Raw genomic sequence first — 87,428 nt, 5'->3', positions numbered from 1 at the left:
ATGAGGCCAATAGACGGGGCTTTCGAGGCGAACGTAAACGGCAGCGCCACAAGAGCGGGAATTGCGGCGGATTCGCCGCCAGAAGATGGTCGGGACTTTGTTATCCAGTATCGGAACGTGCTCAAAGCCAAACCATTTTCGCGGCAGTATCGGGTCTTACCGAGGCCACTCTCCCGCCATTGCTGGACATGCGCCATCCAGCGAGCCGCGCGATTCTGTGCAAACTGAGTTTTCATGAAGACCTCCTTGAATTGGAGGCCCATTATCTCACATGAAAAATTTATGGATAGATGCGGACCTGTGAGCGCTTACGGAAAGCGTAAATACTGGTGGCCGGTTTGGAGGTAAACCGGAAAAAACGTTCCCGCTTCCACAAAATTGTCGCCTAGTCCGGATGGAAGAATTTGAGCTTTGCCGCGAAGCGGTATAAGCCGCCACTATCACGAATTGCGAGGGGGATTTTTATGAACGAATGCCGCATCAACCCATGCTGCCAGGACCTGAGTTCCTTCAAGGTCATGGACGTGCTGGAGCGGGCCTGCGCGCTGGAGAAAGAGGGCCGGGACATCGTGCATCTGCAGATCGGCGAGCCCGACTTCGACACGCCCGAGTGCGTCAAGGACGCCGCCTGCAAGGCCATCCGCGACGGCCGCTGCCAATATACCCATTCCCTGGGCATCATCGAGCTGCGCGAAGCCATCTGCGCCAACTACCATGCCAGATACGGCGTCGAGGTCCATCCCGACCAGGTGCTTGTCACCTCGGGCACCTCGCCGTCCATGCTGCTGGCCTTTTCGCTCCTGTTGCAGCCCGGCGATCGGGTCCTGCTCTCGGACCCAAGCTATGCCTGCTATCCCAATTTCATCCGTTTCACCGGTGCGGTGGCCGATTTCGTGCCCGTGCGCGAGGAAGACGGGTTCCAGTTCCGCGTCGATCAGGTCAAGGCTCGCATGAACGACGACGTGCGCGGCATCCTGGTCAACTCCCCGTCCAACCCGACCGGGACGCTGGTCAGCCCCGAGGTGTATCGCGGTCTGGCCGAGCTCGGCGTGCCGCTTTTTTCCGACGAGATCTACCACGGGCTTGTCTATGAGGGGCAGGAGCACACCGCTCTTGAATTCACGGACAACTGCTTCGTCTTCAACGGCTTTTCCAAGCTCTACGCCATGACCGGCTGGAGGCTCGGGTATGTCATCGCCCCCAAGGGCTACATGAAGCGCCTGCAGACCATGCAGCAGAATTTCTTCCTGTGCACCAGCTCCATCGCCCAGTGGGCGGGCGTTGCCGCCCTGACCCAGGCCGGCCCGGACGTGGAGCGCATGAAGGCCATCTACGATCAGCGCCGCACGTACATGATCGCCAGGCTGCGCGAGCTTGGCTTCGGCATTCGGGTCGAGCCCACGGGCGCGTTTTACGTGTTCGCCAACGCCAAGAAATTCACGAACGATTCCATGCAGTTCACCTTCGATCTGCTGGAGAGGGCCGGCGTGGGCGTGGCCCCGGGCGTGGACTTCGGACCTGGCGGCGAGGGCTACATCCGTTTTTCCTACGCCAACTCCATCGAGAACATCGAAGAGGGCATGCGCCGTCTTGAAAAATATCTGGGAGGCCTGAAATGAACATGGTCGAAGTGGCCCTGAACGGGCCGTGCTGTTCCGGATGCCTGGCCTGCGTGGAGCTGGCGCCGGAGATCTTCGCCTACGACGAGGACGCCCATGTAGCCGTGATTTTGCAGAACCCCTGCGAAGAGGATCTGGCCCGCAAGGTCGTGTCCTACTGTCCGGACGACTGCATTGAGATTATTGAATAGATGGCATTGAGAAAGAAGTGAAAAAGGGCGCTCCATTCGGGGCGCCCTTATACTTTGCAAGCATGCCGTGTTCAGGCGGCGCTTCGCGGGTTGACTTCGCGTTCCAGTTTTTCTCCAAGATTTTGTGCCGCGACTTCAAGTTCATAGTGTGATTGCAGGTTCATCCACGACTGCGGATCAACTCCAAAATAGCGACCGAGCCTGAGCGCCGTGTCCGCGCTGATGGCTCTTTTCCCGTGCACGATTTCATTGATGCGGCGAGGAGGAACGCTGATGGCCTTGGCCAGGGCGTATTGGGTGATGGCCAGGGGTTTCATGAAATCCTCCAGCAGAATTTCTCCGGGATGAATGGGATCAGGAATCAGGTGTGTCATGGTGCTTTGCTCCATTAATGATAATCCACGATTTCCACATCATGCGCATTACCGTCGCGCCATGTGAAACAGATGCGCCATTGATCGTTGATGCGTATGCTGTGTTGTCCGGACCGGTCCCCTGACAGGCTTTCGAGTCGATTGCCCGGGGGCACGCGAAGAAAGTTCAGATCGACCGCTGCATGCAATTGCAGCAGCTTGCGGAAGGAAACCCGGTGAATGTCAGGGGGAATTTTTCGCGATGTTCGCTCACGGAAGAGTTTGTCGGTTTCCTTGCAGGCAAATGAGACGATCATGCATCACTAATAACGCTTGGCGTTCATATTGGCAACTCCGCTTGACTGCCGGGCCAGGTTTCTTATTGATAAATTTTGTCATTTATTTGTGAATACAACCGGAGGCAGCCATGACCGCCATTTCGACCGATACCCTGGCCAACATCCAGTTCCGTCTGCACTGGGAGGAGCATGGCGTTGGCCATGAGGACAGTTTTTACGCTCAGAACGTGAACCTGTGGCGGGATGTTTTTCCTGCCGGGCTTGAAAAACAGATTCTGGGAATGACGGAAGGGGAATCCCGTCTTGTCGATCTGCAGCCCGGCGTGCATGTGCCGGTGCGGGACATGAGGAAGGTCATGACCGTGCCTCGCAAGGCATTCAAGGCCCCCGTTGGGGAAGCCTCCATCGAGCCGTTGCAGGGGCGATTCTATCCTCAGGGTGTGCTGCGCGGCTTGCCCGGCATCTACCCGCAGAACATCCAGCCCTTTCGTGTCATAAACACCGGCGCCGACACGCTGACCGTCGATCTCAATCATCCGCTGGCTGACGTGGAGGCGCGGCTTGAGATCACCCCTCTTGCGGTGTGGCCCAAGCAGGCGGAGTTCGGCGGGCAGTGCAAGGATTGGCTTTGCGCCCTGACCGACGGGCCGGGACTGAAGCGCAAGACGGACAGAGGGACGGATTTTGGCCTCGGCGTGCCTCTGGAAAAGCCGCTGGGTGTCGGCGACGCGGAATTCTACGCTACGCCGCGCAAGGTCCCGCACGTGGACAGTCAGTCGCGCGAGAACATTGCCAAGGTGTACTCGCGTCTTTTGCCCGGTCGGGAGAGGATTCTTGATCTCATGGCTGGATGGGAGTCGCATCTGCCCGGTGGTGTCAGGGCCACGGGTCTGGGCATGAACGCTGAGGAGATGAGCGAAAATCCGGCCCTGTCGTCCCACGTGGTTCATGACCTCAATGCCGACCCGAAACTGCCTTTCGCGGATGGTGCCTTTGACGCCGTGGTTTGCAGCCTGTCCGTGGAATACCTGACGAGGCCTCTTGAGGTCTTCGCCGAGATCGCGCGGGTGCTGGAAGCAGGCGGACTGTGCGTCATGGTCTTTTCGCATCGATGGTTCCCGGACCAGGCCGTGCGCATCTGGACCGAGCTGCATGAGTACGAGCGCGTGGCCCTGGTCTCGGAGTACTTCCGTCTCGGCGGCGGTTTCAAGGACGTGTTCACCCTTTCGGATCGTGGCTGGCCCCGGCCCATGGATGCCCGGGATCGCTACTATCCCATGATCCAGCATTCCGACCCCGTGCATGCGGTGTGGGCCGTGAAGCAGTGATGGCCGCTTGGAACCATTGAACAAAAATGAATGGCCGCGACCCCGAGGGAAGCGGCCATTCTCTTGTGCCCGGTTGTCCGGCTATTTCATTTCTTCCAGACGTTGCTGAATGGCTTCCAGTTGGGACTGCAGGGCTTTGACCTGATCTTTGAGCGTCTGTTCGGTGGCCGGGTCAAAGGCTTCCTGCCGCCCGAAGCGACCCTGCGGCCCTGCCGCGAAAAAGCGACGTCCGCGGCCTCTGCCGCCGCCGAATCCGAATCCACCGCCGCCAAATCCTCCGCCGTTCGCGTAACCCGGCGTCCCTGAACCGGAACAATATCCGGCTCCGCGTCCTGTCATGGAGCCCATGCCCATGGGTCCCGTTCCGTTACCAGCTGGCATCGCAGACCTCCTTCCCGTTTTTTACGGGAGCAGTTGTGTGAAAATTGTCCGTCATTTTTTCTCAAGGGCGAGGCGCATGTATCTGCCGAGTGCCTCGTGCAGCGTCGAGACGGCCAGAAAGGCACAGTGGTGATGGTCCTGGGGGATCTGTCCGGCCCGGGCCAGGACCATCTCGCCGCTGATGTCGAAAAGCTCTTCGGCTGTCTTGCCCACGGCCATCTCCGCCGCAAGGGAACCGCAGACCACACTCGGGCCGCAGCCGTCCGTTTCAAAGGATGCCGCGCCGACCCGATCCCCGTCGAATCTGAGCGAGATGACCATGCTGTCGCCGCAGGTGCCGCGTAGTTCCGCCGTGCCGTCGGCGTCGGGCATGGAGCCCATGTTGGGCGGGTTGACCCAGCGCTCGTAGGCTTCCTCGCCCCAGGCCGCGCGCGTGTCTTCGTTTATCGTGTTTTGCATGGCCTCAATGATGCGGTCCAGATCGTCGCCCATGAAAACCCCTTCTGTGTTTATTCGATCACTTCCGGAACATATCCATGCGGCAGGTGCGCAGTGCCCTTGACGCAGGGGATTCCAGCCGCATCGGCGGCCTGGTGGACGAGCCGGTCCACATCCTCGCAAAAGCCGTCTCCCAGCGCCCAGCCATCCTTCTCCTTGCGCGAGAACAGGCAGGTGCAGAAGTGGACGCGTTCAGCGCCCTTGCTTTTGAGTATCCTGGCCATGTCTGCCACGTTTTCTCCCGGACATCGACAGGTGAAAACGCCCGCGATTTCCGGCTCCTCGCAGCCCGCAAAGCCTTCCGCAGCGGAGGAGAGCGCCTTGAAACAGGAGGTCAGAGGGCATTTTGCTTCATTTTTTTCGCAACGGATGAGGCCTATTTTGGACATTGTTCCTCCATGTGACGATTGGACGGATGCAGCCGCGAGGGCCGCTTGGATTGATACATCAAGCTCGACATTTTTGGGCGGACCGGGCCACCTTTGTTCTTGGTCAATTCATGCAAAGCAACACTGATGCCATCGCGACGCTGCCTTGAAAACACGCTGCAATGCCCGGTTGCATCAGAGATCGCGGGGATTTTAAGGGAGATTACGCGAGGTCTGCGGGGCGATGCCGCAACCCAGGAAAGAAATTACAGTAGCGCTGTCGCAACTCTCTTGCGCCGACAGTCCGGGTCGCAGGCCCGTGTGGTCAGGATGAGCCTGTCCGGCTCGCGATCAGGGCCTTGGCGCAGCCGGTGCCCATAATGGTGGCGCAGCCTGCCAGTTGCAGGCCGGACAGGTTTTCTCCGAACAGGGACCAGCCGAAGAAGACCACGGCCAGGGGTTCGAAATAGGCCAGGGTGCCAAAGGTGGCGGCGGGCAGGCGGCTTAGGGCCGCCACGGCGAAGGTGATGGCCAGGAAGCCTGGGATCAGGCCCGTGGCCAGGAGCCAGAGTCCGTTTACTGGGGTGATTTCGGGCCGGGTGTGCAGGAAGAAGGGCAGCATGACCAGGGCCCCGACCAGAAGTTGATAAAAGGCGCGGGTCATGACCGGGACGTGGGGCCGGATGCGGCGGTTCATGAGGATGAAGCTCGCGTAGCAGAGCATGGCCAGGGCTGCCAGGCCCAGGCCCGCCGCATGGTTCGAGCCGTCCGCGAAATCGAGCCTGAATTCCATCATGGCCGCGAAGCCGAGCATAGCCAGGCCGATGAGAATCCAGCCTGCGAGATTGAGCCGCTCCCTCATGAAACAATGCGCGAAGATCGATGCCGCGACCGGGGCCAAATAGACGAGCATGATGGCGTTGGCCATGGAGGTCAGGTTCATGGCCTGCACGTAGAAGATGATGAACCCGGCCAGGAGCGCCCCGTTGACGATCACGGGCCAGGTCGGCCAGCGTCTGAGCGTCCCGGCCTGGCGGGTGGCCAGGAGGAAGATGGCCAGGAATCCGGCTCCGAGCAGGAGGCGGAAAAAGGTGATGGTTTCGGCGGGCAGTTCGGTGATTCTGGAGAAGACGCCGATGGTGCCCATGAACAGGGCCGAGAGGATGGCCAGGGTGATGCCGGTGGTGTCCATGGGGAAAATTTCTCCGTAGCAAAACGGGATAGGCCGGAACGCGTATCAAGCGTTCCGGCCCTTTTTTTATTCGAGGATATTGACCGTGGCCGGGCCCCTTTTGACGGGGCGGTGATACTGCACGTCCGGCCTGCCGAAGAGCAGCGCGTAGCCGATGGAATGATCGGCCGGGATGCGCAGGGTTTCTCGAAGCTGCGGGCAAATGGCCAGAGCCATCATGAACATGCCGTCCCAGAGGGTGCCGAGGCCATGGGCGCTGGCCAGGAGTTCGAAGGTGGTCAGGGCGATGTGCGCGTCCTGCACCGCGCAGGGCACGCCGGGCGGGGTGCTCGTCAGCAGCATGTGCGGAGCGCCCCGGAAGATGACGTCGCGGCCGTGCGTCCGCCATGCCTTCACGGCGAAGCCCAGGTACTGGGAGATGATCCCTTCCGGCAGCTTTCCGGCATCGGCCAGAGCTCCGAGGCGGTCCAGGGTCTCGTGGCGCAGGGTGTCCATGAAGGCCTTGTCCCGGACCACGGTGAACACGACGCCCTGGGCGTTGACCCCGGTCGGCGCGTGGCAGGTGGTATCGACGAGTTCGTCGATGAGGGCCTTGGGAACGTTTTCGTCCTTGTAGCGCCGCACGGAGCGACGCCATTTGATCAGGTCGGTCATCTGCACAGAAGAGGGCAGTTCTTTTTCCATCGCGCCGTCCTCGGCCGTCAGGCCCAGGATGGACACGGCCCCTGTCGGGCAGACGGTGTAGCAGTGCTGGCAGCGGTAGCAGCGCCCCTCGTCGGTAATCTCGGGGAACTCCTTCATTTCGATGATGCCGGCCGGACAGTCGGCCGCGCATTCGCCGCACTGGATGCACTTGTCCTTGTCGATGTGAAAGTCGATCATGGTCGTCCCCCTTATTCGCTCACGGTTTCCAGGGCCGGAAAGCTGTCCAGATGCGGTTTGATGGCCGCTCCCAGCCAGGCGATGGTCTGCCCCAGATTCTTCATGTTGCCAAGCCCTTCGGCATCCCCCTCGACCTCGCCCTTGTCGCGGCCGTAGCCCATGTTCCAGTACACCGAGCCGGGAATGAGCATCTGGTTCATGAGGAACATGTGGTTGATGCTGTCATAGACGTGGGTCGCGCCGCCGCGCCGCACGGCCACCACGGCCGCCCCGATCTTGCCTTTGAAGGCGCGGTCGTTGGCCAGGGCGACGAGGCCCGCGCGGTCCATCAGGGCTTTGAGTTCAGCGGAGACATCGGCGAAATAGGTCGGCGAGCCGAAGATGAGGGCGTCGGCGCGCAGGAGTTTTTCCATGATTTCGTTGAAGACGTCCTTTTTCATGGAACATTGCCCATTCTTGCGCACGAAGCACTTGTAGCAGGCCTGACAGCCCCGGATATTCTGTCCGCCGACCTGCACCAGTTCCGTTTCCCAGCCCGCCTTTTTGAGGGGTTCAAGGGCGTGGTTCAAGAGGATTTCCGTGTTGCCGCCCTTGCGCGGGCTGCCGTTGACTGCGACTACGTACATATTTTTCTCTCCTTGTTTGGATTGACTGCGTGATGCAGGTCCGGATAGATCACATGTCTGCGATTATGAAAAGTACTGTCTATAATGTGCGGTACATACATGGAGTATAGTAATGGACGAAAACCAGCCTCGGCCCTGCAAGATCAAGGAAATCTCCGGCAAACGCTACCGCTGCTATTTCGAGCTGACCCTGGCGGTCATCGGCGGAAAATGGAAGCCCATCATCCTTTACCACCTGTCCCTGGCCGAGGCCGTGCGCTTCGGGGAGCTGCGCCGGGGCATGGCCGACGTGACCGAGCGTATGTTGACCCGGCAGCTGCGCGAATTGGAAGCCGACGGGCTGGTACACCGCGAAGTCTATCGCGAAGTGCCGCCCCGCGTCGAGTATTCCCTGACGGACATGGGCCGCAGCCTCATCCCGCTCTTGCTGCAGATGCGGGCCTGGGGCGTGGATTACGAGAAGTTTTTGGGTGCGGACGTGATTTTTCAGTAGGACGGGTACGAACGGCCGGATATGACGGAGGGGGAGTGCGTACAGGCCGTTTGCACGGGCAGTGCTTGAGGGGCGGAGCGCTCAGGACAAGCTGGTGTCGTGCTGTGCTATTTGATGAGTCTGTCGAGCAGAATGTCTTCGACATTACGCCTCGAATCGATGACTGACAAAACAAAAACCGTTGTGTCCGAGACCCTGTAGACGATTCTCCACGGGGCGACGATGAGTTCGCGGTACGTCTGTATGCCCTGTTCTTTCAATTCCGGAACGATCCTGCCTTGATCCGGCATGGCTTTAAGTTCCGCTGCCCGCTGTCTGATCTTGTGAAGAATGTGCAGCGCATCGTCTGGGCTGTCCTGGGCGATATGGTCGATGATCTGCTTGAGATCGTTGCGGGCCACGGCGGCCCAGACGACGTGATGCGTCCTGTTCATTTCATGGCTGCCTTCAAGTCGTCTTCAAGGGTGTCGAAAACATCGTCGTGCCCCACCACGCGTCCTTCCCTGACGTCGGTTTCACCGGCTGAGATGAGTTTCAGCAGGCCGATGGCGTTGCGCATGTTCTCGTAACTCTTCGGGTCCTGCAATACGGCTCGCGGTTCGCCATTTTGGGTTATGATCACGGGCCGATGCGTCTCATTGATCTGATTGAGAAGCTCGGCTGCCCGAGACTTCAGATAGGTCACGGGCTTGATGTCGTTGGTGATGTTCATGCTGGTTCCCTCCGGTCTGTAAAGAGTGCCATATTCGGACCGGAAGTCAAGACGTGGCGCCTCCGTATTTCGGATGCTCCAGAAGTTTGGGGCTCTCGCTAGCGCGGAACCATGAGGAAGGTCACGACCACGCCCGCCGGAATGAGCAGAAGGCCGGGCACAAGGATGCGCGGCAGGAGCTTGCCCGGGTCCTGATGGAAGTAGTTGCAGGTCATCAGGTAGCATATGTGCATCGGCGAGGACATGATCCCCGCGTATCCGGCGTACATCCCAAGGCTCAGGATCACCGGGATGAGATGGGGCTGGCCTGAGGAATGGGCGAGTCCGAAGAGCAGCGGGAAGGTCGCGCCCACGAAGGCGATGGTCAGACCGGCCACAAAGCCCACCAGAAAGGGCAGGACGATGGCCATGACGTAGATCGCGCGGCCTCCGCCGAGGGTCTGCGCCAGGACGTCGACGACGTGGCCCTGGTGCAGGATTTCCTTGAAGATGAAGATGGCGCCGACCACGGCCAAAAGGGACATGGTGTTGTCCTTGCCCGCCTCCCGCAGCACCGCCGTCCATTTGGCCTGGGCCATGAACAGGCTGACCCCGGAGGCCAGGATCAGGGCTGCGATGACCCCGTATTCCATGGGCCTGCCCGGCCAGAGCACGGCGCAAAGCCATTCTCCGCCGATGGATCCGGCGATGGCGGTGAAGAGCGGGAGGCCTCCGAGCCAGTCCCGGCCATTGCGGGACTTGGCCGCGATGGCGGGCAGCCGGGGCGCGTTTTTCAGGGCCGGGCGCAGGATCAGGAGCCAGCCCAGGGCGATGGCCACCAGCGGGCCCGCCCAAAGCAGCGCGACGATCCCGGTCACCGGGATGCCCGCCAGGGAGGAAGCCAGGATCAGGCCGGGATACAGGGGCCAGGCCAGCTCCCAGATGTGCCGAAACCAGTAGTTGATGAGGGCCTGGTCCCTTTGGGGAATGGCCAGTTCCGAGGCCGCCTTTTCGACCATGGGCGCGGAGAAGATGGCCCCGCCGGGCATGGGCAAAAGGCCGATCAGCGCCGGAAAAAAGACCAGCAGCAGCGAGCGGGAGCGGATTTGGGCGCGGATGGCGCGCATGAAGCGCTCCGACTGGCCGGAAGCAGAATACAGGGCACTGAAGGCCAGGATGACGGCGATGATGGCGCAGAGCACAAAGGTCTCTTCGGTCAGGAGCGCATCAGGAATGGCGCCAAGCCAGGCCAGGGGCGAGAGGCCAAACAGCAGGGCCAGCACGAAGCTGCCCGCCAGGATGGACAGTCCCAGCCCCAGCTTGAGACGGATTCCCGTCAGCATGACGGCGAAGACGAAGACGATGGAAAAAATTGCGGTCATTGGGTCCTAGCTGACTGGAAAACTACAAATTTCCAGGCTGCTTAAAAATGGTGAGATGCGAGGAACAAAGAAAATTCAGGGCCGAAGCGTACGTGTGCCCGCAAGGGTATTCAAACAGGCTCGGGTCTGGATTTTCTGCAGTGACGAAGCAGATCGCCGTTTTTAAGCAGCCTGCTAGCCGCAGCATTTTTTGAATTTTTTGCCGCTTCCGCAGGGGCAGGGGTCGTTGCGGCCGACCTTGGGGCTTTCATGGCGGACCGTCTCGGTTTCATACTCGCCTTCGAGGTAGTACCAGCGGCCATCGCGCCGCACAAAGCGGCTGCGCTCGGTCAGGCTCTGCGTGCCGCCCTTGTGCCGGAAGCTCACTCGGAAGCAGACCATGCCCGTATTCCCGTCCGTGTCGGTTTCCAGGATTTCCAGATTCAGCCAATCCGTTTCCTTGTTCCAGCGTCTCACGTCGTCGGCATTGAACTCCGAGCGGTGCTCCTCGACCAAGGAGCCCTGAAGATAGTCCATCTCGTCACTGCAAAAGGCGGTGTAGCGCGAACGCATCAGCGCTTCGGGGCTGGGCGCGGGGATTTCTCCGGCGATGATGGGGGCGCAGCATTCTTCGAATTCACGTCCCGAGTGGCAGGGGCATTCCATGATGATCTCCTAGTGCGTGCAGCCTTCGTGATTGCAGAGAATGTTCTTGTCCTCAATGTCCCCGTCGGTCCAGCTTTTGAGCACGTCGAGGATTTCGCCTTCGCAGCCGCGGATCACCTTTATGCCGTGTTCGGCCATCTTGTTTATGGCGCCCTGGCCGATGTTGCCTACCAGCATGACGGCAACGCCCTTGGCCTGCATGGTCACGCCCACGGTGGATTTGCATCCGCAGCCCGAAGGCGGGAGAAAGGTCTCATTTTCGACGATTCGGCCGGAATCGTCCAGAGTGAGGATGGTGAAGGTGCGGGCATGGCCGAAATGTTCATCAACGCGCGTTCCGATAGTGGGTATGGCGACTTTCATGGGAAAACTCCTTGTTTTTCAGGTCCAGTTGCCCCTATGATCGAATCATGTCTGCGTCAATGAAGGACCCGGCACACTCTTACGGTAAGGAGATGAATCATGAGCACTGGCAAGTCGAAACACTATCAGAAATTGCAGGAAATGTATCCGGATCTCATTGCCTCGGCCGAAGCCTTGGGCAAGGCAGCGCAGGGGGCCGGACCTTTAAGCGAAAAGGAGATGCACCTTGTGCAGCTCGGCGCTTCAGCGGCCCTGCGCTCGGAAGGCGCGGTGCGTAGCCATGGTCGCCGGGCCCTTCAGGCCGGAGCCACACCCGAGGAAATCAGGCATGCCGTCATTCTCTTGACCAGCACCATCGGATTTCCTACGGTCGCGGCAGCTTTGGATTGGCTTGAAAAGGTTCTGGATTAGGGATTTTCAATCACAATGCGGTATGATGGAACGGCCCGCGAGGGCCGTTCTTTTTATGGAGGGTGTATGCAGAAACTCGATTTTATCGCCACGGACAAGGCTCCGGCCGCCGTCGGTCCTTATTCCCAGGCCGTGCGTGCCGGAGGCTTTTTGTATGTCAGCGGGCAGCTTGGGCTGGTTCCGGCCACCGGCCAGTTCGCCGGTGCGGACTTCGAGGCCCAGGCCCGGCAGGCCCTGGCCAACATGGGGGCCATCCTGGCCGAGGCCGGATGCGCCGTGACGGATATCGTCAGTGTGGACGTGTTCGTGACCGATCTTGCCAATTTCAAACTCTTCAACGGCATCTACGACGAATTCATGGCCGGACACCGGCCGGCCCGCGCCGCCGTGCAGGTCTCGGGTCTGCCGCTGGGCGGAGTTGTTGAAGTAAAGTGCGTGGCCCTGGCCCGCCAATAAGGAATTTTCATGACCAACAAACGAACCCGCCGTTTCGGTGTTTTTCCCTCGGCCAATGAAGACGCCCAGGCCGCCAAGCGCCATGTCGACACTCCCCAGTGCCAGTCCGCGTCCTATCGTCTGGCTTTTCAGGATCAGGACTTTCTGTTGCGCGAGGAGCTTCGGCCCGTGCGCCTTCAGCTGGAGCTTTTGAAGCCCGAGCTGACTCTGCAGGAGCAACAGATTGAATCCACCATTGTCATCTACGGCAGCGCCCGCACCATGGATGCGGAGACTGCCGCCGTCCGTCTGGAAAAGGTGCTGGAAGGGCTCAAGAAAAATCCCGAGGATGTCCTGCTGCGTAGCGAACTGGCCAAGGCCCGCACAGCCGTGGCCAACAGCCGCTATTACGAGGAGGCGCGAAAGCTCGGGCGCCTCATTTCCGAGAACATGGCGCAGTGCAAGCACGTGGTCATCACCGGTGGCGGCTTCGGGATCATGGGCGCGGCCAACCGGGGCGCGCACGATGTCGGCGCCAAGAGCATCGGCATGAACATCGTGCTCCCCTTCGAGCAGGAGCCCAACCCCTACATCACCCCCGAACTGAGCTTTCAGTTCCACTACTTCGCCATCCGTAAGATGCATCTCTTGATGCGGGCCAAGGCCCTGGTGGCCTTTCCCGGCGGCTTCGGGACCATGGACGAGCTCTTCGAGGCCCTGACCCTGATCCAGACCCGCAAGGTCAAACCCATTCCGGTGCTGCTTTTTGGCCGCCGCTTCTGGCACAAGGTCATCAACTTCGAGGCCTTGGTCGAGGAAGGAACCATCAACCCCGAAGACCTGAGCCTCTTTCAGTATGTCAGTACGGCGGATGAGGCATGGGATATCATCAAGGCGAGCAATGGACTGACCACGGACGGAAAGCCCTAGACGGTTGAAAAAGGCCCGATGGCTGCGTCGCTGCGAAAAAGCCGGACCCTCACGTATTGAAGCATACGCATCGGCCCCGGCTTTTCCTTGCTCCTTGCCCTCGAACCTTTTTGAACCGTCTACCTTTGAAAAAGGCCCGATGGCTGCGTCGTTGCGGGAAAGCCGGACCCTCACGTATTGAAGCATACGCATCGGCCCCGGCTTTTCCTTGCTTCTTGCCCTCGAACCTTTACTTCACTGCGGTATGTACGTCGGCGATGACTCTTTCCGACAGTCTGCGCATTACCCGGCTCATGGCTTCGACCACCGAGCCGGGATTTTTTTTGGCGGCGGGCTCGGACTCGCGGTAGGTGCGCTGGAAGAGAACCTGGTCCGATATTGCGCGGGCGCGCAGATCGAGCAGGGTCACGGTCAGGCCGGCGGTGGCCAGCCAGTGCTCCTCGGCGTCCACCTCCAGCCATTCCTCGATCATCCCTTCAAGCTGGTGCGTGGCGGAAACGGATGAGCCGGCCCGGTTCACGGCCAGAAAGAGGCCGCTTTGCTGCATGTCGCGGCGCAGATAATCGGCCACCAGGGCCTGCGGGGTCGCGCGCCACTGGTGATAGGCATATTCCTGTCGGCCAAAGGACAGATCCCGGTACACGATCTTGCCGGTGTTGAACTCCGGTGCCACACCGAAACGGTTCAGCACGATGACGGCCTTGGCCTGCGTTCCGGTGAACGCCGGGCTTTCGTATTCCAGGGTGTAGTAGCGCACGTCCGGCGCCGTGGTCCGGGTCGCCCCGCATCCGGCCAGGGCGAGCATCAGGATGAATGGAAGAAAATAACGGATGGGCATGGGCTTCCTACTCCTCCACCTTGCGGGGGGCCTTTGGTTGTCCGAAAATGAGCTGGGCCGGCTGATCCTTGACGTTGCCGATCAAGGTGTTCAGGTTGCTGGATGTTTGCTCCAGATTCTCGGCGGTGACGGCCAGGCGCTCTTCCAGATCCTTGATGGTGGCTTGCATCTGAAACACCGTGGCGTGGCTCTGGGTCATGACCACGTCGGCCTTGAGGGCCGTCGAAGCCAGGGCGTTCATGGCCGTGTCGACATGCGGCCGGTTGGCTTCGAGCAAGGACTGGAATTGAACGAGGATGGTGTCCATGCGAGTCAGTTCCTCGGCCGCCTTGTTCATCAGTGAACGCGACGCGAGGATGGTTTGCTCCATGTTTTTTGCCATGGATTCCAGGCGTTTCGGATTGGCTGCCGCGTTGATGCTGGCCAAAAGGGTGCGTATGTCGGCCGAGATGGCCCCGAGCTGGGCCTCGGTCATGACCGTGTTGACGGTTGTGAAGGCGGCCATGGCCTGGTCCGAAATGCCCTTGAAATCGATGGACTGGATCTTCATGGCGATTCCGTCGATTTCCCGGAACAGTTTCTTGATGTCAGAGGGTCTGGAGGCGATGACGGGATGTTCCGGGGTGAAGCTGAGCTGCGGCGAGAGGGCGTCTGACGTGGGCCCGCGCTTGTCTATTTCGACGAACATGGCTCCGGTGATGCCGACGTTGGAGATGGCTGCCACGCTGTCCTCGAAACGGTTTTCGTCGTCCGCGTGCTCGTCGTCGATGAGGATGACGACCTCGATGAGGTGATAGTCGGGAGCGATGCGGATGGCCTGGACGCGGCCCACGGGCACGCCCCGGTACTTGACCGGAGAGTCCACTCCGAGGCCCTGCACGGACTCGTCGAAATAGGTCACGAAGAGTTCGCCCTTGCGCAGAAACGAGGTCATGCCCAGCCAGATGATGGCCAGCGTGGCCAGGGCAAGGCCGGCGGTCATGAACAGGCCCACGGAAAAATTGACACGAGCGGAAGCCATTATTTCTCCATTTCCGGCTGTCTGTTGAAGAATTGGCGCACGAAGGGATGCTCGCTTGCTTCCTTGAGTTCGTGCGGATTGCCATCGGCGATGATGGATTTGCTTTCCTTGTCGAGCATGACGATCCTTTTCGCAATGGTGAAGATGGAGGAAAGCTCGTGGGTGACGACGACAAAGGTCGTGCCCAGGGTGCGGTTCAGGCGCAGGATGAGCATGTCGAGTTCGGCCGAGCTGATGGGGTCCAGACCCGCCGAGGGTTCGTCCAGGAAAAGAATTTCAGGATTGAGCGCCAGCGCCCGCGCGATGGCCGCTCGTTTCTTCATGCCTCCGGAGAGCTCCTCCGGCAGATGGTGTTCAAAGCCTTCGAGCCCGACCTGGCGTAGCTTGAGGCGAACCAGTTCCTCCACCGCGCTTTCCTTGAGGTCCGAATATTCCGTGATGGGCAGGGCCACGTTTTCACCGAGGGTCATGGAGGAAAAAAGGGCGCCGCCCTGGTACATGACCCCGATGCGGGCCAGGATTTTCTTGAAACTGTCCTCGTTGTCCGGATCAAGCGAAAGGCCGGCAATGGTGATCGCGCCGCTCATGGGCTTGTAGAGCCCGACCAGATGCTTGAGCAGGGTGGATTTGCCGCAGCCGCTGCCGCCCAGAATGACGAAAATTTCCCCGGCCTCTATGTCGAAGTCCAGGTCGCGCATGATGACCAGTTCCCCGAAGCCCATGGTCAGGCCGCGCACGCTGATGACTGGCTTTTGGGTCATGGCCGCCAGTACCTCAGGATCACGGCCAGGACCGAATCGACCAGGATGACCAGAAAGATGCCCGTGACCACGGCCGAGGTTGTGGCCTGGCCCACGCTGGCTGCTCCCCCTCGCACCTGGTAGCCCTTGAAGCAGCCCACCGTGGCGATGAGCACGGCGAAGATGGCGCTCTTGAAGAGGCCCCAGTTGATGTCGAAGATGGTCAGCGTGTTCATGGTCTGGGCCATGTAGGCGTTCACCGTCAGATCCAGCGTTGTCACGCCGATGAGCAGGCCTCCGGCGATGGCGAACAGGTTGGAGTACATGGCCAGCAGCGGCACCACCAGGAGCGAGGCGATGATCTTGGGCGCCACCAGAAACATGGCTGGCTTGAAGCCCATGGTGATGAGCGCGTCCACTTCTTCGGAAACCTTCATGGTCCCGATCTCGGCGGCGAATGCCGAACCCGAGCGCCCGGCAACGAGGATGGCCGTCATGATGGGTCCGAGCTCGCGGACCATGGCCAATGCCACCAGGGACGCCACGTAGATGTTGGCCCCGAACTGCTGGAGCTGCACCGCAGACATGAAGGCCATGATCAACCCCAGAAGAAAGCTGATCAGTCCGACAATGGGCAGCGCGTCCACGCCGACCCGCTGCATGTAGAGGACCACGTCGCCAAGGCGCAGCCTGCCGGGGTGGCGGAGCAGGGACAGGAGCGTCACGGTGACTTCGCCCACGAAGGAGACGTGAGTCATGGCCTGGCTCGTGACCTCGATGGTCTTGATGCCAAATCGCGTCATGATGCCGGGTCTGGTTCTTTTGGAGCCGCCCGAACGTGGCGGGTCGTCCAGACGCAAGAAATCCAGAAGTTCCTGCACATGACCCGGAGTGCCAAGCATCTCAAGGGTGGAGCCATGTTTTTCAGCCATGCGCCGCAATTGCAGAATCACCAGCGCGCCACAGTCGTCCATGCGCGTGATCCCGCTCAGATCGGCGTGGATGAGCCCCGGCAAGGGTTTGGGGAGATGCGCCAGGCTCTCCATGATTCCCGGAGTCGTGCGCAGGTCGAGAATACCGCGCAAGCCCAGGGTCAGAAGTTCCGGTTTTGAGTCCACAAAGAGCGTGGGCGATGGTGTCGTGGCGTGATCGTTGTGCATGAGTTATCCAAGCCTCTTAGCCCATGGCCGGGGGGCGCGTCTACCGTACGGCGCCCGCGCGACCCGCCCATTGTGACGTAATTCCCGATCTTGAATTGATGCCGGGTGTATGACAAAGGGCTTCACAGACGGCTGTTCCGGCATTATGGAAAGTCCGTCCTGACCGTGCCGCCGTGGCGGTGAACATACAACCGGAAGATGTACATGATTATGCGTTATATTTGTCTACTTGCTCTGCTTGTCCTTGGAACAGCCGTTCCGACTCAGGCCGCCGACCTGAAATCCATCCCGGATTCTTTGTATCCCGGGCTTGAATATTTGTTGACCATCCCCAAATCGAACTCGGACATCGAGGCCGATCAACTGACCGAGATCATTTCCTTTGTCGCCTCCAGCGCGGCGGAGAGCAGCATGTCCATGCAGGACCGGGAGAAGGCCTCGGGGGCCTTTTATGCCTTTAGTCTGCAAGGGGATCTGTCCCGCGTGGTGGACTATGTCTATAACCCGGACATTCCGGTTTACGTGACCATGCCCTCTTCCGTGCGCGATCAGGAGTGGCTGGACCCGGCCACCAAGGATGCCCTGAGGCTGCTGCCCAAGGCGCTCGACCGTGGGGAAACGCTGCTTGTACGCGGCACCGAGCGGGAGATCATCACCCCCGACGCCAACACGGGCGGATATTATTCCTATAATCAGGACCGCGCCGTGGCCGTGTTTCAAGGCCCCACCGGGCCCGTGCTGATTTCCGTGGGCTGCCAGACCGAACCTTCCGAGATCGGTCGCAAGGGCTGCGTGGTCGGCGAGGACTCCGACTGGAACTATCTGTATTCCAACGAGAAGGGGCTGAACAAGACCGGCCTTGGCTGGGTCGATTCCTACATGTACAACGCCCATTCCATCATTGTGTTCGTGTCGGACACGTCCACCGGAACCATTCGCGTCGGGTCCTTCAAATGGCTCAACGCCGGCTGGGCCAAGATGAACATGGTCAAGCAGAGCCACATCATCAACGGCATCAAACGGTTCACGGCGGATTTCAAAGGCGTGCTCGAATCCACCCGTCTGCCCGCACCTCAGGAGCTGGCCGCCATGTACCGGGAACTCAAATCCGACAGTGTCGAGGCACTCCGCCAGATGGTGGCGCCTTATCTGACCGCCATCGAGGATTCCGGAACCCTGTCCTCGTCATTCAAGAAGCTGCTGGCCTCGGGCCAGTATCTGCAGGACATGAACCGGCAGGAGTTGGTCAAGGTTCTGCTGAAGGAATTTCTGAAACAGCGTCTTGGCCGGGAGAGCCTCATTCGGGTCGCCCAGGCAGGACAGCATTGGACGCCGCAGCCCTGAGGCGCGCGGCGTTTTGACGTGCCCGCTCCCGCGAGCGGGCTAGCGGGAGAACCTCCATGCCGAGCATCGTGAACGTTTCGGTCTGTCGTGCAACAGCTTTTTGCCGTGCGGAAGTGCACTGGCGGAAGGCCTGCTTGGTTCCTGGGGTGCCGCGATGAGCCGGGTTGCCGAAGACGCCAGAAAGCGTGCGCGCGACATTCGGGATGAAGCCCTGGCCAAGCATGCCGAACGTGACCGGGCCTCGCTCATGGCCGTGCACGCCGAACTTGCCGAGCTCAAGGCCATGGTCGCCGGACAGCAGGAACAGTTTGTCCGGCTGACCGGCATGATCGCCGAACTGACCGCTGCCTTCGTTCCAAACGATGCGCAGAGCCGCACCATTCCATCCACTCCCCGTCCTCTTTCCGCCCGGAAACGCGTCGCGCTGGAACGCATCCGCGAGCTGCGCGAGCAGGACCTCTCTTTTTCCCGGATTTGCGAAATCTTCCAGGCCGAGGGCTTGCCGACGCTGTCCGGTGAGGGACAGTGGTCCAAGGGAACCCTCTGGAACCTCTGGAAAAATCACGCCCACCAGCTGGATATGCCTCGCCCGTGACCGGCCGCGTGTCTGCGAGCACGGATTCGCGGCGCTTCCCTGAGCAGTTTTTTTTGCGTACCGTTCACGTTGTTGTCGCTTGCCTCGGGAGTCATCCGGCTTTCCGCTTTCAGCCGGTAAGGACGCGAAGCGGAACCATGCGCCCCGTTCATCCGTCATGACCAAATGGAGCCGCCATGAGTACGGAATTTCTGTCCGAAGAGGGTGATGTCTGTTTTGATCAGACACGCCGTTTCGAAATTTTGCGCGAGATTTTCGACAGCCTGAGCGAACACGTGGCAGTACTTGACCGCGCCGGCTGCGTTGTCGACACAAACCTCAGCTGGCAACGCTTCGCGGCCGAGAACAGCACGCCGGACAAGTGCCGCCTGCAAGGCGAGAATTACATAGAAGTCTGCGACTCCTCCACAGGTGTGGCCGCCAAAGAGGCACGGCAGGCCGCAGACGGGATCAGGGGTGTGCTCTCCGGGGAGATCCCCGAATTCAGCCTTGAATATCCATGCCACGCGCCTTCGGAAAAGCGCTGGTTTCTGATGACGGTCACACCTCTTGTCAGCCATGGCTCCATCGACGGAGCCGTGGTCTCCCACATGCAGATCACGGCCCGCAAGTTGGCCGAAGCCGCGCTGATCCGTTACGAGCGCGCCATAGCATCCTCCTCTTCCCTGGTCAGCATCATCGATCTTGATTTCGTCTACCGGTTGGTCAACGACAGCTATCTCAGGGTGCATGGGAAAAAGCGCGATGAGATCGAGGGGCGCAAGGTGGCCGAAATAGTGGGACAGGACGTTTTCGACATGTATGTCGGACCGAAACTCGTCCGCTGTTTTGCCGGGGAAACCGTGGAGTACGAGGCCTGGTTCGATACGAACTGGGCGGACAGGCGCTGCTACGCAGTGACATATTATCCCTACCGCGAACGGGACGACAGCATCTCAGGCGCCGTGGTCACGGCCACGGACATCACCGAAGCCAAGCAGATGCAGGACGAGATCGCAAACAGTGCCCGTCGCCTTTCTGAAGCGCAGCGGCTGGCCAAGGTCGGTAGTTTTGAAAAGGACTACCTGCACGGGAAAAAGAACTGGTCCGACGAGTTCTGCCGCATTCTCGGGTATTCGCCGGAGACGGTCGATCCGGATTTCAACCTGTTCATGCATCATATCCATCCCGACGATGAACCCGATTTCCGGGAAAATTTTGAAGCGGCCGAGGCCCGGGGGCATGAATTCACGGCCGAGCTGCGCATCCGCACCGTTCAGGGCGAGGAAAGACATGTCAGTCTGGTCTGCGGTTTCGATCTGCTGGAGGACGGCAGCATGTTTCGCCTGCACGGCGCCATGGCCGACGTGACCGAGCGCCGGCTGGCGGAGCTGCGCCTGGAGCATCTGGCCAACACGGACGAACTGACCGGTCTGCCCAACCGCAGGCACTTTCTGGAGTGCGTGCGTGCGGAGATGGTTCGCTCCAGGCGTTTTGGAAAGAGCCTGTGCGTGGCCATGATCGACATCGACGATTTTAAGAAGGTCAACGACACCCATGGGCATGGAGTCGGGGATCTGGCCTTGAAGCACGTGGCCCGAACCATCAACGGCCTGCGCAGGGCCGTGGACGTGACCGGGCGTCTTGGGGGCGAGGAGTTTTGCATCATGTTTCCCGAGGCGGGGCTTGAGGCTGGAGCCGCAGCGGCGGAGCGCGTGCGCAGGGGACTTGCCGAGGCGGTTCTCGAACATGAGGACCTGCGCCTGCGGCTCACGGTCAGCATCGGTCTGGCGGAATATTCGGCGGGCGAGAGCCTGGATGGGCTTTTGAGACGCAGCGACGAGGCTCTTTACGAAGCCAAGCGCACCGGAAAGAATCGGGTCTGTTCCCGGGCAGTGGATTCCGCTCCGGTATGAGCGTTGACCGACCCGGCCGTGTGACCGGGTCGGTTCAAGAAAATGCGGGTTATCCGAACAGGCGCAGCAGGTCCGGCATGAAAGTGGGCACGGACCATCCCGGAACATAGCGGTTCAGGGTTTCAAGGATCGCGACCAGGAGCATGCTCGCATGGACAAGCGAGAGAACGGCCGTTCCGACCATCGAAACCTTGAAGCGCATGGGGTTTTCACTGACGGCGACAAGGAGCGAGAGGAGCATGGCCAGTCCCAGGCAGGCCGCGCTGGCCAGGCCGGCGTTGAAGATCTGGGGCAGGTGCAGATTGAAGATCCCCTTGAGGCTCGCATAGAGCCAGACCATCACCGCAAGGACAATGAGGCCGCAGACCAGATGCCACTTGGCCAGAAAGGGCGCGGCAAAACGGTAATAATCCCGGCCCCAGTCATCGGCGTCCCGGCGCAGCAGCAGGTAGCACAGGCCAACGGCAGCCGCCAGGCATAGCGACAGCGGCAGCCACAGCGCCATCAGCGGCCACAGCGCCGATCCCCACGGTGGCAGAAAAGCCGGAGAGTCGAGGCTGACACCCCGGAAGTAAAGCAGCCCCAACCCCGCCAGCGCCCAGTATCCGTATTTGATGGGAATATTGGCCACGCATCCAAGCAGAAAGTGGATGGCCTTTCGTTCCCGGGCGAACTTCCAGCTCAGATCGTAGCCGACCAGGGCCAAGCTTCCGAAGAAAGGCAGGGCCAATGCGGCGATCAGCAGCAGACTGTTGCCTGTCACGAATTCGGATTGCCGAAGCGGGTGAGAGAACAGAAGCGCCATGCAGGCTGCGATCACGAGCCAGAAAAGAACATGCCCGCCAAGGGCCAGCCTGGACATTTGCCTGGCCGCGCGGGCGGGAAAAGGTTTGCCGGAAATGAGCCCGATGAGTTCGCTGACCAAGGCGATGGGCGGAGCGCCCCAGAAAAGGGCGGCCAGGAGCAGGGGCAGGGGAAGCAGGGCAAATGCCCACAGGGGGAGTATGAGCGCCATGGGGACCTCGTGCGCGGTGTCGTTTTTTTTATGCAGGTGTCCGGTCATATCCTCTGGCTCGGCCGCAAGACGACAGGCTGATGGGGGCAAGAGCCCCGGGTTCAAGCGCCGGAATGGGTACGACTGAGGGCCGACCGGACTGGTCGAATGGGGGCTTTCTGCCCCAAAAGAGCGCAAGAGGCAAGGCGGCGCCACCCTTGAAAATTGGCGGGTTCTCTCCTATGCCACTGACGAAATGAGGGAGACAACGGTGACTAATCCATGAGATCGACGCTGGCCTTTGTGATCGGAATGCTTGTCGGCATTCTGCTTTCCTGGGCAAGCGGTCCCGTGCTCATGCATTTTGCCCGTGACTGGCCGGGCCCGCGCCTGATGGATATACCCTCCGGGATAGTGTCCGGTCTCAAATCCCTGCAGGGCGGGCCTGCACGTATCAGCAGGCCTTCCGCATCCGTCTTGCGCAGGCCGGTGACGCGCAAACTGCGCATGGCAAGATCCGACGTGATCCTGGGACGGGAGGCCGCCGACCCGTCGAATGCGACCGTCGCGCGATTTTCAGTCGTACAGCACGCTTACCCGGCCTCCTCTACAGTCGCCGGCAATGCATCCGCCGTCGCTGTCAACGCTTCCGCCGACAGCGATTCACATTCGTCCGCCGCATCCGGACCCGGACCCGTTCATGTCGCCAAGGGCGCGCACGAATCATCGGCTTCAGGGCCGGACATTTTTCAACCCGGATCGGGCGCTTCCGGACCGGAGGTTTCCGCAGCGGATGTTTCCCCTGCGAAGGTTTCGGACCCGGATTCCTCCGCCTCCGGGAAGGCAGCGGGCGTTTCGCCTGCCGCCCTGAAAAAGAAGACCGCGCCGGAAACCTCGCCTGACGAGGATTACGCCCGGGCCCTCAAGAGCTACCAGGACGGCCGTCATGCACCGGCGCGGGAGCAGTTTGCCGCGTTCATGCGGAAATTCCCCCGCCACAGGCTTATTCCCAACGCCCTCTACTGGACCGGCGAGACGTGGTACGCCCAGGGCCGCTACGATCGCGCCATGGAGTTCTTCGCGCGGGTCGTACGGGACCATCCCCGTCATGCCAAAAGCGCGGACGCGCTGCTCAAGCTGGCCTATTCGGAGCTGCGCCAGGGCCGTCCCGCACAGGCCGGAGTTTATCTGCAGCAGCTGGAGTCCCGTTATCCCGACTCCCCGGCGTCCCGCCTTGGCAGGCAGGCGCGGGGCAGGATTCAGGGCTGCAACGAGCCCAACGCGGTGGCGCTGGCCCGTGGATGAATTCGGCGCCAGCCTGGCCCTGCGCCATACCAGCGGTCTTGGGCCGCGCACATGGAAGCGCCTTTTGGTGCATTACGGCGACGCCCTCGCCGCCGTTTCGGATTTTTCATCCTGGACGGCGCGCGGTCTGGTTTCGGCCCGGGTGCAGGCCGAGTTTGCCCGGGGCGGCTGGCGCGAGAAGGCAGAGGCTGAGCGGCGCAGGGCGGAAAGCTTCGGTTTTTTCACTATTTTTCTTGGCCACAATGCCTATCCCGAGCTGCTCCGCGAGATCCCCGATCCGCCTCTTTTTCTGTATTATCTCGGTGATCCGACCCTGCTGAACCGCCCTTGTGTGGCCGTGGTCGGTTCCCGGGCCGCCTCGCGTTATGGCCTGGACATGGCCGAGAGCATTTCGGCATCCTTGAGCGCGGCCGGGATCTGCGTGGTCTCGGGTTTTGCCCAGGGCATCGACCGCGCCGCGCATCAGGGTGCGCTACGCGGAGTGGGCGGGACCATCGCCGTGTTGGGCACGGGCCTTGACCTTGTCTATCCGGCCTCCAACACCGATTTGTGGAAACAGGTTTCCGCTCATGGACTCATCGTCAGCGAGTTCGCACCGGGGACCAGACCCGAGGGCATGAATTTTCCGCACCGCAATCGCATTGTCAGCGGCCTTTCCCTGGGTGTATTGGTGGTCGAAGGAGCGCTTGGCAGCGGCAGCCTGATCACCGCCGAACTGGCTCTGGCCCAGAACCGCGACGTGTTCGCCCTGCCAGGACCGGCCAACCTGAAAACCCATCAGGGCTGCCACCAGCTCATCCGACAGGGTGCCTGCCTCGTGCAGAGCGGGGAGGACATCCTGCGGGAATTGCAGCCTCGCCTGGGGGCTCTTGTCATGCCGGACGCCCCTGCCCCCGGGCCTCGGCGGCGTGAACCGGAAGATCCGGAGCAGCGAGTCGTGTACCGTCTTCTCGAAGGCGGCGAACCCCTGCATGTCGATACCCTGGTCCGCCGGACGGGCTGGGCGGCAGGCAAGGTCAGTTCCACGCTCCTTTTCATGGAACTTCAAGGGATTGTGAAGCAGCTTCCGGGCATGTACTATGACCTTGCAACGTGACCCCAAAGATCATCTGGAGAAGAATATGCAAAAAATACCCCTGCAGCTGGCCAAACCGGAAATGGTTCTGGCCAAGCCCGTGACCCGGGAAAACGGGATGGTGCTCATCGCAGCAGGTACGGTTTTGACGGCGGGTCTGATCACCAAACTGGACAACATGGGCGTGGAACTGCTCGTGGTCGAGGGCGAGACCCTGGAAATGGGCGGCGGGTGTAGCGAGGAAGTGCTCGCCAAAAAGCGCGAAAGGCTTGACCATCTTTTTCGAAAGTTTGCCGACGACAAATACATGCAGCAGGTCAAGCAGGTCATTTCCGACTATTATGCACGACAGTGCGCCCTGGCCGCAGCGGCCCAGGCGGCAAGGGAAGAGGGACAATAATATGGAAGAAGATCTGCGTACCAAACAAAAGGGCGCCATTCTGGCGGTCAAGGATTTGCCGACCCTGCCCGGAGTCCTGCAGGAAGTGGCGATCCTGGTCGAGAATCCCAATTCGTCCACGGACCAGATAAGCAAGGCCATATCAAAGGACCAGGTTCTTTCGGCCAAGGTCCTGAAAATGGTCAATTCGCCCATCTACGGGTTTCCCGGCCGGATCGGTTCCATCCAGCACGCCTTGGTCCTGCTCGGTTTCAATGTCATCAAGGGTATCATCATCTCGACCTCGGTCTTTGAGGTCATGAACGAGAACATGAAGGGCCTCTGGGAGCACAGCCTGGGCTGCGCTCTGGCCAGTTCGGCCATCGCCCGCGCCATCGGCTGCAAGGACCCGGAGGAATACGCGGTGGCCGGCCTGCTGCACGACATCGGCAAGGTCGTGGCCGCAGTGCAGCTCCCGGAAAGCCGGGCGGCCATCGACGCGCTCGTCCTTGAGAAGGACATTTCCTATCGCCAGGCCGAGAGCGAGGTGCTGGGTTTCGCCCACGACCGCATCAATCTGTGGCTGTGCAACTACTGGAATCTGCCCGCGAATCTGAAGGAAGGGCTCTCCTATCATCACCGACCCATGTCGGCCACGCTCTACCCGAAGATTGCGCAGGTGGTGCATGTGGGAAATTTTCTGGCGCGGCTCTTCGGCGTTGGCAACGGGGGCGACAATCAGGTCAGCGTCCTTGACGAGGGGGTGCTTGAGGCTCTTGAGATCACTCCGGAGGTGCTCTTCAAGATCATGGACGGCCTGGAACGCGAATTCGTGGATCTGGCGTAGGAGTCCCGCATCATGAAGGACGGCAAGCATTTTTTTCTGGTTACCTCCGACGCCAAGCTTGAAGGCAGTCTGCGCGCCCTGTGGCCCGAGGAGGAGGTCAAGTGGACCTGTTTTGCCCGGGGCTCGTCGGCGCTGGAATTTCTGTTCAGCGAGCCTCCGGATCTTTTGGTCGTGGACGAGCAGTTGCCCGACCTTGCCGGAGTGGATCTGGTCCGGCTGATCAAGGGCGAGAACGTCTACCGTCAGCTGCCGGTGGTGCTTTGCCTGGCCAGCGAAGATCTGGCCGAACTTCAGGATTTCAGCACGCTCGAGATCGACGATTTTCTGGTCAAGCCGTTTTCGCCGCCCATCGCCAAGGGGCGCCTCATCCTGGCCTACCATCGCTCCACCCGGGAACTCGACGCCAGCCCGCTGACCAAACTGCCCGGCAACACGTCCATAATCCACAGAATCCAGGATTTCATTGACCGGCAGGAGGACTTCGCCCTGGCCTACATCGACCTGGATCACTTCAAGTCCTTCAACGACAAGTACGGCTTTTCACGGGGTGACGAAGTCCTGCTCATGACCGCGCGGGTCATCGTCAATTCCATCCGGGGCTTCATGGGGGCGAACACGTTCGTCGGTCATGTGGGCGGGGATGACTTCGTCTTCATCGTGCCTCGGGAAAAGGCCGAGAGCGCCTGCCAGCAGGTCATCGACAATTTCGATTCCATCGTGCCCCATTTCTACGACCAGGAGGACCGCGCGCGCGGGGCCATCCATTCTCTCGATCGCAAGGGCAAGGAACAGGTTTTCCCGCTGATGGCCATCTCCATCGCCGTGGTCCTGAATCGCGGCGGCAAGCTCAAGCACTTTGGCGAGGCTTCCCAGATCGCCATGAACCTGAAGAAGGAAGCCAAAAAGAACCCCAAGAGTTGCTATGTCATGGACAAACGGGCCAGCGCCTGATCCTGTCGCCCTTTTTCTGCTGCATCTGGACGCTCAGCGCGGATACTCTCCGGCCACCGTGGCCGCCTACGGGACTGACCTTGAGGGCGCGCACCTCTTTCTTGGGCGCAGGAGCAAGGGCTTCGACGCCCCGGCCGAGGTGACCAAGGCGGACATCACCGCATACCTGGCCGATTTGCACCGGCGCGGTCTCGCCAAGTCGAGCGTCTGCCGTAAGCTCTCGGCCCTGCGGGCCTTTTACCGCTTTCTGCGCCAGCGCAAGATGGTCGTGGAAGATCCCTGCGCTGCCCTGGCCAATCCCAAGCTGCCCAAGGTCCACCCCAAGGTCCTCAATGTCGATCAGGCCATTCATCTGGTCGAGACCGAAACCACCCTTGATCCCGAAAGCCTGCGCGACCTCGCCCTGCTTGAGGTGCTCTACGGCTCGGGGCTGCGCGTCAGCGAGGCTCTCGGACTTGATTTCGCCCATGTGGACCTGGATCAGAAGTTGGTGCGGGTGCTGGGCAAGGGCAGGAAGGAGCGCATCGTTCCTCTGACCGGTCCGGCGGCGGAGCGACTGGGGCGCTACATGGAGCAGCGCGGGGCGTTTGGCCCGGCGCCCCGGGAGCAGGCCATCTTTCTGGGCAAGCGGGGCGGGAGGCTGACGCGCAAGCAGGCGGACCGCATCGTCAAGGCGATGGCCGTGCGCAGCGGGGCCCCCTGCTCGATAAGCCCCCACACCCTGCGCCACAGCTTCGCCTCGCACATGCTCCAGGCCGGAGCCGATCTGCGCAGCGTGCAGGAGCTTCTCGGCCATTCCCGCATCTCGACCACCCAGCGCTACACCCACCTTGATCTCGCCCAGGTCATGCGCGTCTACGACGCCTCTCACCCTCTGGCCGGGGGCAAAGACAAAAAAGACTAGCTGACGATAAAAAATTGCAGACCGTTCAAAAGCGGTGAGATGCAAGAAAGCTAAAAAAACCAGGGCGCGCAGTGTATTCGAGCATACATAAGCGGTCTGGCTTTTTTAGCTGGCGCGGCAGATTGCCGTTTTGGGGTGGCCTGCTCGGCTACTGCATCTGCTCAAGCCCGGTCACGGGCACGGTCAGGTCGTTACTCAGAACCCACAGGGCCAGCATGTGGCGCAGGGTCAGGTCGGCCTGGGCGATGGTTTCCCTGTCCGCATCGCGGGTTGCCATTTCCTGGATGGCCAGCATGTATTCCTTGGCCAGGGTGAATTCGGCGCAGATCTCGCGCACGAAATCCTCGTAGAGGTCGGGTTCTTCCTGAAAGAGCTGGTCGAGCACGCTCATGGTGCGGGTCAGGGAGAAGAGGGTGATGTCGGCAAGCTGAGGCATGTTGTGTCTCCATGAAAAGAGCCGGTCGCGGAGAATTCCGTAACCGGCTTGTCGTATAGTGGTTAAAAAAATTACAAGCCGAGCTGACTGAGGAGGTCGTCCACATCCGTCTGGGAATTGGCGTCCTGGGGGCCCTTGAGCTCCGTGGCCCGGGCCTTGGACGTCTGGCGGATCTCCTCGACGGATTGCTCCGGGTTTTGTTCCATGGCTTTCATGGACAGACCCGTGGCCATGTAGAGCTCAAAGACCACCTTCTCGATCTGCTGCAGGGCCGCGACGATGCGCTTGATGCGCTGGCCGGTCAGATCCTGAAAGCTGAGCGTGGTCATGATTTCCATCAGGTCCGCGCCCAGGGCTTCGTTTCCGGCGCGCAGTTCCGCGATTTCCGGACTGGCGGTCCCGTTTTCAAGGGAAGCGAGGAGCTGCATGGCGCGGTCGTTCATGTCCAGGTGCTTTTCCACCAGCCCCATGATGCTGTCGGTGGCTTTTTCCGTAGTCTGCAGGATGGCTCCAAGCTGGGTCGATGCTTCGGAAAACATCTCGTCGGCCACCGGGGAGGCGGCCACCGGCAATTCGGCAGTGCCGGTCGCTGCGGAGTTGATCTCCCTGTAGATGGATTTGAGCCCCTCCTGCAGGTCCGTGCTAATGGAACGGTAGAATTCGCCTTCGGTCAGGGCCATGGTCAGGGCGCGGCTGATCTCATCCGTCAGGGCCGCCGAGATGACCTCCCGGATGGTGCTCTCGGCCTTGGTCGTGATCCTGTTCAGCAGTTCCTGACTCAGCTGTTCTTTGTGCATGCATTTTTTCCCGGGTTAGGATGAGGGGGCGAGGTGACGCTCCAGCAGTTGTTCGCGTTGCTTGGCCACGACGTATTGAATGATCTTTTCGCGTTCGCAGTCGCGCATGTCCATGAATTCCATGGCCCAGACCCGTTCCCCTTGACTCTCTTTGGCCCTGAGGATGGTTCCGGTGGCCCCGGCCAGGCTCTGGGGCTGGTTGCTGAGCGCGATCACCACTTCCACGCCCTGGCCCGGTTCGAAATCCTGATCGGCGGAGAATCTGATGCCCGCGCCACTGATGTCATGGATGAGCACGGGTACGGGGAAGTCTTCCTGCAGCGTTTGCTGGGTCAGGATGGAGAGGATGGCGCTGAGTTTTTCGTTCATGGCACGCAGGTAGTGCGCCAGCCCGTCGGGCAGGGCGGACTGCGCTGTCTCGGAGAGCTGCGGCATGGTCCCCGTCTGGGTGCTGGCAAAGAGGGAGGTGAAACGGCCCGTGGGCAGGATGCGCAGATATCCTTTCAGGGCCGTGTCGACTCGGGCGTAAGCGCGCTCTGGAACGTTCATGACTCCTCCTCTACCACGTATCCGGGTCGACCTCCATGATCATGGCCCGAACGGGACACACGGTGACGCACATGTTGCAGGCGGTGCATTTTTCCTGATCGAAATCGACCAGCCGGGTTTCAAGATTGAGGTGCAGCGCCTTTGAAGGGCACAGGGCCGTGCACAGACCGCAGTGCATGCACGACTCCTCGTTGCGCGAGATCTCGTGGGCCACCGGCGTGACCCTGATACCCTGTTCCTGCAGGTAGATCACGCCCTGGCGATAGTGTTCCCGCGTGCCGGAAAGCTCCAGGATCATGTGGCCTTCGCGGCGTGGGTTGATGTTCGCCTGCAGAATGTTGAAGGTCAGGTCGAAGTGTTTGGCCAGATTGTACATCATGGGCTGGCCCGAGGACTCCGGGGGGAAGCGCAGGCTGACGATGCGGCTGTATTCTTGAGTGGACATGGGTTTCCTTGCGCGGGCCTAGTTGCCGCCCTTCAGGTATGCCTGGGCACGCTTGGCCTCGGCGGACTGGGGGTGTTTCTTGATCAGGTCTTCAAGCACCAGTTTGCCGGCCTGGTCCTTCTTGAGCTTGAAGAAGGAGATGCCCTGCTTGAGGAGGGCGGCCGTGTATTTGTTGGACTTGCTGTGATCCTCGATGACTTTCTGGTAGGTCAGGACCGCGTTGGCGTAGTCCTGCATCTGGAAGAAACATTCTCCCTGCCAGAAGATGGCGTTGGGCACGAGGGGATCCTTGGGGAATCCCTTGACGAACTCGGCCCATGTGGTCTGGGCCTGCTTGTACTTCATCGCATAAAAGCTTTCCAGGGCCTGCTGGTAAAGCTCCTGTCCAGGCACTTCGGCCTGTGGCTGCGTTTGGGGTTGCGCCTCCGGCCTTGTCTCCGGGGTTCCGATGACCGGGGCCGCAGGCTGTGTCGCAGGCTGCGGCACGGGCTGGGAAGCGTTGCCGGGAACTTCGGGCGCACCGGGAGCGGGAGGCGTCATGGTGCCTGGAAAGCTGCCTGTGGGCGTGGACTGGGCCGGGGGCAGGGGAGGCATCTCGTCGAAGACGATGCCAAGCTGGGTGGCCATGAAGAGCGTCTTGCGTTCAAGATCGACGACCCTGGAGTTGAGCGAATCAACAGTCACCAGCCCTCCGGCTGCTTCCTGCTGCATTTGCTGGGTCCGGTGCAGGTCGTCGACCTGTCCGGTCAGGGCCGCGAGCTGGCTGCGCAGGGCGTTCACTTCCGCCCAGTTGTTGGCCTGGGCGGGCTGACTGCGCGCCAGTTCCGCTTCAAGCTGGGCGATGCGGTCCTGCTGCTTGATGCGTTCCTGTTCCTGCGAATAGACCTGACTGCGCAGGCGGTCGAAATCCGAGGTGGTGACACAGGCCGGAATTGTGCCCAGCAGAGCGGCCAGAGCTCCGCCGACCAGAATTTTCCTGCCAAGGGGAAAAGAAGACATGAGAACCTCGCTGTGGGTGCTTTTTCATCTGATTGGCCTCGACCGCGAGCGGGAGAGACCGTGTTGTCATTGTTTTTTGATGGCCCGTTTTCGGCCGAAGAGGATATAACCCACTCCGCCGACGACCGGCAAGACGACTTGGGCCACAATCCAGGCCGCTCGTTCCTGATGCGTCGGAAACTCGTTCGTGTACAGATGCCAGATGGACCATAAGTTGGGCAGTATGGGCAAGATGAGGAGCGGTATCGCGTAAACGAGTTTGTCAGGGGGAATGTTAAACATTGCGTCTCCTGTGCTGGATGATGAAAAGCCCAAGGCACACCGCCCCGAGGGCAATGACCTGGGTCACGCTGACGGGTCCGAAGTCGCCGCGATAGTCTGCGCGGAAAAGTTCGATGATGAACCTGAACGATCCGAAAAGAGCCAGAAAGATGCCCATGAGCTGGCCCGTGTTCTGTGTTCTGGATTTGAGCGCCAGCGTCACGGCAAAACAGACCAGTCCCGCCAGGCTGTGGTAGAGCTGGGTGGGGTGCAGCGGCACGTGCAGAGGGGCCAGGGACTCGGGGTCGAAGAAGGTGATGGCCCAGGGCAGATCGCAGACAGCGCCGTAGCAGCATCCGGCGGCCAGACAACCGATGCGCCCCACGGCCTCGCCAAGGCCGATGCCCGGAGCCAGGACGTCCATCCATAGCCAGGGATTTTCTTTTCTGACCCGCATGAAGGCCAGGGCAAAAACGGTGGCCAGGATGGCTCCGCCGGAAAAGACCAGGCCTCCCTTCCAGAACATCAGTATTTCAAGTGGATTGTTCCAGAAATAGACCGGGTTGATGATTACGTACAGGGCGCGTGCACCGAGGATGGCGCCAAGGATGATGTAGAAGCCAAGGTCGGAGACGATGTCGGGGTTCAGGCCTCGCGCCCGTGCTTCGCGCATGGACCAGGCGATGCCAAGCAAGAATCCCGCCGCGACAAAGAGACCGTAGGTGTGCAGCGCGAAGGGGCCAAGCTTGAATCCGAAGAGCATGAAGGGCGCGATCTCAATTATTGTCGGGAACACAGCGTCGCCTCTGCTGGTAAAAAGAAACGAGCAGCGCGGCCGCGCCGACGCAGATGCCCATGTCGGCCACGTTGAAGGCAGGCCAGTGCATGTCGCCTACGTAGAAATCCAGAAAATCCACCACCACTCCGAGCCGTGCGCGGTCCATCAGATTGCCCAGGGCACCGCCCAGGATCAGGCCCAGTCCATAGACATAGAACGGGCCGTCGTCCTCCTGGCTCCTGGCCAGGACCCAGATGAGTCCCAAGGCCAGGATCGAGACCACGATGAAGAAGGGCCGCTGCCAGTCGATGTCGTGGCGGTTCAGGAAACCAAAGGCCGCTCCCCGGTTCAGGATGTGCACGATGTCGAAAAAACCGGGGATGACCGTGAAGCCCTTTTCCCAGACCGAAATGGTCTGCTGGATCCAGAGCTTGCTCAGCTGGTCCAGGACAAAGACGATGGCCGCCACCAGACCGATGGTCCGGTAGCGTCGTCCCATATCGGGCTTGCAGGGAACGCGGGCCGCCTTAGGCATGGTATTCCTTGAGCACCTTGGTGCAGCGCGGGCAGGCCGTGGGGTGCTCGGGGTCCGTGCCCAGATTTTCGTCGTGGATCCAGCAGCGGGCGCATTTTTCGCCCAGGGCCCTGGCGATGACCACGGCCACGCCCTCGACCTCTCCCTGGATTGCTTCGGCCGGTGCGGGCTGGTCCGTGACCTGCGCCTGACTGACGATGAACACGTCGCGCAGGTCGGAGGCCACGCCGGACAGCGCGGCAAAAGCCTCGCCCGTGGCGTGGATGATCACCTTGGCATCGAGGGAATGCCCGAGTTCCTTGGACTGACGCAGGGGCTCGATGGCCCGGGTCACGTCGCCGCGCACGGCAAAGACCAGATTCCAGATGGCCGTTTCCTCTTCGGTCAAAAGCGCGCCTTCGATCTCGGGCACGCGCATGGCGAAGACCGTGCTGCCCGCCGGGCGCATGGCCTCGGGCAGGTGCTGGAAGATTTCCTCGGAGGTGAAGCTCAGGATCGGAGCCATGTCGCCCACGATCATGAGCAGCATGTGGTAGAGGGCGGTCTGGGCCGAACGGCGTTCAAGGCTGGTGGCGCCGTTGACGTAGACACGGTCCTTTATGATGTCGAGATAGTAGGAGCTCAGGTCCGTGGTGCACAGGTTGTGCAGGGTGTGGTAGACCTTGTGGAACTCGAAGTTTTCGTAGGCCGCCTGGATGGTCTGGTGCTTGGCGCGGACCATGTTCAGGGCGTAGCGGTCGAGGGCCAGCATGTCGGCCGTGGCGATCAGGTCCGTGGCCGGGTTGAAGTCGCTCAGGTTGCCGAGGATGAAGCGGCAGGTGTTGCGGATCTTGCGGTAGGCGTCGACCAGGCGGCGCAGGATCTCGTCGGAGATGCGCAGGTCCTCCTGGTAGTTTTCAGAGGCCACCCACAGGCGCAGCACTTCGGCGCCGTGCTTTTCGATGATCTCCTGCGGGGCGACCACGTTGCCGATGGATTTGGACATCTTGCGGCCCTGCCCGTCGAGAACGAAGCCGTGGGTGAGCACGGTCTTGTAGGGGGGCACGCCGCGCGTGCCCATGGAGGCCAGGAGCGAGGAGTGGAACCAGCCGCGATGCTGGTCGGTGCCTTCAAGGTACAGGTCCGCCGGGAAGGAGCACTCGGGCCTCCCTTCGACCACGGCGGCGAAGCTGGTGCCGGAGTCGAACCAGACGTCCAGGATGTCGTCCTCTTTTTCCCAGTGCGTGCCGCCGCATTTGGGGCAGGTCAGCCCTTTGGGCACGACCTCGGTCAGCGGGGCCTCGAACCAGTAGTCCGCACCGGTGGGATGCGTGGCGAAGCGGTCCACGATGCCGTGGGCCCAGTCGCCGTCGAAATAGGCGTCTCCGCAGTCTTTGCACAGAAGGGCGATGATCGGCACGCCCCACATGCGCTGGCGCGATATGCACCAGTCGGGACGGAACTTGATCATGCTGTGGATGCGCTCCTTGCCCCAGGACGGGATCCAGCGCACGTCGTTGTCGATGGCGCCGAGCGTCTTGCCGCGCAGGTTGTCGTGTTCCATGGCGATGAACCACTGGGTCGTGGCCCGGAAGATGACAGGCTTCTTGCAACGCCAGCAGTGCGGGTAGGAGTGTCTGATCTTCTCGCTGCCCAGCAGGTGCCCGACCTCGGTCAGCTTGGCGATGACCAGGGGGTTGGCCTCGAATACGTTCTTGCCGCCGAAGAACTCCACGCTGGGCAGAAATCTGGCCTCATCGTCAAGGGGCGAGAGGATCTCAAGGCCATGACGCAGGCCGGTTTCGTAGTCTTCGCGGCCATGGCCGGGGGCGGTGTGAACGCAGCCCGTGCCGGCGTCGAGGGTCACGTAGTCGGCGGTGACCACGGGAGAGGGGCGGTCATAGAAGGGATGGCGGGCGACGAGCCCTTCCAGCGCGCTGCCCTGAACCGTGGCCCGCACGGACCACTCGCCCCAGCCGAAGCGCTCGGCGCATCCGGCCACCAGTTCCTTGGCCAGGATGTAGAAAGTTCCGCCAACCTGGACGAGGTCGTATTCGAAGTCCGGGTGTACGGCCACGGCCAGGTTGTCCGGAATGGTCCAGGGCGTGGTTGTCCAGATGACGATGAAGCTGTCATCGGCAGGGGCCTGGGGGAAAACCCGGGCCAGTTCCTCGGCCTGCAGGGGGAAGCGCACATAGATGGAAGGCGAGGAGTGGTCGTCGTACTCGACCTCGGCTTCGGCCAGGGCCGTCTCGCAGGAGCCGCACCAATAGATGGGCTTCTTGTTGCGCTGCACCGAGCCGAGCTTGTAGAAATTGGCCAGCTCGCGGGCCGTGGCCGTCTCGTAATCCGGGGTCATGGTCAGATAGGGCTTGTCCCAGGTCCCGAGAACGCCAAGGCGCTTGAATTCCTCGCGCTGGATGTCCAGGTACTTGAGGGCGTACTCGCGGCATTTCTTGCGGATCTCGAGGATGGAGAATTTGTTCTTGCCGCCCAGTTCCTGCTCGACTTTAAGCTCGATGGGCAGGCCGTGACAGTCCCAGCCGGGCACATACTGGGCCTGGCGGCCGGTCAGGTTGCGGTGCTTGACGATGACGTCCTTTAAAATCTTGTTCATGGCGTGGCCGATGTGGATGTGGCCGTTGGCGTACGGAGGTCCGTCGTGGAGGACATAGGGCGTGCAGCCTTCATTGGCGCCGATCATGGCCCCGTAGGCGTCGGTCTGGTACCAGCCGTCCAGGATTTTGGGCTCGTTCTGGGTCAGGCTGCCCTTCATGGGAAAGGTGGTGGCGGGAAGGTTCAGGGTTTTCTTGTAATCGCTCATGGGACGACGTTCCTCCGGGTTATCTGCTGTGCCGACGGACCACGGGCCAGCGTGGCGAGCACAAATTTTCGTTATTTGTATTGCAATGAAGGGCAGAACAGTGGAATATCCCGCACCCGAAGTCAAGTTTGGCGCGGTCTGAAGGCTGCTCCAAAACGGCGATCCGCCCCGTCGCGGCGGAAAATTTCACCATTTTCGAACAGCCTGGATATCCGCGCTTTCGGGCAGGTGGTCAGAGCCTCATTTCCCACCTGTAGGCCGAGAGGGCGATGGCCGTTATGTCGTCATGGGCGGGTTTCCAGTTCATGGTCGCGCGGATGCGGGTCGGGTCGGAGATGAGCGCGGGCGGATCCCCTGCCCGGCGCGGGCTCAGGACCACGGGAAAGTCCACGCCGCTGGCCTCTTTCACTGCTCCCACGATTTCACGCACGGAGTAGCCGTGTCCGTAGCCGCAGTTGAAGATGTCCGAAGGATTGCCGGCCTCCAGATGGCCAAGCGCGAGCACATGGGCTCCAGCCAGATCGGCCACGTGGATGTAGTCGCGGATGCAGGTCCCGTCGGGGGTGTCGTAGTCCGTGCCGAAGATGTGCAGGGCCTCCCTGCGGCCCAGCGCGGCCTGGGAGGCGACCTTGATCAGGTGCGTGGCGTCGGGCGTGGACTGGCCGATGCGTCCCTCGGGGTCGGCTCCGGCCACGTTGAAGTAGCGCAGGATGACAAAGGAAAAGTCCGGATGCGCGAAGGCCGTGTCCTGGATGACCCACTCGCTCATGAGCTTGGTGCGGCCATAGGGGTTGATGGGGTTCGTCGGGCTCTCCTCGGTCACGGCAGGCGTGTCGGGCATGCCGTAGACCGCCGCCGTGGAGGAGAAGATGAAGCGCGGGATGGCGTTCTTCACCGCCAGGCGGATCAGTTCCGTGGTATTGTTGGTGTTGTTCATGTAGTATTTGAGCGGGTTTTCCACCGACTCGGGCACTACGATGGAGCCCGCGAAATGCAGCACCGCCGAAAATTTTTCCTCGGCCATGAGGCGATCCAGCATGTCCGCGTGGGCCAGATCGCCGACCACCAGACGGGCCGGGGGCAGCACCGCCTCGGCTTTGCCCGTGGATAGATTGTCGTAAACCACGACCTCGTAACCGGCCTCAAGCAGGGCCAGGGTCGTGTGGGAACCTATATACCCGGCGCCGCCGGTGACCAGAATCTTGGACATGGAATTCTCCTTTCGAGCATTGACATTGTAGTCCCGCTCTTTACAGAAGTCCTTCGGGCTTGCAAAGGGACTGGTTTGCCAAAGTGTCCAGTCCAATCCCGCAAGACCGGCACAAAAAACCGATTTCCAGGAGATCTACCGCCCATGACCACCGGATTCACTCGCGTTTCAACCACTTATGTTCAGGAAATTTCATCCCGGGCCGATATCTTCGTGCACGACAAGACAGGAGCGCGCATCCTGTCCGTGGTCAACGACGACGAGAACAAGGTCTTCGGCATCAGCTTTCGCACCCCGCCGTCGGATTCGACGGGAGTGGCGCACATCCTGGAGCATTCGGTGTTGTGCGGGTCGCGCAAATATCCGGTCAAGGAGCCCTTCGTGGATCTCCTGAAGGGTTCGCTGCAGACCTTCCTGAACGCCATGACCTACCCGGACAAGACCTGCTATCCCGTGGCCAGCCAGAACCTGAAGGATTTCTACAATCTGGTCGACGTGTACCTGGACGCGGTCTTCTTTCCGCGCATCACACCCGAGATCTTCGAGCAGGAGGGCTGGCATCTGGACCTGCCGGAAAAGGGCGGGGAGCTGTCTATCAAGGGCGTGGTCTACAATGAAATGAAGGGAGTGTACTCTTCGCCGGATTCGCAGCTCGCCGAGCATTCGCAGCAATCCCTATTTCCGGACACGACCTACGGCCTGGACTCCGGCGGCAACCCTCGCGCCATCACGGAGCTGACCTACGAAGGCTTTCTTGAGTTCCACCGCACGCTCTATCATCCCTCCAACGCATGGATCTTCTTTTACGGCGACGACGACCCGGACGCCCGGCTCGAACTTTTGAGCGAATATCTGGATCAGTTTTCCGCCCTGGATGTGAATTCGTCCATTGCGCGGCAGAAGGCCTTCGACGCCCCGCGTGAAGTGCGGCTCGGTTTCGAGGCCATGGGCGAGGATGAGGACGCGCTGGGCATGCTGACCATGAACTGGCTGCTGCCCGGCAAGGAAGACGCCGGAACCGTGCTGGCCTGCAAGATTCTGGACGGCCTTCTGACCGGCATGAACGCTTCCCCCCTGCGCAAGGCTCTCATTGAGTCGGGTCTGGGCGAGGACCTGACCGGAGCGGGCGTTGAGCACGAGATGGCCCAGATGTACTTTTCCGTAGGCATGAAGGGCGTGCTGCCGGAAAATTTTCAGGCGGTGCGAGATCTCATCGTCAAGACTCTCGAAGACATCGTGGCCCATGGTTTCGAGGCCGATCTGATCGAGGCCGGAGTCAATTCCGCCGAGTTCGATCTGCGCGAGAACAACACCGGCTCCTATCCGCGCGGCCTCATCGTCATGCTGCGTTCGCTGGGGTCCTGGCTGTATGACCTCGATCCGCTGGAGCTGGTGGCCTTCGAGGCGCCCATGGCTGCCCTGAAAGAGCGGTTGGCCCGGGGCGAGCGGGTCTTCGAGGACCTCATCGAGCGCCACATCCTGGGTAATCCCCACGCCAGCGTGGTCATCCTCGAACCCGAGGAAGGACATGCGGCGCGGATGGATCGGGAAGAACAGGAACTCATCGCCAAGCTGCGTGCCGATCTGGCGGCCCTGGCCGACGACGAGCTGGTGCGGCGCACCGAGCAGCTGCGGCGCATGCAGGAGGCCCCGGATTCGCCCGAGGCCCTGGCCCTGCTGCCCAGTCTCGCCCGGGAGGACATTGACCCCACGGTGCGCGTCGTACCCACGGAGGTGCGGGACTGGGAAGAGGCCACGGCGCTCATGCATGACCTGCCGACCAATAATATCTGTTACATGGACTTGGCCCTGGACCTTGGCGCGGTGCCCGATCGCCTCATTCCCCTGGTCCCGCTCTTCGGCCGCGCCCTGACCGAGATGGGCACCACGAAGGAGGACTACGTGTCCTTCTCCAAGCGGATGGGCAGCAAGACAGGCGGAGTCTATGCCAGGAGCCTCCTGTCCCAGCGCGAGGACGGCCCCGGCCCCGTGGCCCGGCTGGTGGTACGGGCCAAGGCCGTGGGCGAGCGGGTCGGCGACATGATCGACATCGTGCATGACGCCCTGACCCTGGCCCGTTTCGACGACCGTGAGCGCTTCCGCCAGATGGTGCTGGAGGAGAAGGCGGGCCTTGAGCACGCCCTGGTGCCCTCCGGTCATCATTTCGTGGGCCTGCGCCTGCGCTCGCGCTTCAACTTGGCGGACAGCCTGCAGGAACGCATGGGCGGCCTTGAGAATCTCTTCTTCCTGCGTGAACTGGCTGACCGGATGGATAGTGATTTCGACGGCGTGCTGTCCGATCTGGAGGAGCTGCGCCGGGCACTGGTGAACAGGAACGGCGCGGTGCTGAACCTGACCATGGACGAGGGCATGCTCGCCGCCCATGGCGAGCGCTTCCGGGAGTTCGTGGCCGGCCTGCCTGGCGGAGTCCAGGCGGGAGCGGTCTGGCCGGGGCTTGGCAAGGACGGGCACGAAGGGCTCGTCATCCCGGCTCAGGTCAATTATGTCGGCAAGATCTGCGACCTGCACAAAGCCAGCTACTCCTTTCACGGATCAAGCCTGGTGGCGGTCAAGTACCTGCGCACGACCTGGCTGTGGGAACAGGTCCGGGTCCTGGGCGGAGCGTATGGCGGCTTTTGCAACTTCGGCCGTCTCTCGGGCCTGATGAGCTTCGGCTCTTACCGCGACCCGAACGTCACCTCCACCCTGGCCGCCTTCGACGGCTGCGGAAAATTCCTGGAAACGGTCAGCCTGGATCGGGGCGAACTTCTGAAGGCCATCATCGGCACCTCGGGCGACCTCGACCCTTACCAGCTCCCCGACTCCAAGGGCTTTACGGCCTTGAGCCAGCATCTGGCCGGAGTGACCACCGAGACCCGTCAGCGCATCCGGGACGAGGTCCTGGCCACGGACGAGCGTCATTTCCGCGAATTCGGCACGCTGCTGCGCGAGGTCGCGCCCACGGGTCTGGTCTGCGTGCTCGGAGGCGAGGACTCCCTGACCAGGGCCGCCTCGCAGGGACTTGAGTTCAAGCGCAAGATTCGTCTGCTTTAACCGGATTTATTTGACCTGCCACCAAAAGGCCGCGCGTCGCACCATAGCGGCGTGCGGCCTTTTTTCATGCGGCGCGTGGCCCCGGATTCTCCGGCGCGGTCCATGCATGTCCGGGCCAATGGAATTTTGAGACTCTTTTGTCGAGGTGATGACTGGCTTGGCGCGCGCTTTATGCGGCATGTGCCGTGATTTTAAAAAGGTTTTGATAAATTGCGGCGCCCGTGGCAAGAACGTGAAATGCGGCCTCACCGGCGAGTCGTCTGCGGCACGGACTTCAAGAACGTGGAGAACCTTGATGGATGACATGAAACAAGTCAGTTCCCCATCCCTTTCGGATGAATTGTTTTTTGCCGACGAGCAGGAGCCGTCCCGGTCCCGCGTGGTGCCGGGCTGGAAGCTGCTCATCGTCGACGACGAGGAGGAGGTGCACGTCATCACCAGGATGGTGCTTGAGGGCCTGACCTTTTCCGGCAAGGGGCTGACCTTTCTGAGCGCCTACTCCGGAGCGCAGGCCCGGGAGTTCCTGCGCGGGAACGACGACATCGCTGTCATCCTCCTTGATGTGGTCATGGAGACGGGCCAAGCGGGACTGGAGCTTGTCGAATTCATCCGTTCGGAGCTCGGCAATCGCGCCGTGCGCATCATCCTGCGCACGGGCCAGCCCGGTCAGGCGCCGGAGCGCGAGGTCATCACCCGTTACGACATCAACGACTACAAGCACAAGACGGAGCTGACCGCCCAGAAGCTCTTTTCCACCGTGACCACGGCCATCCGTTCGTATCGGGACCTGAACGTCATCGAGAAGAGCCGTCAGGGTCTCAATCTGATCATATCTTCCACCAGGGGGCTCTTCGAGCGGCGCAACATGGCGCTCTTTGCCCAGGGCGTCCTTGATCAGATGAGTTCCCTGCTGCGCGTCAACGAGGACTGCCTTTTCCTGCATTCTCCTTCCGGATTCGCGGCCACGGTACGCGACGGCGACATTTCGGTTCTCGCGGGGACGGGAGAGTTCGGCCACTGCGGCCAGGAAGAGAAAGCCTGCGAACTGGACGACAACGTGACCCTCGTTTTGCAGCAGGCCTTGCGGCAAAAGGGAGGCGTCTTCGGTGAGGACTCCTTCGTGCAGTATTTTCGCTCCCGGCGTGGGTCCGAGAACCTGCTCTATTTCCGCCTGGACAGATCCCTCAATGCCTTCGAACGCAGGCTGGTGGAGGTTTTCTCCGGGAATGTGGCCATAGCGCTGGACAATATGCTGCTGAACACGGAGCTGCTGCACAGCCAGAAAGAGATCATCCTGACCCTTGGCGAATGCGTGGAATCGCGCTCCAAGGAGACGGCGGGGCATGTGCGCCGGGTTTCGGAATGTTGCCGGCTGCTGGCCTTGGAGCTTGGGCTCGACTCCCAGGAGGCGGACCTTGTGCGTCTGGCCTCGCCCATGCATGATGTGGGCAAGATCGGCATCCCCGATTCCATCCTGCTCAAGCCCGGCAAGCTGACCACGGAGGAATTCGAGATCATGAAGACCCACACCCTGCTCGGCCATCAGATTCTAAAGGGTTCCAGCCGACCGATCATGAAGGCCGCAGCGGTCATTGCCCATGAGCATCATGAGCGCTGGAACGGTTCAGGCTATCCCCTGGGCCTTGCCGGACAGGACATCCACCCGTACGGGCGCATCGTCTGCCTGGTCGATGTCTTCGACTCCCTGCTCTCGCGCAGGGTCTACAAGGAGCCTTGGCCCCTCGATCAGGTGCGCGGTTTCATCCTTGCGGAGCGTGGAGAGATGTTCGACCCGCACATGGTCGATACGATGATGCGGCAGCTCGACGCCTTTGTCGCCATCCGCCAGGAATTTCCCGATTGATTCCTCCAACCGGAGCCCTTTTCATGAAAAGCGAGCATGCGATGGAAGAAGTTCACTTTGCAGACGAAACTCCTCCCCTGAAATCCGAGAGCGAAGGGATGTGGAAGGTCATGATCGTGGATGATGACGACTTCGTGCACAAGGTCACGGAGCTTACCCTTGGCGACTATCATTACCAGAACACTCCCGTGCAATATCTGCACGCCTATTCCGGCGCCGAGGCGCGGGCGCTCCTGCGCGAGCATCCGGATACGGCCGTGATTCTGCTCGACGTGGTCATGGAGACGGAAAACGCGGGGCTTGAGTTCGCCAGGCACGTGCGCAAGGAGGCCAACAACTCCTTCGTGCGCATCATCCTGCGCACGGGCCAGCCCGGGCAGGCCCCCGAGCGCAAGGTCATCACCGAATACGACATCAACGATTACAAGCACAAGGCGGAGCTGAGCGAGCAGCGCCTGTTCACGGCCATCACCGCAGCCATTCGCTCCTACCGCGACCTGCGCACCATCGAGCTTGGCCGCCTGGGATTGCAGGAGGTCATCTGCGCTTCTGCGGCCCTGTTCTCGGCCGGCTCGGTGCAGGATTTCTTTGTCCTGGCCCTGGAGCACATCCTGCGCACCGGGCGCTGCGCCGGGGCGTGCTGCCGAGAGAACGGGCTGGTGGCGCTGGGCACAGACGAGGGGTTTGAAATTCTGGAGTCGCGCGGGCTGAACCCCGGTCCCGAAAACGTCCCGGACGGGCGTTTGCGGGAGTTGTTCGAGCGGGCGAACAGGGAAGGGCGGGTGCTGGTGCTCGACCAGGAGTTCGCGGCCAGATTTTTCAATTCGCACACTGATCAGGACTTTTTCTTCTACGTCTTCTTCGGTCGCCCCTTGAGCGAGACCGAGCAGGGCCTTTTGCACATTCTGGGCGGGAACATCGCCGTGGCCCTCAGCAACCTCTTTCTGACCGAGGAAATCGTGGCCACGCAGCGCGAGGTTGTGCTCACCCTCGGCGAGGTGGTCGAGACCCGTTCCAAGGAAACGGCCCATCACGTCAAACGCGTGGCCGAATATTCCTACGTGCTGGCCGTCAAGGCCGGACTCTCGGACGAGCGGGCGCGTCTTCTGCGCATGGCCTCGCCCATGCATGACGTAGGCAAGATCGGCATTCCCGACTCCATTCTCTTCAAACCCGGCAAGCTCACCGACGATGAGTTCTCCATCATCAAGACGCACACGGTCATCGGCCATTCCATCCTCAAAGGTTCGCCGCGCCGCATCATGCGCACCGCCGCCACCATCGCCCTGCAGCACCACGAACACTGGGACGGCGGCGGCTACCCCCCACGGGTTGGTCGAGGACGAGACGCATATTTTCGGACGCATCACGGCCCTGGCCGATGTTTTTGACGCGCTCTCCTGCGACCGGGTCTACAAGAGGGCGTGGCCACTGAACGAGGTCCTGGACTATCTTAGGGAGAAGAGGGGCAGGCAGTTCGATCCGTTCCTGGTGGACATTTTTCTGGAGAATCTGGACGAGATACTGGCCATCCGGGTCGCGTATCCGGACTAGACGTTTTCATGGGGGGAAGGGTTTCATGACCGATCACGAGCTGCGCGACGACATCGTGTTTGCCGCCGAGGACGACCTGGGCTCGTCCCCACGGGAACGCAAGGCCTGGAAACTTCTGATCGTGGATGACGAAGAGGATGTGCACAGCATCACGCGCATGGTCCTGGAGGGATTCGAGTTCGAGGGCGCACGACTCGAATTCCTGAGCGCGTTCAGTGCGGATGAAGGCAGGCAGGCCCTGATCGAGAACCCCGATATCGCGGTCATGCTTCTCGACGTGGTCATGGAGACGCCTCATGCGGGTCTCGATCTGGCCCGGCAGGTGCGCGAGGAGCTGGGCAATGCGCTGGTGCGCATCATTCTGCGCACGGGTCAGCCGGGCCAGGCTCCGGAACGCCAGGTCATCATCAACTACGACATCAACGACTACAAGAGCAAAGCCGAACTCACGGCACAGAAACTTTTTACCGCCGTGACCACCGGCATCCGCTCCTACCGCGACCTGAGGGCCATCGACTCCAGCCGTCAGGGGCTCGAAGACATCATCGCCGCCTCGGTCGACCTGTTTCAGGCCGACAGCCTGGAGCTTTTCGCGCGCGGGGTGCTGACCCAAATGACCTCGCTTCTGCATCTGGAAGACAGCTCCATGTATCTGGGCGATGCCTCGGGATTTGCGGCCCGTGACAGGCTCGATGATTTTGTCATCATCGCGGGCACCGGAGATTTTTTGAGCCTTGAGTCCCGTCTGGCGAGCGAAGTGCTCGATGCGCAGGAAATGGACCTGATCCGCAGGGCCGCAAGCACGGACCAGTGCTTTTTCAGCCAGACCAGCTACGCGGGCTGCTTCGGCATGACCAGCGGCGCAAGGCACGTGCTTTTTCTGCGCGTGCTGCGGGAACTTACTCCTCTGGAACAGGATCTGGTACAGATCTTCGCGGCCAACGTGACTGTGGCTTTCGAGAACCTGCAATTGAATCAGGAGATCGCCCAGACCCACCGGGAGGTCATTTTCACTCTTGGCGAGGTTGTGGAAAATCGCGCTCTGGCTGGCGGCATGCACGTGCATCGGGTGGCTGAGATGGCCTGGTTGCTGGGGCGTCATGCGGGGTTGCCCGCAGATGACTGCGATCTTTTGCGCCTAGCCATGCCCATGCATGACGTGGGCAAGGTGGCCATCCCCGACAGCGTGCTTCTCAAGGCCGGCCCCCTGGACGAGGTCGAACGCAGGATCATCGAACAGCACCCGCGCCTGGGCTTCGACATCCTGAACCGATCGGGCAACCACATCATGCAGACAGCGGCGCGCATCGCTCTCGAACACCAGGAGGCCTGGGACGGCAGCGGCTACCCAAAGGGCCTGGCGGGGGAGGACATCCACATTTTCAGCCGCATCGCGCGAGTGGTCGATGTCCTGGACAGTTTGCTCAGCGCGCGCGTCTATAAAGACGCCTGGACAGTGACAGACGCCCTGGCGCACCTGCACGATCAGCGCGGGCGCATGTTCGATCCGGTTCTGATCGATACGCTGCTTGCGCACAAGGACGAGTTTCTGGCCCTGCGGGAGGATATTATCCAGCAGAGTCGGGATATTAAAATGCCCTTGTCTGAAAAAAAACCTTGACCGCCGCCTTCGGGTCATCTATCAACCGCCTCTGTTCGGAGGGGTTCCCGAGTGGCCAAAGGGAACAGACTGTAAATCTGTCGTCGTACGACTTCGGAGGTTCAAATCCTCCCCCCTCCACCAGACGCCGAACCAACCCACCTTATGGTGGGTTTTTTTTTGCCCTGCGCTCCAGAGACAGAATTTGCAGGGAGATTGCACAGCCTTGCTCCGCCGAGGCGATTTTTCTTGCGAAAACCTTGCAGCTGTTTAAGAAATGGCGGTGAACAAGCTCTCATTTTGGAGGTTTTCATGCGTCACAAATATGTTTTTTGGCTTTTGCTCATTCTGGCCTGCGGCTGGTCCACGCATCTTCCTGCCGCGACGGGATATTCCTCCCAGGGCTTCGACACCGGCGCATTCCATCTGACGCTCACCGCCGCCCCGGAAGTGGTCGAGGCAGGCCAGCAGGTTGAAGTCACCCTGCAACTGACCGACGCCTACGGCGCACCCGTGACCGCATTTGAGATCGTGCGCGGGAAAAAATTGCACCTGACCATCGTCCGGGAGGGCCTCGACAAGTTCACCCATACTTTTCCGGAACCGGGGCCGCAGGGAACCATGGTCACCGGGATGACCTTTCCGGAGGGCGGAACCTATTTTTTCCATGTCGAGTTCACGCCCAGGGACGGCAGCGGAGTGACCCTCATGGCCGAGCTGCACGTCGAAGGCGTGGGCTCCGCCGCGCCGCCTTTGGACCCGTATGTGCCGGGCATGGTGCAGACTTCCGAGATGCTGGCGAATGTCGACGTTGAAGCGGGACTGGTCACGCACAGAATCAGCTTCGCCCTGATGGATCTGAATGAAGAGCCTCTCACCGATATGGAGCCTTTTCTTGGGGCCAAGGGCCATTTCATTGCCTTGAGCGCGGACGGCCGCCAATATGTCCCCGCCGAACCCGTCTCCGGGGACAAGGAAAACGAGGTCGCCTTCGAAGCCCGTTTCCCCGGCCCCGGGATTTACAAGGGTTGGGGAGAGTTTCAGCGAGCGGGAACGGTGCTGGTCGTGCCCGTGGTGATGCAAATCGATTGAAAGCACGTTGATGTTTTCTGAAGTCGCGGCCAGGCTTTCGTCACTTTTCCCTTGACGCTCGTCCATGCCTTGGATAGCTACGACTTCGCTGTTTTTGCCAGGATAGCTCAGTTGGTAGAGCAACTGATTCGTAATCAGTAGGTCGAGAGTTCAATTCTCTTTCCTGGCTCCAGTAAAAATAAGCGCTTATGTGAAACCATGAGCGCTTTTTCTTTGTTGTTTGTCAAAGTGTGGCAGTTAGTGTGGCAGTTAGGGCGCGCCCTATCCCCACCAGCAGGCCAAAAAAGAGCCCCCCACCGGGCTGATTCGGCAAGGGGCAGACCCGAGGACATGAGTTCGAAATCACTCATCCGTGCCAAGGTTCTCCGGAGGTGTCAGCCTCTGACGAAGGAGCTTCCGCCGGGCGTTTGTTCCCCGTAGCTTGCTCGTACCGGTCCCGCATCGCCGACTCGTAGGACTTGTGGGCCTCGACCTCGAACGGGGAAAGATCCGGCTTGGAAGAGGGTTCTGCTGTCGGCGTCGATGGCTTCGCGGAGGAGGGCGGTCGATTCCATCCTAAGATTATGCATCCGCCCTTCAGCGGATGGCCGTCTGGTAGGGGCGTTCCCCGTGGGTTGATTTTCACTGGCATAGCCGTAGTCCTCCTTTATTCAATGTTCTGGACCTTCGGTTGCTCAAGGGCTTGCTCCTCGCTGTCCGTCTCCCGGGCAGGAGTGGAGTCAGGGAAGTACATATCCAGCCATGCGGCCGCATAGCGCTCCGTGACCGGATAGATGTATCCCACACACGCACTTGCGTGCATTTCTCCGGTAGAGTTCAGGTCTGTGCCTGTGACATCGCATGTCCTAACCCAGTCGTTTTCATCACAGCGCCGAGCCAGCGTCTCGGTTATGTGCCAGCCAGGCGCAAGCGGACGAGTAATTGTCCAGGTCCTTTCACCAGTCTGCCGGGCAATGACATCGTCCCATTTCGTTTGGTGTTTTTCACCTTCTGTGAGAGGAGCTAACTCTTCCATAGTGACCTCCTATTCCTTGACCGGAGAGGATTTTTCCTGTTCTGGCGTTGAGGTAAGCTCTTGGGCTGCGAGTTTTTTCGCCGCCTGCCTTTCTAGCCAAGCTTTCGGTGGTTTCATCCCAAAGATTATGCATCCGCCCTTCAGCGGGTGGTCGTCCGGAAGTGGTGTCCCGGGCGGGTTGTGTCTCACTGGCATGGCGTACCTCCGTGTTTTTTGTACAGATCCAACAGTGCCGCTTCAAAATCGTTGAAGGCTTGAATCTGCAGGTCGTCCGGGTGATTGAGATCCGGGGCATCTGCTGAAGCTTCCGGTATCGGCGTGTCCTTGTCTGTCGTCATAACCTTACTCCTCCTTATCGTCGGCCACCAATAATGCCGAACGCAAAGCCCCTCCGGTATATCGGGTCGCTGGGCGGGGCCGAGCCGGACTCATCGCCCTCCCTGAGCGTCCTGGGGTAAGCGATGTCCGGGTCCACCCAGTTGTAGTAGAAGGCGTCGACGACGTTCATCAAGTCCGAAGGCAACCGGTCGCGGATCTCGTACAGGATGTCGTCGGGTAGGCGGCCATAGATGGCCTCGGCCACAGCCCCGGCAATAGACGCGATGGTGTCTGAGTCGCCGCCGGCGCTTACCGCTTTCCTGATGGCGTCCTCGAAGCTCGTGGAGTTCAGCGCGGCCGCCAGGGCCACGGGGACGGATTCCCTGGCCAGGCCACCAGGCTGCTTGATCCTGGGAGGCCATCGCAGCCTCTCATACCCATCTGCAAAGCCCTCCATGCCGTTCCTTGTCATTTTCTTTCCGAATCCGTCCCGAATATCACGGATGACATCCGCGACGGCGATGGCGCCTGCAATGCCGTCAGGGCTGTCGTGGGTGACACGGGCACACCGCTCGACGTTCTCCATCATCTCTTCCCGGGGATAGGGCATCCAGGCCCAGGGACTGGTCCGCATGGCAGCGCCGTTGCCCCGGCTCATGCCCTTGGCGTGCCCGCCGATCCAGGCGCGGAACCCGGGCCCGTAACCTCTCCGGGGATAGCGCGAATACCACTTCCTGATCGTGTCATTTAGGTCATCACGGGACAGGATGTGATCCATCATGGCGACGGTCATGACCGTGTCGTCGGTAAAGGTGGAGTGCTTGGTGAAGAGTTCGAAGTCATAGCGGGTGGTGTTGTGCCGCTCGTAGATGCTTCCGATGATGTCTCCGGCGATGGCTCCCAGCATGATGTCCTCCTGCGGTTGCATGGTGAACCCGCGTGAGGAACTTGGATGCCAGGAACAAGAAAAGCTCCCCTGGACTGGAGAGCTTTACTAGTGGCTCATGGTCCCTTGCGGGCTGGCTTTGGCACCTTGATCACTGTGATCAGGTTGCCGGGCGGTCATAGGGCCAGATCCCTCGCGCCACTCTGCATGTGTGAAATGGAATTATGGTATTTTGGTGGCTGAAGTCAAGCGGTGCGCGTTGCGGGTCAATTCCACCTTCTAGCCGGTTCCACCCGGTTCAGGGCGATCAGAGCCTTGTCTTCGACGACCACAAAATTCTTGCTTGCAGAAAATAGATCTTTTCCTTCACCGTCACAATCACCTTCACGTCATACCACGAAAAGCTTGCCATGATATTAACCTGCGCGGGATAATCCAGACTTTCAAGCCAGTACGGGCGTCGTCGTCATATATGGCTCAGGCCTTCGATGAAGTTTTGCCATGCATGTCGCCCAATCAAGCCCTTTTCTCGTGTAGGAGAGAAACTTTCTTGTCCTACAATTATGCGGATTGCGAAACTTTCGGTGCTACGCTACTAGGTCGAAAACTTTGCGGCATCAGGGGCAAGGACACTGTGCAACGTCTGATCGTTGGTCAGTTAGGAAATGGTCGCTTGGTGGCCTCCTCGCTGTCAAATCATCACTGAGTCGGTGTTATCAAGAAACTATATAGTCACTTGTTTATACGTAAAGAGAAATGTTATGAATCTAATACCGACAAAGTTGATTATAAAGGTGAGCGAAGGAAAACGTCGACTTCGTTTATTTGTTTCAGTACTGCTTGCAGTTGGCGTCTATACATATTTACTTGTGGACGATTACATCTTGCGTGATGAAGAGATATTTGTTGAATTCCCGCTTGTGGGTGTCGCCGTATATCTTGTGACTTACTTTCTTGTTACCCTAACGTATTGGGTCGTTGAGGGTTTCGAGAAAGAAAAGAAAGAAAAGAAAGAAAAAAAAGAGGTAATGTCCTCCTTTGGTGAGGCGGGTGTAATGAGGCGAGATGCAGGGTCTCTTGCATCATCATTTATCAGAAATGTCGGCAATAATTTCGACAGATATTGTTCCAGGAAGGGCTATTCAAATATTTTCCAGCACAGTGGCCAATTTTTTGCTTGGTCCATATTATGGTTGGCTATTTGTAAGGCATCTAAACCAGATGACGTACTTCGAGGCATTGTCATCGACTCGTTGAATAAAGTGCTGAAAGTAAATCACGATCACACGATGAAGTGTGTTGATGGTTACTTGAAGGAGCAATCAGGTGCTGAAGCTATGGGATTTGAAGAGTATGGTAGATTGATTGGCTTGGATATGGCTCGAATGTTCAAAGAAACATATGAGGTTTTTGTTCAACGATTGGAAGAAGGTATCAATATTTCACTAGTCCGCGTTAGGGCAGATGAAAAAAACAAGTTTGTTCCGATCTTAGATATATTAATGTCAAGAAATTCCACAACGGGTGCAGTCAGTGAATTCGATAATATGAGCGATGATGAGTTTGAGTATGTTTTCCTTGAGCAATGTGTTGATGGCTTTACTAAAGCGCAAAATACGGCCTTCTCAATTTTGCAAGAATCTCGTGCCCAATGCTCGAGAAGCGCATAGCAATGGACTCCATGAGCCAGTATATCTAAGCAAAATAATATGTCTTGGCGCTCATTTAATGCCCTCTTGTGATATTTGCTTAAAGTTGAGACTCTATTTCTGCCATACATCTTAACGGTCTCATCCCTCCCTTTCAGCCGTCTTCAGTCCCGTCCACAACGTTACGGCCCGCTTGATCTGGTCAGAAGCCCCGTTAGGGTAGTCAGCGTGTATTTCAAGGTTCACACGGATTTCGGCATTAGGGTCTTGACCCAGGACTGCGATGATTTCCTCGGCCAATTCCATGAGGCGCGCCTTGGCCGCGCTGGCTGATCTCCGTGCAGCCTTGGGCGAGATGAGCCTAGAGGGGCCTGTACTCATCTCACATCTCAGCCTGGCTTCCCATCCCCTGCCGATGACTACATCGAAGCTGAACTGGACCTGAACAGACATATGATCAGGAACCCTCCGGATACGTTCATGGTCAGGGCCAAGAGCGACGCGCTGGTCGGTGCCGGGATACTCGACGGAGATGTTCTCATCGTCGACCGGTCCATAGGCCTCGGCACGGCATGATTGTGGTTGCGGTCGTAAATGGGGACATTTGTGTCCGACGCCTAAACAGAAAGTCCGGAGTCTGGGCCCTTGACCCTGAGAACAGAGATTTTCTGCCTCTGCGCATCAGGCCGGGGCAGGATATGGAGATACTGGGCGTGGTGACGGGGATGGTGAGGAAGTATTGATCGTGCTGGCTGTCAGATTGGTGTCGAGGGCTCCAGCAGCTCCGGGAAGTCGTTGCGGGCATTGTTGACCTTCGTGCTCACAGGATAGCTCATAAAGTCCGAAAGGGCGTCAGAGAGGCTCTCTTGGACGTCCTGCCTCTGAGTCTTCGGGTCGAGCCAGGCTGCAAAGTGTTCCTGTTTGAGAACGACGGGCATTCGGTCGTGGATGTGGGCGATGGAGGGGGCGGCTGTCTTGGACATCAGCGCGCATGAAAGGACTTGGGCGCCGTCTTGGCCCTGCCAGACAGCCCAAAGGCCTGCGAAGGCAATAACGTCCGAGTCGGGCAGTGAGATGAAGTAGGGCTGTTTGACCTTCCGGCCGCCCTCGTTCCTGACCTGCTCATTCTCGTTCCACTCATACCATCCCCGTGCGGGCATCAGGCACCGCATGCTGCGCAGGCTGTGGCGCCAGGTCGGCTTCTCGATGGCATCCTCGGAGCGCGCGTTGAAGGTCAGCGACGGCGAGACGTCTTTCTTCCACCAGTGAGGGATGAGGCCCCACCTGGGGCCGTTCAGTTCCAGATGCCCGGCATCATTACCTGGCCCATACGGGCCAGGGCCAACAGCAATAAAATGCAAAGATGCCATCCGCCGCGACTCGTTCAGTTGAAATCCTTTTCCTGCGGCTCGTCAGCATCGATGATATCGTGGAGTACGATGTTAGGCTTGCAATCACATGGCAGGCCGCGCCAATGGGCGCAGGCATCATCATGCTGAACGTTGATCATCATCACACGGCCTGGGCGTGCCAGATACCGACTCAGTTCAAGAACCTTCTCAAGATATGTCATCGTTTGACTCCTTCCTTGTGAAACATTTTCTGCTGTGAAACACTGTCCGGCCGCCTGCTTATTGCTGGCCATATTTTTTGTGAAACAATGAGTCCTTTCGCAGACGTGTTACTTCTTTGCCGCCACTGGAGTTAAGACTATTTAAGACCGTATGAGTTTTGGTGCCAATCATGGCCACGGGGGAGAGTTTTGGGTATTTTGGGCATATGGTCATATGTATGACCTGAGGTTCGGAGAGAGAAAAAAGGTCTCAATTCGCTTTTAAGCCCAGTGGTCCAAAATGCCCAATACTCCCCTCTGTGACTCCTGACATCTTCTCTCCTTCCCGATTTCAGCCCAAAATGCCCAAAACCGCTTATAGGTCGCTATAGTCCAGATCTGGCTCTGCCGTCTGGGTCTGATGAACCTCGGGGTTGACCAGATCGGGCTCTGCCACCTTGTTCTGATGGACCTCAGGGTTGACCAGATACACTTCCTTTTTCCGTCCGACTGATGATGCCCCTCTGTAGTCACGAACTAAGGCTCCACGGTCGAGCAGTTCGTCCAGGCCAGGGCGCAACTCCTTCATGGTGGGATATCGGCCGCGCAGGGCTTTGAAGATCTCTCGGCCTGTGGCCTCCTCTCGCTGTTCGCGCTGGAGCCACTCGAGAACCGCCTTGGCGACCCCAAGCACCCCTTCCGTGCTGAACGCGCCGAAGACGTGCTTCGCATGTTGCGCGAGCCATTCAGCGAACTGCACAGCTCTCGCCATGGTCGCTTCGCTGATCTGGGCCGGTGAGACTTCACTGCGCTCCACAACGGAAAAGAGTCCGGCGATACGTACGGTGAGCCCGCTCAGCTTGCTTGCCCAAGGTCTGATGTGCTCGAATTCGCCTCCAGTGCGCTGGGCCTTCTCAACACTGTCGGTAAAGGACAACCATAGGCGGAACGCCTTCCCTGACAGCGGAATCTCGCGGGGCTCGATACCGACCGAAGTGTCCAGCAGACTACTGATGAAGAGATCCCACCGTGCGGCCAGGGCTTTGTCCAGAGTTCCGCTGTTGATGCGGAATCCAACCCTGGACCGGGGCAGGACCAACATGAATCTAGCGACCAGACCGCGCCCCATGAATGCGCGGTTTCCCAGTGCGTCGGCCAATACAATGGGTTGGGGGGTCAGGACCAAGGTAAGTTTGGGCCGCTGCAAGAGGATGGGCTCCTTACTCTTGCGATCCACCGAAACGGGTTCGCCGCCGAATGATTTGAGCACTATGTCGATGTTGGGGACGCCCTTAGTGTACAACCCGTTCAGCTTCTCGAAAAGGCCGCCCTCCGCTTCGAGGATGCCCAAGGACTCTCCGTGTTGGGCCAAAGCTTCGGCCAGGGCTTCCGGTGTGATGTCGTCGCATAACAATCGGGGCGGGACGGGCACCACGGGCGACTCTGTCTCCATGGCGAATATCTCGGCCTGGGCAGCTTCCAACTCCTGGGAGGACTTTGAACGCGCCGCTCGCTGCCGAGCCGCCTCGATGGCCTTATCCGCGGTTCTCTTAAAGCTGTTGGCCCTTCGGATCTCCTCACGCAGGTTCTGAGCCTGTTTCTGTTCCCACTCAACAAGCGGCGCCTTGCACGCCGAAACTACGGCACTTTTCCTTTCTCCGGGCTCAGACGCGACAAGTCCATAGATGTTGAGAGGCTCGTGGTAGTCCGGCTTAACGCGCACCACGCCGCAGCTCTGGACGGCCAGGGCGACCACGCCAAGGGAATTGATGGCCGCCAGTTCTCGGGGAGTCTGGATGGCCTCGCTCAAGGCCTCGACGAACTCTCCGAGCAGCCCGGGCAGGACACCTCGGGGCATTTCCGGAGGGTCCTCGGCGAAGGGAACGTAGTCGGGCCATGCCTGCCCTTGCGCAGGCTGCGCGGTGGTCTCGACCTCCGCGAAGGCATCCTCGGGCGTCATAGACGGACCTTGACCACAGAAGTGCTTACCTCCGTTTGCTTTGACGGCTCCGGCGATGGTGCTTTTTCGGTAATCCTCCCGATCCTGCCACTTTTCCCGTAGGGCCAGTTGCGAGTCTGAGAAGATTCGCTCCATCTGTTCAGGATCGGACCCGGTCCACCAGGCCAGCATGGACATCAAAGCCATATCGGCCTCGCTTTGCGATGGGTAGTCATAGTTCTCCCAGTCTCCGTCATCGTACAGCGCCGCAAACTTCTCGCCCTGGGCGCTGGCCCTTATGGCATCGAGCACCTCCTCGTCGGTCAACCGGGACTCTCCAGCGATCACAGAAGTGGCCTCAACCGACTTCTCGTCACCGGCCAGGTGGGTTCTGTAGAGCCAATCGACGCCGGCCTGGTTCTCCACCACATCCGTTGCGGAGCCTGGAATGGCGTGACCCGTCACGGTCAGGAAATTCCCACCCTCGCCATTGTACATCTCGATCCTGCCGCGCTTCTTCCGTGACCCAGGTGCTGTGCCGCGCACGAAGACGCGCACCCCTGTGCCGCTTGGGGACGTCTCAGTGTAGCTGCCGATCCGGTCAACGATCTCCTGCGCCCAAGACTCAACGGCTCCGGTCTCGGGATCGCGGCATTTGTCGAGGTCAACACCAAGGACGCCTTCCCCAGGAAGAACGCCTATGCCGCTCCAGCCGCCTCCAGCATGGGCGACAATGATGTCCTTGAAGGATGACCAAATAACCGGATCGTGCGCGTTGCAGGAGTGACGGGTCCTGTGGTTGTGAGGTACCTTGTCAACTCGGTCGTCTTTCGGCACAGCCTCCCAAACGAACCAGCGGCCCAGGGCCTTGAGGGCATGCGGGATCTGGCCGATTATTGGACTCAGAAATTTAGAGGTCTGAGAATTCATTTCTGACCTCCTTCTTGGCAGGCAGTTTAGGCTCGTTCCTGCAGGCCAATTCCACGGCCAGTCGAAGCAGATCCTCGCGTCGGCCGACCGGAACGTGGCCAGAGGTGAACCACCGGCTGACATTGGATACGGAGACTCCGAGGCGGCGGGCCACCTCGGAGACGCCTAACCCGTGCTGCTCAAAATAGGCTCGGTCAGGCATCACGGGTCGGAAGGGGCAAGTACTGCATGGGCTAGTTGGCATGGCTGACCACCTCCCAGGCCACCATGGCGGCGACCAGCACGATCAGGCCCACAGCGGACCCGCCTAAACCGACGAGGGTGAACAGGACGTAGGTGCCTGAGATTTTCACTAGGTTGACAATTTTGTTAAAAACGGATAGTAGGCAAGTGTTTGCGCCTCCGTCCCGGCCAGTCGAAAGGTTGGTTGGGGCGTTTTTCATGCGGCACCGTCCTTTTGCGCCGCAGACGACCGCCGATGTTCAAAGCGGCATTTGGAGTCAAGCCATTCCGCGAGCGGCCATTTGGGGTAGCCGATCTTGCCGCCGACACGAATCCTTTCCGCAGGTCCGCGCCCCATGGAATCGAGCGTACGCATGCTGCTGGGCTTGAATGTGCCCTCGCTGAACTCTTCGATCTGACTACGGAGCACCAACTCCCCGACCCACGACTCCGCCTTTGAATGAAAACTGAACGACATGATGTTCTCCTCGTTCGGTTAGTGGCAGCCGCAGACGCAAAAGTCCGGGGCAGACACGTTGATGTTCTGCCCCGGACTTTGACGGGAATTATGCTTGTTTGACGATGAACTAGGAAATGTTTCTTTTTGACTTCTCTTTTTTGATGATGTTCTGGAGCGCGCGGCGACTAACCCCCGCAGTTTGATCTCTATCACTGCGCGGTGGAAACTCGTTGTAGAACTTATCGCTGAGGGTTTTCCAGAGTGTCTCGCCCTTGACCCCGCTTGCCTTTAATTCGGTCCACATGCGATATATACGAGTGTCACGGCTTGGGTTCTCTGAAGTCTCAACAACACTAAACGCCTCACCGGCACTAGGCAGGAGTTTACTTTTGACGCCCTTTTTTGGGTTGCGTCCCCGCTCAACACCGTGGACAAGCAACAGCCCTGCATATTCAAGAAGGGTTGGGGGCGTCTCTATGTCGTCGTACTTGGCAACGTTGAGCAGAGCACGACCCACGTTTGCACGTCCCGGCTTTTCTCCTGCTTCGATGATCTCGACAACCCGATCGACTTGGCAGGCTGCTTCTCCTTGGTCCATCGCCTCATTTAGAGCCCCCCACTCACCAAAAGTGCTGACCCCCAGCGCATCCATGTAATGCTCAACCCGTTCCCGGTCTTCAGGGGGCAAGCTGTTCAGATAATCTTTCGTTTGCTTGTCCACTTTTCCCTACCTTGAAATATTGATGACCTTGCTGGCCTCTGCTTGGCCTAAGGCCCTGTCCAGGATCGAATCCCACATGGCCAGGGCGCGAGTTTTTTCCGCCATATGCTGTGACCTGTCGTAGTGCTTCCCGCCGACACTGGCGGTCAATCCGTGATTCAAAAAGCAGTCCATCACATGTCCCGAGACCCCGACATCCCCGAGTCTGGTGCGAACGGTGCGCCGAAGATCCCGAGGCGTCCAGTGATCCATACGACGCCCGTCCCTCTCGCTACCGTCGCAGAACCGAGTGACTGCCTTAGCGAGGCTAGCAATGGGCACAGGCTTTCCGGCATCGTGGGCCGAGGGGAACAGATACTCTGAACAACTTTTTGCCTTCAGTTCACGCAAGACTTCCAGCGCCCTTTTTGACAACGGCAAATCATGGTCGCGGCTATTTTTGGTCCGTTCTCCTGGAAGGTGCCACACCTTGCCATCGAGGTCGAACTCGTCCCATTTTGAATGCAGAACTTCCAGGGGGCGGGCACCACCCACGGCAATGATAAGCTTAAAGCAGTTTCCCAGCAAAAAGCTGGTCTTCATGGGCAACTCGCGCCACACTTGGCCCAGTTCTTCAACGGAGAGGGCGCGCTTGCCCACGTTCTGCCCACCCCGAGGTGTGGCAGCCACAGGATTGGACTCCAAACCATAAACGACGCCGGAGGGGTTCTTAACCCGCCAGTCGTGCTCAACAGTCAGAGCCGAATTGAAGGCAGCGGACAAGTACGCTCGAAGCCGGGCCGCCATGACTTCGCCCCGAGCTGCGGTCTCGCGCAGAAGACTGGCCACGTCCCCGACCGAGACATCCTTGGCCTTGGTATCCCTCCCAAGTGTGTCGGCAGCAGGGTATTTGCCACTCAGCAGCGCTCTCTGCACTTCCGGCCAGGACGATTTGCCCTGATCCTTGAGATGTCTGACGTAATCCGCAAACATGCTTTCCACGGACCCCATGGCTCGGTGTTGGAGTTCCTGCTCCGACTTCTCTCGCGCTTCACGCTCCAACTCGGCCTGGGGGTCCAGCCCATTGTCCAGGATGGCGCGCAGAGGCTCAATTGCGGCCCGGGCTTCGGACAAGGACTTGGATTCCACAGATCCAACCTTGATGAACTTGCGCTTGCCGCGCAGAAAATACTGAAACAACCAGGCCGCCGCACCGCCGCGAAGCCGGAAAACCAGCTTGCCTCCTCCTCGGGGCGCATCGTCGGTCAAGATCACATTTTTTCCGGCCCGAAGGGCCTTCTCGATCTCCTTTGTGGTCAGCATACGACCTCCTGATTTTCAATCAGATGACCAACTGCCACACTGTGGCAGGTGTGGCAGTTAGTGTGGCAGTTAGGCCCTTGGCTACAATGAGCGTTAATGGAGGTTAGTGTAAGCTGACTGATTGATTTATGTCAACAATTATTAACACTTTCATGCATAGTGCGACATCAACGGCGAGCCGCGAATTTACAGGGATTTACGCCATTCCGACAGATTCGTAATCAGTAGGTCGAGAGTTCAATTCTCTTTCCTGGCTCCAGTAAGAAATAAGGGGTTGCATGCACGTGCATCCCCTTTTTTTGGCCTTTTGGGTGCCACCATGATTTTGCCCTTCATTTGATCCAGGGATTGCCTTCCCGACCCGTACGGGGTTTTCCGGTAAAAGGTGGTGTTGTTTCTCCGGGCGCGCCTGACGTAGTGGTCGCGCCATGCAAATGGTCAACAACATTCACGACGCGCTCTTTCGCGAAACCATGAGTCACAAGGATGTCGCTGCGGATTTCATGCGTCAGTATTTGCCGGAGGCCGTCGTCAGGCATGTTCGTCTTGAAACCCTGGCCATCTGCAAGGACACCTTCGTGGCCCCGGATCAGACCATGCACCATTCGGATCTGCTCTACGAGGTCCGGCTGAGCGGTGACAGACCCGCCTATGTCTATTTCCTGTTCGAGCACAAAAGCACCCCCGACCGTTTCGTGGCCCTGCAGGTGCTGCGCTACATGCTCGAAATCTGGGAACTGGCCCGCAAGCAGCGCAAAGCGCGCAGGATCCTGCCGCTCATCATCCCCATCGTCGTATATCACGGCAAAACCAGGCAGCGTGCTGTTCACTTGGGCGAGCTCGTGGCTTTGCCGGACGCCGGTTTCAAGGCGTATGTTCCGGATTTTGCCTTGGCTTTCCATGATTTTTCTCCTGGATCCGAGGAACGCATCAAGGGCTCCATCATATTGCGTCTGCTGCTGACCTGTTTTCGCGCCAAGAACGATCCACGGGCCATCGAGCATCTGCTCGACATCTACCGGGTCCTGAGCGAGCTTGATGACGATGAACCGTCTCTGCGCTGGGTCCAGGTCATCTTCCGTTATCTGACCCAGACCATGGACATCGAGGAAAACGTTATGCATGATGCAGCCGAAATGCTACTTTCATCAACCAAGAAGGGTACAATCATGACGCTTGCCGAACGTCTGCTTCACAGGGGAAAACAGGAGGGTCGTCAGGAAGGTCGTCAGGAAGGTCGTCAGGAGGGTCGCCAGGAAGGCCGCCAGGAAGGTCGTTTGATGGTTCTGCAGCGTCAACTTACCAAGCGTTTTGGACAGGATGTTCTGGATATCCGGGTCCAGGAACGTTTGCGCATGGCCACGCCCGAACAGCTCGACCTCTGGGCCGAGCGCATCCTTGATGCCCGGGCCTTCGAGGATGTTTTCAGTGATTCTCCTGAAGATCCGTCCTGAGAGTGGGGCTCGAACGCGATGTCTCGCGGGCGCCTGTTCGGTTTTTGCATACTGATCATCCCTGAATTGTAAGCACTGCGGCGTGCATGCCTTCCCCGCATCCTTTCATTGTTTCCGTTGTCTCATTCCACCGCGCTGATTATTTCCTGCCATCGTCTGTCCATTGGAAAATTTTCCAGTTTCCGGAAAAATCAGACAAAAGCATCCCTTCATTCGGCTGTACAACATTCGCTAAAAGCCTCGCAGGTCTTTGTTGGTCGATGGTTTGGGCATGGCGGCTGGCTTGTGGCACGGGGATTGATACGAGCACGGGAAGGATGCCTGGGAAAGGAGGGAATCATGAAACGCTTCAAAGTGAAGGTGCCGCTGAGCATCGCTCTGACCATTGCCTTTTTGTGCTGCGCCATTGGCGTTCAAGCGCACAACGAAACGGTTGAGGAAGATATCATCATTGTGGCCAGAAATTACGTTTCGGTCGAGTTGTCCGACACCGGCGTTGTCATGGGCAGCAAAAAGGGACTTTTCGAGCCGGCAGAATTCAAGGGGGTCGAAGGTACGACCGTGCTGTTGTTCATGTACAACAGAATTTCCCGAGACAAATGCGTGCATCTGGTGTCGAACCTGTATGAAATGGATCCGACCGAGGTGGCGCCTCGGGTGGATCACGTACTGGGCTTCCTGAAGGACAACAAGCTGCTCCTGACCAGCAAATACCCCAACCCGTCGCGGAATTTCGGGATGAACAAATTCAAGGTCGAAGAAAAGTAATTCCTGCCCAAGTATGTGGGAAAAGATCGTGAATAGTGAATGGTGATTGGGCAGGGCCAAGCCAATCGATGCTCTTCTTGCACCCAATTTACCTCGCTGATTCCCGAAACCCGTTCGAATTCCCGCAGATTGTTGGTGACGATGATCATGCCCAGGTTGCGGGCGTGGCCTGGGATGTGCAGATCGTTGACGCCGATGGGCGTTCCCTGTCGCTCCAGGGCGGCGCGGATGATGCCGTATTGCCAGGCGGTCCTGTCGTCGTAGGGGAGCACGTCGAGACGGCTGACAAAGTCTTCCACCATGGACAGGTTTCGAGCCGGGTTGGCGCTTTTTTTCACTCCGTGCGCAAGCTCCGCAAAGATTATGGAAGAGATGGCCATGCGACCTTGGTTCTGGTTGAAGGTTTCAAGTACAGACAGGGGGACGATTCTTGATGACATAGATGACAATGCTTGTGTCTAGGAGATATTTGAGCATGGTTACAATGCTTCCCGCTCTGATTGTGTCTGGCTCGCCCGTTCGGTCATGAAATCGTCGGTGGCGGTCTGATCGCCGAGAAAAAAGCTGTCCCAGGCCGCATCGACCGGGGTGCGAATCCGCTCTTTGCCAACAACCCTGACCTGCACCTTCTTCACGGAATCCGGAAACCGCGTCCCGGCTGGCAGGCGTACGGCCTGGTGCGGTTGTTGATGAATACGGTCCCTGATTCCATGGTATCCTCCCGTGTTGCTATATACGCCTTGTATATGGCATGATGGGCTTTCTGCAATGGCTGTGGCGACGGGGATAATGCCACTTTCGTTGACTTTAAGACCGCAATGTATAGAAAAACAATTTGTGTCTTGATACTTTCACGCAAGTTCGAGTTCTAAAAGATGAGATAAATCACCCGAGATGTGCCGTGAGTAATAACTTGCTTTCACCGGAAGAATTGGTTTTTTTCTCATTTCCTTCCTTGAATGCTTCAGGAAAAACGGAATATTTTCGTTTGCGTCGCGTATCTCCCGATCTGGACAAATTTCTCCTTCTTCTGCCTGTCGATTCTTGCATTGTGATCTGCACTTCCGGGCAGAGCGTCCGCAATTTTTTTGATGCACTCAAAACGCAGGCACGACGTGCAGGCCATCGGCTTGTGCCTGACGAGGGCGAGGAAGACTGGGAATGCCTGGGCCAGGCGCGAAGCCACCAGCGCGACGATACGATTTTCGATGCAGAGGGAGAAGTCGTTCCATTGGCGCCGGATCTTTTTCCGAATGAGGCGGGTGGCGCGTTCACGGTTTGCGTCGTCCGTGCCGAGCCTCCTTCGCAGCCCGTTACGGATGATCTTGCAGGCCAGACGCCTGTGCGCTCCGGGGGGCACAGGTCGGCCATGGTGTCCTTCACGCTGGTGCGTCCCCCCTTGCAGCCCGAAGTTTTGGGTGCGCTCATGACCTCTCCCGCCGTGATCATCGATGCGGATGTCTATCTGCGGCCGGATCTGTCTTCCGAAACAGACAGGCACGCCGGGGCACCGACTCTGGCCGATTCGGTTCTCGACGGGTTTGTCGAATATCACCGCCTGGCGCAGAAGAATGTTTTCATGGAAGAGATACTGAGCCATCTGGAAACGCCGGTATTGGCCGGGTATGCCGACGGGCGGGTTCTGGGAGGAAACGAGGCTTTCCTCAATCTTTGCGGATATTCCCGATACGATCTTGCGACACGGAACTGGACCGTCGATCTGGCGAGCCTGGATTTTCAGGCCTTGCAGGAAAATGTTCTGGCCTCCCTTCTTGAAACAGGCCGCACACAGGAACTTGATACGGAGTTGCAGACGTCCGGTGGAAAGTTCGTGCCCTGCCATGTCCGCGTCTATCTGCACAAGGATGAGAAGGGCCATCCGCTTTTTTTCTCCGCGCATTATCATCCGACCACGGATTCGCTGGGCTCGGATAGCCCGAAAGCAGGTTCCGACCACACGTTTTCCGACAGCCTGCAGTACGCCCTGAAGCGCTCCATTCGACATCCTGACTACGCTTTCGCCTTACTGGTCATGGGTATCGACAATGCGGAGCAGGTTCTTCCCCAGATCGAGGATCAGAAGGCTTTTTTTGAAATGCTGGCAAAGCGGACCGTAAAATGTCTGCGCACGCTCGATATTCCGGCGTATCTGGATTCCGAGCAGTTTTTCATATTGCTGGACAATGTCCCCGACGTCATCGGAGCCGTCCGCGTCGCGCAGCGCATCCAGGAGGAAACCGCAAGGGCCTTCAAGCTCGGTCAGAGCGAGCTGCGGGTGACGTGCAGCTTTGGCGTGGTCATGGCCCCCCGGAATTACACGGACGAAAAGGACATGCTCAAAGATGCCACGGCCGCGCTCGGACGGGCGCTGCAGCGGGGCGAGCGGCAGATTGTGATTTTCGATGATCGGCAGAACAACGAGGCCGTGCAGTTCTTGCGGATCGAAAGCGGGCTGCGCAACGCGCTTCTGGAGAACGAAGTGTGCATGCATTATCAGCCGATAGTGCACCTGCAGACCGGAACGATCCGCGGAGTCGAGGCCTACATGCGCTGGAACCACAAGCGCAAGGGACTGTTGCGGGCCGAATGGTTTCTGCCTTTTGCCGAGCATAGCGACGTGGTGTTCGAACTTGAGGCGTGGGCGGTCCGGAAATCCTGCGCGGCTTTGAAGCGTTTTCAGCAGATCATGGGGGAAGGTTTTTTTCTGGGCCTCAACGTTTCTCTCAGAAACGCGTTGCGTCTTGGCTTTATCGAGGAGTTGACGGAGGTCGTCTTCGAAAATGCCCTCTGCCCCGAGGCCATTGTTCTTGAGGTGCGCGAGGAATGGCTGAAGTATTTCGGGGAGCGGTTTTCAAGTATCTTCGCGGAGGTGGACAAGGCCGGGGTGGGCATCGTCGTGGATCATTTCGACGCGACCCACATCTCCCTTGCGGATTTGCACCACTTCCCGCTGCGCGGGCTCAAGCTGAACGCTTCCCTGCAGAACGATCCGGGCGTGCTGGCAAGCCTCTCCTCCATCGCCGGGAGCACGGGCCTCATCCTCATCGCCCCCGGCGTCGAGGACGCAACGCGCCTGTGCTCATTGCAGGAACACGGCTGCACCTACGCCCAAGGCAACGCCCTGGCGCCGACCATGGATGAGGAGGCTCTTATGGAGTATCTGGCGGAGGAGCGGGGGTAGGAGGCATCGATGGAGGCATCGACGGACACCTCTATCTGGATTGCCTTTTCCAATCACCAATCACCATTCACTATTCACCAATCCCTTTTCACCAGCATCACCAATCAGCAAGAGGCTCCGCGTCCTTTTCCTCCGGGATACACCTTGGCGGCACTGGCCAGCAGGCCGGATCTGGTCATGCCCAGGCGACGCGCCTTGGCGTCGATTGCTTCCAGGTCAGACTTGGGCAGGCTGATGGATATCTTGACTGGGGTCATGTCCACGTTTGGCGCCTGAATGAGTTGCAAGATCGGTTCGCGACTCAGATCAACGCTGTCGTCAATTTCGCTCACGGCAAACGTCCGGGCCTGAGCCATGCTGGACGGTTCGGGTAGAGGCCTGCGTGCCTTGGCGTACTCTTCGGCCATAATGGCCAGCGCGTCCGCTCCCATGGTCATGCATTCTTCCAGAGTATCGGCTTGCGACGTGAGTTCCGGATAATCAGGAGACAAGATGGCATACCCGCCTTCAACGACGGGCAGAAAAATCAGAAAATAATAGGCCATGACGACCTCCTTTTAATGCAACGCTACACCGGTTTGTTTTTCGATTTGGCGCACAATCTTTTCTGGAATTTCCGTGTGTCTGCCAATGGTAGACCTGAAATGGTGAATAGTGAATGGTGAATAGTGAATGGACAGGTCAATTTTTTTCCCAATCATCATTCAGTGATAGAGCCATTGAGAGACACCTCTATCTGAAATGTCTTTCCCTTTGCCTCAGCCGTTGCCTTTTCCAATCACCAATCACCAATCACCACTCCCTAATCCGCCACCGCATTAACGCCGCCAACACCTTGCACTCCGGGCAAAGGTTTCACCTCCTCCCAGCCGGTGCGCTCGTGTTCCGCTTCCCATAAATCCCGAGTTTTCTGCATGTTCATCCACAGATCGGGAGAAGTCCCGAGAGCACGGGAAAGGCGCATGGCCATATCCGAAGTTATTCCCACCTTTTCGTTGATAAGGTTGGAAAGGTGCTTCCGGGATATACCCAAGTGTCCGGCCAGGGCCGTGACGGTCAAGTTCAAGGGCCTCCGGTAGTGGTGCTCTATGATGCGGCCTGGGTGCGTCGGTTTACGGGTTCTGGTCTGCATGCGGCCTCCTAATGATAGTCGAGATAATTGACGACGTGAACGTCACCATTTTCGAGTCAGAACGTCACCCGCCAGTTGCCTGAAACCCTAACTGACCAATGGCCAGTCAGGTTGCCCTGAAGGGGATGAAGCCCAGCGCCTGGGAAATGAACGTCTTGCTGATTGTTAAAGAAATCATAATTCGCAGGCCGTTCAAAAATGGTGAGATGCAAGGAAACGAAAAAATCCAGGACGCGCGGTGTATTGCGCATACATAAGCGGTCTGGATTTTTTGATGACGCAGCAGATCGCCGTTTTTCAACGGCCTGCTTGCAGAGACGTTGCGGCATCAAGCCGGTCAAGTATCAAAGACAACTTGAATGTATGCTTGGCTTGAATCCCCTTTGTCGAGCCCGTTCTGAAAAATGCTTCAAGCCCCTTGTGTGCGAATGTCTTTATCATAGTTTATAACCATGTTGGTTACGGCTGTCAAAGCCGCTAATTGGTTTGAAAGCGCAGAGTTCACCGATCACTCAAAGTCCAATGTCTTTTGAAAGCACGGGAAGCAATGCGGATGAATACGTATTCCAAGGCCGTCCCTGGCATTGGCTCTGCGAGGCTCGGCTTACCCCAATCACGACTCACCAATCACCATTCACCAATCAAGACAATCCAGCCAAATCAGACAACATTCATCCATTCAATCCAGCTGGAAGAAAACGCTCAGCTCCCGCCCGGCCTGGCTTTCCCGCTGGTTTCGAGAAAAGTCTTGCTGGCACGGGACTTGTATCCTTTGCGCGTCTTGATTTGAGAATTCGGGAAAGGGGTGTGGAAGGTTTCAGGGGATGCGGTTGATGATCGCAGTCCTGTTGCGTTGCCTATTCCCAATCACCGATCACAGACTGAATGAGATTAGTGAGTTCTTGGTCTCAGAGAGAAAGCGCCGGTAAACCGGCAAGAAGTAGCGAATGAAAGAGTCGTACGGTGAAGAAATAGCGAATCACGCCGGCCTCGAGTCATGCGGTTGTGGCAGTAATGTTGCGGCTGAAGCGTTGACAGAGGCAGGTGCAGGCCAGCCATTGAGCTTCGAAATCTCAAACTTCCGAGTGCCGACCGTGTTCTCAGATCGGGAAGGCCACACGGGAAGCAGCGTTAACGCGAGTTGCTTCTCGGCTTGGCGGAGTCGTAGACTCTGGCATGCATCGAAACTTCTTGCGCGGAACCCGGAAGGGCCTGTCTGTGGCCTTGCAAACTGAAGGTCCGGTCGGGGAAGGCCAAGCGCCGAAGCCCGGCATGAACGCAGCCAGGCAGTCGGACGAAGTCATAGTACCGAAGAAGCAAGCGAACAAAGGAAAGGGATTATCCGAGGAGTTTGTGGAGGAAAGGATTTCGATCAAGAGGAACACTCTTCAGCCGGTCACGGTCCGGACACTGGGCCGGGGAGCTGTGTCATTCGGTCTGGAGGGTGTGCGTCAAGCCGCGATGCGCAGCAAGAAAACGGTGTTCACCGCCTTGCTCCATCATGTGACCCGTGATCTCCTGTACGACAGCTTCATGAAATTGCAAAAGTATGCGGCAGTGGGTGTGGATGGGATAACTTGGCATGAATATCGGACGGACGTAGAACAACGCCTGTTCGATCTTCATGACCGGTTGCATCGTGGTCAGTTTGGACCGGAATACGCAGCCGAGGCCATTTACCGCAAGCTTTTGGATCGTCACCCCGACCTGCTGCCTGCGGCCAACAATCTTGGCTACCTGCTGGCCACGGCGCAAGCGCCCACGCCGCTGCAGCTTTCCGAGGCCCTGGCCCTGGCCACCAAGGCCAGCGCGGGCGGCGACCCGTCGGCGCTCGATACGGTAGGCTGGGTGCATTATCGCCTGGGCGACAAGGACGCGGCCCTGCAGTTCCTGCGCAAGGCTCATGAGTCCCTGCCCGAGGATCCGGCCGTGACCTATCATCTGGCCCGGGTTCTTGCCGATCTGGGGCAGACGGGTGAGGCCCGGGGGCTGCTGACGACTCTGTTGGCGCGCACCTAGGATTTCCCGGATTTGGTCCAGGCCCGGGAGCTGCTGGTGGGGCTGTAAAAGCCGGTCCGGAGAGGTCGGGCTTGCGCCACGGCCCCGTCCGGACGTTTTTACGCCGGACGTCGCTCTAGAAAGTCGTCATCCCCTTGAGACATGGATTCCCGCCCACCCCTGTGGGGCACACGTTCGCGGGAATGTCACTCAGGTTTTTTCATGGCTTTAATTCTTGTTGGCACGATGCATACTTAAATGAATGACGGCTTGAAATGATTGTCCAGACTGGTCGGACAGTGTGAAATGAATTGCTTATTGATAATCAACTTTTGTTTTTTTATGAAATAGATTTTTTCTATTTAAAATAGATGATGTATGGCGTTATTTTGTTTTTTTGAAATAGCAATTATATATTGTTTGCATCAAATTTAAAAAATATTTCTGATATAAAGTTTTTATTGTTGATTTAAAGTTTTTTGTGACTTAAGTAGGAAGATATTGCTTCGAATCTTGATGTAGTATAGATTTTTTTATGAATGATTATCATTTGTATGATCACATCTAGTACAAGAGAGGATGACAATGCGAGTTTGGCTACCCGATTGCGTCTACAAATCCTTTCCTCTTTTTGTCGGCACGGTGGGTTTGGCCGGGTGCATGGCGGGGAGTCCCGCAAGTCTGGCTCTTGGTGGAGTGCTCATGCTTTATAGTGGCGGAGTTTATTGCATGCGTAAGAAGTAGCGGCAGATCAAAGGCGGAGGCTGGTCAAGGGCAAAATCAAGGCTGCGTTATCCATTCATCACGTATAGCGTTCACCATCCAAAATGGAGCTGGAAAGTGCAGGATAAGAGAAAATCGCAGCGGAAAGCGTCCCTGGCGCGTTGTACGGTGGAGAAATGCTTTTCGAGAAACGGGCAGATTTCTTCCCGGGCCGTGAATTTCAGCGCCACCGGTTTCATGCTCGAAATGGACTATCCCCTGTCTCCCGGCGAGACCATCAAGGTCCAGTTCGCTCCTGATGCCGAAGAGGCGCGCCTGTACGGCAAGAGCCTGTGTCTCGGCATGGTTCGCTGGTGCGCGCCTCAAGACGGGAGCTGCGGCGGGTGCTACGGAGTGGGCGTCGAGCTCGCGAACCAGGCTCCACGGCGGTACAATTACTAGCTTTTCCTTGCGGTTCTATTTTGGTTACGCCTGCCCCTTTGGGGGTGGGCGTTTTTTTTGGCGGGGTGTGACGCGGTTAGTCTGAGATCGTTCGTTTAAGCCTTTTTGGTGCATGATTCGGCTCATTGTGAATGCATGCGCTTTAGAACGCAAAAGACTGCGCACGCGCATGGATCATATATTTTACTGGTTGACTTTGGCTTCGGAGCTTATAGACTTAGTCTTGAACTTAGCTAACATCGGAGGGCCTATGCACCAGGTGAACATTCACGATGCCAAGACGAATTTGTCCCGTCTGATCGAGCAGGCAGTCAACGGAGAACCCTTTGTCATCGCCAAGGCCGGTAAGCCCATGGTTACTGTCACCGCGTTCAAGGTACCGCCGGATCCCGCAAAAAGGATCGGTTTTTTGCAGGGCATGATCGAAGTCCCGGACGATTTTGACTCCATGGGCAAAGAAGAAATACAGTGCCTGTTTGAAGGTGCCAGATGAAACTGCTCCTCGATACGCACATGTTGCTGTGGGCGGCGGCTGGTACCTTGCCCGGCAAGGCTGAAAGCTTGGTGGGTGACGTGAAGAACACGCTTTATTTCAGCTCCGCGAGCATCTGGGAGATCGGCATTAAGAAAAGCCTTGGAAGAAGCGACTTCAGGGTCGATCCGGAAGTGCTGCGGCGTGGCCTGCTGGATAACCAATACAACGAACTGTGCATCACAAGCCTGCATGCCCTGGCGGTCATCGACCTGCCAATGTTCCACAAGGACCCTTTCGACAGGATGCTTCTGGCGCAGGCCAAGAGCGAGGGAATAACCCTGCTCACATCGGACGGCATGATGCGCGACTACCCCGGCCCGGTGCTGTTTGTGCCAAAGACGCCGTGAAGCAAGAGGACGTGTCGTCCGGATAGCGACGCAACATATGGTCGTGTGCCGGGAATAATGAGGGGAACGATCTCTCGGAAATGCGTAAGGGGCTGGATTTTTACATCCAGCCCCTTTTTTTTATGGTGGCGCGCCAGGGAGGACTCGAACCCCCGACCGATAGTTTGTAAGCACTGACAAGTAGAATTTTCGGTATTTGATGCCTTGAGCTCTGAATTGCTTATTATTGTGGGATTCTCGAGTGGTTAAGCCATGAAATCAGGCTTGGCCACAGGGGAAAACAGTCACCGGGGCCATGGACAAATAATAACCGTAGAGTTATAAATGAAAATCTGGAAGGTTGAATTGCTGGAAGAAGCCCTAGGGGAGTTCAAAGAGCTTCCCGCTGAGATTCGCGCCCGCTTTCAGAGAATTTTTGGGTTGGTGGCGGACATGGGGCAAGACGCGTTGTGCATGCCTCATGCACGGCGTATCCAAGGCCGGATATGGGAGATGAGGGCCCAGGGCCGGGACGGAATAGCCAGGGGACTTTATGTGATGGTGACCGGGCGGCGGGTGGTCGTTGTTCGATTCTTCGTTAAGAAAACACAGAAGACGCCGCTCAACGAAATACACTTGGCTTTGAAAAGATGTGGAGAAAACGAAATATGATCGACGCAAAAACCGTACATAATCAGATGTTGCAGGACGATCCGGAATATGCGCGGGAATATGATGCTCTGGAACAGGAATTCTCGTTCATCAAGAAAATGATCCTGGCCAGGAAGCGGGCGGGCATGAGCCAAGCCGACGTTGCCCGGCGTATGGGCATCAGTCAGCCGCGCGTAGCCAAGATCGAAAGCGGCTCCAACATCAGTCTGGATATTCTCAGGCGCTACGCCAAGGCCACGGGCTCCGATCTGGTGATTGATTTTGCTGTGCCGGTGAATGAGCGGCGGACACTTCGATAAAGAAGAAGGGGCTGGATTTTTACATCCAGCCCCTTGTTTTTATGGTGGCGCGCCAGGGAGGACTCGAACCCCCGACCGATTGCTTAGAAGGCAATTGCTCTATCCGCCTGAGCTACTGGCGCGCAAAATGGAAGCATTCCCTATTTTTTCCGGGGCTGAAAGTCAAGTGCAGGTCTGGGCTTTTTCTGTTGCTCCCGGCCCGGGAAACTTCTATGAATTCTCTCCGGATTGTCGGCCCTTGCGGGTTTGCCCCTGCGCCTCGCCCGCGTTTTTGGCTCCAATTTTTGGGTCGGCCTTTTTTCAATCTTTTCCCCCACACGCACATGACCTTTGCCTCCTTTGCCGAATTCGAATCGTATCTGGACAGTCTGGGACTTTTTTCCATGCAGCTCGGCCTGTCGCGCATGCATGAGGCCCTTGGGCTCATGGGGCTTGAGCGCCCGTCCGCGATGGTCGCGCATGTGGTCGGGACCAACGGCAAGGGCTCCACGTCCGGCTTTCTGGAGGCGCTGGCGCGGGCTCATGGCCTGGCCACGGGGCTGTACAATTCGCCGCATCTGGCCAGCGTGCGCGAGCGTATCCGCGTGCGCGGGGCCATGGTCCCCGAAGAAGGCTGGCTGGCCGCCGCCAATGCGGTCATGGACAGGTGCGCGGGCGTGGGGCTGACCTATTTCGAGCTGCTGACGGTCATGGCGCTTTACATTTTCGGGCAGGAGGGGCTTGACCTGATCATCCTCGAGGCGGGGCTCGGCGGCACGCACGACGCCACCTGCGCCATCCCGGCCGATCTTGCGGTCATGACCCCGGTGGGCCTGGACCATGAGCAGATCCTGGGGCCGACTCTGGCGGACATCGCCCGCGACAAGAGCGGGGCCCTGGGGCGCTGTCCGGCCGTGACGGGCGCGCAGGAAGAGGCCGTGATGGAAATTTTCCGGCAGGCCGGGGCAGGGCATCCGCTCCTGAGCCTTGAGGACTGCCGCACCTCCTCCGGATTTCTCATCCCGGTGGGCTCGGCATCCCTGTTGCTGCCCCCCGCATCCCTGCCCGGCCATCCTCCGTATCAGCTGCGCAACGCCGCTCTGGCCGCCCTGGCCTGGAGTCGTCTGGCCCTGGCCCGGGGCTGGCAATTTGACGCGGCACTGTGTACACAAGTCCTTGGCACGACGCGATTTTTCGGGCGTTTTTGCAGGCATGGGCGGATTCTGGTGGACGGAGCCCACAATCCCATGGGGCTGACCGCCCTGTGCGAGGCGCTGGAGGCGGCCGGGGAGCATTTCGACGTGCTCGTCTTTCAGGCCATGCGCGACAAGACACTGGAGCCTGCTGTGCTGGAACGCCTGCGGGCGCTGGCGGATACGGTCGTGATTCCGGGTCTGCCCATGGAACGCGCCTTCGACGCCCGTGAACTGGCGGCGCTTTTTGGCTCCGGGGCCCTGGCGGCGCAGGACCTGCAAAAGGCCCTGCGTCAGGAAGGCACGGTGCTGCTTTGTGGCTCCCTGTATCTGGTGGGGGCCTATTACGAACTTTTTCCGGAACAGCTTTTGTAGGGAGGTCCGGTGTCTTCTCTTTTCAGACATATTCCGTCCGTCGACCGTTTTCTGCAGGACCTGGAACAAGACCGGGCCCTGGCCGGACTGCCGCGCCAGATGCTCAAGGATCTGGTGGCCGAGTTCCTGGACCTCTGCCGCGAGGAGATCCGCGCCGGAGTGGTCACGGACGAGAGCGCCCTGGCATTCACATCCCTGGCCGCAAGAGCCGGGGCCTACGTGCGGACGCGTTCCCGCCCGCATTTCAGGCGGGTCCTCAACGCCACGGGCGTGGTCATTCACACCAACCTCGGCCGTTCCATCCTGGCTGAAGAGGCCGTCCTGGCCGTGGCTGAGGGCTGCCGCCACTATTCCAACCTGGAGATGGACCTGGACACGGGCCAGCGCGGGAGCCGCTATTCCCACGTCGAGAAGCTGCTCTGCCGCCTGACCGGGGCCGAGGCGGGCTTGGTGGTCAACAACAACGCCGCCGCGGTGCTGCTGGTCCTCGACACTCTTGCCAAGGGCCGCGAGGTCGTGGTCTCGCGCGGGCAGCTGGTCGAGATCGGCGGGTCGTTCCGTATTCCCGAGGTCATGAAGAAGAGCGGGGCCGTGCTGCACGAGGTCGGGGCCACCAACCGCACCCACCTGCGCGACTACGCGGAGGCTATCGGCCCGGACACCGCCATGCTCATGAAGGTGCACACCTCCAACTACCGCATCATCGGGTTTCACAAGGAAGTGGACCTGTCCGATCTGGTGGCGCTGGGCCGGGAACGGGGACTGGCCACTTTCGAGGATCTGGGCAGCGGCAATCTTTTCGATTTTTCCCCTTATGGGTTCATGCCCGAGCCCACGGTGCAGCAGGTGCTAAGGAGCGGGGTGGATGTGGTCACCTTCAGCGGCGACAAGCTGCTGGGCGGCCCTCAGGCCGGAGTAATCGTCGGGCGCCGGGAATTCATCGAGCGCATCAAGAAAAACCAGCTCAACCGCGCCCTGCGCATCGACAAAATGACCCTGGCCGCCCTGGAGGCGACCCTGCGCCTGTATCTCGATCCGGAACAGGCCAGGCGCTCCGTGCCGACCCTGGCCATGATCACGGCCGCGCCGAAGGAGCTGCATGCCCGGGCCGGGCGTCTGCGGCGCAGGCTGTCCCGGGATCTCGCCGGGTTGGCCTTGGTGGCGGTCAAGCCCGGATTTTCGCGCGTGGGCGGCGGCTCCTTTCCGGAACAGGACCTGCCGACCACGCTGGTCAGCGTCGCGCCGACGGGTATGGACGTGGACTCCTTGCGTCAGGGCCTGCTGGCGGAGGACATCCCGGTCGTCGGGCGGGTGGAGGACGGCGCGTTCTGCCTCGACCCTCGCACGCTCATGGATGCGGAGTTCGCGCTGGTGGCGGGAGCCATGAAGGCGGTCCTTTCGCGGTGATGATCTGAGCGCCCCGGCAGCACGCCTGCCTCGTACCTGTCGTACAATTTTTGCAAGCCGCGCATGCGGACAATCGAAGGGACGCGCAGCCCGGCACAAGGGGCGCGCGGCAAAGGAGAATATCAATGACCAAGGTTCTGGTGCGGCCGGAGATGGAGGGCTTCAAGCCCTATTCGCCCGGCCTGTCCATCGATGAGATAAAGAAACGTTACAACCTGCCCCGGGTCATCAAGATGGCCAGCAACGAGAATCCGCTGGGCACCTCCCCCGTGGTTCAGGAGCGGCTCAAAAATGTCAGTCCCCTGGCTTTTCGTTATGCCCAGGCCGGCTCTCCGGCCCTGACCGAGGCCCTGGCCGCGCATCTGGGAGTGCCCGCGTCCTGTGTGGTGGCGGGCAACGGCTCCGACGAGATCATTGATCTTTTGCTTCGCGTTGTGGCCCGGCCCGGCGTGGACAACGTGGTGGCCTTCAACCCGTGCTTCAGCATCTACGACGTGCAGTCCCGACTGTGCGGGGTGGAATTTCGGCAGGCCAGGCTGAACGCCGACTTCTCCTTTCCCTTCGACACGCTCCTGTCCCTGGTCGACGAGAACACCGCCCTGGTCTTCGTGACCAACCCGGACAACCCCTCGGGCCATGCCTGCCCGGCCTCGGATCTGGTCGAGCTTGCGGCCAGGCTGCCGGAGCGCGCGCTCCTGGTGGTGGACGAGGCCTATGTCGATTTCGCCGAGCCGCTGGAAGCATTCAGCATGCTCCCGCACCTGGGCGAGATCCCTAATCTGGTCGTTCTGCGCACTTTTTCCAAGATGTACGGACTGGCGGGCCTGCGCCTTGGCTACGGGGTCATGCCCGAGTGGCTGGCGGATTTGCTGCTGCGGGTCAAGCTGCCCTTCAGCGTGAACATCCTGGCCGAGCAGGCCGGACTGGCCGCCGTGGACGACGACATCTTCGTGTCCCAGACCCTGCTTGTCGTGAGCGAGGGGCGCCGCCTGCTGGAGCGCGAGCTTTCGGCCATGGGCTGCAAGGTCTGGCCGTCGCAGGCGAATTTTCTGATGTTCGAGCCACCCATGGACGCGCGCACCCTTTTTGAGGCATTACTTTCCAAAGGGGTGATCATCCGGCCCCTTGGCAGCTACGGCATGCCCGAGAAGCTGCGTGTCAGCATCGGCAACGAGGAAGAGAATCTGGAATTTCTGGCCAAAACAGCGGAGGTGCTGCGTGATCACGATCGTCACTCTTGATGGACCGGCCGGGGTAGGCAAGACGACCATCGCCCGCGAGCTGGCGGACCGCCTGGGCATCGCCTACCTTGACACCGGAGCCATGTTTCGCTCCGTGGCTCTTTTTTTCGGGGACGGCGGCTGGGAGCGGCCCGTTGATCAGCTGGTGCCCGAACTCAATCGTCTGGACTTCGACCTGGAGGGGACGGGAAAATATTCCGAGCTGCTCCTGAACGGGCTGCCCCTGGCCCCGGAGATCCGCAAGGAGGAGGTCGGACTGTGGGCCTCGCACCTGGCCCGCATTCCGGTGGTGCGCGATTTTCTGCGCCGCAACCAGCAGGCCATCGGCCGGAGCACCTCGCTTGTGGCCGAGGGCCGGGACATGGGCAGCGTGGTCTTCCCGGGCGCCCGGCACAAGTTTTTCATGGACGCCTCCATCGACGTGCGCGCCAAGCGCCGCCATGCGCAGCTCAAGTCCATGGGCATGGACGAGGACCTGGAGCGCATCCGCGGCCAGATCCGCATTCGCGACGATCAGGACCGCAATCGCGTGGTGGCTCCCCTGAAACCCGCCCTGGATGCGGTGATTATCGATACCAGTGCCTTGGATGCGGACCGGGTGCTGGAGAAGATTGTCGATCACATCCGGGAAAAAGGCCTCTAAGACCGCTGAAAATCGATTCTGGACTGCGTTGCTTACCGTTTTTGAAGGGCTCATGTAGTCGGCTACACGTCACCCTCCAAAAACGGTTCGCGCCTTGCCAGAATCGATTTTCAGCGGTCTTGCCGTTTTTTTGGGGGAGGGCGGCCACGTAGGGTCGCCCCTACGTTTTTTCGGGATGGGATATTGGCCAGGTAGGGTCGCCCGTACGGTTTTGTTGGGATGGGTTATCGGCGGGGGTGGCCATTTATTGGGGGAGGGCGGCCACGTAGGGCCGCCCCTACGGTTTTTTGGGATGGGATATCGGTTACGTGGGGCCGCCTGTACGGATTATCGGCGGGTGGCTTTGATTTCGTCCCAGAGGGTGTCCATTTCTTCCAGGGAGAGCCTGTCCAGTTCCAGGCCGCGTTCTCTGGCCAATTTCTCCATGGCCTCGAAGCGTCCCAGAAACTTGGAGTTGGCCACGGCCAGGGCCGAGTTGGCCTTGATTCCGCGCCGTCTGCCGTATTCCACCAGCGAAAACAGATAGTCCCCGAATTCCTCTTCCCGTGCCGCCGCGTCGTCCGTGGCCAGGGCTGCCTGCAATTCGTTCCATTCCTCGGCCAGTTTTTTCTCCTGATCCGCGTCCGTGGCCCAGGTGAAGCCCGTGCGGGCCGCCTTGGAGTTGATGCGGTAGGCGCGCAGCAGCGGCGGCAGGCTTGCGGGCAGGGAGGCGAAGACCCCGGGATCCTTGTCCTTTTCGGCCTTCTCCTGCTTCTTGATCTGTTCCCAGTTCTTGATCACTTCGGCCACGTCGGCTGCTTTTTCGCCGTAGACATGAGGGTGGCGGCGGATCATCTTGGCCACGTTGCCGGCCAGCGCGGTCTGCAGGAAATCCGGGATCTCGCGGTCATGGCAGCGGCCGATGAAGAGCAGCAGGAAAAGCACGTCGCCCAGTTCTTCGGCGATCTCGGACTTGTCGTCCTGACGGATGGCCTCCACCAGCTCGAAACATTCCTCCACCAGGTAATCGCACATGGACTGCGGGGTCTGCTCCTTGTCCCAGGGGCAGCCGTCCGGTCCGGTCAGGGTGTCGATGACTTCAATGATGCGTTCGAAATTATTCTTTTCCACCAGGGGTTCCTTTCATTTCCTTGAGTTTTTCCACGACCCTCTTTTCCCACTCCTGCTGCAGCTCCTGGCTACGGATCAGGAACTGGTCGCGCATTTCCTTGGGCAGGGCGTTCGAGAGCATGGTGTTGAAGGTGTTGACGTAGGGCATGATCTTCGACTCGGTCAGCATCGGGGACTTTGACGGCAGAAAGGCGGTCAGGGCCATGACGATGATGCTGCACAAAAGCGCGCCCTTGAAGAGGCCGAGCGCTCCGCCGCCGATGCTGTCCACCCAGCCGAGCATGATCATCTGCAGGAGCTTTCTGATCAGCGAGGCGAGCAGGAAAACCACGGCCACGACACCCAGAAAAATGGCCAGATAGGCTGCAAGCTTGGCCATGCCGGGGCCGCCCGGGAAGTTCTCGAACATTGTCGCGAGCTGCGCGTGATAGGTGTTGGCCAGCACAAAGCCCAGGATCAGCCCCAGAATGGAGGCGATCTCCTTGACGAGTCCGCGAAAAATGCCGCGCAGGCCCAAAAATCCCAGAATTACGCAGAAGACGATATCCAGAGTGTTCATGCTTAACCTCCCGGTCGTTGTGAGGGTCGGCTATCACAAAGGATGTTGATCGGAAAGGGCGCACCGGGCACGACCTTGACAGTGCAGGGCGCACCTCGTAGACACGAAACCTCGGCTCGTCTGGACTTTTCTGACGGGCGCACGAGTCCAGAAACACGATGAGGTGACAATGTACGATATTAGATTGGTGAAGTTGGTGAACGGCGACATGGTGCTCGGCAAATGGAACGAGGAGAAGGGGATCATCGCTGATCCGGCCATCCTGCAGACCATTCCCACGCAGCAGGGGGGCATGCAGATGCTGCTGCTTCCTTTCGGCTATCCCTTTGATCAGGAAATGACCGGAGAGATCGAGCTTAAGCACGTCATCTACCAGTACAAGACCGTACCCGAGGAACTCAAGACCAAGTATCTTGAGGCGACCACCAACCTGACCCTGTCCGCCCCCGGCGGCCTCGGCAATTTGGGCGGCATGGGCGGCGGTGTGGCCGATTTCAGCAAATTCTTGAAAAAATAACGCAGCAGGCGCTGCCGGGAAAAGGGTGGCTTTCCACCCTTTTTTTTTCTGCCCGGCCCTGCGCACGGCAAGGACCCATGAAGGCTCTGCTCCCCCTCTTTTCCCGCCCCAGTCACTACCTCGGCACCGAGATCAACAGTGTCCACAAGGACCTGAAAACAGTCCGGGCCCACGTGGCCCTGGCCTTTCCGGATCTCTACGAAGTGGCCATGTCCTATCTTGGACAGAAGATCCTGTACGACATCGTCAACGGCACGGACCATTTCTACGCCGAGCGGGTCTTCGCGCCCACCGAAGATGTGGCCGAGGTGCTTCGGGCCCATGACACGCCCCTGGCCACCCTGGAGAGCGACACGCCGCTCAGGGATCTGGACGGCGTGCTTTTCAGCATCACCCATGAGCTGTGCTACACCAACGTGCTCTACATGCTCGACCTGGGGGGGATTCCCCTGCGTGCGGCGCAGCGTGGCGATGGGCATCCGCTGGTCATCGCCGGAGGGGGCTGCACCTTCAACGCCGAGCCGCTGGCCGCTTTTGTCGATGTCATGGTGCTTGGCGACGGGGAGGAGATTCTGCCCGAGATGCTCGGGCTCATCGCGCGCGGCAAGGATGAAGGCTGGGCCCGCAGCGAACTGATCAGGCGTCTGGCCGAGGTGCCCGGCGTGTACGTGCCTTCGTTTTTCGAGGACGACGGCAATGGAGCCATGCGCCCGGTGGACGGCGAGATGCCCCGGGTCGAGAAGCGCATCGTCATGGACATGAACGCGGTCTCCTTCCCGACGCGCCAGATCGTGCCCTTTGGCAAGCCCGTGCATGACCGTTATTCGGTCGAGATCGCGCGCGGCTGCACCCGTGGTTGCCGCTTCTGTCAGGCGGGCATGATCTATCGCCCCGTGCGTGAGCGCGAGGTGGACGTGCTCGGTTCCATCATCGATCGCGGTCTGGCCGAGACGGGTAGCGAGGAGCTGTCCTTCCTGTCGCTCAGCACCGGCGACTTCAGCGCGCTGGAAGCTCTTTTCCTGTCCTCCTACAGTCATTGCAGGCAGGAGCAGGTCTCCATCTCCCTGCCGTCCTTGCGCGTGGGTTCTGTTTCCGAGGATCTCATGCGGCTCATGGGCAAGATCCGGCACACGGGCATGACCCTGGCCCCGGAGGCAGGCACCCAGCGGCTGCGCAACGTCATCAACAAGGGCGTGACCGAGGACGAACTGCTCGATCACACGGAGAAGGCCTTTCGCCTGGGCTGGCAGCAGGTCAAGCTGTATTTCATGATGGGCCTGCCTACCGAGACCCGCGAGGATCTGCACGGCATTCTCGATCTGTGCCTCAAGGTCGCGGCCAGCGCCGGAAAGAACGTCAGGCGCCTGCAGGTCACGGCAGCGGTCTCGCCGTTCGTGCCCAAGCCGCATACCCCGTTCCAGTGGGAGCGGCAGATCTCCATGGCCGAGATCGAGGAACGGCTGGCCTATCTGCGCAACATCTTCCGCCCCTACAAGAAGCTCAAGCTCAAGTGGCATCATTCGCACATGACCTGGCTCGAAGGGGTCTTTTCGCGCGGCGACCGGCACCTGGCTCCCGCCCTGGAGGTCGCCTACGCCAAGGGCGCGCTCTTCACCAGCTGGTCCGATCATCTGCGCCTTGAGCCGTGGCTTGAGGCCTTTGCAGAAACCGGCATCGACGCGGAGTCTTATCTGCGCGAGCGCGATCCAGAGCAGCCGCTGCCCTGGGATCACCTCGCCTCCGGTGTGAGCCGCAAATATCTGCTAACCGAGCGCCGCCGCGCCCTGGAAGAGGCCGCGACTCCCGACTGTCGCTACGAGGCCTGCCGGTCCTGCGGGGTCTGCAACCTGGACGGTCGCGAATCCGAACTGACGCGCCAGGCGGCAGGCCATGACATCGTCCCGGTCATCAACCGCGCCACCCGCGATCAGGAAGACGCCGGGCTGGTGGACGAGCCGCCAACCGAAAGCCCGGCTCCCGCCATCGACCTGCACAACAAGGAACAGCGCTTTCGGCTGTGGTACTCCAAGACCGGCCCGGCCATGTACCTCAGCCAGCTTGAGCTGCAACGGATTTTCGAGCGCGCGTTCCGCCGCGCGCGCATGCCCCTGGCGTTCAGCAGCGGCTTCCACCCCGCGCCGCTCCTGTCCTTTGCCCGGGCATTGCCGGTCGGCGTAGGCAGCGTCTGCGAGTGGATGGATTTCTTCGTGCGCGAACACATGGTAGTCAAGGATCTGCCCGCCCTGCTCGAAGCCGAGCTGCCGCAGGGCATGCGCGTGGTCAAGGTGGACGAGTTGCCGTGTCAGGGCAAGGCGCCCATCTCGAACCATGAGCGTTTTTCCCTCGGGTTCGTGAGCGCGGAAGACAGTCAGCGTTTCGCGGCCAGGCTTCCGGCCTTTCTGGAAGCGGCGGAGTGGAAGGTGTTCAAGCGGACCAAGAAGGGTGAACCCGGAGAAGTGGACGTGCGGCCCATGGTCAAGTCCATCACGGAGGACGAAAAGGGATTTGTCGTCGATTTTGACTGGCAGACCCTCTATGTAAGCCCCATCTTTGTGCTGCAGGCCGTGGATCCGGAATTCACGATGCTGCAGGGACGACTGATCAAGATTGCACAGTTTTTCTGAGGATGAAAATGAAAAAGGCGAAGCATGTGCTTCGCCTTTCCGGTTGGTACAGGGGCAAGATTACTTCTTGACCCGTTTTTCCCAGAGCTTCATGTCCTGCATTTTCTTGCGGCGGTCACGAGCCAGGGATTTGGCCACCAGGGACGTGCCCTTCTTGTAGCCCCATTTTTCCCGGTATTCCTCGGGAGTGAGGCCGTGGGTGGCCAGGTGGCGTTTGGTCAGCACCTTGAACGACTTCGAGCATTCCATGCAGATGATGCTTTTTTCGCGGATGGCTTTTTTGGCATCATCAAGGGACAGGGTTGCTTCGGGTTCGGGCTGGTTTCCTTCGGCGACGTTCTTGATTCCTTCGGTCAACGAACGAATCATGGACGTCAGCTCTTCCTCGTTCATGTTGCGCACACTGGCTTGTGCTTTGACGATTTCGAGCGCTTGTTTTACATAATCTTCCATGTGTAACCTCCAACTATCGCGTATTTGTAATTCGTAGCATTAGTTTCGTTCTGTAAATTTGTCAACACGCTATGAATGTTTGCGATGATACATCCAGAATTGAGTGCACGATATTTTTTCATTCAGGAAAACTAATCGATAATCACGCTACAGGGAGAAAAAAATGGCAATTCCGCACAATGCGATGAACGACATGGCCCAGGTTTTTCATTTTGAATTTTGGCTTCGCTATTATTTTATCGAAGAGCAGGATGGCAGTCTTTTTATTAAATTGACTGAAGAGCAGGAGAAACAGATGCAGGCCAAATTCCCCGAATACTGGGAGTTGGCGGAGAGCGTGCAAGGCCGTCCCCTGTCCCCCGAGCTGTCCCAGCAAGCCGTGGTCGAGTTTCTCCAGGTCAACTTCGAAGGCAAGAAATACCCGGCCAACACCGTTTTGAAGGTCCTGGACAGCAAGGATTTTTCAGTCGAAATGTATCTGTTCGACACCTGGGTGGATCTGCATGAAGATCAGCTTATGCAGAAGATCTTCGGGTTCGACTACTGGATGCAGATTTACGGTGAATGGAAGACGTCGGAGAAGGCGCAGCAATTGATTCAGTCCCTCAAGCTGCAGATGCAGGGTGAGCACGGAGCCATGAACTGATAAACGCTTGAGCGTTTGGTTTCGGACATAATTCTCGGACAAGGTGGGTGACGGGCAGCAGCATGGCTACTGCCCGTCACCCATTTTCACGCCCACAGCCGCAAGTTCCGCCCTAAGCTCCGGCAGAGCCTCTCGGGCCTTGTCGTAGAGGGCCTGCTGGGCCGCTTTTTCCTCGGCCTGCCGGGCCTTGAACTCGTCGTAGGCGATCTTGCTTTCCTTGAGGGCGGCATCGTATTCGGATTGGGTCATGCAGGGGGCGAAGTTGATTTTGGGGATGCCTTTGAGGAATTTTTGGCCATGAAATTCGGCCGCTGCGCCAGCTTCAGATTTTTTTTTATCTTTCAGATATTCCCCATCAGTCTCCATCCGGGCCATCAATGCCATATAGAAAAAAGCCTTTTTGCAGTCCCGCTCCGTCACGACATGGGTTCCGAAATCAGTATTCTCTCCGTCCTCCATGATGAGCGATAGCCAAGCGGCTGCATTAGAGTAACCAAACCGTGCAGCCCGGTCCCAATAGTACAGAACCATGCGACTGGTCTCCTCCAATGGCCAGCCAGACTGCACATGTGCATATTCGCTTCCGACAAAATAATTCGCCCAGGCATCCCCCAATTCCGCGGCGCGCACCGTCCAGTACCACTTTTCTCGTTCCCCTTTTGCGATATAGTCCGGCATGGGGTGCTTCAGTTCCTGGCCAGGGGGCGGGGTGAAGTCGTCCCCTTTGGGGACGTGGCCGCTGGCGAAGAGCATGGATTTGCGATTTCCGGCCAGGGCGCTTTTGCGGAAATGCTTCGGGGCGTTCAGGTATACGGGATCATGGCTCAGGGGCGGGGAGCCGGAGAGCCAGTGTAGGTAGAACACGCCCAGGAGCCAGTGGCCTTCGGCCTCGCCGAGATGCCGGATGAGCCACGGCTCGATGGGGGTGACGTCACTGCCTTCGGAGAACTCCGGGTCCACATGTGGCAGGACGGCAGCCATGGCCAGTGCGTGGATGTCGCCTTGGAGGGCATTGGTAAGGAGTTCGTTGAACAGGTATTGTTTTTCGGAAGCATCCAGGCCAAGTCCGGAGTGGGACAATTTTGTTGTATACGTATAACGAATGAATCCGACTTCCGAGGACAGTTCCTCGTCTGTTGGACCGGAAGCTTCTTCGTAAAAGAATTTTGCCTCCTCAGCTGCCGTGGCCATGGCAACGGCTGGAAGCATGGCCATCCAAAACAGTGCGGAAAACAGGCTTAATGCGTATTTCATTTTCATCCCACCTTGCTCGTATTACAAAGCGATGCCGACGATATCTTTCTCGGAAAAGTCCGGTTCATTAAGGTCTCGCTGCAGGGTAACCTTCATGAGGAAGCCTTTTGACTTGGCAAAAAGGTCCATGTCCGCGCTGCACATGTGAAACACTGCGGCTGATGGCTCGATGGAATAGTGAAGTTTGCGATGGTCGTAAGGGTTGACCACGGGGGTGGCCAGTATGTCTTTGGTTTGCAGCAGGATCTTGCTCACATCGAATTCCAGCACGCTTTCCAGCATGCCGTCTTTTTCCTGCTCTATGGGCGCCTGCGCGAGTTGGCCTCCGTCCAGGCTGTTGCTTGGTCCATGCCCGAAGAGTCTGGGAACGCGCACTCCGATGCCGGCTGAAGCCGGACCCAGCATGGCCGGGCGAAAGCAGCGTGTGGTGACGCGCAGGCGCTTGCCCACGACGTCGACGCTGATCTGCGGGCTGATTCTTCGGGTAGAAATGTCGGCGGGCAGGGGCATGATTTATTGCCCATCCCCGATCTTCACGCCCACGGCCGCAAGCTCAGCCCTGAGCTCAGGCAGAGCCTTTCGAGCCTTGTCGTAGAGGGCCTGCTGGGCCGCTTTTTCCTCGGCCTGCCGGGCCTTGAACTCGTCGTAGGTGATTTTGCTTTCCTTGAGGGCGGCATCGTATTCGGACTGGGTCATGCAGGGGGCGAAGTTGATTTTGGGGATGCCTTTGAGAAATTTCTGGGCATAGAATTCGGCAGCAGAACCGTCTTCAGATATTTTTTTATCCTTTAAATATTCACCATCTGTAAGATATCTCTCCCGTAAAACCATATAAAAAAATGCTTTTTTACAGTCTTTAACACTAACAATATGTGTCTCGTGATCAGTGTTTACGCCATTTTCCAAGATAAGCGTCAGCCACGATCCTGCTTTATAGTAACCAAACCGCGCAGCCCGGTCCCAATAGTACAGGACCATGCGACTAGCTTCCTCCACAGCTCGGTTAGTCCGCACCTTTGCATAGGTCCGACCGACAAAATAATTGGCCCACGCATCCCCCAATTCTGCGGCCCGCACCGTCCAGTACCACTTTTCTCGTTCCCCTTTTGCAATATAGTCCGGCATGGGGTGATTCAGTTCCTGGCCTGGGGGTGGGGTGAAGTCGTCCCCCCTGGGAACATGGCCGCTGGCGAAGAGCATGGATTTGCGATTGCCGGCCAGGGCGCTTTTGCGGAAATGCTTCGGGGCGTTCAGGTATACGGGATCATGGCTCAGGGGTGGGGAGCCGGAGAGCCAGTGCAGGTAGAATACTCCAAGGAGCCAGTGTCCTCCGGCCTCGCCGAGATGCCGGATGAGCCACGGCTCGATGGGGCTGACGTCAATGCCTTTACTGAACTCCGGGTCCACGTGCGGCAGGACAGAGGCCATGGCCAGAGCGTGGATGTCGCCTTGGAGGCCATTGGTAAGGAGTTCGGTGAACAGATATTGTTTTTCCGAAGCGTCCATGAATTTTTCGCCAGGACGGAATAGCGACATTTTGTAGGCCGCACGTACGATGCCGACTTCTGAGGACAGTTCCTCGTCTGTTGGACCGGAAGCTTCTTCATAAAAGAATTTTGCCTCCTCAGCCGCCGTGGGCATGGCAACGGCGGGAAGCATGGCCAGCCAAAACAGTGCGGAAAACAGGCTTAATACGTATTTCATTTTCATCCCACCTTGCTCGTATTACAAAGCGATGCCGACGATATCTTTGTCGGAAAAGTCCGGTTCGTTAAGGTCCCTCTGCAGGGTGACCGTCATGGGGATGCCTTTTGACTTGGCAAAAAGGTCCATGTCCGCGCTGCACATGTGAAACACTGCGGCTGATGGCTCGATGGAATAGTGAAGTTTGCGATGGTCGTAAGGGTTGACCACGGGGGGGGCCAGTATGTCTTTGGTTTGCAGCAGGATCTTGCTCACATCGAATTCCAGCACGCTTTCCAGCATGCCGTCTTTTTCCTGCTCTATGGGCGCCTGCGCGAGTTGGCCTCCGTCCAGGCTGCTGATTGGTCCATGACCGAAGAGCCTGGGAACGCGCACTCCGACGCCAGCTGAAGCCGGACCCAGCATGGCCGCGCGGAAGCAACGTGTGATGACCCGCAGGCGTTTGCCGTCGTATCCTATGTTGGATTGTGAACTGAGTTCTCGGACAGGAAGGCTGACAGGCAGAAACATGGCTTATTGTTCCTCTCTGATCTTCACGCCCACAGCCGCAAGTTCCGCCCTAAGCTCAGGCAGGGCTTTTCGGGCCTTGTCGTAGAGGGCCTGCTGGGCCGCTTTTTCCTCGGCTTGCCGGGCTTTGAACTCGTCGTAGGCGATCTTGCTTTCCTTGAGGGCGGCTTCGTATTGGGACTGGGTCATGCAGGGGGCGAAGTTGATTTTGGGGATGCCTTTGAGGTAATTTTGGGCATGAAATTCGGCTGCTGCGCCAGCCTCAGATTTTTTTTTGTCCTTTAGATATTCACCGTCGGTTTTCAATCTGGCCCTCAACGCCCCATAGAAAAAAGCCTTTTTGCAGTCTTGTTCGGTTACGATATGGGTCCCGTGATCTGTATTTATACCATTTTCAAAGATGAGCGATAGCCAAGATCCTGCTTTATAGTAACCAAACCGTGCAGCCCGGTCCCAATAGCATAGGACCATGCGGCTGGTCTCCTCCACTGGCCAGCCGGGCTGCACATGTGCATATTCGCTTCCGACGAAAGCATTGGCCCAGGCATCGCCCAGTTCCGCAGCGCGCACCGCCCAATACCACTTTTCCCGTTCCCCTTTCGCGATATAGTCTGGCATGGGGTGTTTCAGTTCCTGACCTGGGGGTGGAGTGAAATCGTCCCCCTTGGGGACGTGGCCGCTGGCGAAAAGCATGGACTTGCGGTTGCCGGCCAGGGCACTTTTGCGGAAATGGTCCGGGGCGTTCATGTACACGGGCGCGTGACTCAAGGGCGGGAAGCCGGAGAGCCAGTGCAGGTAGAATACGCCCAAAAGCCAGTGGCCTTCGGCCTCGCCCAAGTGCCGGATGAGCCACGGCTCGATGGGGGTGACGTCACTGCCTTCGGAGAACTCCGGGTCCACATGTGGCAGGACGGCAGCCATGGCCAGGGCGTGGATGTCGCCTTGGAGGGCATTGGTAAGGAGTTCGTTGAACAGGTATTGTTTTTCGGAAGCATCCAGGCCAAGTCTGGAGTGGGACAATTTTGTTGTATACGTATAACGAATGAATCCGACTTCTGAGGACAGTTCCTCGTCTGTTGGACCGGAAGCTTCTTCATAAAAGAATTTTGCCTCCTCAGCCACCGTGGCCATGGCAACGGCGGGAAGCATGGCCAGCCAAAACAGTGCGGAAAACAGGCTTAATGCGTATTTCATTTTCATCCCAGCTTGCCCGTACTACAGAGCTATGGCGACGATATCCCTCTCGGAAAAGTCCGGTTCGGCAAGATTTCGTTGCAGGGTAACCTTCATGAGGAAGCCTTTTGATTTGGTGAAAAGGTCCATGTCCGCGCTGCACATGTGAAACACTGCGGCTGAAGGCTCGATGGAATAGTGAACGTTGCCACGCTCGCAAGGGTTGACCACGGGAGAGCCCAGTATGTCTTTGGCTTGCAGCAGGATCTTGTCCACTTAACCAGGATTCTTTAATTATTACAAATGGACTAGCGGCGAAGCCACATTTACCATTTTCTGCTCGAAGTAATATTGGGGTTACTCCAGAAAGATAACACGCGCCCACCGTTATTTATATCCCAGATATTAAGGCCCTTTTCTACGTTGATGTCCGAAACTAGCTTCGTCCCATCCGGACTAAAGGAGGTTACCCCCCTCCAAGAATGACCCCTAAATGTACGTAGAACCACGCTACCACTCACATCCCAAATTTTTGCCCCACCAAAGCCTCCCGAAGCCAGCGTCTCGCCGTCAGGACCGAAGGCGACCGAAGTCACGCTATCAAAATCGTCGGCGAGTCTGCTAACGACATCGCCGCTCCTCACATCCCAAACCATGATCACCTCGTCTCCGTTACTCGAGGCCAGCATTGCGCCATCCGGACTGAAGGATAATGACGTGATAGTGTAATAAGGCTGGCTTCTGAATATACGTATGACCTCACCACTGCTCACATCCCAAAATTTTATCCCATAGTCGCTGCCGGAAGCTATCATCGTTCCACTTGGACTGAAGGATAGCGAATACACAGTGCCTGCATTGCCGCCGAACGTACGCACGATCTCACCACTCTTCACATCCCAAATCATTATTCCATTGTCGCTGCCTGAAGCCACCATCGCTCCGTCTGGACTGAAGGAGGTCGAAAAAATTCTGCCGACATTGCCCCCAAGGTTGTGTATTACCTCAGCGCTCCGCATACTCCAAATCTTTGTCGTACCATCCCAGCTGCCCGAAGCCAGCAACGCGCCGTCCGGGCTGAAGGAAACCGAACTCACTACGTCAGTATGGCCGGTGAACGTAAGTTCGACCTCGCCGCTTTTCAAATCCCAAACTTTTATTGTGCTATCAGAACTACCCGAAGCCAACTTCGTTCCATCCGGATTGAATGAGGCTGAATAGATATGACCGTTATGCCCCCCAAGTATACGTACAGCGTTGCCGCTTTGCACATCCCACACTTTTATCGAATTATCCCGTCCAGCAGCCGCAACAGTCATTCCATCCGGATTTAAGGATAGCGAATATACACTTTTTGCTTCACCGCCGATCGTGCGAACGATCGCGCCACTCCCGACATCCCATACAACTATTCCATCTTCGCTGCCCGAAACCATCGTCATCCCGTCCGGACTGAAGGAGGCCGAACGCACACGACCTTTATGTCCACTGAATGTGCGCAATGCGCTGCCACTCTCGACATCCCAAAGCTTTATCGTTTCATCCGAGCCAGCTGAAGCCAACATCGCTCCATCTGGACTGAAGGAGACCGAATAGACATGACCTTTATGACCGCTGAACGTACGTACGGCCTCGCCACTCGTCACATTCCAGGCCCTTATAAAACCATCCAAGCCGCTCGAAGCCAACGTTGTTCCGTCTGGACTGAAAGAAACCGAAGTGACTTCACCTGCATGGCCGCCGAGCGTGCGCAGGGCTTCGCCACTTTTCACATCCCAAATTTTTATCAGTCCATCCTCATTGGCTGAAGCCAGATAATCCCCGTCCGGACTGAAGGAAACCGAAGCGACTTCACCTGCATGGCCGCCGAGCGTGCGTACAACTTCGCCGCTCAGCAAGCTCCAAATCTTAATCTTTCTATCCTTGCCGCCTGAAGCCAGAGTCGTCCCATCTGGACTAAAGGAAACCGAAGTGACTTTTCCAGTATGACCGCTAAGCGTATGCACAACCTTGCCGCTTGTCATATCCCAAATTCGTATTTTTCCATCAAAAGAACCAGAAGATAGCATCATTCCATCAAAACTATAAGATACAGAAAAAAATTTATCATCACCAATGGTACGTGCTGAATTGCAACTTTTCACATCCCAAATATTTATCATGCCATCAATACTTGCAGAAAGCAGGACAGAGTTATCGTTGCTAAACGAAACAGATGTAATACTATCATCATGGCCGCCGATACTGTACAGTATTTCGCTGCTACTCACATCCCAGACAGTTGTCGCCTTCTCCATACTACCTGCAGCGAACATTGTGCCGTCAGGGCTGAAGGAAGTCGAAGTGACTTTCTCATCGACATCGAGTGTGTACATCATAGCGCCACTACGGACATGCCAAAATATCACCCTCCTATCCTTGCTACCCGAAGCAAGAGTCGCCCCGTCTGGACTGAAAGAAACCGAAGTGACGCTGTCGTAATGAGCGGTGAGCATGCGCACAGCCATGCCGGTCTCCACATCCCAAACTATTACCATACCATCTAAGCCTGCCGAAGCCAGCCTCGCTCCGTCCGGACTGAAAGAAATGGAATTGACTCTCTCCTGATGGCCGATGAGATCGAGCAAGATTCCCCCGCTCTGCACATCCCAGACAATTATCCTTCCGTGAGAGTCGGCTGAAGCCAAAGTCTCTCCGTCCACTCTGAAAGACACCGAAGTGACATCAGCGGTATGCCCTCTAAGTGTTCGTAATATTTCTCCATTATTTGTATTCCATATTAATACTGTTTTGTCGGAACTGCCAGAGACAAGCATCGTCCCATCAGGACTGAAAACTACCGAAGTGACATCAGCAGTATGTCCATTGAGTGTGCGTAGCAGCTTTCCACTTTTAACATTCCATACTTTTATAGTATCATCTTCGCATCCCAAGGCGATTGTTTCCCCATTAGGCGAAAAAGATGCAGAAATAACTCCAGGAATTTTCTCCATTTGAAGAAATTTTTCTTTATTTTCTGAAAATGATTGGGTCGCAAATATAAAAATATATATAGTAATTATGAAAATTTTAAACATACATACCTCCAAATATGTAAAAATTTTTAATGACTCATATTATTCCTAGATATAAAATTATAGCATAGAAATTTACTCCCATGCTTTATGAATCCACTTTCTTATAATGATTGGATTTGATTCATTTAATACATTTGATATGCTCCATCTCTTCAGTTCGTCCTTATAATATGTTCCAAGATTATATACATATAACGGTTCAGGCAAATTATTGAATCGAATTCCAGCGTATTTATCACCGTGTAAAGATGAGAGATAAAACGATTTTTTCGGATTAAAAGCAAACCATTCATTGGTATGTAACAAAGCAATCACCCATTTCAAATTTCCGCTTTTTACATCCCAAATCTTTACCGTACCATCAAAGCCGCCCGAAGCCAGCGTTTCTCCATCGGAACTAAATGAAACAGAAACATTTCCAGGAGCGTGACCACTGAGCGTACGCTCGATCATGCATTTTTTTACATCCCATATCTTTATCACTCCGTCTAAACCACCAGAAGCCAGCATCGTCCCATCCGGACTGAAAGATACTGATGTGACTTTATCAGTATGACTGCTGAGTGTATGAACGAGTTCGCCGTTCTGTACATTCCAAATTCTTATTAGTTGATCGTCACTACTTGAAGCAATTGTCGTTCCGTCTGGATTGAAAGATACTGAATTGACATTGCTGCGACCACTTATCTCACCTAAGAGATGGCCATTTTGCATATCCCATATCTTTATTGTATTCCAATCTGCCGCAGCCAACTTTGACCCATCAGGGCTAAAGGACACCGAAGTAAAGTAAGCCCCTTCTCCCCCAAGAGTTCGTAGGGCATCGCCGCTTTTCACATTCCAAATCATTATCGTACCATCAACGCTGCCCGAAGCCAGCGTTGATCCATCCGGACTAAAGGCTACTGAAGTGACTCTATCGTTATGGCCGGAGAGTACGTGCATGACTTCGCCGCTCTTTGTATTCCTGACGGTGACCGTACCATCCCGGTTACCTAACAGCGTGTTGAAAAATTCCTTCCGACGTCAGAGCCAAAAATTGACATCGCCGTCATCCTGGCCGTAATCAATTCAGAGAAAATCATGCATTCATCGGAAAATTTCTTTAAGGAGTTTGATTATGTCAGAACTCGTATGCTATTGTTTTGGCTATACATCCGACGATATTGAGCAGGATGTTATTCAAAAAGGAAAATCTACAATTTTTGAACGTATCATGAACGAAAAAAAGGCTGGTGGGTGCCAGTGTGCTGAAAAGAATCCGAAAGGTCGCTGATGTCTTTCAGACGTTCGTCAGTTGGCGGACCAAATTTTAAACAAGACAAGCATTT

96 protein-coding genes, 3 tRNA genes, 1 pseudogene and 1 riboswitch are annotated in these 87,428 nt (G+C 58.4%); of the genes and pseudogenes, 43 read left to right on the top strand and 57 right to left on the bottom strand.

Annotated features, from left to right (window positions below; all coding sequences use genetic code 11):
• Positions 1-236: IS66 family insertion sequence element accessory protein TnpA (tnpA, locus tag BMZ40_RS19820; protein WP_425429368.1), on the bottom strand; the 236-nt coding region annotated here is incomplete at its 3' end.
• Between the two features lie 228 nt (positions 237-464).
• On the opposite strand from tnpA, the gene BMZ40_RS16135 reads away from it, so the two are divergent.
• Together BMZ40_RS16135 and BMZ40_RS16130 are read left to right on the top strand one after the other, a co-directional pair.
• Positions 465-1,619 (top strand): pyridoxal phosphate-dependent aminotransferase, encoded by a 1,155-nt coding sequence (locus BMZ40_RS16135; protein WP_092378237.1) that lies wholly within the window; start codon positions 465-467, stop codon positions 1,617-1,619.
• On the top strand, positions 1,616-1,810 hold the full coding sequence (locus tag BMZ40_RS16130; protein WP_092378234.1) for a ferredoxin: 195 nt from the start codon (positions 1,616-1,618) through the stop codon (positions 1,808-1,810). Before BMZ40_RS16135 ends, BMZ40_RS16130 begins: the two co-directional genes overlap by 4 nt.
• A 71-nt stretch (positions 1,811-1,881) precedes the next feature.
• Here BMZ40_RS16130 and BMZ40_RS16125 read toward each other — a convergent pair whose 3' ends face one another.
• Positions 1,882-2,184 carry a HigA family addiction module antitoxin gene (locus BMZ40_RS16125; protein ID WP_092378240.1) on the bottom strand — a complete coding sequence of 101 codons (303 nt, stop codon included), beginning with the start codon at positions 2,182-2,184 and terminating at the stop codon, positions 1,882-1,884.
• Between the two features lie 14 nt (positions 2,185-2,198).
• Positions 2,199-2,480 (bottom strand): type II toxin-antitoxin system RelE/ParE family toxin, encoded by a 282-nt coding sequence (locus BMZ40_RS16120; RefSeq protein ID WP_092378231.1) that lies wholly within the window; start codon positions 2,478-2,480, stop codon positions 2,199-2,201.
• Between the two features lie 110 nt (positions 2,481-2,590).
• On the opposite strand from BMZ40_RS16120, the gene BMZ40_RS16115 reads away from it, so the two are divergent.
• A complete protein-coding gene (locus tag BMZ40_RS16115; RefSeq protein ID WP_092378228.1) occupies positions 2,591-3,790 on the top strand; it encodes a methyltransferase domain-containing protein in 1,200 nt (399 codons plus the stop codon).
• Positions 3,791-3,871: 81 nt separating this feature from the next.
• On the opposite strand, the gene BMZ40_RS16110 is transcribed toward BMZ40_RS16115, so the two are convergent.
• The 6 genes from BMZ40_RS16110 to BMZ40_RS16085 all read right to left on the bottom strand — a co-directional run bounded on the left by BMZ40_RS16110 (position 3,872) and on the right by BMZ40_RS16085 (position 7,737).
• Positions 3,872-4,171, bottom strand: a complete 300-nt coding sequence (locus BMZ40_RS16110) for a DUF5320 domain-containing protein (RefSeq protein ID WP_092378225.1) — start codon at positions 4,169-4,171, stop codon at positions 3,872-3,874.
• A gap of 51 nt (positions 4,172-4,222) precedes the next feature.
• Positions 4,223-4,663 carry an iron-sulfur cluster assembly scaffold protein gene (locus BMZ40_RS16105; protein WP_092378222.1) on the bottom strand — a complete coding sequence of 147 codons (441 nt, stop codon included), beginning with the start codon at positions 4,661-4,663 and terminating at the stop codon, positions 4,223-4,225.
• Between the two features lie 17 nt (positions 4,664-4,680).
• Positions 4,681-5,058 carry a CGGC domain-containing protein gene (locus BMZ40_RS16100; protein ID WP_092378220.1) on the bottom strand — a complete coding sequence of 126 codons (378 nt, stop codon included), beginning with the start codon at positions 5,056-5,058 and terminating at the stop codon, positions 4,681-4,683.
• A gap of 304 nt (positions 5,059-5,362) precedes the next feature.
• A complete protein-coding gene (locus BMZ40_RS16095; protein WP_092378217.1) occupies positions 5,363-6,229 on the bottom strand; it encodes a DMT family transporter in 867 nt (288 codons plus the stop codon).
• 66 nt (positions 6,230-6,295) lie between these two features.
• Entirely contained in the window at positions 6,296-7,111 is an 816-nt protein-coding gene (locus tag BMZ40_RS16090) for a nitroreductase family protein (RefSeq protein WP_092378214.1), read from the bottom strand.
• Between the two features lie 11 nt (positions 7,112-7,122).
• On the bottom strand, positions 7,123-7,737 hold the full coding sequence (locus BMZ40_RS16085) for a flavodoxin family protein (RefSeq protein ID WP_092378211.1): 615 nt from the start codon (positions 7,735-7,737) through the stop codon (positions 7,123-7,125).
• A 112-nt stretch (positions 7,738-7,849) separates the two neighbouring features.
• Between BMZ40_RS16085 and BMZ40_RS16080 the strand changes: the two genes are divergently transcribed.
• Complete coding sequence (locus tag BMZ40_RS16080) at positions 7,850-8,230, top strand: winged helix-turn-helix transcriptional regulator (RefSeq protein ID WP_245751129.1); 381 nt, start codon at positions 7,850-7,852, stop codon at positions 8,228-8,230.
• A 107-nt stretch (positions 8,231-8,337) separates the two neighbouring features.
• On the opposite strand, the gene BMZ40_RS16075 is transcribed toward BMZ40_RS16080, so the two are convergent.
• The 5 genes from BMZ40_RS16075 to BMZ40_RS16055 form a co-directional block, all read right to left on the bottom strand.
• Positions 8,338-8,664, bottom strand: coding sequence for a type II toxin-antitoxin system RelE/ParE family toxin (locus BMZ40_RS16075; RefSeq protein WP_092378208.1), 327 nt, complete (start codon positions 8,662-8,664; stop codon positions 8,338-8,340).
• Positions 8,661-8,942 carry a type II toxin-antitoxin system Phd/YefM family antitoxin gene (locus BMZ40_RS16070; protein WP_092378202.1) on the bottom strand — a complete coding sequence of 94 codons (282 nt, stop codon included), beginning with the start codon at positions 8,940-8,942 and terminating at the stop codon, positions 8,661-8,663. Before BMZ40_RS16070 ends, BMZ40_RS16075 begins: the two co-directional genes overlap by 4 nt.
• A 98-nt stretch (positions 8,943-9,040) precedes the next feature.
• Positions 9,041-10,303: a DUF401 family protein gene (locus tag BMZ40_RS16065; protein ID WP_092378198.1), complete on the bottom strand. Its 1,263-nt coding sequence runs from the start codon at positions 10,301-10,303 to the stop codon at positions 9,041-9,043.
• Between the two features lie 174 nt (positions 10,304-10,477).
• Positions 10,478-10,948, bottom strand: a complete 471-nt coding sequence (locus tag BMZ40_RS16060; protein WP_092378195.1) for a YchJ family protein — start codon at positions 10,946-10,948, stop codon at positions 10,478-10,480.
• A gap of 9 nt (positions 10,949-10,957) precedes the next feature.
• Positions 10,958-11,311, bottom strand: a complete 354-nt coding sequence (locus tag BMZ40_RS16055; protein WP_092378192.1) for a NifB/NifX family molybdenum-iron cluster-binding protein — start codon at positions 11,309-11,311, stop codon at positions 10,958-10,960.
• Between the two features lie 99 nt (positions 11,312-11,410).
• Here BMZ40_RS16055 and BMZ40_RS16050 point away from each other — a divergent pair, with 99 nt between their 5' ends.
• From BMZ40_RS16050 to BMZ40_RS16040, 3 genes are all read left to right on the top strand, one after another.
• Positions 11,411-11,722 carry a carboxymuconolactone decarboxylase family protein gene (locus tag BMZ40_RS16050; RefSeq protein WP_092378189.1) on the top strand — a complete coding sequence of 104 codons (312 nt, stop codon included), beginning with the start codon at positions 11,411-11,413 and terminating at the stop codon, positions 11,720-11,722.
• A gap of 66 nt (positions 11,723-11,788) precedes the next feature.
• On the top strand, positions 11,789-12,178 hold the full coding sequence (locus BMZ40_RS16045) for a Rid family detoxifying hydrolase (RefSeq protein WP_092378187.1): 390 nt from the start codon (positions 11,789-11,791) through the stop codon (positions 12,176-12,178).
• Positions 12,179-12,187: 9 nt separating this feature from the next.
• Positions 12,188-13,087 carry an LOG family protein gene (locus BMZ40_RS16040; protein ID WP_092378184.1) on the top strand — a complete coding sequence of 300 codons (900 nt, stop codon included), beginning with the start codon at positions 12,188-12,190 and terminating at the stop codon, positions 13,085-13,087.
• A 229-nt stretch (positions 13,088-13,316) separates the two neighbouring features.
• Here BMZ40_RS16040 and BMZ40_RS16035 read toward each other — a convergent pair whose 3' ends face one another.
• Genes BMZ40_RS16035 through BMZ40_RS16020 form a run of 4 tightly spaced genes read right to left on the bottom strand, consistent with a single transcriptional unit; the run spans position 13,317 to position 16,846 of the window.
• Positions 13,317-13,925 (bottom strand): ABC-type transport auxiliary lipoprotein family protein, encoded by a 609-nt coding sequence (locus BMZ40_RS16035; protein ID WP_092378181.1) that lies wholly within the window; start codon positions 13,923-13,925, stop codon positions 13,317-13,319.
• A gap of 7 nt (positions 13,926-13,932) precedes the next feature.
• Positions 13,933-14,946 carry an MlaD family protein gene (locus BMZ40_RS16030; RefSeq protein WP_092378177.1) on the bottom strand — a complete coding sequence of 338 codons (1,014 nt, stop codon included), beginning with the start codon at positions 14,944-14,946 and terminating at the stop codon, positions 13,933-13,935.
• The gene (locus tag BMZ40_RS16025; protein ID WP_092378174.1) at positions 14,946-15,707 is read right to left on the bottom strand and encodes an ABC transporter ATP-binding protein; all 762 of its coding nucleotides are present in this window, start codon (positions 15,705-15,707) and stop codon (positions 14,946-14,948) included. The genes BMZ40_RS16030 and BMZ40_RS16025 overlap by 1 nt, the downstream gene beginning before the upstream one ends.
• Complete coding sequence (locus BMZ40_RS16020) at positions 15,704-16,846, bottom strand: ABC transporter permease (protein WP_092378171.1); 1,143 nt, start codon at positions 16,844-16,846, stop codon at positions 15,704-15,706. Before BMZ40_RS16020 ends, BMZ40_RS16025 begins: the two co-directional genes overlap by 4 nt.
• A gap of 204 nt (positions 16,847-17,050) precedes the next feature.
• On the opposite strand from BMZ40_RS16020, the gene BMZ40_RS16015 reads away from it, so the two are divergent.
• From BMZ40_RS16015 to BMZ40_RS16005, 3 genes are all read left to right on the top strand, one after another.
• A complete protein-coding gene (locus tag BMZ40_RS16015; protein WP_092378167.1) occupies positions 17,051-18,190 on the top strand; it encodes a hypothetical protein in 1,140 nt (379 codons plus the stop codon).
• A gap of 154 nt (positions 18,191-18,344) precedes the next feature.
• Positions 18,345-18,785, top strand: coding sequence for a hypothetical protein (locus BMZ40_RS16010; RefSeq protein ID WP_092378164.1), 441 nt, complete (start codon positions 18,345-18,347; stop codon positions 18,783-18,785).
• A 176-nt stretch (positions 18,786-18,961) separates the two neighbouring features.
• Entirely contained in the window at positions 18,962-20,680 is a 1,719-nt protein-coding gene (locus BMZ40_RS16005; RefSeq protein WP_092378160.1) for a sensor domain-containing diguanylate cyclase, read from the top strand.
• Between the two features lie 49 nt (positions 20,681-20,729).
• Here BMZ40_RS16005 and BMZ40_RS16000 read toward each other — a convergent pair whose 3' ends face one another.
• Entirely contained in the window at positions 20,730-21,695 is a 966-nt protein-coding gene (locus BMZ40_RS16000) for a hypothetical protein (protein WP_143075670.1), read from the bottom strand.
• Between the two features lie 261 nt (positions 21,696-21,956).
• Between BMZ40_RS16000 and ybgF (BMZ40_RS15995) the strand changes: the two genes are divergently transcribed.
• Genes ybgF (BMZ40_RS15995) through BMZ40_RS15970 form a run of 6 tightly spaced genes read left to right on the top strand, consistent with a single transcriptional unit; the run spans position 21,957 to position 27,135 of the window.
• On the top strand, positions 21,957-22,979 hold the full coding sequence (gene ybgF, locus BMZ40_RS15995) for a tol-pal system protein YbgF (protein ID WP_092378155.1): 1,023 nt from the start codon (positions 21,957-21,959) through the stop codon (positions 22,977-22,979).
• The gene (gene dprA, locus BMZ40_RS15990; protein WP_092378150.1) at positions 22,972-24,075 is read left to right on the top strand and encodes a DNA-processing protein DprA; all 1,104 of its coding nucleotides are present in this window, start codon (positions 22,972-22,974) and stop codon (positions 24,073-24,075) included. Before ybgF (BMZ40_RS15995) ends, dprA begins: the two co-directional genes overlap by 8 nt.
• A gap of 25 nt (positions 24,076-24,100) precedes the next feature.
• Positions 24,101-24,454, top strand: coding sequence for a hypothetical protein (locus BMZ40_RS15985; RefSeq protein WP_092378147.1), 354 nt, complete (start codon positions 24,101-24,103; stop codon positions 24,452-24,454).
• A gap of 1 nt (position 24,455) precedes the next feature.
• Positions 24,456-25,280, top strand: coding sequence for an HDOD domain-containing protein (locus BMZ40_RS15980; RefSeq protein ID WP_092378144.1), 825 nt, complete (start codon positions 24,456-24,458; stop codon positions 25,278-25,280).
• Between the two features lie 12 nt (positions 25,281-25,292).
• The gene (locus tag BMZ40_RS15975) at positions 25,293-26,231 is read left to right on the top strand and encodes a GGDEF domain-containing response regulator (RefSeq protein ID WP_092378140.1); all 939 of its coding nucleotides are present in this window, start codon (positions 25,293-25,295) and stop codon (positions 26,229-26,231) included.
• Positions 26,203-27,135, top strand: a complete 933-nt coding sequence (locus BMZ40_RS15970; RefSeq protein ID WP_092378136.1) for a tyrosine recombinase XerC — start codon at positions 26,203-26,205, stop codon at positions 27,133-27,135. The genes BMZ40_RS15975 and BMZ40_RS15970 overlap by 29 nt, the downstream gene beginning before the upstream one ends.
• Positions 27,136-27,283: 148 nt before the next feature.
• On the opposite strand, the gene BMZ40_RS15965 is transcribed toward BMZ40_RS15970, so the two are convergent.
• The 10 genes from BMZ40_RS15965 to galE form a co-directional block, all read right to left on the bottom strand.
• Positions 27,284-27,571, bottom strand: coding sequence for a hypothetical protein (locus tag BMZ40_RS15965; RefSeq protein ID WP_092378132.1), 288 nt, complete (start codon positions 27,569-27,571; stop codon positions 27,284-27,286).
• A gap of 71 nt (positions 27,572-27,642) precedes the next feature.
• Positions 27,643-28,368, bottom strand: coding sequence for a protein phosphatase CheZ (locus BMZ40_RS15960; RefSeq protein ID WP_092378129.1), 726 nt, complete (start codon positions 28,366-28,368; stop codon positions 27,643-27,645).
• 15 nt (positions 28,369-28,383) lie between these two features.
• Positions 28,384-28,917, bottom strand: coding sequence for a PilZ domain-containing protein (locus BMZ40_RS15955; protein ID WP_092378126.1), 534 nt, complete (start codon positions 28,915-28,917; stop codon positions 28,384-28,386).
• A 10-nt stretch (positions 28,918-28,927) separates the two neighbouring features.
• Complete coding sequence (locus tag BMZ40_RS15950; protein ID WP_092378123.1) at positions 28,928-29,362, bottom strand: NIL domain-containing protein; 435 nt, start codon at positions 29,360-29,362, stop codon at positions 28,928-28,930.
• A gap of 18 nt (positions 29,363-29,380) precedes the next feature.
• Positions 29,381-30,361 carry a tol-pal system protein YbgF gene (gene ybgF / locus BMZ40_RS15945; RefSeq protein ID WP_092378120.1) on the bottom strand — a complete coding sequence of 327 codons (981 nt, stop codon included), beginning with the start codon at positions 30,359-30,361 and terminating at the stop codon, positions 29,381-29,383.
• Between the two features lie 66 nt (positions 30,362-30,427).
• Positions 30,428-30,643, bottom strand: a complete 216-nt coding sequence (locus tag BMZ40_RS15940; RefSeq protein ID WP_092378118.1) for a PLDc N-terminal domain-containing protein — start codon at positions 30,641-30,643, stop codon at positions 30,428-30,430.
• Positions 30,636-31,418 (bottom strand): prolipoprotein diacylglyceryl transferase, encoded by a 783-nt coding sequence (gene lgt, locus BMZ40_RS15935; RefSeq protein ID WP_092378115.1) that lies wholly within the window; start codon positions 31,416-31,418, stop codon positions 30,636-30,638. Before lgt ends, BMZ40_RS15940 begins: the two co-directional genes overlap by 8 nt.
• The gene (gene lspA, locus BMZ40_RS15930) at positions 31,399-31,935 is read right to left on the bottom strand and encodes a signal peptidase II (RefSeq protein ID WP_092378112.1); all 537 of its coding nucleotides are present in this window, start codon (positions 31,933-31,935) and stop codon (positions 31,399-31,401) included. The genes lgt and lspA overlap by 20 nt, the downstream gene beginning before the upstream one ends.
• Positions 31,928-34,738 (bottom strand): isoleucine--tRNA ligase, encoded by a 2,811-nt coding sequence (gene ileS / locus BMZ40_RS15925; protein WP_092378108.1) that lies wholly within the window; start codon positions 34,736-34,738, stop codon positions 31,928-31,930. Before ileS ends, lspA begins: the two co-directional genes overlap by 8 nt.
• 232 nt (positions 34,739-34,970) lie before the next feature.
• Complete coding sequence (gene galE / locus BMZ40_RS15920; protein WP_092378105.1) at positions 34,971-35,948, bottom strand: UDP-glucose 4-epimerase GalE; 978 nt, start codon at positions 35,946-35,948, stop codon at positions 34,971-34,973.
• Between the two features lie 144 nt (positions 35,949-36,092).
• Here galE and BMZ40_RS15915 point away from each other — a divergent pair, with 144 nt between their 5' ends.
• Entirely contained in the window at positions 36,093-39,002 is a 2,910-nt protein-coding gene (locus tag BMZ40_RS15915) for an insulinase family protein (RefSeq protein ID WP_092378102.1), read from the top strand.
• A 6-nt stretch (positions 39,003-39,008) separates the two neighbouring features.
• Here the strand turns inward: BMZ40_RS15915 and BMZ40_RS19360 are convergent, their stop codons facing one another.
• The gene (locus tag BMZ40_RS19360; RefSeq protein WP_143075669.1) at positions 39,009-39,308 is read right to left on the bottom strand and encodes a hypothetical protein; all 300 of its coding nucleotides are present in this window, start codon (positions 39,306-39,308) and stop codon (positions 39,009-39,011) included.
• On the opposite strand from BMZ40_RS19360, the gene BMZ40_RS15910 reads away from it, so the two are divergent.
• The 7 genes from BMZ40_RS15910 (at position 39,298) to BMZ40_RS15880 (ending at position 45,284) form a co-directional block, all read left to right on the top strand.
• Positions 39,298-40,866: a DUF3369 domain-containing protein gene (locus BMZ40_RS15910; protein WP_092378100.1), complete on the top strand. Its 1,569-nt coding sequence runs from the start codon at positions 39,298-39,300 to the stop codon at positions 40,864-40,866. The genes BMZ40_RS19360 and BMZ40_RS15910 overlap by 11 nt on opposite strands.
• Before the next feature lie 23 nt (positions 40,867-40,889).
• Positions 40,890-42,257 carry a response regulator gene (locus BMZ40_RS15905; protein WP_092378097.1) on the top strand — a complete coding sequence of 456 codons (1,368 nt, stop codon included), beginning with the start codon at positions 40,890-40,892 and terminating at the stop codon, positions 42,255-42,257.
• A complete protein-coding gene (locus BMZ40_RS19815) occupies positions 42,199-42,420 on the top strand; it encodes an HD-GYP domain-containing protein (protein WP_092378094.1) in 222 nt (73 codons plus the stop codon). Before BMZ40_RS15905 ends, BMZ40_RS19815 begins: the two co-directional genes overlap by 59 nt.
• A 25-nt stretch (positions 42,421-42,445) precedes the next feature.
• Positions 42,446-44,041, top strand: a complete 1,596-nt coding sequence (locus BMZ40_RS15895; protein WP_092378091.1) for a response regulator — start codon at positions 42,446-42,448, stop codon at positions 44,039-44,041.
• Positions 44,042-44,078: 37 nt separating this feature from the next.
• Positions 44,079-44,164, top strand: a tRNA-Tyr gene (locus BMZ40_RS15890).
• A 168-nt stretch (positions 44,165-44,332) separates the two neighbouring features.
• A complete protein-coding gene (locus tag BMZ40_RS15885) occupies positions 44,333-45,112 on the top strand; it encodes a hypothetical protein (protein ID WP_092378088.1) in 780 nt (259 codons plus the stop codon).
• A 96-nt stretch (positions 45,113-45,208) separates the two neighbouring features.
• Positions 45,209-45,284: transfer RNA gene (locus BMZ40_RS15880), tRNA-Thr, on the top strand.
• A 474-nt stretch (positions 45,285-45,758) separates the two neighbouring features.
• Here BMZ40_RS15880 and BMZ40_RS15875 read toward each other — a convergent pair.
• From BMZ40_RS15875 to BMZ40_RS15865, 3 genes are all read right to left on the bottom strand, one after another.
• Positions 45,759-46,127, bottom strand: coding sequence for a hypothetical protein (locus BMZ40_RS15875; RefSeq protein ID WP_092378086.1), 369 nt, complete (start codon positions 46,125-46,127; stop codon positions 45,759-45,761).
• A 185-nt stretch (positions 46,128-46,312) separates the two neighbouring features.
• Entirely contained in the window at positions 46,313-46,465 is a 153-nt protein-coding gene (locus BMZ40_RS19700) for a hypothetical protein (protein ID WP_177193227.1), read from the bottom strand.
• Between the two features lie 14 nt (positions 46,466-46,479).
• The gene (locus tag BMZ40_RS15865) at positions 46,480-47,373 is read right to left on the bottom strand and encodes an ADP-ribosylglycohydrolase family protein (RefSeq protein WP_092378080.1); all 894 of its coding nucleotides are present in this window, start codon (positions 47,371-47,373) and stop codon (positions 46,480-46,482) included.
• A gap of 71 nt (positions 47,374-47,444) precedes the next feature.
• A riboswitch (SAM riboswitch) is annotated at positions 47,445-47,545 on the bottom strand.
• A 547-nt stretch (positions 47,546-48,092) separates the two neighbouring features.
• Between BMZ40_RS15865 and BMZ40_RS15860 the strand changes: the two genes are divergently transcribed.
• Entirely contained in the window at positions 48,093-49,001 is a 909-nt protein-coding gene (locus BMZ40_RS15860; protein WP_092378077.1) for a hypothetical protein, read from the top strand.
• A gap of 120 nt (positions 49,002-49,121) precedes the next feature.
• On the opposite strand, the gene BMZ40_RS15855 is transcribed toward BMZ40_RS15860, so the two are convergent.
• Positions 49,122-49,433 carry a hypothetical protein gene (locus BMZ40_RS15855; protein ID WP_092378073.1) on the bottom strand — a complete coding sequence of 104 codons (312 nt, stop codon included), beginning with the start codon at positions 49,431-49,433 and terminating at the stop codon, positions 49,122-49,124.
• Between BMZ40_RS15855 and BMZ40_RS20225 the strand changes: the two are divergent.
• Positions 49,404-49,723, top strand: a pseudogene (locus BMZ40_RS20225) (LexA family protein). The gene BMZ40_RS15855 and the pseudogene BMZ40_RS20225 sit on opposite strands and share 30 nt — an antisense overlap.
• A gap of 12 nt (positions 49,724-49,735) precedes the next feature.
• Here the strand turns inward: BMZ40_RS20225 and BMZ40_RS15845 are convergent.
• From BMZ40_RS15845 to BMZ40_RS15815, 6 genes are all read right to left on the bottom strand, one after another.
• Positions 49,736-50,350: an SOS response-associated peptidase gene (locus BMZ40_RS15845; RefSeq protein WP_092378070.1), complete on the bottom strand. Its 615-nt coding sequence runs from the start codon at positions 50,348-50,350 to the stop codon at positions 49,736-49,738.
• A 14-nt stretch (positions 50,351-50,364) separates the two neighbouring features.
• Positions 50,365-50,553, bottom strand: coding sequence for a hypothetical protein (locus tag BMZ40_RS15840; protein WP_092378067.1), 189 nt, complete (start codon positions 50,551-50,553; stop codon positions 50,365-50,367).
• Positions 50,554-50,908: 355 nt separating this feature from the next.
• Entirely contained in the window at positions 50,909-53,401 is a 2,493-nt protein-coding gene (locus BMZ40_RS15835) for a phage NrS-1 polymerase family protein (protein WP_177193226.1), read from the bottom strand.
• Positions 53,402-53,840: 439 nt separating this feature from the next.
• Positions 53,841-54,101: a hypothetical protein gene (locus BMZ40_RS15825; RefSeq protein ID WP_092378058.1), complete on the bottom strand. Its 261-nt coding sequence runs from the start codon at positions 54,099-54,101 to the stop codon at positions 53,841-53,843.
• 109 nt (positions 54,102-54,210) lie between these two features.
• Positions 54,211-54,804: a hypothetical protein gene (locus tag BMZ40_RS15820; protein WP_092378055.1), complete on the bottom strand. Its 594-nt coding sequence runs from the start codon at positions 54,802-54,804 to the stop codon at positions 54,211-54,213.
• A gap of 6 nt (positions 54,805-54,810) precedes the next feature.
• The gene (locus BMZ40_RS15815; RefSeq protein ID WP_092378052.1) at positions 54,811-56,106 is read right to left on the bottom strand and encodes a tyrosine-type recombinase/integrase; all 1,296 of its coding nucleotides are present in this window, start codon (positions 56,104-56,106) and stop codon (positions 54,811-54,813) included.
• A gap of 428 nt (positions 56,107-56,534) precedes the next feature.
• Here BMZ40_RS15815 and BMZ40_RS15810 point away from each other — a divergent pair, with 428 nt between their 5' ends.
• Complete coding sequence (locus BMZ40_RS15810) at positions 56,535-57,560, top strand: Rpn family recombination-promoting nuclease/putative transposase (RefSeq protein ID WP_092378050.1); 1,026 nt, start codon at positions 56,535-56,537, stop codon at positions 57,558-57,560.
• A 339-nt stretch (positions 57,561-57,899) separates the two neighbouring features.
• Positions 57,900-58,328 carry a hypothetical protein gene (locus tag BMZ40_RS19350; protein ID WP_143075666.1) on the top strand — a complete coding sequence of 143 codons (429 nt, stop codon included), beginning with the start codon at positions 57,900-57,902 and terminating at the stop codon, positions 58,326-58,328.
• On the opposite strand, the gene BMZ40_RS20070 is transcribed toward BMZ40_RS19350, so the two are convergent.
• A complete protein-coding gene (locus BMZ40_RS20070; protein ID WP_281243811.1) occupies positions 58,223-58,768 on the bottom strand; it encodes a PIN domain-containing protein in 546 nt (181 codons plus the stop codon). The genes BMZ40_RS19350 and BMZ40_RS20070 overlap by 106 nt on opposite strands.
• A gap of 39 nt (positions 58,769-58,807) precedes the next feature.
• Positions 58,808-59,023, bottom strand: coding sequence for a type II toxin-antitoxin system VapB family antitoxin (gene vapB, locus BMZ40_RS15795; protein WP_281243814.1), 216 nt, complete (start codon positions 59,021-59,023; stop codon positions 58,808-58,810).
• A 437-nt stretch (positions 59,024-59,460) separates the two neighbouring features.
• On the opposite strand from vapB, the gene BMZ40_RS15785 reads away from it, so the two are divergent.
• Positions 59,461-61,509, top strand: a complete 2,049-nt coding sequence (locus tag BMZ40_RS15785; protein ID WP_143075665.1) for a GGDEF domain-containing phosphodiesterase — start codon at positions 59,461-59,463, stop codon at positions 61,507-61,509.
• Between the two features lie 104 nt (positions 61,510-61,613).
• On the opposite strand, the gene BMZ40_RS15780 is transcribed toward BMZ40_RS15785, so the two are convergent.
• The 3 genes from BMZ40_RS15780 to BMZ40_RS20215 form a co-directional block, all read right to left on the bottom strand.
• On the bottom strand, positions 61,614-62,054 hold the full coding sequence (locus BMZ40_RS15780; RefSeq protein ID WP_092378038.1) for a type II toxin-antitoxin system HicB family antitoxin: 441 nt from the start codon (positions 62,052-62,054) through the stop codon (positions 61,614-61,616).
• Positions 62,055-62,311: 257 nt separating this feature from the next.
• On the bottom strand, positions 62,312-62,641 hold the full coding sequence (locus tag BMZ40_RS15775) for a HigA family addiction module antitoxin (protein WP_092378035.1): 330 nt from the start codon (positions 62,639-62,641) through the stop codon (positions 62,312-62,314).
• A 56-nt stretch (positions 62,642-62,697) separates the two neighbouring features.
• Positions 62,698-62,892 (bottom strand): type II toxin-antitoxin system RelE/ParE family toxin, encoded by a 195-nt coding sequence (locus BMZ40_RS20215; protein WP_425429369.1) that lies wholly within the window; start codon positions 62,890-62,892, stop codon positions 62,698-62,700.
• Between the two features lie 1,282 nt (positions 62,893-64,174).
• Between BMZ40_RS20215 and BMZ40_RS19695 the strand changes: the two genes are divergently transcribed.
• From BMZ40_RS19695 to BMZ40_RS15735, 6 genes are all read left to right on the top strand, one after another.
• Positions 64,175-64,660, top strand: coding sequence for a tetratricopeptide repeat protein (locus BMZ40_RS19695; RefSeq protein WP_177193224.1), 486 nt, complete (start codon positions 64,175-64,177; stop codon positions 64,658-64,660).
• 819 nt (positions 64,661-65,479) lie between these two features.
• On the top strand, positions 65,480-65,803 hold the full coding sequence (locus BMZ40_RS15755) for a PilZ domain-containing protein (RefSeq protein ID WP_177193223.1): 324 nt from the start codon (positions 65,480-65,482) through the stop codon (positions 65,801-65,803).
• A gap of 250 nt (positions 65,804-66,053) precedes the next feature.
• Positions 66,054-66,296 carry a type II toxin-antitoxin system Phd/YefM family antitoxin gene (locus tag BMZ40_RS15750; RefSeq protein WP_092378025.1) on the top strand — a complete coding sequence of 81 codons (243 nt, stop codon included), beginning with the start codon at positions 66,054-66,056 and terminating at the stop codon, positions 66,294-66,296.
• Positions 66,293-66,685, top strand: a complete 393-nt coding sequence (locus BMZ40_RS15745) for a type II toxin-antitoxin system VapC family toxin (protein ID WP_092378022.1) — start codon at positions 66,293-66,295, stop codon at positions 66,683-66,685. The genes BMZ40_RS15750 and BMZ40_RS15745 overlap by 4 nt, the downstream gene beginning before the upstream one ends.
• A 324-nt stretch (positions 66,686-67,009) precedes the next feature.
• Positions 67,010-67,336 (top strand): type II toxin-antitoxin system RelE/ParE family toxin, encoded by a 327-nt coding sequence (locus BMZ40_RS15740; RefSeq protein WP_092378018.1) that lies wholly within the window; start codon positions 67,010-67,012, stop codon positions 67,334-67,336.
• Positions 67,333-67,635, top strand: a complete 303-nt coding sequence (locus BMZ40_RS15735; RefSeq protein WP_092378013.1) for a helix-turn-helix domain-containing protein — start codon at positions 67,333-67,335, stop codon at positions 67,633-67,635. The genes BMZ40_RS15740 and BMZ40_RS15735 overlap by 4 nt, the downstream gene beginning before the upstream one ends.
• Before the next feature lie 45 nt (positions 67,636-67,680).
• Here BMZ40_RS15735 and BMZ40_RS15730 read toward each other — a convergent pair.
• Positions 67,681-67,757, bottom strand: a tRNA-Arg gene (locus tag BMZ40_RS15730).
• Between the two features lie 201 nt (positions 67,758-67,958).
• Between BMZ40_RS15730 and BMZ40_RS15725 the strand changes: the two genes are divergently transcribed.
• From BMZ40_RS15725 to cmk, 4 genes are all read left to right on the top strand, one after another.
• Positions 67,959-69,182 (top strand): bifunctional folylpolyglutamate synthase/dihydrofolate synthase, encoded by a 1,224-nt coding sequence (locus BMZ40_RS15725; RefSeq protein ID WP_177193222.1) that lies wholly within the window; start codon positions 67,959-67,961, stop codon positions 69,180-69,182.
• A 9-nt stretch (positions 69,183-69,191) separates the two neighbouring features.
• Positions 69,192-70,589, top strand: coding sequence for an L-seryl-tRNA(Sec) selenium transferase (gene selA / locus BMZ40_RS15720; RefSeq protein WP_092378006.1), 1,398 nt, complete (start codon positions 69,192-69,194; stop codon positions 70,587-70,589).
• Positions 70,590-70,714: 125 nt separating this feature from the next.
• Positions 70,715-71,830, top strand: a complete 1,116-nt coding sequence (hisC, locus tag BMZ40_RS15715) for a histidinol-phosphate transaminase (protein WP_092378002.1) — start codon at positions 70,715-70,717, stop codon at positions 71,828-71,830.
• Complete coding sequence (gene cmk, locus BMZ40_RS15710; RefSeq protein ID WP_092377998.1) at positions 71,808-72,473, top strand: (d)CMP kinase; 666 nt, start codon at positions 71,808-71,810, stop codon at positions 72,471-72,473. The genes hisC and cmk overlap by 23 nt, the downstream gene beginning before the upstream one ends.
• A 327-nt stretch (positions 72,474-72,800) precedes the next feature.
• Here the strand turns inward: cmk and mazG are convergent, their stop codons facing one another.
• Together mazG and BMZ40_RS15700 are read right to left on the bottom strand one after the other, a co-directional pair.
• Entirely contained in the window at positions 72,801-73,583 is a 783-nt protein-coding gene (gene mazG, locus BMZ40_RS15705) for a nucleoside triphosphate pyrophosphohydrolase (protein WP_092377995.1), read from the bottom strand.
• Positions 73,570-74,142, bottom strand: a complete 573-nt coding sequence (locus BMZ40_RS15700) for a CvpA family protein (protein WP_092377991.1) — start codon at positions 74,140-74,142, stop codon at positions 73,570-73,572. Before BMZ40_RS15700 ends, mazG begins: the two co-directional genes overlap by 14 nt.
• 169 nt (positions 74,143-74,311) lie before the next feature.
• Here BMZ40_RS15700 and BMZ40_RS15695 point away from each other — a divergent pair, with 169 nt between their 5' ends.
• Together BMZ40_RS15695 and BMZ40_RS15690 are read left to right on the top strand one after the other, a co-directional pair.
• Positions 74,312-74,659 carry a hypothetical protein gene (locus BMZ40_RS15695; RefSeq protein WP_092193924.1) on the top strand — a complete coding sequence of 116 codons (348 nt, stop codon included), beginning with the start codon at positions 74,312-74,314 and terminating at the stop codon, positions 74,657-74,659.
• Positions 74,660-74,736: 77 nt separating this feature from the next.
• The gene (locus BMZ40_RS15690; protein WP_092377987.1) at positions 74,737-77,283 is read left to right on the top strand and encodes a TIGR03960 family B12-binding radical SAM protein; all 2,547 of its coding nucleotides are present in this window, start codon (positions 74,737-74,739) and stop codon (positions 77,281-77,283) included.
• 60 nt (positions 77,284-77,343) lie between these two features.
• On the opposite strand, the gene BMZ40_RS15685 is transcribed toward BMZ40_RS15690, so the two are convergent.
• Positions 77,344-77,736 carry a Ros/MucR family transcriptional regulator gene (locus BMZ40_RS15685; RefSeq protein WP_092377984.1) on the bottom strand — a complete coding sequence of 131 codons (393 nt, stop codon included), beginning with the start codon at positions 77,734-77,736 and terminating at the stop codon, positions 77,344-77,346.
• 163 nt (positions 77,737-77,899) lie between these two features.
• Here BMZ40_RS15685 and BMZ40_RS15680 point away from each other — a divergent pair, with 163 nt between their 5' ends.
• Positions 77,900-78,382: a hypothetical protein gene (locus BMZ40_RS15680; protein ID WP_092377981.1), complete on the top strand. Its 483-nt coding sequence runs from the start codon at positions 77,900-77,902 to the stop codon at positions 78,380-78,382.
• A 66-nt stretch (positions 78,383-78,448) separates the two neighbouring features.
• Here BMZ40_RS15680 and BMZ40_RS15675 read toward each other — a convergent pair whose 3' ends face one another.
• The 8 genes from BMZ40_RS15675 to BMZ40_RS15640 all read right to left on the bottom strand — a co-directional run bounded on the left by BMZ40_RS15675 (position 78,449) and on the right by BMZ40_RS15640 (position 87,099).
• Positions 78,449-79,636, bottom strand: a complete 1,188-nt coding sequence (locus BMZ40_RS15675; RefSeq protein WP_143075664.1) for a hypothetical protein — start codon at positions 79,634-79,636, stop codon at positions 78,449-78,451.
• Positions 79,637-79,657: 21 nt separating this feature from the next.
• Positions 79,658-80,146, bottom strand: coding sequence for a hypothetical protein (locus BMZ40_RS15670; RefSeq protein ID WP_092377976.1), 489 nt, complete (start codon positions 80,144-80,146; stop codon positions 79,658-79,660).
• A gap of 3 nt (positions 80,147-80,149) precedes the next feature.
• Positions 80,150-81,340, bottom strand: a complete 1,191-nt coding sequence (locus BMZ40_RS15665; RefSeq protein ID WP_143075663.1) for a hypothetical protein — start codon at positions 81,338-81,340, stop codon at positions 80,150-80,152.
• A 21-nt stretch (positions 81,341-81,361) separates the two neighbouring features.
• Entirely contained in the window at positions 81,362-81,850 is a 489-nt protein-coding gene (locus BMZ40_RS15660; RefSeq protein WP_092377970.1) for a hypothetical protein, read from the bottom strand.
• Between the two features lie 3 nt (positions 81,851-81,853).
• Entirely contained in the window at positions 81,854-83,041 is a 1,188-nt protein-coding gene (locus BMZ40_RS15655) for a hypothetical protein (protein ID WP_143075662.1), read from the bottom strand.
• A gap of 21 nt (positions 83,042-83,062) precedes the next feature.
• Positions 83,063-83,296 carry a hypothetical protein gene (locus tag BMZ40_RS15650; RefSeq protein WP_092377964.1) on the bottom strand — a complete coding sequence of 78 codons (234 nt, stop codon included), beginning with the start codon at positions 83,294-83,296 and terminating at the stop codon, positions 83,063-83,065.
• A 50-nt stretch (positions 83,297-83,346) separates the two neighbouring features.
• On the bottom strand, positions 83,347-86,097 hold the full coding sequence (locus tag BMZ40_RS15645) for a WD40 repeat domain-containing protein (RefSeq protein WP_092377961.1): 2,751 nt from the start codon (positions 86,095-86,097) through the stop codon (positions 83,347-83,349).
• Between the two features lie 72 nt (positions 86,098-86,169).
• Positions 86,170-87,099 (bottom strand): WD40 repeat domain-containing protein, encoded by a 930-nt coding sequence (locus BMZ40_RS15640; protein ID WP_281243813.1) that lies wholly within the window; start codon positions 87,097-87,099, stop codon positions 86,170-86,172.
• 118 nt (positions 87,100-87,217) lie between these two features.
• On the opposite strand from BMZ40_RS15640, the gene BMZ40_RS15635 reads away from it, so the two are divergent.
• The gene (locus BMZ40_RS15635; protein WP_092372871.1) at positions 87,218-87,373 is read left to right on the top strand and encodes a (2Fe-2S)-binding protein; all 156 of its coding nucleotides are present in this window, start codon (positions 87,218-87,220) and stop codon (positions 87,371-87,373) included.
• Positions 87,374-87,428: the final 55 nt, after the last annotated feature.

It is taken from the genome of Desulfomicrobium apsheronum, assembly GCF_900114115.1.
GTDB classification, from domain to species: Bacteria; Desulfobacterota; Desulfovibrionia; order Desulfovibrionales; family Desulfomicrobiaceae; genus Desulfomicrobium; species Desulfomicrobium apsheronum.
The sequence above is the reverse complement of the archived record's forward strand: the minus strand, read 5'-3'. Positions and strand labels throughout refer to the sequence as shown.

Coding starts and splice junctions, on each gene's coding strand:
- BMZ40_RS15915 (WP_092378102.1), top strand. CDS start 36,093: ATGACCACCGGATTCACTCGCGTTTCAACCACTTATGTTCAGGAAATT.
- BMZ40_RS16030 (WP_092378177.1), bottom strand. CDS start 14,946: ATGGCTTCCGCTCGTGTCAATTTTTCCGTGGGCCTGTTCATGACCGCC.
- BMZ40_RS15875 (WP_092378086.1), bottom strand. CDS start 46,127: ATGGAAGAGTTAGCTCCTCTCACAGAAGGTGAAAAACACCAAACGAAA.
- BMZ40_RS15675 (WP_143075664.1), bottom strand. CDS start 79,636: ATGAAATACGCATTAAGCCTGTTTTCCGCACTGTTTTGGATGGCCATG.
- BMZ40_RS15660 (WP_092377970.1), bottom strand. CDS start 81,850: ATGTTTCTGCCTGTCAGCCTTCCTGTCCGAGAACTCAGTTCACAATCC.
- BMZ40_RS16110 (WP_092378225.1), bottom strand. CDS start 4,171: ATGCCAGCTGGTAACGGAACGGGACCCATGGGCATGGGCTCCATGACA.
- BMZ40_RS19700 (WP_177193227.1), bottom strand. CDS start 46,465: ATGACGACAGACAAGGACACGCCGATACCGGAAGCTTCAGCAGATGCC.
- BMZ40_RS15735 (WP_092378013.1), top strand. CDS start 67,333: ATGATCGACGCAAAAACCGTACATAATCAGATGTTGCAGGACGATCCG.
- galE (WP_092378105.1), bottom strand. CDS start 35,948: ATGTCCAAGATTCTGGTCACCGGCGGCGCCGGGTATATAGGTTCCCAC.
- BMZ40_RS20215 (WP_425429369.1), bottom strand. CDS start 62,892: ATGCGCAATACACCGCGCGTCCTGGATTTTTTCGTTTCCTTGCATCTC.
- BMZ40_RS15950 (WP_092378123.1), bottom strand. CDS start 29,362: ATGTCCACTCAAGAATACAGCCGCATCGTCAGCCTGCGCTTCCCCCCG.
- BMZ40_RS19350 (WP_143075666.1), top strand. CDS start 57,900: ATGAAACGCTTCAAAGTGAAGGTGCCGCTGAGCATCGCTCTGACCATT.
- BMZ40_RS15655 (WP_143075662.1), bottom strand. CDS start 83,041: ATGAAATACGCATTAAGCCTGTTTTCCGCACTGTTTTGGCTGGCCATG.
- BMZ40_RS16125 (WP_092378240.1), bottom strand. CDS start 2,184: ATGACACACCTGATTCCTGATCCCATTCATCCCGGAGAAATTCTGCTG.
- ybgF (WP_092378120.1), bottom strand. CDS start 30,361: ATGTCTTCTTTTCCCCTTGGCAGGAAAATTCTGGTCGGCGGAGCTCTG.
- BMZ40_RS15865 (WP_092378080.1), bottom strand. CDS start 47,373: ATGCAACCGCAGGAGGACATCATGCTGGGAGCCATCGCCGGAGACATC.
- BMZ40_RS16060 (WP_092378195.1), bottom strand. CDS start 10,948: ATGGAATGCCCCTGCCACTCGGGACGTGAATTCGAAGAATGCTGCGCC.
- BMZ40_RS15635 (WP_092372871.1), top strand. CDS start 87,218: ATGTCAGAACTCGTATGCTATTGTTTTGGCTATACATCCGACGATATT.
- BMZ40_RS15955 (WP_092378126.1), bottom strand. CDS start 28,917: ATGAACGTTCCAGAGCGCGCTTACGCCCGAGTCGACACGGCCCTGAAA.
- BMZ40_RS15775 (WP_092378035.1), bottom strand. CDS start 62,641: ATGCAGACCAGAACCCGTAAACCGACGCACCCAGGCCGCATCATAGAG.
- BMZ40_RS15815 (WP_092378052.1), bottom strand. CDS start 56,106: ATGCTGACCACAAAGGAGATCGAGAAGGCCCTTCGGGCCGGAAAAAAT.
- BMZ40_RS16035 (WP_092378181.1), bottom strand. CDS start 13,925: ATGCCCATCCGTTATTTTCTTCCATTCATCCTGATGCTCGCCCTGGCC.
- ybgF (WP_092378155.1), top strand. CDS start 21,957: ATGAGATCGACGCTGGCCTTTGTGATCGGAATGCTTGTCGGCATTCTG.
- BMZ40_RS15840 (WP_092378067.1), bottom strand. CDS start 50,553: ATGACATATCTTGAGAAGGTTCTTGAACTGAGTCGGTATCTGGCACGC.
- BMZ40_RS16120 (WP_092378231.1), bottom strand. CDS start 2,480: ATGATCGTCTCATTTGCCTGCAAGGAAACCGACAAACTCTTCCGTGAG.
- BMZ40_RS15670 (WP_092377976.1), bottom strand. CDS start 80,146: ATGCCCCTGCCCGCCGACATTTCTACCCGAAGAATCAGCCCGCAGATC.
- BMZ40_RS15835 (WP_177193226.1), bottom strand. CDS start 53,401: ATGAATTCTCAGACCTCTAAATTTCTGAGTCCAATAATCGGCCAGATC.
- BMZ40_RS15860 (WP_092378077.1), top strand. CDS start 48,093: ATGAATCTAATACCGACAAAGTTGATTATAAAGGTGAGCGAAGGAAAA.
- BMZ40_RS16135 (WP_092378237.1), top strand. CDS start 465: ATGAACGAATGCCGCATCAACCCATGCTGCCAGGACCTGAGTTCCTTC.
- BMZ40_RS16065 (WP_092378198.1), bottom strand. CDS start 10,303: ATGACCGCAATTTTTTCCATCGTCTTCGTCTTCGCCGTCATGCTGACG.
- BMZ40_RS15690 (WP_092377987.1), top strand. CDS start 74,737: ATGAAGGCTCTGCTCCCCCTCTTTTCCCGCCCCAGTCACTACCTCGGC.
- BMZ40_RS16130 (WP_092378234.1), top strand. CDS start 1,616: ATGAACATGGTCGAAGTGGCCCTGAACGGGCCGTGCTGTTCCGGATGC.
- BMZ40_RS16010 (WP_092378164.1), top strand. CDS start 18,345: ATGAGCCGGGTTGCCGAAGACGCCAGAAAGCGTGCGCGCGACATTCGG.
- BMZ40_RS16090 (WP_092378214.1), bottom strand. CDS start 7,111: ATGATCGACTTTCACATCGACAAGGACAAGTGCATCCAGTGCGGCGAA.
- hisC (WP_092378002.1), top strand. CDS start 70,715: ATGACCAAGGTTCTGGTGCGGCCGGAGATGGAGGGCTTCAAGCCCTAT.
- BMZ40_RS16040 (WP_092378184.1), top strand. CDS start 12,188: ATGACCAACAAACGAACCCGCCGTTTCGGTGTTTTTCCCTCGGCCAAT.
- BMZ40_RS20070 (WP_281243811.1), bottom strand. CDS start 58,768: ATGTCATCAAGAATCGTCCCCCTGTCTGTACTTGAAACCTTCAACCAG.
- BMZ40_RS15725 (WP_177193222.1), top strand. CDS start 67,959: ATGACCTTTGCCTCCTTTGCCGAATTCGAATCGTATCTGGACAGTCTG.
- BMZ40_RS16070 (WP_092378202.1), bottom strand. CDS start 8,942: ATGAACATCACCAACGACATCAAGCCCGTGACCTATCTGAAGTCTCGG.
- BMZ40_RS15825 (WP_092378058.1), bottom strand. CDS start 54,101: ATGTCGTTCAGTTTTCATTCAAAGGCGGAGTCGTGGGTCGGGGAGTTG.
- BMZ40_RS15855 (WP_092378073.1), bottom strand. CDS start 49,433: ATGTCTGTTCAGGTCCAGTTCAGCTTCGATGTAGTCATCGGCAGGGGA.
- BMZ40_RS15750 (WP_092378025.1), top strand. CDS start 66,054: ATGCACCAGGTGAACATTCACGATGCCAAGACGAATTTGTCCCGTCTG.
- BMZ40_RS19360 (WP_143075669.1), bottom strand. CDS start 39,308: ATGTCATCCATCAAGGTTCTCCACGTTCTTGAAGTCCGTGCCGCAGAC.
- BMZ40_RS16050 (WP_092378189.1), top strand. CDS start 11,411: ATGAGCACTGGCAAGTCGAAACACTATCAGAAATTGCAGGAAATGTAT.
- BMZ40_RS15975 (WP_092378140.1), top strand. CDS start 25,293: ATGAAGGACGGCAAGCATTTTTTTCTGGTTACCTCCGACGCCAAGCTT.
- BMZ40_RS15700 (WP_092377991.1), bottom strand. CDS start 74,142: ATGAACACTCTGGATATCGTCTTCTGCGTAATTCTGGGATTTTTGGGC.
- BMZ40_RS15940 (WP_092378118.1), bottom strand. CDS start 30,643: ATGTTTAACATTCCCCCTGACAAACTCGTTTACGCGATACCGCTCCTC.
- BMZ40_RS15985 (WP_092378147.1), top strand. CDS start 24,101: ATGCAAAAAATACCCCTGCAGCTGGCCAAACCGGAAATGGTTCTGGCC.
- BMZ40_RS15970 (WP_092378136.1), top strand. CDS start 26,203: ATGTCATGGACAAACGGGCCAGCGCCTGATCCTGTCGCCCTTTTTCTG.
- BMZ40_RS16005 (WP_092378160.1), top strand. CDS start 18,962: ATGAGTACGGAATTTCTGTCCGAAGAGGGTGATGTCTGTTTTGATCAG.
- BMZ40_RS16000 (WP_143075670.1), bottom strand. CDS start 21,695: ATGGCGCTCATACTCCCCCTGTGGGCATTTGCCCTGCTTCCCCTGCCC.
- BMZ40_RS15895 (WP_092378091.1), top strand. CDS start 42,446: ATGACCGATCACGAGCTGCGCGACGACATCGTGTTTGCCGCCGAGGAC.
- BMZ40_RS19695 (WP_177193224.1), top strand. CDS start 64,175: ATGAAATTGCAAAAGTATGCGGCAGTGGGTGTGGATGGGATAACTTGG.
- BMZ40_RS15645 (WP_092377961.1), bottom strand. CDS start 86,097: ATGTTTAAAATTTTCATAATTACTATATATATTTTTATATTTGCGACC.
- BMZ40_RS16045 (WP_092378187.1), top strand. CDS start 11,789: ATGCAGAAACTCGATTTTATCGCCACGGACAAGGCTCCGGCCGCCGTC.
- BMZ40_RS15845 (WP_092378070.1), bottom strand. CDS start 50,350: ATGGCATCTTTGCATTTTATTGCTGTTGGCCCTGGCCCGTATGGGCCA.
- BMZ40_RS16080 (WP_245751129.1), top strand. CDS start 7,850: ATGGACGAAAACCAGCCTCGGCCCTGCAAGATCAAGGAAATCTCCGGC.
- BMZ40_RS15910 (WP_092378100.1), top strand. CDS start 39,298: ATGGATGACATGAAACAAGTCAGTTCCCCATCCCTTTCGGATGAATTG.
- BMZ40_RS16015 (WP_092378167.1), top strand. CDS start 17,051: ATGATTATGCGTTATATTTGTCTACTTGCTCTGCTTGTCCTTGGAACA.
- BMZ40_RS16105 (WP_092378222.1), bottom strand. CDS start 4,663: ATGGGCGACGATCTGGACCGCATCATTGAGGCCATGCAAAACACGATA.
- BMZ40_RS15965 (WP_092378132.1), bottom strand. CDS start 27,571: ATGCCTCAGCTTGCCGACATCACCCTCTTCTCCCTGACCCGCACCATG.
- BMZ40_RS16020 (WP_092378171.1), bottom strand. CDS start 16,846: ATGCACAACGATCACGCCACGACACCATCGCCCACGCTCTTTGTGGAC.
- BMZ40_RS15905 (WP_092378097.1), top strand. CDS start 40,890: ATGAAAAGCGAGCATGCGATGGAAGAAGTTCACTTTGCAGACGAAACT.
- BMZ40_RS15740 (WP_092378018.1), top strand. CDS start 67,010: ATGAAAATCTGGAAGGTTGAATTGCTGGAAGAAGCCCTAGGGGAGTTC.
- ileS (WP_092378108.1), bottom strand. CDS start 34,738: ATGAGCGATTACAAGAAAACCCTGAACCTTCCCGCCACCACCTTTCCC.
- BMZ40_RS15885 (WP_092378088.1), top strand. CDS start 44,333: ATGCGTCACAAATATGTTTTTTGGCTTTTGCTCATTCTGGCCTGCGGC.
- BMZ40_RS15685 (WP_092377984.1), bottom strand. CDS start 77,736: ATGGAAGATTATGTAAAACAAGCGCTCGAAATCGTCAAAGCACAAGCC.
- BMZ40_RS16100 (WP_092378220.1), bottom strand. CDS start 5,058: ATGTCCAAAATAGGCCTCATCCGTTGCGAAAAAAATGAAGCAAAATGC.
- BMZ40_RS15695 (WP_092193924.1), top strand. CDS start 74,312: ATGTACGATATTAGATTGGTGAAGTTGGTGAACGGCGACATGGTGCTC.
- BMZ40_RS16085 (WP_092378211.1), bottom strand. CDS start 7,737: ATGTACGTAGTCGCAGTCAACGGCAGCCCGCGCAAGGGCGGCAACACG.
- lspA (WP_092378112.1), bottom strand. CDS start 31,935: ATGCCTAAGGCGGCCCGCGTTCCCTGCAAGCCCGATATGGGACGACGC.
- BMZ40_RS15980 (WP_092378144.1), top strand. CDS start 24,456: ATGGAAGAAGATCTGCGTACCAAACAAAAGGGCGCCATTCTGGCGGTC.
- BMZ40_RS15665 (WP_143075663.1), bottom strand. CDS start 81,340: ATGAAATACGTATTAAGCCTGTTTTCCGCACTGTTTTGGCTGGCCATG.
- BMZ40_RS15780 (WP_092378038.1), bottom strand. CDS start 62,054: ATGGCCTATTATTTTCTGATTTTTCTGCCCGTCGTTGAAGGCGGGTAT.
- BMZ40_RS16025 (WP_092378174.1), bottom strand. CDS start 15,707: ATGACCCAAAAGCCAGTCATCAGCGTGCGCGGCCTGACCATGGGCTTC.
- BMZ40_RS15960 (WP_092378129.1), bottom strand. CDS start 28,368: ATGCACAAAGAACAGCTGAGTCAGGAACTGCTGAACAGGATCACGACC.
- BMZ40_RS16115 (WP_092378228.1), top strand. CDS start 2,591: ATGACCGCCATTTCGACCGATACCCTGGCCAACATCCAGTTCCGTCTG.
- BMZ40_RS16055 (WP_092378192.1), bottom strand. CDS start 11,311: ATGAAAGTCGCCATACCCACTATCGGAACGCGCGTTGATGAACATTTC.
- BMZ40_RS16075 (WP_092378208.1), bottom strand. CDS start 8,664: ATGAACAGGACGCATCACGTCGTCTGGGCCGCCGTGGCCCGCAACGAT.
- BMZ40_RS15745 (WP_092378022.1), top strand. CDS start 66,293: ATGAAACTGCTCCTCGATACGCACATGTTGCTGTGGGCGGCGGCTGGT.
- BMZ40_RS16095 (WP_092378217.1), bottom strand. CDS start 6,229: ATGGACACCACCGGCATCACCCTGGCCATCCTCTCGGCCCTGTTCATG.
- BMZ40_RS15810 (WP_092378050.1), top strand. CDS start 56,535: ATGCAAATGGTCAACAACATTCACGACGCGCTCTTTCGCGAAACCATG.
- BMZ40_RS15680 (WP_092377981.1), top strand. CDS start 77,900: ATGGCAATTCCGCACAATGCGATGAACGACATGGCCCAGGTTTTTCAT.